At 45.6% G+C, this 115,343-nt stretch carries 105 protein-coding genes and 2 tRNA genes (1 of these 107 running past the window's edge); 73 read left to right on the forward strand and 34 right to left on the reverse strand.

Going from position 1 to position 115,343, the window contains the following annotated elements; translation table 11 throughout:
- The 3 genes from HLM86_RS16585 to HLM86_RS16595 all read left to right on the forward strand — a co-directional run.
- Positions 1 to 407 (forward strand): helix-turn-helix domain-containing protein (locus tag HLM86_RS16585; RefSeq protein WP_170883654.1); only part of this gene is annotated, 407 nt, incomplete at its 5' end.
- Positions 408 to 500: 93 nt separating this feature from the next.
- Complete coding sequence (locus HLM86_RS16590) at positions 501 to 1,115, forward strand: DUF1007 family protein (RefSeq protein ID WP_170883410.1); 615 nt, start codon at positions 501 to 503, stop codon at positions 1,113 to 1,115.
- Between the two features lie 68 nt (positions 1,116 to 1,183).
- Positions 1,184 to 2,224, forward strand: coding sequence for a nickel/cobalt transporter (locus HLM86_RS16595; protein ID WP_170883403.1), 1,041 nt, complete (start codon positions 1,184 to 1,186; stop codon positions 2,222 to 2,224).
- Positions 2,225 to 2,776: 552 nt separating this feature from the next.
- On the opposite strand, the gene HLM86_RS16600 is transcribed toward HLM86_RS16595, so the two are convergent.
- Both HLM86_RS16600 and HLM86_RS16605 read right to left on the reverse strand, forming a co-directional pair.
- On the reverse strand, positions 2,777 to 3,244 hold the full coding sequence (locus HLM86_RS16600; RefSeq protein WP_217702213.1) for a hypothetical protein: 468 nt from the start codon (positions 3,242 to 3,244) through the stop codon (positions 2,777 to 2,779).
- Positions 3,225 to 3,866, reverse strand: coding sequence for a winged helix-turn-helix domain-containing protein (locus HLM86_RS16605; protein ID WP_170883401.1), 642 nt, complete (start codon positions 3,864 to 3,866; stop codon positions 3,225 to 3,227). The genes HLM86_RS16600 and HLM86_RS16605 overlap by 20 nt, the downstream gene beginning before the upstream one ends.
- 701 nt (positions 3,867 to 4,567) lie before the next feature.
- On the opposite strand from HLM86_RS16605, the gene HLM86_RS16610 reads away from it, so the two are divergent.
- The 19 genes from HLM86_RS16610 (at position 4,568) to HLM86_RS16700 (ending at position 40,431) form a co-directional block, all read left to right on the forward strand.
- A complete protein-coding gene (locus tag HLM86_RS16610; protein WP_170883399.1) occupies positions 4,568 to 5,716 on the forward strand; it encodes a glycerate kinase in 1,149 nt (382 codons plus the stop codon).
- Positions 5,717 to 5,945: 229 nt separating this feature from the next.
- Positions 5,946 to 6,710, forward strand: coding sequence for an ABC transporter ATP-binding protein (locus tag HLM86_RS16615; protein ID WP_170883397.1), 765 nt, complete (start codon positions 5,946 to 5,948; stop codon positions 6,708 to 6,710).
- Positions 6,704 to 7,585 (forward strand): ABC transporter substrate-binding protein, encoded by an 882-nt coding sequence (locus HLM86_RS16620; protein ID WP_170883395.1) that lies wholly within the window; start codon positions 6,704 to 6,706, stop codon positions 7,583 to 7,585. The genes HLM86_RS16615 and HLM86_RS16620 overlap by 7 nt, the downstream gene beginning before the upstream one ends.
- Complete coding sequence (gene fhuB / locus HLM86_RS16625; RefSeq protein WP_076587738.1) at positions 7,582 to 9,558, forward strand: Fe(3+)-hydroxamate ABC transporter permease FhuB; 1,977 nt, start codon at positions 7,582 to 7,584, stop codon at positions 9,556 to 9,558. Before HLM86_RS16620 ends, fhuB begins: the two co-directional genes overlap by 4 nt.
- Positions 9,559 to 9,675: 117 nt before the next feature.
- Positions 9,676 to 11,331, forward strand: a complete 1,656-nt coding sequence (locus HLM86_RS16630; protein ID WP_170883393.1) for a multidrug ABC transporter permease/ATP-binding protein — start codon at positions 9,676 to 9,678, stop codon at positions 11,329 to 11,331.
- An 81-nt stretch (positions 11,332 to 11,412) separates the two neighbouring features.
- Entirely contained in the window at positions 11,413 to 11,616 is a 204-nt protein-coding gene (locus tag HLM86_RS16635; RefSeq protein WP_076587742.1) for an MbtH family protein, read from the forward strand.
- A gap of 73 nt (positions 11,617 to 11,689) precedes the next feature.
- On the forward strand, positions 11,690 to 22,429 hold the full coding sequence (locus tag HLM86_RS16640; RefSeq protein ID WP_170883392.1) for a non-ribosomal peptide synthetase: 10,740 nt from the start codon (positions 11,690 to 11,692) through the stop codon (positions 22,427 to 22,429).
- Positions 22,426 to 27,771: a non-ribosomal peptide synthetase gene (locus tag HLM86_RS16645; protein ID WP_076587746.1), complete on the forward strand. Its 5,346-nt coding sequence runs from the start codon at positions 22,426 to 22,428 to the stop codon at positions 27,769 to 27,771. The genes HLM86_RS16640 and HLM86_RS16645 overlap by 4 nt, the downstream gene beginning before the upstream one ends.
- Positions 27,772 to 27,892: 121 nt before the next feature.
- On the forward strand, positions 27,893 to 30,118 hold the full coding sequence (locus HLM86_RS16650) for a TonB-dependent siderophore receptor (protein ID WP_076587748.1): 2,226 nt from the start codon (positions 27,893 to 27,895) through the stop codon (positions 30,116 to 30,118).
- Positions 30,108 to 31,076 (forward strand): GNAT family N-acetyltransferase, encoded by a 969-nt coding sequence (locus tag HLM86_RS16655; protein WP_076587750.1) that lies wholly within the window; start codon positions 30,108 to 30,110, stop codon positions 31,074 to 31,076. Before HLM86_RS16650 ends, HLM86_RS16655 begins: the two co-directional genes overlap by 11 nt.
- Positions 31,077 to 31,144: 68 nt before the next feature.
- Complete coding sequence (locus HLM86_RS16660) at positions 31,145 to 32,437, forward strand: lysine N(6)-hydroxylase/L-ornithine N(5)-oxygenase family protein (RefSeq protein WP_170883390.1); 1,293 nt, start codon at positions 31,145 to 31,147, stop codon at positions 32,435 to 32,437.
- A 203-nt stretch (positions 32,438 to 32,640) separates the two neighbouring features.
- The gene (locus HLM86_RS16665; RefSeq protein WP_076587754.1) at positions 32,641 to 33,111 is read left to right on the forward strand and encodes a DUF2127 domain-containing protein; all 471 of its coding nucleotides are present in this window, start codon (positions 32,641 to 32,643) and stop codon (positions 33,109 to 33,111) included.
- A gap of 567 nt (positions 33,112 to 33,678) precedes the next feature.
- The gene (locus HLM86_RS16670; protein WP_170883388.1) at positions 33,679 to 34,830 is read left to right on the forward strand and encodes an HDOD domain-containing protein; all 1,152 of its coding nucleotides are present in this window, start codon (positions 33,679 to 33,681) and stop codon (positions 34,828 to 34,830) included.
- A gap of 8 nt (positions 34,831 to 34,838) precedes the next feature.
- The gene (locus HLM86_RS16675) at positions 34,839 to 35,207 is read left to right on the forward strand and encodes a response regulator (RefSeq protein WP_076587760.1); all 369 of its coding nucleotides are present in this window, start codon (positions 34,839 to 34,841) and stop codon (positions 35,205 to 35,207) included.
- Complete coding sequence (locus HLM86_RS16680) at positions 35,204 to 35,788, forward strand: chemotaxis protein CheX (protein WP_076587762.1); 585 nt, start codon at positions 35,204 to 35,206, stop codon at positions 35,786 to 35,788. Before HLM86_RS16675 ends, HLM86_RS16680 begins: the two co-directional genes overlap by 4 nt.
- 12 nt (positions 35,789 to 35,800) lie before the next feature.
- The gene (locus tag HLM86_RS16685; RefSeq protein ID WP_076587764.1) at positions 35,801 to 37,108 is read left to right on the forward strand and encodes a sensor histidine kinase; all 1,308 of its coding nucleotides are present in this window, start codon (positions 35,801 to 35,803) and stop codon (positions 37,106 to 37,108) included.
- 18 nt (positions 37,109 to 37,126) lie between these two features.
- A complete protein-coding gene (locus HLM86_RS16690) occupies positions 37,127 to 38,752 on the forward strand; it encodes an EAL domain-containing response regulator (protein ID WP_170883386.1) in 1,626 nt (541 codons plus the stop codon).
- The gene (gene nosR, locus HLM86_RS16695) at positions 38,749 to 40,062 is read left to right on the forward strand and encodes a response regulator c-di-GMP phosphodiesterase, NosR family (protein WP_076587768.1); all 1,314 of its coding nucleotides are present in this window, start codon (positions 38,749 to 38,751) and stop codon (positions 40,060 to 40,062) included. The genes HLM86_RS16690 and nosR overlap by 4 nt, the downstream gene beginning before the upstream one ends.
- Positions 40,063 to 40,077: 15 nt before the next feature.
- On the forward strand, positions 40,078 to 40,431 hold the full coding sequence (locus HLM86_RS16700; protein WP_170883384.1) for a hypothetical protein: 354 nt from the start codon (positions 40,078 to 40,080) through the stop codon (positions 40,429 to 40,431).
- Here the strand turns inward: HLM86_RS16700 and HLM86_RS16705 are convergent.
- The gene (locus tag HLM86_RS16705; RefSeq protein WP_170883383.1) at positions 40,406 to 42,061 is read right to left on the reverse strand and encodes a HAMP domain-containing sensor histidine kinase; all 1,656 of its coding nucleotides are present in this window, start codon (positions 42,059 to 42,061) and stop codon (positions 40,406 to 40,408) included. The two genes, HLM86_RS16700 and HLM86_RS16705, sit on opposite strands and share 26 nt — an antisense overlap.
- Before the next feature lie 9 nt (positions 42,062 to 42,070).
- Positions 42,071 to 42,886, reverse strand: coding sequence for a phosphate/phosphite/phosphonate ABC transporter substrate-binding protein (locus tag HLM86_RS16710; protein ID WP_076588116.1), 816 nt, complete (start codon positions 42,884 to 42,886; stop codon positions 42,071 to 42,073).
- A 1,132-nt stretch (positions 42,887 to 44,018) separates the two neighbouring features.
- On the opposite strand from HLM86_RS16710, the gene HLM86_RS16715 reads away from it, so the two are divergent.
- Positions 44,019 to 44,567, forward strand: coding sequence for a heme NO-binding domain-containing protein (locus HLM86_RS16715; protein WP_076587774.1), 549 nt, complete (start codon positions 44,019 to 44,021; stop codon positions 44,565 to 44,567).
- Positions 44,567 to 45,514 (forward strand): sensor histidine kinase, encoded by a 948-nt coding sequence (locus tag HLM86_RS16720; protein WP_076587776.1) that lies wholly within the window; start codon positions 44,567 to 44,569, stop codon positions 45,512 to 45,514. The genes HLM86_RS16715 and HLM86_RS16720 overlap by 1 nt, the downstream gene beginning before the upstream one ends.
- 115 nt (positions 45,515 to 45,629) lie before the next feature.
- On the opposite strand, the gene HLM86_RS16725 is transcribed toward HLM86_RS16720, so the two are convergent.
- Both HLM86_RS16725 and HLM86_RS16730 read right to left on the reverse strand, forming a co-directional pair.
- A tRNA-Val gene (locus HLM86_RS16725) sits at positions 45,630 to 45,706 on the reverse strand.
- 20 nt (positions 45,707 to 45,726) lie between these two features.
- Positions 45,727 to 45,803: transfer RNA gene (locus HLM86_RS16730), tRNA-Val, on the reverse strand.
- A gap of 337 nt (positions 45,804 to 46,140) precedes the next feature.
- On the opposite strand from HLM86_RS16730, the gene HLM86_RS16735 reads away from it, so the two are divergent.
- Positions 46,141 to 46,983, forward strand: coding sequence for a DNA ligase (locus HLM86_RS16735; protein WP_076587778.1), 843 nt, complete (start codon positions 46,141 to 46,143; stop codon positions 46,981 to 46,983).
- Here HLM86_RS16735 and HLM86_RS16740 read toward each other — a convergent pair.
- From HLM86_RS16740 to HLM86_RS16760, 5 genes are all read right to left on the reverse strand, one after another.
- Positions 46,980 to 47,975: a DUF3080 domain-containing protein gene (locus HLM86_RS16740; RefSeq protein WP_076587780.1), complete on the reverse strand. Its 996-nt coding sequence runs from the start codon at positions 47,973 to 47,975 to the stop codon at positions 46,980 to 46,982. The two genes, HLM86_RS16735 and HLM86_RS16740, sit on opposite strands and share 4 nt — an antisense overlap.
- Positions 47,976 to 48,068: 93 nt before the next feature.
- Positions 48,069 to 49,439, reverse strand: coding sequence for an MATE family efflux transporter (locus HLM86_RS16745; RefSeq protein ID WP_076587783.1), 1,371 nt, complete (start codon positions 49,437 to 49,439; stop codon positions 48,069 to 48,071).
- Positions 49,440 to 49,760: 321 nt separating this feature from the next.
- Positions 49,761 to 50,483 (reverse strand): riboflavin synthase subunit alpha, encoded by a 723-nt coding sequence (locus tag HLM86_RS16750; protein ID WP_076587785.1) that lies wholly within the window; start codon positions 50,481 to 50,483, stop codon positions 49,761 to 49,763.
- A gap of 203 nt (positions 50,484 to 50,686) precedes the next feature.
- Positions 50,687 to 50,890 carry a CPXCG motif-containing cysteine-rich protein gene (locus HLM86_RS16755; protein ID WP_076587788.1) on the reverse strand — a complete coding sequence of 68 codons (204 nt, stop codon included), beginning with the start codon at positions 50,888 to 50,890 and terminating at the stop codon, positions 50,687 to 50,689.
- Positions 50,891 to 50,905: 15 nt separating this feature from the next.
- Positions 50,906 to 51,772 (reverse strand): fructosamine kinase family protein, encoded by an 867-nt coding sequence (locus HLM86_RS16760; RefSeq protein WP_076587790.1) that lies wholly within the window; start codon positions 51,770 to 51,772, stop codon positions 50,906 to 50,908.
- A 339-nt stretch (positions 51,773 to 52,111) separates the two neighbouring features.
- Between HLM86_RS16760 and HLM86_RS16765 the strand changes: the two genes are divergently transcribed.
- Positions 52,112 to 52,456 (forward strand): DUF3802 family protein, encoded by a 345-nt coding sequence (locus HLM86_RS16765; protein ID WP_076587792.1) that lies wholly within the window; start codon positions 52,112 to 52,114, stop codon positions 52,454 to 52,456.
- Between the two features lie 172 nt (positions 52,457 to 52,628).
- Here HLM86_RS16765 and HLM86_RS16770 read toward each other — a convergent pair whose 3' ends face one another.
- Positions 52,629 to 53,417: a sterol desaturase family protein gene (locus tag HLM86_RS16770; protein WP_170883381.1), complete on the reverse strand. Its 789-nt coding sequence runs from the start codon at positions 53,415 to 53,417 to the stop codon at positions 52,629 to 52,631.
- 81 nt (positions 53,418 to 53,498) lie between these two features.
- On the opposite strand from HLM86_RS16770, the gene HLM86_RS16775 reads away from it, so the two are divergent.
- Together HLM86_RS16775 and nagK are read left to right on the forward strand one after the other, a co-directional pair.
- A complete protein-coding gene (locus HLM86_RS16775) occupies positions 53,499 to 54,218 on the forward strand; it encodes a tRNA-uridine aminocarboxypropyltransferase (RefSeq protein WP_076587797.1) in 720 nt (239 codons plus the stop codon).
- A gap of 155 nt (positions 54,219 to 54,373) precedes the next feature.
- Positions 54,374 to 55,288 carry an N-acetylglucosamine kinase gene (gene nagK, locus HLM86_RS16780; protein ID WP_076588118.1) on the forward strand — a complete coding sequence of 305 codons (915 nt, stop codon included), beginning with the start codon at positions 54,374 to 54,376 and terminating at the stop codon, positions 55,286 to 55,288.
- 93 nt (positions 55,289 to 55,381) lie between these two features.
- On the opposite strand, the gene HLM86_RS16785 is transcribed toward nagK, so the two are convergent.
- The gene (locus HLM86_RS16785; protein WP_170883379.1) at positions 55,382 to 55,648 is read right to left on the reverse strand and encodes a DUF2960 family protein; all 267 of its coding nucleotides are present in this window, start codon (positions 55,646 to 55,648) and stop codon (positions 55,382 to 55,384) included.
- A gap of 447 nt (positions 55,649 to 56,095) precedes the next feature.
- Here HLM86_RS16785 and HLM86_RS16790 point away from each other — a divergent pair, with 447 nt between their 5' ends.
- The 8 genes from HLM86_RS16790 to HLM86_RS16825 all read left to right on the forward strand — a co-directional run bounded on the left by HLM86_RS16790 (position 56,096) and on the right by HLM86_RS16825 (position 64,934).
- The gene (locus tag HLM86_RS16790; protein WP_076587802.1) at positions 56,096 to 56,893 is read left to right on the forward strand and encodes a substrate-binding domain-containing protein; all 798 of its coding nucleotides are present in this window, start codon (positions 56,096 to 56,098) and stop codon (positions 56,891 to 56,893) included.
- A 14-nt stretch (positions 56,894 to 56,907) separates the two neighbouring features.
- Complete coding sequence (locus HLM86_RS16795) at positions 56,908 to 57,624, forward strand: hypothetical protein (protein WP_076587804.1); 717 nt, start codon at positions 56,908 to 56,910, stop codon at positions 57,622 to 57,624.
- A 7-nt stretch (positions 57,625 to 57,631) separates the two neighbouring features.
- Entirely contained in the window at positions 57,632 to 58,156 is a 525-nt protein-coding gene (locus HLM86_RS16800) for an RNA polymerase sigma factor (protein ID WP_076587806.1), read from the forward strand.
- Positions 58,141 to 58,893, forward strand: coding sequence for a hypothetical protein (locus tag HLM86_RS16805; RefSeq protein ID WP_076587809.1), 753 nt, complete (start codon positions 58,141 to 58,143; stop codon positions 58,891 to 58,893). The genes HLM86_RS16800 and HLM86_RS16805 overlap by 16 nt, the downstream gene beginning before the upstream one ends.
- A gap of 252 nt (positions 58,894 to 59,145) precedes the next feature.
- Positions 59,146 to 60,738 (forward strand): ABC-F family ATPase, encoded by a 1,593-nt coding sequence (locus tag HLM86_RS16810; RefSeq protein ID WP_170883405.1) that lies wholly within the window; start codon positions 59,146 to 59,148, stop codon positions 60,736 to 60,738.
- 237 nt (positions 60,739 to 60,975) lie between these two features.
- A complete protein-coding gene (locus tag HLM86_RS16815; RefSeq protein WP_076587814.1) occupies positions 60,976 to 62,457 on the forward strand; it encodes an FMN-binding glutamate synthase family protein in 1,482 nt (493 codons plus the stop codon).
- 324 nt (positions 62,458 to 62,781) lie between these two features.
- Positions 62,782 to 64,365, forward strand: a complete 1,584-nt coding sequence (locus tag HLM86_RS16820) for an FAD-binding oxidoreductase (RefSeq protein WP_170883377.1) — start codon at positions 62,782 to 62,784, stop codon at positions 64,363 to 64,365.
- Positions 64,362 to 64,934: a hypothetical protein gene (locus HLM86_RS16825; RefSeq protein WP_170883375.1), complete on the forward strand. Its 573-nt coding sequence runs from the start codon at positions 64,362 to 64,364 to the stop codon at positions 64,932 to 64,934. Before HLM86_RS16820 ends, HLM86_RS16825 begins: the two co-directional genes overlap by 4 nt.
- A 48-nt stretch (positions 64,935 to 64,982) precedes the next feature.
- Here HLM86_RS16825 and HLM86_RS16830 read toward each other — a convergent pair whose 3' ends face one another.
- Together HLM86_RS16830 and HLM86_RS16835 are read right to left on the reverse strand one after the other, a co-directional pair.
- Positions 64,983 to 65,294, reverse strand: coding sequence for an AzlD family protein (locus tag HLM86_RS16830; RefSeq protein WP_076587820.1), 312 nt, complete (start codon positions 65,292 to 65,294; stop codon positions 64,983 to 64,985).
- Positions 65,284 to 65,997 (reverse strand): AzlC family ABC transporter permease, encoded by a 714-nt coding sequence (locus tag HLM86_RS16835; RefSeq protein WP_076587822.1) that lies wholly within the window; start codon positions 65,995 to 65,997, stop codon positions 65,284 to 65,286. The genes HLM86_RS16830 and HLM86_RS16835 overlap by 11 nt, the downstream gene beginning before the upstream one ends.
- Positions 65,998 to 66,478: 481 nt before the next feature.
- Between HLM86_RS16835 and cspE the strand changes: the two genes are divergently transcribed.
- A complete protein-coding gene (gene cspE, locus HLM86_RS16840; protein WP_076587824.1) occupies positions 66,479 to 66,691 on the forward strand; it encodes a transcription antiterminator/RNA stability regulator CspE in 213 nt (70 codons plus the stop codon).
- A 385-nt stretch (positions 66,692 to 67,076) separates the two neighbouring features.
- Here the strand turns inward: cspE and HLM86_RS16845 are convergent, their stop codons facing one another.
- Complete coding sequence (locus HLM86_RS16845; protein ID WP_170883373.1) at positions 67,077 to 68,177, reverse strand: M23 family metallopeptidase; 1,101 nt, start codon at positions 68,175 to 68,177, stop codon at positions 67,077 to 67,079.
- Positions 68,178 to 68,654: 477 nt separating this feature from the next.
- Between HLM86_RS16845 and cobB the strand changes: the two genes are divergently transcribed.
- A complete protein-coding gene (gene cobB, locus HLM86_RS16850; protein ID WP_076587827.1) occupies positions 68,655 to 69,374 on the forward strand; it encodes a Sir2 family NAD+-dependent deacetylase in 720 nt (239 codons plus the stop codon).
- Positions 69,375 to 69,379: 5 nt separating this feature from the next.
- Here the strand turns inward: cobB and HLM86_RS16855 are convergent, their stop codons facing one another.
- The 5 genes from HLM86_RS16855 to potA all read right to left on the reverse strand — a co-directional run bounded on the left by HLM86_RS16855 (position 69,380) and on the right by potA (position 74,265).
- Positions 69,380 to 70,189: a GGDEF domain-containing protein gene (locus tag HLM86_RS16855; RefSeq protein WP_170883371.1), complete on the reverse strand. Its 810-nt coding sequence runs from the start codon at positions 70,187 to 70,189 to the stop codon at positions 69,380 to 69,382.
- Between the two features lie 113 nt (positions 70,190 to 70,302).
- The gene (locus HLM86_RS16860) at positions 70,303 to 71,340 is read right to left on the reverse strand and encodes an extracellular solute-binding protein (RefSeq protein WP_076587832.1); all 1,038 of its coding nucleotides are present in this window, start codon (positions 71,338 to 71,340) and stop codon (positions 70,303 to 70,305) included.
- 180 nt (positions 71,341 to 71,520) lie between these two features.
- A complete protein-coding gene (gene potC, locus HLM86_RS16865) occupies positions 71,521 to 72,291 on the reverse strand; it encodes a spermidine/putrescine ABC transporter permease PotC (protein WP_076587835.1) in 771 nt (256 codons plus the stop codon).
- Positions 72,291 to 73,151 carry a spermidine/putrescine ABC transporter permease PotB gene (gene potB / locus HLM86_RS16870; RefSeq protein ID WP_170883369.1) on the reverse strand — a complete coding sequence of 287 codons (861 nt, stop codon included), beginning with the start codon at positions 73,149 to 73,151 and terminating at the stop codon, positions 72,291 to 72,293. Before potB ends, potC begins: the two co-directional genes overlap by 1 nt.
- The gene (potA, locus tag HLM86_RS16875) at positions 73,132 to 74,265 is read right to left on the reverse strand and encodes a spermidine/putrescine ABC transporter ATP-binding protein PotA (RefSeq protein WP_076587839.1); all 1,134 of its coding nucleotides are present in this window, start codon (positions 74,263 to 74,265) and stop codon (positions 73,132 to 73,134) included. The genes potB and potA overlap by 20 nt, the downstream gene beginning before the upstream one ends.
- Positions 74,266 to 74,603: 338 nt before the next feature.
- On the opposite strand from potA, the gene HLM86_RS16880 reads away from it, so the two are divergent.
- Genes HLM86_RS16880 through HLM86_RS16890 form a run of 3 tightly spaced genes read left to right on the forward strand, consistent with a single transcriptional unit; the run spans position 74,604 to position 76,904 of the window.
- On the forward strand, positions 74,604 to 75,413 hold the full coding sequence (locus HLM86_RS16880) for a DUF2189 domain-containing protein (protein ID WP_170883367.1): 810 nt from the start codon (positions 74,604 to 74,606) through the stop codon (positions 75,411 to 75,413).
- Positions 75,406 to 76,245 carry a glucosaminidase domain-containing protein gene (locus HLM86_RS16885; RefSeq protein WP_076587844.1) on the forward strand — a complete coding sequence of 280 codons (840 nt, stop codon included), beginning with the start codon at positions 75,406 to 75,408 and terminating at the stop codon, positions 76,243 to 76,245. The genes HLM86_RS16880 and HLM86_RS16885 overlap by 8 nt, the downstream gene beginning before the upstream one ends.
- 5 nt (positions 76,246 to 76,250) lie before the next feature.
- Entirely contained in the window at positions 76,251 to 76,904 is a 654-nt protein-coding gene (locus HLM86_RS16890; protein ID WP_170883365.1) for a DUF2987 domain-containing protein, read from the forward strand.
- A 51-nt stretch (positions 76,905 to 76,955) separates the two neighbouring features.
- Here the strand turns inward: HLM86_RS16890 and ttcA are convergent, their stop codons facing one another.
- The 11 genes from ttcA to ccoN form a co-directional block, all read right to left on the reverse strand.
- The gene (gene ttcA / locus HLM86_RS16895) at positions 76,956 to 77,888 is read right to left on the reverse strand and encodes a tRNA 2-thiocytidine(32) synthetase TtcA (protein WP_076587848.1); all 933 of its coding nucleotides are present in this window, start codon (positions 77,886 to 77,888) and stop codon (positions 76,956 to 76,958) included.
- A gap of 107 nt (positions 77,889 to 77,995) precedes the next feature.
- Entirely contained in the window at positions 77,996 to 78,943 is a 948-nt protein-coding gene (gene uspE, locus HLM86_RS16900) for a universal stress protein UspE (RefSeq protein WP_170883363.1), read from the reverse strand.
- Between the two features lie 129 nt (positions 78,944 to 79,072).
- Positions 79,073 to 79,822 (reverse strand): fumarate/nitrate reduction transcriptional regulator Fnr, encoded by a 750-nt coding sequence (gene fnr / locus HLM86_RS16905; protein WP_076587853.1) that lies wholly within the window; start codon positions 79,820 to 79,822, stop codon positions 79,073 to 79,075.
- 83 nt (positions 79,823 to 79,905) lie between these two features.
- Positions 79,906 to 80,577 carry a sulfite exporter TauE/SafE family protein gene (locus HLM86_RS16910; RefSeq protein WP_170883361.1) on the reverse strand — a complete coding sequence of 224 codons (672 nt, stop codon included), beginning with the start codon at positions 80,575 to 80,577 and terminating at the stop codon, positions 79,906 to 79,908.
- Positions 80,574 to 80,738: a cbb3-type cytochrome oxidase assembly protein CcoS gene (gene ccoS, locus HLM86_RS16915; protein WP_076587857.1), complete on the reverse strand. Its 165-nt coding sequence runs from the start codon at positions 80,736 to 80,738 to the stop codon at positions 80,574 to 80,576. Before ccoS ends, HLM86_RS16910 begins: the two co-directional genes overlap by 4 nt.
- A 1-nt stretch (position 80,739) precedes the next feature.
- Positions 80,740 to 83,112, reverse strand: coding sequence for a heavy metal translocating P-type ATPase (locus HLM86_RS16920; RefSeq protein ID WP_170883359.1), 2,373 nt, complete (start codon positions 83,110 to 83,112; stop codon positions 80,740 to 80,742).
- 7 nt (positions 83,113 to 83,119) lie between these two features.
- Entirely contained in the window at positions 83,120 to 83,599 is a 480-nt protein-coding gene (locus HLM86_RS16925; protein ID WP_076587861.1) for a FixH family protein, read from the reverse strand.
- An 83-nt stretch (positions 83,600 to 83,682) separates the two neighbouring features.
- Positions 83,683 to 84,663, reverse strand: coding sequence for a cytochrome-c oxidase, cbb3-type subunit III (gene ccoP, locus HLM86_RS16930; protein WP_076587863.1), 981 nt, complete (start codon positions 84,661 to 84,663; stop codon positions 83,683 to 83,685).
- Positions 84,660 to 84,836, reverse strand: coding sequence for a cbb3-type cytochrome oxidase subunit 3 (locus HLM86_RS16935; protein ID WP_076587865.1), 177 nt, complete (start codon positions 84,834 to 84,836; stop codon positions 84,660 to 84,662). The genes ccoP and HLM86_RS16935 overlap by 4 nt, the downstream gene beginning before the upstream one ends.
- A gap of 15 nt (positions 84,837 to 84,851) precedes the next feature.
- A complete protein-coding gene (gene ccoO, locus HLM86_RS16940; RefSeq protein ID WP_076587868.1) occupies positions 84,852 to 85,472 on the reverse strand; it encodes a cytochrome-c oxidase, cbb3-type subunit II in 621 nt (206 codons plus the stop codon).
- 13 nt (positions 85,473 to 85,485) lie between these two features.
- Positions 85,486 to 86,913 (reverse strand): cytochrome-c oxidase, cbb3-type subunit I, encoded by a 1,428-nt coding sequence (gene ccoN / locus HLM86_RS16945; RefSeq protein WP_076587871.1) that lies wholly within the window; start codon positions 86,911 to 86,913, stop codon positions 85,486 to 85,488.
- Positions 86,914 to 87,171: 258 nt separating this feature from the next.
- Here ccoN and HLM86_RS16950 point away from each other — a divergent pair, with 258 nt between their 5' ends.
- The 6 genes from HLM86_RS16950 (at position 87,172) to HLM86_RS16975 (ending at position 91,295) form a co-directional block, all read left to right on the forward strand.
- Positions 87,172 to 87,528 (forward strand): hypothetical protein, encoded by a 357-nt coding sequence (locus HLM86_RS16950; protein ID WP_076587873.1) that lies wholly within the window; start codon positions 87,172 to 87,174, stop codon positions 87,526 to 87,528.
- Between the two features lie 220 nt (positions 87,529 to 87,748).
- Positions 87,749 to 88,399 (forward strand): type III secretion system export apparatus subunit SctR, encoded by a 651-nt coding sequence (gene sctR, locus HLM86_RS16955; RefSeq protein ID WP_076587875.1) that lies wholly within the window; start codon positions 87,749 to 87,751, stop codon positions 88,397 to 88,399.
- On the forward strand, positions 88,396 to 88,665 hold the full coding sequence (locus HLM86_RS16960; RefSeq protein WP_076587878.1) for an EscS/YscS/HrcS family type III secretion system export apparatus protein: 270 nt from the start codon (positions 88,396 to 88,398) through the stop codon (positions 88,663 to 88,665). The genes sctR and HLM86_RS16960 overlap by 4 nt, the downstream gene beginning before the upstream one ends.
- Positions 88,666 to 89,448: a type III secretion system export apparatus subunit SctT gene (gene sctT / locus HLM86_RS16965; RefSeq protein ID WP_076587880.1), complete on the forward strand. Its 783-nt coding sequence runs from the start codon at positions 88,666 to 88,668 to the stop codon at positions 89,446 to 89,448.
- 3 nt (positions 89,449 to 89,451) lie between these two features.
- Entirely contained in the window at positions 89,452 to 90,510 is a 1,059-nt protein-coding gene (locus tag HLM86_RS16970) for an EscU/YscU/HrcU family type III secretion system export apparatus switch protein (protein ID WP_076587882.1), read from the forward strand.
- A gap of 140 nt (positions 90,511 to 90,650) precedes the next feature.
- On the forward strand, positions 90,651 to 91,295 hold the full coding sequence (locus HLM86_RS16975; RefSeq protein WP_170883357.1) for a two component system response regulator: 645 nt from the start codon (positions 90,651 to 90,653) through the stop codon (positions 91,293 to 91,295).
- Positions 91,296 to 91,341: 46 nt separating this feature from the next.
- Here the strand turns inward: HLM86_RS16975 and HLM86_RS16980 are convergent, their stop codons facing one another.
- Positions 91,342 to 94,116, reverse strand: coding sequence for a two component system sensor kinase (locus HLM86_RS16980; RefSeq protein WP_170883355.1), 2,775 nt, complete (start codon positions 94,114 to 94,116; stop codon positions 91,342 to 91,344).
- Between the two features lie 189 nt (positions 94,117 to 94,305).
- On the opposite strand from HLM86_RS16980, the gene HLM86_RS16985 reads away from it, so the two are divergent.
- The 12 genes from HLM86_RS16985 (at position 94,306) to HLM86_RS17040 (ending at position 103,706) form a co-directional block, all read left to right on the forward strand.
- Entirely contained in the window at positions 94,306 to 94,695 is a 390-nt protein-coding gene (locus tag HLM86_RS16985) for a hypothetical protein (RefSeq protein WP_076587889.1), read from the forward strand.
- Complete coding sequence (locus HLM86_RS16990) at positions 94,692 to 96,146, forward strand: EscC/YscC/HrcC family type III secretion system outer membrane ring protein (protein ID WP_170883353.1); 1,455 nt, start codon at positions 94,692 to 94,694, stop codon at positions 96,144 to 96,146. Before HLM86_RS16985 ends, HLM86_RS16990 begins: the two co-directional genes overlap by 4 nt.
- Before the next feature lie 12 nt (positions 96,147 to 96,158).
- On the forward strand, positions 96,159 to 97,364 hold the full coding sequence (sctD, locus tag HLM86_RS16995; RefSeq protein ID WP_076588122.1) for a type III secretion system inner membrane ring subunit SctD: 1,206 nt from the start codon (positions 96,159 to 96,161) through the stop codon (positions 97,362 to 97,364).
- An 8-nt stretch (positions 97,365 to 97,372) separates the two neighbouring features.
- Positions 97,373 to 97,567: an EscE/YscE/SsaE family type III secretion system needle protein co-chaperone gene (locus HLM86_RS17000; protein WP_076587894.1), complete on the forward strand. Its 195-nt coding sequence runs from the start codon at positions 97,373 to 97,375 to the stop codon at positions 97,565 to 97,567.
- 36 nt (positions 97,568 to 97,603) lie between these two features.
- Entirely contained in the window at positions 97,604 to 97,951 is a 348-nt protein-coding gene (locus tag HLM86_RS17005; RefSeq protein ID WP_076587896.1) for a hypothetical protein, read from the forward strand.
- Between the two features lie 196 nt (positions 97,952 to 98,147).
- A complete protein-coding gene (gene sseB, locus HLM86_RS17010; protein ID WP_076587898.1) occupies positions 98,148 to 98,711 on the forward strand; it encodes a type III secretion system translocon protein SseB in 564 nt (187 codons plus the stop codon).
- A 39-nt stretch (positions 98,712 to 98,750) separates the two neighbouring features.
- On the forward strand, positions 98,751 to 99,542 hold the full coding sequence (locus HLM86_RS17015) for a secretion protein EspA (protein ID WP_076587900.1): 792 nt from the start codon (positions 98,751 to 98,753) through the stop codon (positions 99,540 to 99,542).
- A 9-nt stretch (positions 99,543 to 99,551) separates the two neighbouring features.
- A complete protein-coding gene (locus tag HLM86_RS17020; RefSeq protein ID WP_076587902.1) occupies positions 99,552 to 100,037 on the forward strand; it encodes a SycD/LcrH family type III secretion system chaperone in 486 nt (161 codons plus the stop codon).
- The gene (sctE, locus tag HLM86_RS17025) at positions 100,018 to 101,457 is read left to right on the forward strand and encodes a type III secretion system translocon subunit SseC family protein (RefSeq protein WP_076587905.1); all 1,440 of its coding nucleotides are present in this window, start codon (positions 100,018 to 100,020) and stop codon (positions 101,455 to 101,457) included. Before HLM86_RS17020 ends, sctE begins: the two co-directional genes overlap by 20 nt.
- A 14-nt stretch (positions 101,458 to 101,471) precedes the next feature.
- Positions 101,472 to 102,062 carry a type III secretion system translocon protein SseD gene (gene sseD / locus HLM86_RS17030; RefSeq protein ID WP_076587907.1) on the forward strand — a complete coding sequence of 197 codons (591 nt, stop codon included), beginning with the start codon at positions 101,472 to 101,474 and terminating at the stop codon, positions 102,060 to 102,062.
- A 67-nt stretch (positions 102,063 to 102,129) separates the two neighbouring features.
- Entirely contained in the window at positions 102,130 to 102,618 is a 489-nt protein-coding gene (locus HLM86_RS17035; protein ID WP_076587909.1) for a type III secretion protein, read from the forward strand.
- Between the two features lie 14 nt (positions 102,619 to 102,632).
- Positions 102,633 to 103,706, forward strand: coding sequence for a hypothetical protein (locus tag HLM86_RS17040; RefSeq protein WP_076587911.1), 1,074 nt, complete (start codon positions 102,633 to 102,635; stop codon positions 103,704 to 103,706).
- Between the two features lie 183 nt (positions 103,707 to 103,889).
- Here the strand turns inward: HLM86_RS17040 and HLM86_RS17045 are convergent, their stop codons facing one another.
- Complete coding sequence (locus HLM86_RS17045; protein ID WP_076588124.1) at positions 103,890 to 104,588, reverse strand: substrate-binding periplasmic protein; 699 nt, start codon at positions 104,586 to 104,588, stop codon at positions 103,890 to 103,892.
- Between the two features lie 266 nt (positions 104,589 to 104,854).
- Between HLM86_RS17045 and HLM86_RS17050 the strand changes: the two genes are divergently transcribed.
- The 14 genes from HLM86_RS17050 to HLM86_RS17115 form a co-directional block, all read left to right on the forward strand.
- On the forward strand, positions 104,855 to 105,964 hold the full coding sequence (locus tag HLM86_RS17050; protein ID WP_076587913.1) for a porin: 1,110 nt from the start codon (positions 104,855 to 104,857) through the stop codon (positions 105,962 to 105,964).
- 9 nt (positions 105,965 to 105,973) lie between these two features.
- Positions 105,974 to 106,384: a type 2 periplasmic-binding domain-containing protein gene (locus HLM86_RS17055; protein ID WP_076587915.1), complete on the forward strand. Its 411-nt coding sequence runs from the start codon at positions 105,974 to 105,976 to the stop codon at positions 106,382 to 106,384.
- A 53-nt stretch (positions 106,385 to 106,437) separates the two neighbouring features.
- Positions 106,438 to 108,051, forward strand: a complete 1,614-nt coding sequence (locus HLM86_RS17060; RefSeq protein ID WP_076587917.1) for a methyl-accepting chemotaxis protein — start codon at positions 106,438 to 106,440, stop codon at positions 108,049 to 108,051.
- A gap of 1 nt (position 108,052) precedes the next feature.
- The gene (locus HLM86_RS17065) at positions 108,053 to 109,132 is read left to right on the forward strand and encodes a hypothetical protein (RefSeq protein ID WP_143678170.1); all 1,080 of its coding nucleotides are present in this window, start codon (positions 108,053 to 108,055) and stop codon (positions 109,130 to 109,132) included.
- A gap of 292 nt (positions 109,133 to 109,424) precedes the next feature.
- Positions 109,425 to 110,126: a helix-turn-helix transcriptional regulator gene (locus tag HLM86_RS17070; RefSeq protein ID WP_076587921.1), complete on the forward strand. Its 702-nt coding sequence runs from the start codon at positions 109,425 to 109,427 to the stop codon at positions 110,124 to 110,126.
- A gap of 10 nt (positions 110,127 to 110,136) precedes the next feature.
- The gene (gene sctF, locus HLM86_RS17075; protein WP_076587923.1) at positions 110,137 to 110,352 is read left to right on the forward strand and encodes a type III secretion system needle filament subunit SctF; all 216 of its coding nucleotides are present in this window, start codon (positions 110,137 to 110,139) and stop codon (positions 110,350 to 110,352) included.
- Positions 110,349 to 110,642, forward strand: a complete 294-nt coding sequence (locus HLM86_RS17080; protein ID WP_076587925.1) for an EscG/YscG/SsaH family type III secretion system needle protein co-chaperone — start codon at positions 110,349 to 110,351, stop codon at positions 110,640 to 110,642. The genes sctF and HLM86_RS17080 overlap by 4 nt, the downstream gene beginning before the upstream one ends.
- Position 110,643: 1 nt before the next feature.
- A complete protein-coding gene (gene sctI / locus HLM86_RS17085; protein WP_076587927.1) occupies positions 110,644 to 110,949 on the forward strand; it encodes a type III secretion system inner rod subunit SctI in 306 nt (101 codons plus the stop codon).
- Positions 110,946 to 111,677 (forward strand): type III secretion system inner membrane ring lipoprotein SctJ, encoded by a 732-nt coding sequence (gene sctJ / locus HLM86_RS17090; RefSeq protein ID WP_076587929.1) that lies wholly within the window; start codon positions 110,946 to 110,948, stop codon positions 111,675 to 111,677. Before sctI ends, sctJ begins: the two co-directional genes overlap by 4 nt.
- Positions 111,678 to 111,679: 2 nt before the next feature.
- On the forward strand, positions 111,680 to 112,258 hold the full coding sequence (locus HLM86_RS17095; protein WP_076587932.1) for a type III secretion system domain-containing protein: 579 nt from the start codon (positions 111,680 to 111,682) through the stop codon (positions 112,256 to 112,258).
- Positions 112,255 to 112,908, forward strand: coding sequence for a type III secretion protein (locus tag HLM86_RS17100; protein ID WP_076587934.1), 654 nt, complete (start codon positions 112,255 to 112,257; stop codon positions 112,906 to 112,908). Before HLM86_RS17095 ends, HLM86_RS17100 begins: the two co-directional genes overlap by 4 nt.
- Positions 112,909 to 112,922: 14 nt before the next feature.
- Positions 112,923 to 113,936, forward strand: a complete 1,014-nt coding sequence (locus tag HLM86_RS17105) for an HrpJ domain-containing protein (protein ID WP_076587936.1) — start codon at positions 112,923 to 112,925, stop codon at positions 113,934 to 113,936.
- A gap of 25 nt (positions 113,937 to 113,961) precedes the next feature.
- Positions 113,962 to 114,396 carry a CesT family type III secretion system chaperone gene (locus tag HLM86_RS17110; protein ID WP_076587938.1) on the forward strand — a complete coding sequence of 145 codons (435 nt, stop codon included), beginning with the start codon at positions 113,962 to 113,964 and terminating at the stop codon, positions 114,394 to 114,396.
- Positions 114,377 to 115,343: the start of a type III secretion system effector BopA family protein gene (locus HLM86_RS17115; RefSeq protein ID WP_076587940.1), read on the forward strand. The gene runs 2,771 nt beyond the window's last position; only the first 967 of its 3,738 coding nucleotides appear in the window; its start codon is at positions 114,377 to 114,379; its stop codon lies off the right edge, out of view. The genes HLM86_RS17110 and HLM86_RS17115 overlap by 20 nt, the downstream gene beginning before the upstream one ends.

The following is a 115,343-nucleotide window of genomic DNA, read 5'->3' on the forward strand; positions in this document are numbered from 1 at the left end:
CAAAAGCCGCAATGGAAGACATCGAGATACAGAAAAAGCTGGACGTATTAGCGTTAGCGGACAAGCTGGGTAACGTTACCGAAGCCTCTCGCCTTACAGGCGTGTCCAGAGATACCATCTATCGTCATAGGCGATTGCTCAAAGAAGGAGGCATCGACGCACTAAGACGCCAAGAAACACCTAACCTGCGACATAAAAACAGGCCAGACGCAGAGCTAGAAAGCCTTGTCATAGAGTTTAGCTTGCAAAATCCTCACTTGGGTCAGGTTCAAGTCTCACGGCAGTTAAAAGCCAAATACGATGTGGAAATCAGCCCGAATGGCGTCAGGTTGATCTGGTTGAGAGAAAACATGAATACAGCAGCATTGAGGCTGGCAAAATTAGAGCTACTCCCCAAGTCGGCTTGAGTTGCCAACTTGGGATATCATTGCTAGTGTGACTACGACAAAGTCGGTTGGTAGTTATACCGTCAGTCTCCCTTGGTAATCACATTAGTTGGTATGGTGGCTGTATGTATTTCTTCACTTGTTCACGCTCACCCTCATTCCTGGGTTGATATGAAAACGCAGATTGAAGGTGAAAATGGCCTTGTCAGCGGTATTAAAATGGAGTGGACGTTTGATGCCATGACGTCGGCTTATTTGCTTGATGGGGAGGATATGTCACCTGAAAACGCGGAAAAAACCTTAGATAAGATTGCCAAAACGGTGGTGAAAAACATGGTAAGTGAAGATTACTTTACTTATTTTTATGACGGTGAGAAGCCCGTCAAGTATCACCGTGCTCTCGACCCAAAATTAGAACGCGCAAAGTCTAAGTTAAAGCTTAGTTTTACTCTTCCTTTAGCGAGACCCAAGCCATTAACCAGAGATACGTTGCGTCTATTGGCCTTTGATTCGAGCTATTATGTCGATATGGTGTGGCGTTCAAAGTCGGATATTATTCTCTCCAAAGGGTTAGCACAACAATGTCAATTGGAGCTTGTGGAGCCTAATCCAACCTCTCAGCAAATGATGTACGCCATGTCATTACCTACCAATGCAGATCCTGACAATACCCTTGGCCAGTTATTCACTCAGATGGTGAAAATGCATTGCGCTATTGCCACTAGCTAGTAACGGCAGTGGCCTCTTTTCATCCCAAAGCGTAAATAGTCACCTCAAGATAAAAAAGGTTTAGTCCTATGAAACTAAGTCGAACAATAAAAACAAATTGGTTAATTGCTGCCATTTCTCTATTGATGTTAATGATTGGAGCCTATCAGGTAGGGCTGATCTGGCCCTCTTTAGTGTTGGCGTCCATTGAATGGCAGAGAGAGGTCAATACTCAGCTTGCTGACCTGCTTTACAGCGCACAAAGTGAGCCACTCGTTTCTGGCAGTTATCTCGTCGGATTTAGCTTTCTCTATGGAATCCTTCATTCTTTAGGACCGGGGTATGGCAAGGTGATCGTCTCAACCTATTTGGCAACGCATCCAGCGAAAGTGAGAGTAAGCCTGATGCTGACCATAATTTCAGCGATTTGTCAGGCTTTGGTTGCCATCATACTGGTCAGTGTCTTAGTCTGGGGCTTTAATGCTTCCATGCGTGTTGTTAACGAGAAAGCGGCGACGTTTGTTGCTTTGAGTTTTATTTTGGTTGTGGTTCTGGGTCTATTGATTTGTTGGAAAGCAGGCAAACAGATCTCTCGCATCATCAGCGTTCCCAAGCTTAAAGTGAAGGCTCTGACACCATTGGCGGTTCCGTCTTCAAGATCCATAGGCGGGCATAGCTCTTTGCTTAGGCTGCAAAGCAGTGTGCACAGAATTGAGGCTGCTCACGCCGAATGTGGTTGCGGGCACCAGCATGCTGCAGGGGCAGACGCGATCAATGAGGCGTCGACGTTGAGAGAATACATAGGTGTTGTTGCCAGCATAGGTATTAGGCCATGTACAGGCGCCATCATGGCCCTTTTGTTTGCCAATATGGTCGGTACCTACTGGTTAGGCGTGATGAGTGCGCTAGCGATGGCAGGAGGCACAGCGCTGACCACGTCTGTGGTTGCTATTTTGACTTTGACAAGCAAGAAGTTAGTCAGGCGCTGCATGGCGACCTCAAACAGTGAGAAAAAGGCATCATGGCAGCTTGCAGGCTACTACGTTCAGCTTTTTGGTGGATTGTTACTTGTAGCGATAGGCTTATTGTTGGTTAGCAGTCAAGACACAGGCATGTCGCAGGTGTTCTAGAAAGAATAGAGTGTAAGAAGAGGGGACATGACCCTCTTCAATCATTGAAATATGCAAGGGCGTTCAAAAACCCGTCGTCAGTCCATTTTGACAAGATACCGAATACACATCCATGCGTTTGTCTCAGTGAATCACCCGTTGAGACAATGTCATCTCCCTGTTTGAATTGGCATTGCCCATGTCGACGATGCTTTAAATACCTTAACATAACGCAGATTGATCATACTATTTTGGTTTGGGAACCCAACTTTAATTTTGATCAGGTTTCGGCGCTGACGACCGAAAGTTTGTGCAGTGTTGGTTATATAGATTGCCTCAATAACGTCATCAGGACAATTGAATTAGACCGATTGAAGTCAAAATGGGTACAGTCGTACCCAATTGTGCTCGTGTGGAAAAAATGGAACCACCAATCGGTCTACTTTGATAGTCAACCGATCAACCACAACGTTGGCTAGCTAACTTCCATAATATCTCTGAGTACAAGTTTCGCCAATTATTTGGGTTCACCACTAATAGAGCCAGCAGACCTTTGGCCTCAGAGCGCATCTGTTAGTCCCACAGGCCAAGCTTCCCTTCAATTTTGCCTTTGTGAACAAAATACCTTGGAAAAGCCTGAAAGATATACAGGTCATTGCCTTGGCGGACAAAACGATAGAAAAGAAAGCGATAGCCTGAAGAAATCTGATTAAACCTATCGGTCGCGTTATACTCACTGCTGTTAATCAGTGGGATTCGTGAATAGACAAAGTAAATCATCTGATCACCAATTCTTAACTGCCTTGCTTCAATTTTCCATTTGCTTATTAACTTCCCTTGTTCGTCCTGCTGGCTTTCTAACACAACGACTTTACCACGGTAACAGGTGAGCAGGACGTCCCTCTCATCGTCGGGCACATGTAAATCGATCGAGTAATTACAGGTAGACCCGTTAAGGAAAGAGTAAGTGGATATCAGAATTAGCACACTAAAACTGAGTAAGGAAACGTATATGAACGTCTTAATTATTTTTGTTTGCATCCATGAGCCCAGTTGAAGATGAGTAATAGTAAGTTCCTGATTTTCCGTTTAATATTTCAGAATTGAAGTTGTCGCCTTCTATCGTGCACACGGAGACATGACCGAAATCACGACAGCTGAGATCGACCCATGAGAAATAGACATAGAAAAGGCTGTAAAATGTCGAGATTAAAACTAAGGCTGAAAAATACAGTTTTACTTTTTCTATACCGTTAACACCTAAATTAAGCTGAGAGAAAAAAGATTTATCGATATTAATCTCTTCAGGGCTGTGTTTAGAGGAAAGTGGTCTACTTTCGTTGATATCTAGTCGGTAGCCTCGTCGTGGTACATTGACAATTTTAATATTGTCCATTTCTAGGACTTTTCTTAAGTTTGTTATCGCAACAGGTAAAGAATTAGAGCCAATAATATCAGTGCGGCCCCAAGCTTCGATAACAAGATCATCTTTGCTAACGATATTATTTTTTTCGCTAATGAGCTTTCGCAATACACTGCTTTCTGGAATGGTAATGGAAAAGGTCTTATTTTGGTCAAAAACAATTTCTGCACCGGTATCACTCCTGTTAAGTCGACAGTTGCCTATTGGAAGCGTGTAGGAGTCTGGACTTACTTTTGTCATTCAGGTTTCCCCATTATTTTCATGAGTTAATGAATAAATTTCCACATTAATTCTTTAGTTTTCTGTTAAGGATTGTTACTAATTTATGTATAAATTAGTCTATATTGAGAATTATTTTGTGATTTATATCACTTAAAATCCCCATGAAGAATTTGTTTTATGTAACTGAGTGTCTGAGTTTTGTCAGATCGTTTTTAAAATGCATCTAAATACATTGGTTAGATAACACACAGCGACGCTTTTTTTCGTATTATCTTCAATAATTTAATATTCAACTGGGCTCGTATATCGTTGTGGTATCTGGTTATTTTTATCGATGGTTTTAATTCAGTCATGATCAAGTTAATCATTAATTAAGAAAACTGTGTTTTCATTAATGATTATAATATTCTGTGACACGATGTGCGTTTCTTTCTCATTCACAAGCTGTGATTTTAATACACATTGAAGTGAATTAATGGGTTTATTGTATGGCACAGGTAAGTAGATAAAAAGAAGGCGAGGCCAAAAGTGGCGCCTATGGGCTTATGCTGCATTTAAATGGCCTTTCAGTTAAGAAACAATTTAGTCAGCGCTGCTTGCCGTATTAGGGTAAGGTGATTAAAAGACGGCTGGCACTCCGTTTTTTTGATCTCCATCGGCAATGTTATCCGGTCAGTCTGCTAACTTATTAGGTCAGTCTATTCGCTGGGAGATAAAGTATGAAAGTGGTGATTGCCCCAGATTCTTTTAAAGAAAGTTTATCGTCATCAGAAGTGGCTTTCGCGATAAAAGAAGGACTGAACCGGGTGTTTCCTGATGCTGAGCTTGCTGTTGTACCGATTGCTGATGGTGGAGAGGGGACCGTCAATGCTTTCTTGGAAGGGGGCTTTGGCATGGCGGTTAGCCTAACTGTAACAGGGCCTGTGGGCGATAAAGTGACGGCATATTATGGGCTATCAACCGATGGCCAAACGGCAGTGATTGAAATGGCTCAAGCAAGTGGGTTACATCTTGTCCCCACGTCTTTACGTAACCCTCTAGACACGACCAGTTATGGTACGGGCCAAATGATTAAGCATGCGCTAGATAACGGGGCTCGCAAACTTATTATTGGGCTGGGTGGAAGTGCTACCAATGATGCAGGTTCGGGAATGTTATCTGCGTTAGGGGTTAAATTTATCAATCATGATGGGAATACTTTTGTTCCTAAAGGTGCTCGAAGCCTATCACAGCTAGCTCGTGTCGATTTATCAATGCTTGATAAACGACTGGCCGATTGCCAGATCCTAGGCGCTTGTGATGTGGATAATCCTTTATGTGGACCGAATGGCGCCACTTTTGTTTATGGGCAGCAGAAAGGTGTAGAGCCGGAAAAGATGTTGGCGTTAGATCAATGGCTTGAAAGGTTTGGTCGCCTCAGTGAAGATGTCACTGGCATTAATATGATAAATGTTCCTGGTGCCGGCGCTGCTGGGGGGATGGGGGGCGCTTTATTAAGTTATGCAAATGCAACCCTGAGATCAGGCATTGAGATTGTGCTTGAAACCGTCGGATTTAAAAAACAGCTGTCAGGGGCGGATTTGGTGATCACTGGAGAGGGACAAATGGATGGCCAAAGTATACACGGAAAGACACCCGTAGGGGTATCAAGGATGGCAAAGGCACTCAATGTGCCCGTTATTGCCATAGTGGGCAGTACAGCAGAGGACTATCGTGCAGTGTACGCAGAAGGCATTGACGCGGTGTTTAGCTGTATTCCTCGTCCAATGTCAACTCCACAAGCGTATGAAGAATCAAAGAACAATGTTGCGAATGTCACCGAAAATGTTGCTAGACTTTACGCGCTAACATATTCGGGCAAAAGATAACCAAACAGTGCTGAACTGAGACGTTCAGTGCTTACCTCCAAAGAAGTAGATAAACATCCAGTTAAGCCTTTAACGTCCCTACGTCATGACGGATTCTTTATTGATAGAGATATAAATGCAAATGAAAATGGTTTGCATTTATCTATTTACTGTTATATAAATCACCTCTTGTTAATCGATGGTTTTAATTGATTAACCATATGTAAATAAAGAGTTTAAGGGAATAGGTATGCTCGAAGCTAGAAACCTAGCGTTTAGCGTTGGTGATAGGACACTGTTGTCAGATTTCAATATGCGGTTTGAGCCTGGAAAAATCTACGCGTTAGTTGGCCATAATGGTTCAGGTAAGTCTACTTTACTTAAACTTCTAGCACAGCAGCAGTCGGCTACAGAAGGGGATATGCTTCTGTATAACCAATCCGTCTCAAACTGGTCGGATAAACAGTTTGCCCAGAAAGTGGCTTACTTACCTCAGCACCTCCCAAATACCGATAGCTTGTCTGGTCGAGATCTTGTGAGTTTTGGACGATACCCTTGGCATGGTTTACTCGGACGGTTGAACCGTAAAGATACAGAATACATTGAACAAGCAATGCACATGACGGGAACCATAGGCTATGCAAATAGGCTGGTAGACACCTTATCTGGTGGAGAGCGTCAGCGCGTATGGTTAGCGATGCTACTTGCTCAAAGAACTCAGTATCTTCTATTGGACGAGCCTTTGTCGGCCCTTGACATTGCCCATCAGGTTGAAATGCTGCAGTTGATTCGTTCCCTTTCAAAGGATCTTGAACTGGGCGTATTAATCGTTATTCATGATATTAATTTGGCAGCAAGGTTTTGCGATCATATCGTGGCTTTACACAGCGGAGAATTGATGGTCAATGGGCCGGTCTCGGAGGTATTCAACCAACAAAACCTGCGAGATATATATGGGATTGATATGCAGATTAGCGAACACGCTGCAGGCTATTCGGTGGCTATGCCATGTTAAACGCTCGGCGCTTTGCAACGTTTTTTCTTATGGCTGTGACGTTTATTTCTGTTGCTCATGCAAACGAACATGGCAATGGCCATACATTGCGCGTGATGTCGATCGATTGGTCTCAAACTGAAACCATGATTGCACTGGGCATTACACCCGTTGCATCGGCTCAGCAGTCTGACTACAACGATTGGGTAAAAAGTCCACCGATTCCCTCTGAGACAATGGATGTCGGTTTAAGAACACAACCTAACCTTGAACGCCTCTCTGAACTGAAACTGGATACCATTTTCCTCTCTCCTCGGTTTTCTTCACTTGAAACTCAGTTGTCTCGTATTGCGCCTGTCAAAAGACTGGGTCTGTATAAAATAGGGCAAGTAGACTGGCAAGCGGTCACAAATTTTACTCGTCGTATGGGAAAAGAAGTCGGCGCCAGTCAACAAGCTGACGCTCTGATTGTTGATAGTGAGAGAGTTTTTGAAACATTAAAAGACCGGCTTCCGTCTCAACAGCCCCCCATACTCTTAGTGCAGTTTATGGACACCAAGCACGTGCGCGTATTTGGAGATAACAGCATTTACAAAGTGGCTTTGGATCAACTTGAGCTTGACAGCGCTTGGGACAAGCAAACCAACGCTTGGGGTTTTAGTTTAGTCGGCATTGATCAGCTGCAAGGGATCCATGGTCAGTTGGTGATTATTGAACCGCTGCCTGCTGGCGTAGAACAACACCTTAAGCAGGATCAATATTGGCAGTACTTGGTCAAGCAATCGGGTTGGCCGGTATTAAAGGTTAAACCGACTTGGAGCTTTGGTGCCTTGCCATCCGCAATGCGGTTTGCCCACCTGATCACGATGGCGATTGTGCAAGAGGTATCTCCATGAAAGTCATGTCTTTAGGTTTGGTTGTCATTCTCACGGTGTGTGTTTTGGCGCTGGTAGGGTTTCAGATAAATACGTTAGGTAACCTTTCTCTCAGTCTTAGCAGCCTCTGGCATGTTGATTGGACGTCGCCTGAATCTGTTCGGCTTCACCTCACTTGGTGGCCTAGGTTACTGACGACGCTCATTGCAGGGGCAGCCTTGGCTACGGCTGGTGTGCTCATGCAGCAGGTATTGCGTAATCCGCTGGCCTCTCCTTCTACGCTCGGGGTCGCTAGTGGTGCTAGCTTTGCGTTAATGATGGCGACGCTATACGCCCCTTGGTTACTGACGGTGTCTAAGCCTCTAGTCGCGCTAGTTGGCGGGATAGGGACCATGGCGTTAGTGTTTTTGCTGTCATGGCGTCGGGCACTTTCTCCAACCGTAGTGGTGGTCTCTGGACTGGTCGTCAACCTCTATTTTGGTGCGCTCAGTACCGTTGCTTTGATGATGAATCAAGATAAGCTTGCTGGCCTGATGATTTGGGGGGCGGGGTCCTTGGTTCAAACAGGGTGGGCGGATATCGCGTATTTGGCACCTAGGTTGATCTTAGCGATTCTTGTCGCTTTTGTCTTCGTCAAACCATTGACTTTACTTGAGCTTTCAGCAGAGGGTGCAAAAAGTCTCGGTGTTTCATTGGCGAAGTTACGTTTTGTTTGCCTCGGGCTAGCGGTGTTGTTGACCTCTTGGGTGGTGGCGAAAGTGGGGGTGATTGGTTTTGTTGGCTTGGCGGCTCCGGCGATTGCCCGTGCAACAGGTGTCCACAGACTCGTACCAAAACTGATTGTATCTATGTTATTGGGGGCCTTACTGCTCACCTTGACGGACTTACTTATTCAACAATTGCCTGGTATTGCGGCAATGGTTATACCAACTGGTGCCGCCACTGCCGCTTTGGGTGCTCCATTGCTTCTTTGGTTACTACCAAGGCTGTCAATACGAAGTCAGACACAGACTGAGACGGTGATGACGAGACATCGTCAACAAGTTAAGCGCTTAAATCGTCGCGCCGTTGTCCTAGCAATGCTGTTCATAGTACTGACGGTCTTTATGTTTAGTACCGTCTCCATTCAAAGCTCAGGGTGGGGTTGGTTGTTCTATTCGAACCAATGGAGCTTACTTGAATGGCGTTGGCCAAGGTTGGTGGCAGCGGGGTTCGCTGGTTTGATGTTAGCGACGGCGGGAACAGTGATTCAGAGGTTAAGTGGAAACCCGATGGCCAGTCCAGAAGTCATTGGGATCAGCTCCGGAACCGCTCTTGGGCTGATTATCGCTATGTTCTCGGGCGTTGGTGTCAGCCTAACGGGTTTATACGTCGGCGGTTTCATTGGAGCAATGGCTTCTTTAGGTGTGATTGTGCTACTGAATCGTAAGTCAGGCTTTCAACCCGAACGCGTGCTCCTAACGGGAGTCGCCATCACCGCGTTAATGAATGCGGTGCAAAGTTTTGTGCTCGCAGGTGGAGATCCTCGAAGTTATCAGGTGTTGGCTTGGCTGTCTGGTTCAACGTATTACGTGACACAGTCGGCATTGGTGCCACTTTTTTTTGCGACCTTTATTCTGGTTGGGTTGAGTTTTCTTACGGCGCGTTGGCTCGATATTCTGCCGTTAGGTGAAGCTAGTGCGCGTGCTTTAGGATTAAATGTGTCGAAAGCCCGAGGGCTGTTGCTTCTCTTGGTCGCGATGCTGACAGTCAGCGCCACCTTAGTGGTTGGGCCGTTGAGTTTTGTTGGTTTAATGGCTCCCCATCTGGCGCGTTTGTTTGGTTTTAGTCGTTCCCGAGAGCATTTGATTTGCTCGGCATTGATAGGCATTGGGTTGATGTTATTTGCTGACTGGCTTGGCAGGCAGCTTTTATACCCCCAAGAGATACCAGCGGGTTTGGTCGCCTCTCTGATTGGTGGTATGTATCTGATGTGGGGTCTACGCCGACTCTAATTGAGCGGATTGTTGACTGATTCATGGAGACATGGGGGGCAATCATTGTGATTGCTTCCATGGCTAATCTTTTGTTGATAATGAGAATCACAATAATAATTAATTGTTGGAATTGAAATGAAATTACTTGTTCAACTGGCCCATAAACAGCACAAAGCTTTGGCTTTTGTTATTTTGTTAAGTGTTGTCAGTGCGTTTCTCAGCATTGGTGTCATTGCCTTCATTCAGTATGAGTTATTGAGTCAATCTAAGGATCTAGAAAGTGCCATTTGGCAGTTCTTTGGCTTACTAACTTTGTTGTTGATCACTGCGACATTTGCTCAAGTTTCTCTACATAAACTCGGGCATCGTTTTGTCTATGCCAAGCGATGTGAACTGGTCAAGCAACTGATTAATACTGATATCGAACAGATTGAGCAGGTAGGTAGTGCGGGTGTTCTTGCGTCCTTAAACACCGATATCCGCAATATTACGATCGCCTTTGTTACTTTACCTGATTTAATTTACGGATTGGTACTGTCGATCGTTGCGCTCACTTATCTAGCCTTTTTGTCACCCCTACTATTTGGAGTCAGCCTACTGACTTTGGGGTTGACGGGGGTGATAGGTTATCTGCTGGTGGCTCGTATCACGTTCCATGTGCGTCAGGTACGTGATCTCGAAGATAGACTCTACCAAGACTATCAAGCGATCATCGATGGACGTAAAGAGTTGTCCCTTAACCCACATCGAGCAAGACGTTACTTCGATGATGAGTTCAGCCCTAATGCTGCTGGGTATCGAGATCAAGTCACGCAGGCTGATATCTACAATGGGTTTGCTTCCAATATGGCAAATACCGTTGTCCTTGGGCTAATAGGACTGAATTTCTATCTCGCGCTTGGTCTTGATTGGGCGAGTTTTGAGGTCGCATCAACGTTTGCGCTCATTATTTTATTCATGCGTATGCCGTTAATGGCTGCGGTGGGCGCTCTACCGGGTTTGATCAGTGCCAACATCTCGATGCGTAAACTTGAATCCCTTGACTTAAGTCACCACACCTCTCTGACCACGCTGACTTCTCAAGCGAGTGCCTTTGAAAGCCTTGATTTACGTAACGTGACGTACCAATACAGAGCCGATGGCGATGATAGACCATTTTGTGTCGGTCCCCTTAACTTTAAAGTCTCCAGAGGAGAGTTGATCTTTGTGATTGGTGGGAATGGGAGTGGAAAGTCGACGTTTGCTCGCTTATTGACCGGCCTATATAGACCCCATTCAGGGGATATTTTTCTTAATGACACCGCCATTTCTGAAGAGAGTTGGTCGGGGTATCGTCAACAATTTTCTTCCGTTTTTAGTGACTTTTATCTATTCCACCAAATTGCAGATGGGCAGGGACAAGATGTGCAAGAGGAGTGCATTGATGAATGGATGGATCGACTAGAAATGAGCCATAAAGTCTCTCATGATAATGGTCGTTTATCCGATGTCCGTTATTCACAAGGTCAGCGTAAGCGACTGGCTTTGTTAATGGCGATAGCGGAGAAGAGAGGGTGTATTTTGCTTGATGAGTGGGCCGCTGATCAGGACCCAAGGTTCAGGAAGGTCTTTTACACTCAGTTGTTGCCGTTATTAAAAGCGCGTGAGGTTACGGTTATCGCGATTACTCATGATGATCGATATTTCGATGCGGCAGACCGTATTTTTAAGATGGAAGCGGGTCAGCTTACTGAGCTTAACACCTGCGATCATTCCTATATTCAATCAGCCGTTGCAAAAGTTGTTCTTTAAAGGACAGGGTAACGGCTTGTTACGCAAACATTAAATCAGACATTAACAAAAATAAATAACATCGATGAAGTTGAGGTTCTTATGAGTATTGATAGCCCAGATACAGAATTCACTGTTGTAATCAACACCCAGCAACAATACAGCATTTGGCCAACTTACCATTCAGTCCCTAATGGTTGGAGTGAAGTTGGCGTAAAGGGTGACAAACAGACCTGCTTAGATCATATCAACAAAGTATGGGTAGATATGCGACCCAAGAGCTTACGTGACGCTCTAGCGGAATAGTTCCGTCGGATCCGTATTGGCTTGGTATCTAATTCTTTAGATACCTGACACTCAACAGTTTCTAGGTATAGGTATGTCAGTGGACGATATCACTTTGGCTTCAGCTCATGATGGCTGCGGGCCGCTTTCCCATTCTCAGCAACGTTTGTGGCTATTTCAACAACTCATGCCTGAGAGTATTGCTTATAACACCGGTGGGTTATTACACCTATCGGGTGAAGGGTTGAACAAAGACAGCATTTACGCGGCATTTAATGCGCTTGTCGAGCAGCAAGCTGTGCTTCGTACACGTTTGATTGAGCGAGATGGGCAAGCTTTTCAGCTTGTGTCCGAGCAAACGCATAAGGTTGATTTTGTGGATGCTCGCGCTCATTCAATGCCCGAGGAGTTTGTCCGAAGTGATGCTTTAGCTCGTGTTCGTGAACCGTATTCTCTAGTCGATCAAGCGTTATCTAGAGTCTGCCTCTATCAGTTGAGTGACGAGCACTTCATTTTGAATATTGCGGTCCACCACATCATAACGGATGCTTGGTCCTTGAAAATTTTTGTTCGATTTATCGTTGACTATTTAGCGGGAAAGCCTAAGAGAACGCTCACTGGCCAGAGTTATTTGGCGTTTTCTTCTGCGCAAGAGGTGACGGATCATGAGGAGGCGGCCGCTAAGTGGCAGTCACTCAATCTCATCAGTGATGAACCTTGCCGACTTCCTGCTGCACAGCCGATCGAACGAAGTGCCTATACCGCACGACACCTAGAGCAATCCTTGGATCTTGAGGAGTCTGCGCAGGTTATTGAGTTGGCCAAGTCTCTGGGCGTGACCCGCTTCGAAGTCCTGTCTACGGCACTCTTATTGACGTTGTCTGTCTTTTCCAATCACTCTCAACCTTGTGTCACGGTTCCCGCGCTCAACAGAAACGCTAAAAATCGCAGAAATATTGGCTTTTATGTCAACAATACCGTGGTAGGCGTGTCGATTACTTCTGCCAATACGCTCGCTCACCTAGTCAGCACCGTGCATGACAATCTCGTCGAATCCATGAAGTTTGAACATCTGCCCTTAGAGAAATTGGCGGGGCAATTGCCATTGCCTTCTGTCGCGTTTAACTATCGCAGTCATGGTGACAAATTGGAAATATCTTCCCGAGAGATTACGGGAGTATTTTCTGAGTTTCCAGTGGTTGAAACGCCATTTGATCTGGTGTTGGATGCCGTTACCGGTGATCAACTATCTCTTCGTTTAGTGTATGCGTGCGAAAAATTTACACCGCAGCAAATTGAGCGGTTCCTGACAAGTTATAAACAAATCCTCAAGCAAATCTGTGAAGACCCGGAACAGTCATTTTCACAGCTAAAGACCGTCTCTGATGCTGACCAATTGAAACTCGACCAATTCTGCGCTGTTGACCAGAGTTGGCGCCGAGAGTCATTCATGATGCTCGTATCAAATCAGGCGGAGTCTCGGCCAAATCATGTCGCGCTCAAGCACGCTGGCCAGCAACTGACTTATGCGGAACTTGAGAGCAAATCTAACCAACTTGCCCGTTATCTTCGAGAGCGCATTGGTTTCAATGAAGAGTGTGTTATCGGTGTCATGATGGAACGTGGCGTCGATATGTTGGTGGCAATGCTTGCCGTGCTTAAAGCCGGTGCGGCATTCCTGCCCCTTGACCCTGACTACCCTGATGAACGGCTTGAGTTTATGCTGCAAGACAGTGATGCAGAATGCTTATTGACTCAGCAATCGTTACTAGCAAAAGCAAGGACATTATTTACGCATCACATCACCCCGATTGAAAGCGTAGATTATAACCAGTTTGCCGAAAAGTCGCTGCAACTTAAGATCAATTTGGATCAACTCGCTTACTTGATTTATACCTCGGGATCGACGGGCAAACCGAAAGGGGTTGCGGTGAGCCACTTGGGATTATCCATGCATGTTCAGACCATTGGTGAACAATATGGGATGACACCGCAGGATACAGAGCTGCATTTTGCTTCAATCAGTTTTGATGGAGCAGTAGAACGCTGGACCGTTCCTTTGGCGTTTGGTTCTACTTTGGTGATTCGGGATCAGCACTTATGGACGCCGGAGAAAACCACTCAGGTCCTACTGGATGAACAGGTGACGATTGCTTGTTTACCACCGAGTTATGTGGGCCCTTGGCTAGACTGGGTAGAACAGACCAATCCAAATTTATCACTTCGCTCGTTGACTTTAGGGGGAGAAGCGTTCACGCGAGAAACGTATGAGCGTATCCAGAGGGTCGTCAATCCACCCCGTATTATTAACGGCTATGGCCCGACCGAAACGGTTGTGACTCCAATGATTTGGTGTGCGTATCCTGACGATACGCTTCAAAGCGCGTATGCACCCATCGGTCGTCCTGTTGGGGATAGGCGGCTCTATATTTTAGATAGCGACTTAAGACGCGTACCGATTGGCTCAGTAGGAGAGCTGTATATTGGGATGGAAGCAGGGCTTGCGCGCGGTTACTTAAGAAGGCCAGATCTCACCGCAGAACGTTTTTTACCTGATCCCAATGCTCAAAATGGTGAGCGGATGTATCGAACGGGCGACTTGGCCCGTTTCAGGGACGACGGCGTTGTAGAGTATCTCGGTAGAGCGGATCAGCAGGTTAAAATCCGTGGTTTTAGAATAGAGCTGGGAGAAATTGAGTCACGCCTTCAGACCTTGTCTGGTGGTGAATTATGTGCGGTTGTCGTGCATGAATCTCCTACTGGTAAGCGCCTTGTCGGTTACGTTCAATCAAGTCAGGCAGACCAAGAATCAGAGCGGGTATGGCGTGCAGAGCTCGCGGAGCAACTGCCAGATTACATGGTCCCGTCGAGGATCATTATTAGCCAAAGGTTGACGCTCACACCTGCGGGTAAAGTGGATCGTAAACAACTGCCCATGCCTGAATGGGAAGCTGAGGAACAGGCGAGTCTCCCGCTTTGTGGTGAGAGCCAGAGGCAGCTTGCCCAGATTTGGTCTGAGCTTCTTAAAGTGGACTCTGTGGGGGCCGATAGCCATTTCTTTTCCTTGGGAGGAGACTCGATTTCGGCTTTACAAATGGTGGGTAAACTTCGTCATGTTGGGCAGATGCTCACACCAAAGCAGGTGTTTGATCATCCAGTGCTTGCTGATATGGCGTCCTGTGTGGTCGGTAGTCAATTACAAAAAGCGGATCAGGGACTCTTAACTGGGTCTGTGAAGCTCTTGCCTATGCAGTCACGTTTTATTGAGCACCATCATCACCAGATTTGTAATCAATATATCACACTGGCCATGCCATCTCCGGTAAACGAAAATGCGCTTACACGCGCTATTTCAGGGTTGATTAAGCACCATGATGCCTTAAGACTGTGTTTTTCTGACCCTGTTTCAGCGGTTTATTCCCAAACAGCGCCCGTAGACCTTATACGGTTGAATGATGAGCGGGGTCTAGGCGTAGTACAAGACGCTATCAATGTTGAAACGGGGAGATTGCTATCGGCGGGCGTCAACCAAGAAACGGATCAAGTTGTGATCGCGATTCACCACTTGGTTGTGGATGCTTTGTCGTGGCCAGTTGTTATCCAAGATTTGTTGGCGTTGTATCACTCGGAATGCACGGGTACGCGCACTGAGTTGCCCGCGAAGACACACCATCAAACGAATTGGTATCAGGCCCTTAAAAACCTAACGATTACGAACAAAGTGGCCAATTTCTGGCAGGAACAACAGGCAATCTCGGCTTTTCCTCTGGGGCGAAATGGTATGACTAAGTGCCGGGTTATGATGCCAATCGAGCGTGCCAGTAAGCTATTTTCTGCAACCTTTAAGTTTGCACGAATGGACAGGGAAACCAGCTTAATTGCGCTGGTCGCCCTAGCGTCAAAAGCCGTAATGTCTGCCGAAGAATGTGTTATTCATCGTGAAAGTCACGGTCGATTCAGTGAGTCACTCGGTATAGATTTGTCCCGAAGTGTCAATTGGCACACAGCGCTGTTCCCACAAAAAGTTCAGTTTAGTCATGATCTGACAGAGACGATTATTGGCATAAAAGATGGCGCCCACTCGATTCGTGATGGTGGGTTGAGCTATTCAGCTGGAATTGTCCAGAAAAGCTGGGAATATCAGTCTTCAGTGGATGTGCTGTTTAATTTTCTGGGTCGCGCGGCGCAAACCGACATTATTGGCGCTGAGATCCGTGATTTTGGTCTTTGGAGATCGGATAACGCTAAAGCGGATGCGGCGATAGTCGTCAACATTAGCGAGACTGACTTAGGGCTGACCTTTGACGTTGAATTTGCTCAGGAGGCGCTGACCTCATCGCAGTCAGAACAGTTTCTCGAACAGTTGCAGGCGGTGGCAGAACAGCTCAGCAATCATTGTGAGTCACAACCTCCGATTCTGAGCATAGCGGAGGCACCTAATACCAAGCTTACCGCCCAAAGCCTTGCCCGTATCAGTCAGGACATGGCGATCCTGCCAAACAAAGTGTTGCCGCTTTCTACCCTCCAGCAAGGGCTTTATTTTCATACCCAGTTGTCTCAGGACAAAAGTACTTACGTCAACCAGATAACATTGCCTATCAAGGGCGCTGATGTGTCGAAGCTCATCGAAGGCTGGCAGTTTTTGATGCAACGTCACGCCATTCTGCGGAGCACTGTTCATCAGGTGGAAGGAGAGGCTCACCTGTTTGTTTGGGATTCTCTGCAATTGGCTAACACTCTAGTAGACGCGGGGGAAATGAGCGATTTTGACCTTGATGCATATCGGCAGAGCATAATAAAGCAGGGCTTCACTATTGAGCAGAGCCATAGCGCTAAGGTTATCGAACCTTTATGGCGATTGGATATTGTTACCACCGGAAACGAAGATATAGCGTGTATTTTCACGATCCACCATATCTTGATGGATGGCTGGAGCACGGGTATTTTGTTGAGCGAATTGATGATGCGTTATCAAGATCACGGCCTCACAGCGGTGAGCCATGACTTTTCGGATTACCTTGAGTGGGTCGCCCAACAGCCACAGGATAGAGCAGAGCACTATTGGCGTGAATACCTCAATGGTGTTGAAGCGCCGACTTTATTGGCTGAGCAATATGGTTCCATCACTTCACAACAAGGTCATATTCGATATAACGTTGATTTTCCAACCTCGACCTTAGCGAAGTGGCAATCTCAGTTAAACGCGTCAGGCATTACTCTCAATACTTTGGTTCAAGGAGCGTGGCTACTGACGTTGCAGCGCTATACTGGCCAGAACAATCCTGTCTTTGGTAACACTGTCGCCGGCCGACCTTCTACGTTGGATAACAGTGAGTCTATGGTTGGGCTGTTTATTAACACGTTACCAGTGACAGCAAAGGTGAATTGGCAAGCGTCAGTCAGTGAATGGCTTGGTGAGGTTCAAAGTCAGGCAAGTGCGCAGCGTGAATTTAGCCACGTTTCATTATCGCAGGTTCAGGCGCAGTCTCCGCTTCAAGGAGAGAACCTGTTTGACTCGCTCGTTGTGTTTGAAAATTATCCGCTTGATGAAAACGTATTCAGTGATTCAGGCCTCAGTCTTGGCGAGCCAGACAGCTATGAATTTACTCACTATCCACTGACGTTGGCGGTATTACCAGGCGAGTCGTTGCGGATTGTGTTTGCTTACGATTCAAAGACATTTTCTGAGTCTGAGATCCGTGCACTTTCGGTGACAATGTCACATTTCCTAGAACAGATGGTCGCTAAACTGGACCAAAAGTTATGTGATATGGACATCCTAGACAGTGAGCAGCAGCAACGCCTCAAGGAGCATAAAAAAGAAGCCGAAGTTTGGCATTATCAAGCGTTTACCGAACTGTTGACTAAGCAGGCAGTCGTTCAGCCTCAGCGTGAGGCTTTAGTCGCTCATCCACTGGATTCCAAGGGTGGGGAGCGCGTGTCCTTGAGCTATCAATTGGTTGACCAACAAAGTGATGCTGTGGCCGCCAGTCTACTCGATAAGGGCATTGACAGAGACCAACGTGTCGCTGTTTTATTCAGCCGTGGTGTGGATATGTTGGTCACCATGATCGGTGTTCTTAAAGCGGGCGCGGCATTTTTACCTCTTGATCCGTCTTACCCACAAGAACGTCTGGCGTATATGGTTGAGGACAGCAAAGCAAGATGGCTGATTTGCGACCCATCTTCACAGAGTTTGGCAAATTCGCTTTGTGTCCAAGAGAAAGTTCTCTCGTTTGATGATATGGATTTAACGCGCGCCCTTTGTCAGCAGCCTGAAATCCTGCCCGACCAGTTAGCCTATGTGATTTATACATCGGGGTCTACAGGTAAACCTAAAGGGGTCTGCGTGTCACACCTCGGGCTAAGTATGCATGTTCAGACCATTGGGCAGTGCTATGGGATGACGCCAGACGACATTGAACTCCACTTTGCATCCATCAGCTTCGACGGTGCGATTGAACGGTGGGCGGTCCCATTGGCGTTTGGTTCTAAGTTAGTCATACGGGATCAACAGCTTTGGAGTGCGAGAGAAACGTGCGAGGTCTTAACGCAAGAGGGGGTAACGATTGCCTGTTTTCCTCCGAGTTATGTTGGCCCTCTACTCGAATGGATTGAACATGAACAGCCAAAGTTGGCAGTACGTTCATGGACTTTGGGCGGTGAAGCCTTTACTCGTGATACGTACTTCAAACTGCAACAGGTATTGAATCCGCAGAGAGTGATCAATGGTTATGGTCCTACTGAGACGGTAGTGACCCCAATGATTTGGCAGGCCTATGTAGGAACACCGCTTGACAGCGCCTATGCACCAATCGGAAAAGCCGTGGGTTCTCGGAGCCTTTACGTGCTGGATGACAATTTATATCCCGTCCCCTCTGGGGTGAGTGGTGAATTGTATATCGGAGAAGAAGTCGGACTGGCACGCGGCTACCTAGAAAAACCAATGCTTACTGCCGAACGCTTTATCCCAGATCCCTTCGCCAGCAATGGCCAACGTATGTATCGTACTGGTGACTTAGTTCGTTGGCGGGATGATGGGGTGATGGATTACCTTGGTCGAGCAGACGATCAGATAAAAATCCGCGGTTTTCGTATTGAGTTGGGGGAAATTGAATCTCTTTTACAAACACTATCTGGCGCAAAACTCAGCGCAGTGAAAGCATTCGAGGGGCCTTCAGGGGCATATCTGGTTGGTTATTTACAAACAGGCACCGTCGTCATTGATGAGGAATCGATTCTCGGTGAGCTCGCCAAGACATTGCCCGATTATATGATCCCACAGCAATTGATAATGTTGGAGTCCCTTCCGCTGACACCCGCGAGTAAAGTGGATAAAAAGCGACTTCCTCATCCGGTCAGCAAAGAGACTCAGTCGGCGTACGAACCCCCGAAGGGGCCCATGGAAGAATTACTTGCTTCACAATGGAGAACGTTGTTTGGCCTCAAACGAGTCAGTCGAACTGATGACTTTTTTGCTCTGGGTGGCCAATCGCTGCTCGCGACGCAGTTGGTGGGCCGCTTACAGCATTCTCATCAGGTCCATTTGCCCTTACAAACAGTCTTTGACTCGCCAAGACTCGATAAGATGGCCGTACAATGTCATCCGCTTAAGCAGACAGCAATGGCTATCGAGCGAGTGCCAAGAGCGGAGTATATGCACGTCAGTGCTTCCCAGAAACGATTGTGGTTCATTCAGCAGCTCATGCCTGAAAGCTCGGCGTACCATATGCCAATTGGCTTAAAGCTTCATGGCGAATTATGCCCAGAAGGGTTAGCTTGCTCGCTTCAGGCCTTGGTTGACCGCCATGAAATTCTGCGTACCTCACTCTGTCAGGTTGATGGCGAATTGATGCAATCGGTTCAATCAAAGGCACTGCTGGTTTTGGCGACGTCTTCGTTGAAGGATCATGAGGATATCAAGGCTCAGCGGCTAGCATGGATCGATGAAAACTTCGACTTTGCATCGCCACCTTTGATGAGAGCCTATTTGGTCAAACATAACCCAGAAGAATACGAGCTCCTGTTAGTGATACACCACATTGTGTCCGACGGTATTTCTGTTCAGGCACTGGTTGATGAACTTGGTGACAACTATCGTGCTTTGATACATGGCCAAAGTTCTACGCCTGATAGGCCAGTGGCCAACTCATTCGATTATGCCGATTATGCTCACTGGCAACGTAACTGGCTTGAATCGGAACAGGCAAAGCAATCTCTTGCATGGTGGAAAGACCGCCTTAACCAAGACATTGAACCCTTGGTACTCCATAGTGAGGTACCTCGTGATCAACTGGCAACAGGCGGAGAGCGACACCACTTTGCTTTAGAGAAAAAACAGGTGGATGCGATTCAGTCTTTAGCGAAGCGATACGAAACGACCGGATTCAACGTAATGTTAAGTTTATGGCATCTATTGCTGCACAAATATTCGGGCAGAGATGAAATCAGAGTGGGTATCCCAGTTGCGGGCAGGACACTGCCCGAAACGTTGAACATGCAAGGGTGCTTTATTAATAATCTGGTTGTTGCTGCGCGACTTGATGCCTCCATGTGCTTTTCTACTTTGTTGAATGAGGTAAAACGTTTTACCGAACAGGCGTTGAGTCATCAGGATGTGCCGTTTGAGGTTTTGGTTGAGTCGCTCGGTGTCACCGGAAATCTGCAGCACCATCCTCTTTACCAAACGAGCTTTAATTTCCAGACGGTTGACCGAGAGGCATTCGCCAATTTTGGTTCACTCGTGGTTGAACCTTTTGACCCCGGCGTAGTAGCGGCACAATTGGAGTTAAGTTTAGATATTCAAGCATACAGCGATGGACATTGGAGTGGCTTTGTTAACTATGCGACGCCTGTATTTAATCAAGCCTATATTGCTGAGCTGCTAACACAGTGGTTGCAATTGCTTGAACAGGTGGCAGACAACCCCGAATTGCGTTTGTCTCAGCTGAGTTTGGTTAGTTCAAAGCAATTGCCTGACCTCCATAAATTTAACGCGACAGAGATATCTTGGGGAGATTTTACGCCTCCGCCTGTGGCGATTATGCATCAAGCCCAACGGACTCCGGATGCCATCGCGCTCTCGATGGGAGAGGAGTCACTGACTTATGCTGAGTTCGATCTGAGAGTCAATCAAACCGCTCAGTGGCTTCGCGGCCAAGGTGTCGATATTGAAACTCGGGTCGGTCTTGGGTTGACTCGCAGTGTCGATCTGGTGATCGCATTACATGCGATTACGCGTGCGGGTGGGGCCTATGTCCCCCTAGACCCAAGTTACCCGTCTGAGAGGATCCGATACCTCCTTGAGTCTGCGGATGTGTCACTTGTGGTGACGGACAGCGAGAGAGTAAACCTATGGCCAAATCAGTCTGCTTGTGATTATGTCGCCATCGATAAGATAGATCTGAATGGATACAGCTCGGACGCACCCAAAGTAAACTGGCAAGCCGAACAGGCCATGTATGTGATCTTTACGTCTGGCTCGACAGGGCGTCCAAAGGGAGTGGTCAACACGCACAAGGCATTACAAAACCGATTGGCATGGATGCAGCATGAGTATGGCATCGATGGAACAGATTGTGTGTTGCAAAAAACACCGTTTAGTTTTGATGTCTCGGTTTGGGAGTTTTTCTGGCCACTTATGACCGGAGCTAGACTTGCGATTGCCGAACCTGAACACCATCGTCAACCTGAACTGTTGCACAAAACCATCTGCGAGCAAAATGTTACGACGGTTCATTTTGTCCCTTCAATGCTGCATGCGTTCCACGCGGAAACTGACATCAGTCGTTGCAGCAACTTACGCCGCATTATTTGTAGTGGAGAGGCATTGCCCGCTGAATTGACCGAACAGGTTTTGCAACAAATGCCACATTGTGAATTGCATAATCTTTATGGCCCAACCGAAGCCGCCATTGACGTTACAAGTTGGCAATGCCAGCTTCCAGTTAGAAAACGGATTCCGATTGGGTACGCGATCAGTAACACCCAACTCCACGTTTTGGACGACGCATGGAACCCCGTGCCTGTCGGAGTGCCAGGAGAATTGTATTTGGCTGGAGAGGGCTTAGCACGAGAATATCTATCGAGACCCGGTCTGACGGCCGAGCGGTTTGTTCCCAACCCTTGGGGGCAGTCAGGAGCGAGAATGTATCGGACAGGCGATCAGGTAGTCCGTATGTCGGATGGTCGACTGGAATATCTCGGACGCCTTGACCATCAAGTGAAAATCCGCGGCCTTCGTATTGAGTTGGAAGAAATTGAAAATGTCCTCAATCAATGCGAATACATTGAAGAGTCTGCTGTGATCGCGTTTGAGCAGCCGATGGGCACACAGCTTGTTGGTTATGTGGTCTGTGAGCTTTGGGACATAGACAAAGAGTCTCAGATAAAAGTCCATCTTGCTCAGCATCTTCCGGATTATATGGTCCCAGCCGTTTTCATCCCGCTGGATCGTATGCCGTTGTCAGCCAATGGAAAACGTGACCGAGCCGCTTTGCCTGCACCATCGTTGGCCAAAGTCGCCTACCGTGCAGCGCAAACGGAACTTGAAGTGTGGTTTGCCCGATGTTGGCAGCAGGCACTTGATATCGATACCGTCGGGCTCGACGACAATTTCTTTGCACTCGGAGGCCACTCTCTGCTTGCCACGCGAGTGGTCGCCAGTGCTCAAAAAGAGCTGGGACTGAGTGTCACACTAAAAGATTTTTTTGCTGCTGGTACGTTGCAGGCCCTCACGGATACGCTTGAGGACCAATATCAACAAACACATCAACAAGAACAGGAAGAGCTCGATGCCATGGCCGCATTAATGGACGAGTTGGAGTTGTTATGACGACAAAAATAGACAAAGCTGCGCTGGCAAAGCGCTTTTTGAAACTTGGTCAACAAGAGCAGGCCAAATTTATTGCTTTGCTGGACGCAAAAGGAATGAGTTTTGAAACCTTACCTATTGTTGCTTGTGATGAAAATAAGAGGGTTCCTCTTTCTCCAGCACAAAAAAGGTTATGGGATATTTATCAACTTGATATGGGTAATAGCGCTTATCATATCAGTGGGGGTTTTGAACTCGATGGTTCGGTTGATGAGTCCGCAATAGAACGCGCACTTCGCCAAGTTATGGAAAAACACCATTCCCTCAGAACCCGTTTTATCGCCGATAACGGTGAACCGTTGCAGTACGTTGAAACGGCTATTTTGACGCAGGTTGAGTTGATAGATGGACGCTATTTAAGCCCCAGCCAAGCTGACCGCATCCGAGCGGATTTTATCGAGAGGCCATTTGATCTCTATCATGATATGCCGTTGCGCCTACTGTGTCTCAAAGTTGCTGATAATAAAACGCATCTTATTGTTGCAATGCATCATATCGTTTCAGATGGGTGGTCGATAGGCCTATTGATTAAGGATTTGGTCAGCGCTTATCAGGGTATCAGCTTAGCACCGCTTGCTATTCAGTACCGTGATTTTTCGCTGTGGCAGTCCGCCTTGCTCAAGGCTGGAAAAGGGCAAAGTGAACTCGATTTTTGGGAAAAAGAGCTCGGATGTGTGCAGCCTGAAAAGCTATTCGAATGGAAGGGTAAGGTGGTGCCCAATCAGCGCCGTGAATCGGCACAGATAGTCTGGGATTTGCCAAGGGAGCGCGCAGGGAAATTTGCTCAACTCGCGCAACACAATAAGGTGACGACATCAAGTTTGTGGCTATCTTTATGGCAGATAGCGTTAGCGAAAGTGTCGGGCAGACGTGATATTCGTATTGGTATGCCAATGGCGAATCGTACGCGCCCAGAAGTCGGCGATGTGATTGGCTTTTTCGTGAATACCAATGTCATTAAGCAATACCTTGAACCTCAGCAAACATTGGCACACATCCTTACCGCCTGTCACAACAAAATGCTTGATATTCAGGAGCAGCAATTACTGCCATTTGATCAGGTCGTGGCATCACTCCTCACGACCAGAGTGGTCGGGGAAACGCCTTATTTCCAAGTCTTGTTTAACCATCAGGTCAATCAGACGGAATCGGTAGAGTTTAGCGCTGGCGTGTTCGCCAAGCCGCTAGGGTTGCAAGGTCAGTACGCCTTGTTTGATGTGGCATTGGATGTGTTGGAATCGTCTGATAAAACAAGGGTAACGTTGACTTATGCGAAAGACCGGATTGATTCGGATACCATGGAATCACTGGGCCGAGTATTGCAGCAGATCGCGTCAGATGTAGAAGCCAACCTCAATACGTCCCTTGCTGGCATTGATCCACTTGGGCCCGATCTACATCGACGCCTCGCCGTATTATCGCAGCCTCAAGGAAACTGGTTTTATCGGCCTGTCTCCGAATTCTTTGATCGTCAAAGTGCCCAGCAGCCGGAGGCGGTGGCACTTAAGCACGGACAGGACACCTACACATTTTCACAAGTGGAAAAACGGTCAAATCAACTGGCACAACAACTTGTTAGCCTGGGAGTACAAAGAGACCAAGCGATTGGTGTCTTATTTGAACGGGGTTGTGAGATGATCATCGCTATGATTGCGGTGATGAAAGCGGGAGGCGCCTTCTTACCTCTTGATCCTGACTACCCAACAGACAGATTGGCCTACATGCTTGATGATTCCAATGCCGATATAGTGCTCAGCAGTCATAGGCTCAGCGAACGCTGGCAAGAGGTGGCGGAGCAGTTCGTGTCCGATAAAGTGGCTCCCCTTTATCTTGAAGCACTACCGTGGCCGTCTTTGCCTGAGCAAAAACCGAATATAGCGATACTGCCGGATCAATTAGCCTATATTATTTACACTTCAGGTTCGACAGGGAAGCCTAAAGGTGTTGCCATTGCACATGATGGTTTAAGCATGCATGTACAAACCATTGGTGAACAATATGGCATGACACCAGACGACGTCGAGCTTCATTTTGCTTCAATAAGCTTTGATGGTGCCATCGAACGCTGGGCCGTTCCGCTGGCTTTTGGTTCGCGCTTAGTCATACGGGATCAGCAATTGTGGAGCGCAGAGCAAACGTGTCGGATCCTCGAACAGGAACGTATTACGATTGCGTGTTTTCCGCCAAGCTATGTTGGGCCGCTTCTCGACTGGATTGAGCAAACTCGACCCTCATTGAGGGTCCGGTCTTGGACTTTGGGTGGTGAAGCCTTTACCCGAGAAACGTATGAGCGTCTTCAGTCAGTCGTTCAACCACCTCGCATTATCAATGGGTATGGGCCGACTGAAACCGTCGTCACCCCGCTGATCTGGCGGGCTTATCCAGACGATACCCTGTCCAGCGCTTATGCACCTATCGGCCAGCCTGTTGGGGACCGAAAACTTTACGTATTAGATGATCAGTTGAATCGCGTTGCTCCAACTCTTATTGGCGAGCTTTATATTGGCGAAGAATCTGGCCTTGCTCGCGGATATCTGGCCAAGCCCGATATGACGGCGGAGCGGTTTATCCCTGACCCATTCAGCCCAAATGGCCAACGTATGTACCGAACTGGGGATTTGGTTCGTTGGCGATCCGATGGTGTGATGGAATACTTTGGACGGGTTGATCAACAGATAAAAATACGGGGTTTCCGTGTTGAGTTAGGTGAAATTGAATCACGACTCCAGCATGTATCGAAAGTCGAAACCTGTATTGTCGCGGCGCACCGCCATGGCGCGAACATTCGCCTCGTCGGCTACCTGCATGGTAGTGGCGCCCAATTCGTTGTACTCGAGGACGTGTTGCAGGCGCTCAGCACCTATTTGCCCGAATATATGGTTCCTTCGTGTTTGATTGTCTTAACCGAATTGCCTTTAACGCCTGCAGGTAAAGTGGACCGCAATGCGTTACCTGAACCAGACTTTCAGTCAGCGTCTTCATTATTTGTTGCCCCTGAAGGCGATAAGGAAACGTTGCTTGCAGACATTTGGCAAGTTTTACTGAATAGAGAGCACATTAGCCGCTGTGATAGTTTCTTTGCCCTCGGGGGGGATTCGATACTAAGCCTTCAATTGGTGAGTAAACTTAAGTTAGCCGGCTTTAATGTGACACCAAAGCAGGTTTTTGAAACGCCAATTTTGTCAGAGCTCGCTCAAATTTTGCAAGTTAATCAGGAGCAGGAGTTACGACAACTGACAACGGAGCCATTTGGGCTAATGCCTATTCAGGCTCATTTCATGAAACAAAACTTTGCTCAGCCAAATCATTGGAACCAGCACGTTTGCGTTGAACTCAAGCAAGACATGGACATTTTGGCGTTAGACGCCGCAGTCACAGCGTTGGTGAAGCATCACCCCTCTTTACGTGTGGCCTACAACCAAACAAATGGGCAGTGGCAACAAACCTATCGTTCAGACATGCCTGAAAATCGAGTGTGGCAGGCACAACTGGAGGAGGAACGAGACTTTTCCGCCTTTGCCCATGAATTGCAAACCAGTCTGAATATAGAGTCCGCTCGGTTGATTCAGGCTGGCTATGCTCAAATGAAAGGGAAAAAAAGTCGGCTAATGATTGTGATACACCACCTCGCAGTGGATGGCGTGTCATGGCGGATATTAATGGATGATCTGTGGCGGGCTTATCAACAGGCCTCTTCCAAACAGACGATTGAACTGCAACCTTGTTATACATCGTTAGACATGGCGGTCGCTCGTTTGAAAGCATGGATGACCTCCAGTGAGGGGCGTGAAAGGCAGGCACTGTGGTCTTCGCAGTTTGGTGAAACTAATCAAACACCAGCGGCGCCCAAAGCAGAATATCGAGACAAACGCTCAGTCAGGGTTGAACTGAGCCGAGAAGCGACCTCCTCCTTAATGGGCAGCAACAACATCACCGCTGAAATGGTGACCGCACTGAAACATACTTTATCGAATGAACAAAACAGTATGACCTTGTATCTGGAAAGCCACGGCAGAGAAGAATCGGTATTTGGTGAATTGGATTTGAGCCGCTTGGTCGGTTGGATGACGAGCCTCTATCCGGTGATCATTAAACGCAGTGACACCATCGATTCGGTGACCAAACGTTTGCAAGCTCTCAATCAGGATGCAGGCATTGGTTTCGGCGTCCGCAGTTTGCTCAACGAGGCTCAAGAAGTGCCGGCTGAGCTGACATTTAATTACCTTGGGCAATATCAAGGGAGCGGCTTTTCACACTGGTGTCAGCCTATTGACTCTGGAAGTGAGGATCAAGCACCGGCGAATACTATGCTGACGCCTTTGGTGGTGAATGCTCAGATAGTGGACGGGGTGTTATCGGCTGATTTTGAATTCGGGAACCAACACTTTAGTCAACAAGAGATAGAGCAAAAAGCCGCCTCGTGGGTTAAAAACCTTGAGGCCCTGCATCGATCACATAACGCATCTCAAATCATCGCAGACGTCAACCTACTCGACAGACTCAATGATGAGGTGGCGGCTCATCCTCCGGTCTTTTGTGTCCACCCTGTAACAGGGCGAACCGTCGGCTATCAGAAGTTAGCTCAGGCGCTTGCCGGTCATAGAACCGTGTATGGAATCCAATCTCAAAGCATCGTATACCCTAATCGCTTTGAGTCTTCCTTTGATTCAATGGCGGATTGCTATTACTCGATCATTCGTCAAATTCAGCCCAAAGGTCCATATACATTGGTTGGTTGGTCACTGGGTGGGGCTCTTTGTCAGGAAGTCGCCGCACGACTGGAATCCGCTGGAGAACGGGTCGAGTTTCTGGGCTTATTGGATTGCTACGTGCCGGGCACTGAAATTACCGAAGACCAATGGTCATCGCCTGAAGCAAAAACCAAGCTGGTAGAGCACCTTGAAATCTTGCTTGGTTCACTCACCCAAGAACAAAAACAGGGTTGTCTAGAAGGGTTAGACTGTGCGCCACCCAAAGAGTGGCCGAAAGTTTTCTCTGATTGGTTGTCGCGGCAACAGTTTGATTACTATGCCATAGAAAGTGCTCAGCAGATGCTTTACAGCTGGGCAGTTGAGCAACATATGCGCGCGTTATGTCAGGGGTATCAACTCCCTAACATAAATTGCAGCTCTCGTGCTTACTGGGCTGGGCAGCCATCCGGTCGGAGTCAGTTGCTCAGCCACCGTCTTGAAGAGACGACGGAGCTGTTTAGCCAAACCGTCTACGATACCGATCACTTGGGCATTGTTCAGCATGGGCCTGTGATTCGTGATTTGACTCAAGCCCTTATAAAAGGGCGATGATCTATTTACAGATTCCATTTTATCGCAAAACTGGTACACTCACACAATAAATACAAATGATAATGCTTATCATAACTATTAGTGTAACGTTCGGTAAAGATAGACGTTTAAGGAGAAACATATGAATCGACAGTTTATGCTGAATCCAGCAGCGCTCGCCATCACGTGTGCCCTCGCAGTGGGTGTAGCGCACGCGCAAGAAGATGAAACCGTGGTTGTTATTGGTCAGCAGGATGACAGTTCGGTCGGTCCGGATTTCAGTTATCTGGGTCAGCAAAGTCGCACCGCAACCAAAACGGATTTAGCGGTTCATGAAACACCACGATCGGTATCTGTGGTCACACGTGAGCAGATGGATGATCGTGCTTCAATCAGTATTTCAGATGCGCTTCAATATACACCGGGTATTCAAGCCAATCACTATGGTGATGACAACAAACAAGACTGGTTTGTTGTGCGTGGTTTTACCCAAGCTGGCACGGGTTTGTATCAAGATGGAACACGCTTGTATTCAGCGGGTTTTTACAGCTGGCAGATAGACCCATTTGGCTTAGAGCGGGTAGAGATTTTACGTGGTCCAGCGTCAGTACTCTATGGACAAAACCCACCAGGTGGCTTGATTAATACCGTGAGTAAACGGCCCCAATTTGACGGTGGCTCCGGTCAAGTATCGGTTGAGTACGGTTCGTACAACCGGACTCAGCTCAGTTTGGATGTTAACCGAGAAATTAATGATGATGTCGCCTTTCGTCTCGTGGCAATGGGTCGACAAAATGGTACTAAGGTCGACAATGTAGAGGCTAAACGCATTTTGGTTGCCCCTTCTCTTCTCTGGAACATCAACGATCGCAATACCATTACGTTTTTGGCTAACTACCAGAAAGACGACTCAGATCCTTACTTGCAGTTCTTGCCCATGGAAGGGACTCTAACCAGTAATCCAAATGGAAAAATTGCGGATAATGTAGCGTTGGGTAACCCAGACTGGGAAAAATTTGAACGTGAACAACTGTCGTTCGGTTATGAATTTGAGCATGAGTTTAGTCACGCCCTTCGCTTTGGTCAATCGGCTCGGTATAGCCGGATGGAAGTTGACGTAAAGCAAATGTATTTTGCGGCCTATGCTGCTGATACCCAATTGAGTGGGTTGCTTGACCCAACGAGCGCAAGAGACACGATTGTGCGCGGCGCGACAACTGAGCAGGGCCACTCTGACGCGTTTAATATTGATAATCGCTTAATATATACATTTGAAACTGGCGCTTTTCAACATACTTTGTTAACGGGTTTGGATTATCAAAGGATCAAAATTGAGGGGCAAGATTATGCGTCCGACCCTTTGGTCGCTGACGGCAATGCTAGTGTTGATCTGAGCCTCGCAGGGTTGGGCGTTGTCGCCGAACCGAGGTTCAATATTTATAACCCGAGTTACACAAACAATGTGGTTTTGATTAATTCGTCGAACTTTTCGACGTTATCGGATGCTGATTTGCAAACGACAATAACAGAGAATCAGCAGGTTGGTTTTTACATACAGGATCAGGTCCGCTACAACGATTGGGTGCTGCAGGCGGGGGTGCGCTACGATGATACGTCAAACAAACAAAGCAACCAGTCAACCGGTACAACTTATCAGGCAGATTACGAAAAGTGGACGTCAAATGCGGCGGTAGCGTATGTAATGGACAATGGTTTTACGCCTTACATCAGTTATGCCCAGTCCTTTGAGCCTGTGATAAAAACGACCAATAATCAGGCGGCCAGTCCGGAGCGTGGTGAAGCGATCGAAGCCGGCATCAAATACCAACCCAGCAGTTTCGATGGGTACTTTAACCTGTCTGTGTTTGATGCAACCAAAAAAGATGTCGTTCAAGTGAGTGGCACTGAAGTTAAGCAAATTGGTGAAATTCGTAACCTTGGGGTCGAGTTGGAAGCGGTAGCCAATGTGACTCAGTCATTAACTTTGATTGGTAATCTTTCTCACATTGACTCAGAAATCAAAAAAGACAATAACGCGGCGAATATTGGTCATAGACCAGCGCAAGTCGCCGATATTCTGGCCACGGCGTGGGCCAAATACCAGTTCTTTGGTGGCACCTTTGATGGCTTGACTCTAGGTGGTGGTGCTCGTTATACCAGTGATACCTATGCTGACAATACCGGCCAGAATCAAGTGCCTTCATATACCCTTTATGATGCGACCATCAGTTATCGTCTTGAAGACTACAAGCTTCAGGTCGCGGCGAAAAACATTTTTGATAAAGAGTATATTTCTACCTGCAGTAACTCGATCTGTTACTACGGTGATCGCCGAAACATTATTGCGAGCCTTAGCTATGACTGGTAATTCCCTCATCCGAAACGCTTTACTAGATGGACAGAGTATTCAGCAACAGGGTGATAAATGTTGCATCAACGTTGGTCGTGGTGAACTGATTTTAGAGAAACACACGACCGGTGATTGGCATCTTGCTCATTGTCAGGTTAGCGACCAAGATCTCATTCCTGCTTTGGTTCTCGCGTTGGAACATCGTTTGGACATTCGGTGTATCTATCTTGGCGATAGTGTGTATTCGCCCCTCTTGGATTTTGTCTATGTCAGTCAACAAGGGCAGCGATTTATCTGGCGTGAAACCCTTATGCAGCTCCCAGAACTGTGGTTGAGCCAACGTCGTTGTGCGTTGCCTCACAAACAAGTTTTAGCGCCCAACGGTTACCATCCGATGCGTCCAAAGCCGCAAAAAGGGCCCCTCTATCGTCGTTACATCCCTGAGTTGGAAAGCACTCTTTCTTTGGTTGGATTGGATGTTGATCAGCACGCTAGATTATTCTCAAAATGGCAGAACAGTCCGCGGGTAGCGGCATTTTGGGAACAAACCGGTTCTTTGGATGAACACACGGCTTATCTTGAGGAGCAGGTGGCGAATGACAAGAATCAACTGCTAATGGTGTGCCTAAACGAGCAACCTTTCGCGTACATTGAAGCCTACTGGACCAAAGAAGATCGTATATCACCTTACTATGAAGCGGGTGATTATGACCGCGGTATTCACATGCTTGTCGGTGAACAGGAACACCGCGGTGCGCATAAAGTGGCCGCTTGGCTACCTTCAGTGTGTCATTTCCTGTACTTATCCGATCCTAGAACACAAAAAATTGTCAGTGAGCCGAGAGCAGATAACAGTAAGATGATCGGTTATTTGCACACCTACGGCTTTGCTCAATTAAAGCAATTTCATTTCCCTCACAAACGGGCAGCGCTGATGTGTCAGTTGAGAGATACCTTTTTTAGTGATTGTTTTTAACATCTTGACCCAAGCGGGTACTTTACGCGAAGAGCCAAAGGGCTCAAGGAAATATACGAGGTACAAAAATGACAGACCAGATTCAAGAATATGATGTGCTTGGCGTGGGCTTTGGTCCGGCCAACCTGTCAATCGCCATTGCTTTGGAAGAGACGGCTCAAAAACAAAACCTGAGTTATTGCTTTTTGGAGCAAAAATCTCATTTTGAATGGCATGGCGGTATGTTGCTCGATGGCACCAGAATGCAAATATCCTGTCTTAAGGACTTGGTTACGCTGAGAAACCCCACGAGTCCATATTCATTTGTCAATTATCTGCATGCTCATGATAGGTTAAGCTCGTTTATCAATCTTGGCTCGCTTCATCCTTCACGGGTTGAATTTAACGACTACCTCACTTGGGTCGCGAAACAATTTGAATCCGTTGTGACTTATGCGCAACGTGTTGTCTATATTGAGCCGATTGAACAAGACGGTGAAATCACGAAAGTTCGGGTGATCTCGACGGATATTCACGGCAATCGCACGATACGTCTTGCTAAGAATCTTCTTATCGGTATGGGAGGGATGCCAAAGCTACCAACACTGTTCAGTGGGTTAGAAGATGAGAACGTTATCCATTCATCGCAGTATAAAGTGTGGCGAGAAACCTTCGATAAAGGCGCGACCCCACCCAAAATTGCCGTGGTTGGCGCTGGGCAAAGTGCCGCAGAAATTTTTGTTGACTTGACCAATCGATATGGCGATGGGGAAGTCCATCTCGTCAACCGCAATTTTGCCTTGCATCCTGCGGATGATAGTGCGTTTGTGAACGAAATTTTCGACCCAGAGTTTACGGACCATGTTTACTCAAGGACAGAAGAAGAGCGCAAGAAGGTGTTGTCGCGATTCAATGGGACCAATTACTCAGTGGTTGATACCGAAGAGCTTAGTGCTATCTATGAGCGTCTGTATCTACAAAAAGTAACAGGAGAAGGTAAACACCAACACTTGCGTTGTTATGATATTCAAGAAGTGGGTCAAAAATCGGGCAAAATTTCTCTTCGATTTAGCGATCGGATTCATTCCCAGCAAAGCTGGCAGGATTATGACGCGGTTGTATTGGCCACGGGGTATCGATATGATCAGTTTAACCAGATGTTGGATAAACTCGAGCCACTGATGTTGAGTCAACAAGTTGAGCGGCATTATCGATTACCCATGAAGTCATCGTGCAAGGTCAACGTCTTCTTACAAGGCTGCTGTGAGTCTTCACATGGACTAAGTGATACTTTACTGTCAGTACTGGCGATACGTTCAAAAGAGATTGTGGATTCTCTGTTTGATAATATTCACGTAGAGCGGGAAAATATCAACGCCTAGTGATGTGAAATCAGAAAAACCGCAATCTTAAGATTGCGGTTTTTTCATTTTAAATGAGGGGGTTGCGTTACGTAAGGAAAAGTGTAGTAAAAAATTGACATTGTCTTCAAATAACCGCAGCAAAAAATGGTTATGTTATAGGTGTTGATTTTTGTACGAGGCTCTCTAGCTTGACACCACATTCAGTAAAATCAGGCCTTAAAATGATAGCGCTCTTAGAAGGCGTTAAAGGGTTATTGTCCTTGATTGTCGCCATTGGTTTACATACGTTGGCAGGACAAAACCTGCAACAATGGGCGGAGTCGTTAGTTTTACATGCGCATCTTAATCCCGCCCACCACCTGCCGGGTATCTTTATTCAGGCAATGGAAAAGGTGCCTCAAGATAATATCCCTCTGATCATCTCCGGTGCCATAGCGTATACAGTACTACGATGGTTAGAAGCTTATGGATTATGGAGAGGGCAACGTTGGACTGAATGGCTGGCATTGGTCAGCAGCGCGCTTTACATTCCCTTTGAAATTTATGGATTAGTTTATTACCCAAGCCTACTTGGGTTTTGTGTACTGTTCGTCAACCTCGCCATTGTCATCTATATTGCAAGATCATTGTTTGCCCAATCGGTTGAAGGGACGTGTGATAAATCTTACCCCGCAGCGCCTTCGTCGAGCTAAGAGGAGGCATGTTTCTCTCGCGTTATCGCACATGGCTTTTTTCTTCACTCAGGCTGTATCTCCGGCGCGCCTATCTACTCACTGCGGGTATTGACATTTTTGGACTAGAACCCACTTTAATGCGTGGGGCCGCTTTCTATTTTTGTCTCAGACCAAAGAAAACAGCCCTAAAAAAGCGAGTGGATCTGCCTTTGACATCACCGCGGCTGTGAAATGCAACTCAATTCATTTGAGCTTCAAGCTCTGCTCTGTCCTCAGAGACGAGACTGGCCTTTTTGACTCTATTCATAACGATTCCCTCAGTAACAAATATGTGACAGGTTCGACTTTTTGTGGGTTTCTCTAAGGGTTTGTATAGAAATCAAAGCAGTAAATTAGCCAATTTTTGCCTCGTTCAAATTATTATTGTCAATAACTCTGCATTGCGTATCTCTTATAGTGATTTCTTAGTGCTTTCTGTTACAAAACCGCTTTCTTCGACTATGCTCAAGTTAAGCAACTGAGTTTACGCTTGAAGTTGACAGCGTACTCCGTAAGGACTTAGCGCAACGGTATAAGCGAGTAGTTATGACAGAGAACACCTTCCATGTCCTGTACATAGATGACGACGAGCTGATGCTCAAAGCCGTTGGCCGTGTCATTAGGCGCCTGAAACCAGACTGGACGTTAACTCTGATTCAAGATTCCGCTCATTGGCTCGACCATACCGTGACACATTCTATTTCACCGGACTTAGTTGTGAGTGATTTAGTCATGCCGGAGATCAAAGGCGACGAACTGCTGGTGCAAGTCAGTCAGCACTTTCCAAGCAGCATTCGAGCGTTGATCACAGGAGATACTTCGATTGAAATTAATGCATTAACAAGTTCTTGGACTCACTTTATTTTACCAAAACCCTTTACTGAGAAAGATTTCGAGCAAGTGTTGAACTGTGCAGAGCGCCTAAAAAAATTGCCATTTTCGGAATCTTGCCGAAAGCTGCTTTCTGGTATTGAGTGTTTGCCCGTGCTGCCCAGTATTGTACGCCAGTTGCAACGATGTGCTGACGACGATATGTGTAATGGTAAAGCGTTTTCTTCGATTGTTGCCAATGAACCTTCACTCGCAGGCCAAGTAATTAAAGCCGCAAATTCCGCCTATTGGGGTTTTGAAACGAAAACGACTGCGCTTGATACCGCGATCAGCCGGTTGGGGATGACGGCAGTGAGTGGTTTCGCTGTGGCGATGATGAGCCATCGCTCTTTTAAGAAAGTGGCTAAGGAGCAACATAACGAGATCGTTGGACGATATCAGCGTCTTGCGAGCGTCTCTGTTGGCCTTGCGAACCAACTTGGTTGGGAGAAAGAGCGTCAGGAGAAACTGTATTTGGTGTGTTTGCTATCATCCATTGGTGAGTTGACTCTTGTCGAGATGGGTGATCAGAAAGAGCGTGACTCGGCCCCTTACTTAGACGTCAAAAATGGCTATCAGGATCGGCTAGTCATTTGTGCTTATGTCCTGATTCTTTGGGGTTATGATCTGGGTTTTGCTGAATCTGTTCTGAGTTTACAAACTGCGGAAATCAATCATGCGCCCCATGAATGGGCGATCAATCAAGTGGTGCTGTTCTGTGAGTCTTTGCTCGACGCTCAGGCTCAACAAGCGTTACCAGTCTGGTTAGACGCTTTGCCCCAACAAACAAGAATTCTAATTACCCCACTTTTAACGTTGGAACACTAGGAGGCGCTATGTCAACGGTTTCGATTACTATTGTTGATGATTCGAAGATGTCCAGAAAAGCAGTGATGCGCGCATTACCGCCAGAGCTGCATGAGAACGTACACGAGGCATCAAATGGTGTAGAAGCATTGGAAAAATTTCAAGAGGGTAAGGCCGATGTGATGTTTTTGGACCTGACAATGCCTGTGATGGATGGGTTTGAGGTCCTGTCAGAACTAAAAAAACGAGCGGCACGCAACTTTGTTTTTGTGATCAGTGCGGATATTCAGCCTACCTCTCAGGAAAAAGTGATGGAGTTGGGGGCTGTCAAGTTTTTGAAGAAACCATTAGACGCGTCTATGCTCAAAGATCTTCTGCATGAGGTGGGGTTGATATGAATCAAACACTGACGGATGATCACGAGGATTCTTTGAAAGAACTCCTCAATATATCGATGGGGCAAGCCGCTTGTAAGTTGGCGACGTTATTGAGTTACCCTGTCACTCTTACGATACCGAGTATTGATACGGCTTCCCCTGACCAATTGATGGAAATGTTTGGTGATATCAAACAGAACTATTACACCCGTCAAGCTTTCTTTGGTCAGATGTCTGGTGAGGTGATTACGCAGCTGACCAAGCAAGGCGGTAAGGCGATTGCAGGCGACTTACTTGCGCTAGGTGAAGGAGAGATGGTCGATAATCAAGCAATGTTTGACAGTCTCTTGGAAATTTCAAATATTTTGTCAGGCGCGAGTTTAAGAGGATTATGTGAGCAAATTGAACTGGAGACCCGAACGCAGCCCCCGGTGATGTATTCTCCTGACCGACAGCCCATTCCGAGTAACAAGTGGAAACAGGCGATCGTTTTGCATGTGTCTTTCTTGATAGAATCCGCCAGTTTTGAAACAAAGACCATCATTTGTTTTGCAGAAGATGGGTTCGACGTCATTCTTAATCGCCTGAATGAATGGTTATAACGGAGTGATTCTATGAAGGCAAAGCTTGCCCTGTCTGATCTACTGAACCAACTTTCAGTCGCCGTTTGTATTGTTAGAAAAGATTATCTAATCGTCATGGCGAACAGTTATTTTCAGACACGTTCAGGCATGGCGAAAACGTCTTTGGTCGGCCAAAGCGTGTTGTCGGTTTTTTCACAGTGCTCGTCATTACTCAAACGTAAAATTGATACGGCGTTCGTGATAGAATCCCCGAGCTTCTCCTCATGGGAGCAGGTGCCTCATGTCTTTCCTTTTCAATCCTCTCGTCAAGTGTCTGGGCAAGAAGAAGAAATGTTTCAAGATATCGAATTTATTCCTATCCACAGTCAAGATGGCTCCCTTGATCACGTTTGTATTTGTGTGTACGACTTAACCGCACAAGCTTGTCAGCAGACCGAACTTACAGCACTGTCTAAACGGTTGCACCGAGAGCAGAATGAACTCAAAGAAGTATTGGTTAACCTCAAGAGCGCCCAGAGCCAGTTACTTCAGTCAGAAAAAATGGCGTCGATTGGTCAGCTTTCTGCGGGTATTGCTCATGAAATCAATAATCCCTTGGGCTTTATTACGTCGAATATTCAAACACTCGACGATTATTTTCGTAAAATTTCTGACGCAATGACCACCTTAAACTCGGCGATTGATCAATCAGGCAATGATGACTTAATTGCTCAAAAGAAAACACTGTTAGAAAAATCACAACTGACTTATGTGTTAGAGGATGTCTCGGACTTAATTTCAGAATCTTTAGAAGGCTCTTCACGGGTAATGGCTATCGTCAAAAATCTCAAAGAATTCTCTCACGCTGATGATTCGGAATGGCTATACAGTGATATACGCGAGGGGCTTGATTCTACCCTGCGCATCATTAACAACGAGATCAAATACACGTCCAAAGTCGAAATTGATTATGACCCCGAGATACCCAGTGTTTATTGCCAGCCAATGCAGCTGAATCAAGTATTTCTCAATCTACTGGTGAATGCCAGTCAGGCGATTGAAGACAGTGGTGTCATTCATGTGTCGGTGAAGCCGTTCGAAAATGAACAAATCCAAGTCAAGATAAGAGACAACGGCTCAGGTATCCCAGAAGAAAATCTAGCGTCGATTTTTGAGCCGTTTTTTACGACCAAGCCTGTAGGGGATGGAACGGGGCTGGGGCTGTCGGTTTCCTATGGGATCATCAACGCCCACAATGGCTTAATTGAAGTAGAGAGTGAGCTAGGGGTCGGTACTACATTTACTATCACGTTACCGATAAACAAAACCACGTCTGATGAAGTGGAAGCGGTTAACTGATCGATAGGACACATTGCTATGGATTTTGCGGAAATACTGGTTGTCGATGATGAGAAAAGTATTCGTAACGCGTTGTGCCGAGAGCTTAAACACAAAGTGGCAGTCATTCACACGGCTGAAAGCGCGTTAGAAGCCTTAAATGTGCTAGAGCAGCATTCAGTCGACCTCATCATTACTGACTATCGAATGCCTGCGATGACAGGCACAGAGTTGTTAAAAGAGGTTAAGCATAAATACCCTTACATTCCAGCCATTATGCTGTCAGGACAAGCGGATTTTCGTGGGGTCACCGAGGCGATTAATTCAGGCGTTCTCCACCACTACGTTGACAAGCCTTGGGACCCAGAACAGCTTGAAGCGGTCATATGTAAAACACTCTTGCAGCACGAGACGGAACAAGATCATCGCACCAGCATGAAACCAGAGCGTGAACTGAATCGATGTCTCGCTATGCTGCCTGAGTTATCGCCCAAAGGGCGGCCTTGGTTACTCATGATATTGGATATTGCGAATACCGCGGCATTTAATCGACAACATGGTAAAGCGTCGGGCAATACGCTGATACAGTATGTTGCCAAACAGTTATGCGGCAATGATGGCATCGATTGGTATCGTAGTGATGATAAGTTTATGACGTTGGTCGAGTATTCGGCGCAAGGTTATTTGTTTGTGAATCGAATCCTAGAGCAGGTAGATCATATCAGTCAGCATCACATTCATGAATTTTCCGTACATTGCTACATGAGTGAAGCGCGTTATTGGCCTTGTTATAGTTTTGAACAGTTTTCAAGCATGAAGTCGAACGTGCATGCGATCTCAAAGCAGTTATTTTGGTTGTTGCACAATGATAATCAGGATATTGCGGAGGAGTATTGTGAGTTGGGCACCCTGATTGGCGATCTCGACAATGGCCGTGTCGAGGCGTTTTTTCAGCCGCAAATGACGTTAACTAATGGTGAAATTAATTGCTGTGAAGCCTTGGTGCGCCGACGCCTCGACGACAACTCTTACCAGAGCCCTTGTGAATTTTTACACGTGATCAGTAAATACGAATTAGATGATTTGTTAGCGACGACAATGGTGAAACATGCGGTCAACATGTTACAACGTGTCTCCCAACAAGGGCGGTTAAAAATTAGCATCAATGTGTCAGCCAAACAATTGATCACAGGCTTTGTCTATCAGCTACTGTGTGACATGGAGGCCGAGCGGGGAATCTCAATGTCTGACATAGAAGTGGAAGTGGTCGAAACTGACCAAATCTATAATTACCCTCAAGCATTGCAGCAAATAGAAAAGCTGCATGCGAAGGGGATTACCCTCGCTATTGACGATTTTGGTACGGGCTATTCGGGCTTCGAGTATCTTTGTGAGCTGCCTTTTGATGTGGTTAAAATTGATGGGCGTTTTGTGAAAGCGCTTGGGAATAATGTGTCCGATGAAGTGATTCTTGCGTCCATTACCAACAGTGCCCAATCGCTGAATATGGAGGTGGTTGCTGAATGGGTCGAAACGCGAAAGCAGGTTGATTACTTGAAACGAAGAGGGTGTACGCGGATTCAGGGTTACATCGTAAGCCCCCCATTGCCCATGGACGAATTTTTGTACTTTTTAGACAATCGTGTTGCAGGAGTAGATTTATGAGTGAGGATGAAAGTAGCCCAACCGCTGAAAAACTGAACCTGTTGCTGCTTGATGATGAAACGGACATTTTAAAATCACTGACTCGCGTCTTGCGGTACGATTATCAGGTCGTGTCATTCAGTAATGGTCAGGAAGCGCTTAAACATTTGGAGTCAAACGAGGTATCAATCATCATTTCTGACATGAGAATGCCGGAAATGGACGGAGCGGAATTCTTGACCAAGGCTCGTGAAATTTGCCCCCATTCGATTCGCTTTTTGCTGACCGGATACAGTGATATGGAATCGACAATACGCGCGGTTAATGACGGCGGAATACATACCTATATTGCTAAGCCTTGGGACAATGAAGGTCTCAAACTGACCTTGTCCAAAGCCTCCGAGTTGTTTGAACTGCGCAGACAGAAACAAGAACTGACGGATGCGTTGCAAAACAAAAATCAAGAGCTGAGCGACTTAAATGGTGCGTTGGAAGACAAAGTTAAGCAGCGCACCGCCGCTTTACAAGAATCCAATAAAAAAATGGAAGCACTATTAAGCAGCCGGACGCGAACATTCAAAGATATCTTATCGGCGCTATCGGCCATTATTCAGCATGCGACGGGTCAGCCACATCAGCAGAGTGAAAGAGTGGCTGAATATTCAAAGTTGATTGCGATTCGTATGGAAGCCCCTGAGTCAGAGGTGACACACTGTTACCTGAGTGCACTGCTTCACGAAATTGGTCTCATCGGTCAGACGGAAATCATTCAAGAGGTCGAAGAGCCACAAGAAGGCGCCCCAGAAGGCGCTCAGATTCGTTTGGCACCGCCAGCGAATGCCCAAGTTGGAGCGAAAATTATTGGCCAGATTAAACGTTTTACCCCCTTAGTCGAGATCATTCGTCATCAAGACGAAAACTTCGATGGCACGGGCAGCCCGCAACACCTTTCAGGGGATGATATCCCTTTGGGGGCACGGATCCTAAGAGTGGCAAAAAACTATGATTTTTTTGTGTCTAGTCCCCAAAATACGGCACGGATAAAACCCAGTAGTGCACGGGTGTTTATTAAACAACACGCCGGCACTCTTTATGACCCGAAGGTGGTGACCATATTTTTGGAACTATTGGAAAATGCGGATGAGGAGTCTGATGTTGATTTATGTGTTGGCCTTGATGAACTTAAGATTGGTTCGGTTCTAAAACAAGATGTTTATCATCCGAATGGACAAATGATGCTCTCTGCGGGTCAGGAAATCAATGAGGCCTTGCTCAATCGTCTAAAACTGATAGAGGAATCCGTCGAAGTGCCGATTGCGGTGTACATCTAGTTTGGGGAACAAAGGATGACGACGAATGAAGAGACATTTTCTGTTACCACGATCGCTGATTTAGTTGGGCAGGAAGGCGTGGAAGAAATGCTATCAGAATATTCAAAATTAGCCGTCAATTTTATTGATATGCCACGTCTTCGCATCGGTGATGACATCAGTGAACCCTTTTACCGTGCCGTTCATTCACTGAAATCGGCCAGTTATATGGTCGGGGCAGAGAAGGCGGCATTATTGTCCACCAATATCGTTGAACAATGTCAAACGATGACCTTGTGTGACAAGGAGACAGAAGTCATGGTTGAACAGCTCCACCTTCAGCTTTGCATGACGGTCGAACACATCAAGCATTATCTGCAGTCTCAATAACTTCCTTCGCCAAGATAGACGCTGGGAAGGCGAGGGTAACCACCGCTCCACCAGCATCTAGATTTTGTAACCGTATTGACCCATGATGGTGACGAGCGATGTTATAAGCAAAGGTTAGGCCTAGCCCCATGCCTTCACCAACCGGCAGCGTAGTAAAGAAGGGGTCGTAGATTCGAGTTAAATTCTCTGAGGGGACACCCACCCCATTGTCAACGACTTGAATGACTAACTTATTCTTGTCATGCAAACAACCGATGCTGATATGACCCGTTGTTTGTTCCTTTGCACGGTTACACGATTGAACGCCATTTTTAAGAAGTTCTGTAAATAACTGATGAAAATCGTCTTTGAAGATGTGAAGCGGCGGTAATTCGGACAAGGACGGTTTTAAAGCAATATTAATGTGATCTGAATTCTCGAGCCCTTTCTGACAATCATCAAGCATATCCCTGAGACAGATACGTTCCTTACTGCCTTGATCTTTATTAAGTTGCGTGGCGTAGCTTTGCAATGCTGAAACGATGTTTCTGACACGATCGACACTGGTCATGGCGTCGGTTAAGCTGTCACGAAAGTCTTCTTCGAGACAATCGACATATTGCTCTTGTTTCCATTTGACAAACTTTTCCTCGTCTTCACTGGGGACGCCATTTATGATGGCTTCACTATGCTCTATCCACGTTTGGTAGGTGTTGAGGTAATGTTGGCACATTTGCAAGTTACTGCTCACCGACCCCATCGGATTATTAATCTCATGAGCAACGCCTGCGGCCATCGTGCCGATTGACGCCATTTTTTCAGATTCCACCAATTTATCTTTGGCAGATTTGAGTCGATCATTGGTGACGGTCAGCTGTTTATTTGCTTGCAACAGCGCCGCCGTTCGTTTCTCGACACGGCTTTCAAGAGCAATGTTCGCCTCTTCAAGCTCATTTTGATAACGTTTAATTTGGTCTTCCGACGCTTTTATTTCGCTCACCATGTTGCTAAACGCTCTGGACACCGTAGCCAGTTCATCCCTTCCCTGAGTTGATATGTCGATGGTGCGATTACCCGCTGCAATCTGGTCCGCGGCATGTTTGAGTTCGCTAAGTCGTTGGGTGAGGTAAGCGCCCAACAGATAAGAAAACATAGCCACTAATGTCATTTCTCCTACGACGATCAACGTACTCCACTTTTTTGCGTCATTGAGTGTCGTGTTAAGAGCTGTCATGTCAAAGCCAAGCCATACTGACCCAAACTCTATCCCAGATTCTTCGATTGGACTTGAAATATCAAAGATGCCGTCTGAAACTTGGCTAGAGTTCGCTTCAAGGTGACTTTTGTGAAAGGTGTCGGGTATCGCCCCTTCTCCAGAAAGCAATTGTTCGCCTTGGCCCAACACGGCAACATAAGTAATGTCTTCATTCTTAATCAAGTCTTTAGTAAAGGACTCTACCGTTGCCAAATCATACGAAAGAACCGCATTTTTGACGGTAGAAGCAAACAAATTTGAGGTGGATGTTGCACGCTGATCCAAACCGTCGAAGTTCGTTGTTCTTAGATAATTGAGCGTTAACGTCAGTAGTATGGCCAGTAAAATGGCCTCAATCAGCGCAACGCCCAGAATGGTTTTTAAGCGGAGAGACATACCTTTTGTCTATTCCTGCAGTAACTTGTCCAAAAGCGTAATATTGAGCTTTCTGACATCGTCCCAGTCACTGTTCTGGGCAGGCTCAATACCTTTGAACTTAATACGAACCAATAAATCTTTGCCTTGCGGTGAGTTGTTGAGTGAGACCAGAGCATTGGCGACTTTATCGCTGACTTCTTGAGGCATGTCTGGGTGGGTGGCAAACGCATGTGGCGTGTAACCGGGCGTTCGCCAAAGCACTTTAATATCGTCCCTCACCGCGGCATTGGTGTTATTAAGGGTACGTTCGATGCCGCCGCCTGCGGGGAACAGATCTTTCGATACATTGAGATAGACGGAATCGTGGGATGAGACATATTGAGGCGTAATGTTAATGCCCATCGCTTTTAACGATGAGCGCGGTACAACACTGGCCGCGAACGCGGCGGGTGAAGGAAAGACGACCGTTTGCCCGTCGAGCTGTTTTAACTCTGTGATATCCCCGTCTTTCTTAGCAACGACGATCCCTCTTATTTTTTTGTCTTTTTGTTTTGCAAAGGCTTGATAACCAGGCTTCTGATGGAACACGGTGTAATGATAAGGATTCATGTACGCGATATCGTACTCGCCATTGAGGACACGTTGCTCGAATTCAGGAATATTTTTCGCGGTACGGAAAACAATATTGTAACCAGTTTGATCCGAAAGATGTTTCAGGATCGGTCCCCAGTTCTTGGCTAAAGTGACGGCAGACTGCTGGGGAACAATGCCAAATGTTATTTCATTGTCTTGAGCGTGAACTTGAGCGGAGATAAACAGTGCTAAAAAACACAGCTTCTTCATAGTTTTGCCTCGCATTTGATAAATCTACATAAAGTTTAGCCAATCCCTTATTTTTTACTACTTTTCTTCGCTGAATATCTACTCGTTTAGCGGCACTCTGCATTTCGTCTAACTCCACCCGATGTACGTAAACCGAGGCTCCATCGACTTAATTGGGAATCCTTTGATCATACTTAACTATCGGTACGTTTTATGCTTAATTAAAATAGTCTTATAATACAATGATATATCAAGATTATGTGCGAATCATTAAACAAGCCTCCTCTTAAAATAATGCAATGGCCGTCTCATAACTAAGACTGTTAAAAAATAATTTGACAGCATTTCGATCCTAGACCACATTTATTGATAGAAATAACAACGATAGTTGGCGCTATTTTCCGGTTAGGTTTGATGCAAAATGTAAGGTAAGTAAATCCCTTGAGAGACAGGGGCAAGGCAGGCTGAAACGCAGTGAAGGCTTAAAACTGCTGTTCAGTCATCGATGTAGGGGTGATGCCGTCAAACAAGAAGTGAAGCCATGCTTTGGCCTGTTGGATCGAGAGATGTCGGCGGCTGAAATGGGGTGAAAAAGCGGCATTCATCATTTACCTGAAGTTTGTGTTTCAAACCAGCCGGAAAATCCAAGGGAATGGGTTGGGGAAGGGATTGAGTGTTTTTTAAAGCTTTGGTTGTTTGAGCAGGTGATGTTTTTAACGAACATTTTGCCTCCTCAAGGTGAACAGTAAGCGTGCGTCGTTCGGTAAATGGATTGGAACAATAACAATGTAAAGTTGGTGAACTTGTATTCGTACAATAAGATGAAATGGCCGCTTTGCGGCCATTTTTATTTTAGCTATTCGTCGGTTAAGTAGCGCTTTTGCTCGGTTTGATACGCTGTTGCGACTAGAGTTAGCGCTATGGAAACTGCACGATGAGCCATGAGATATGGGTTTTGCTTCACCGACGATTGGCTTTACCTACTTTTTTTGCGATCGTCCTGTGTTTTCTTCCCTGAGTTGATTGAAGCTTGATGGACAACTTTTGGCATTACTGCCGTTTAAGAGCCTATAATTAAACGTAACACGCTAGCTCGGCATGATATCGGGCGTACAGTTGTGGGATAGCCACTGATTAAATTGAGGAGTGCAAGATGCAAGGAGCTGTTTTTACTGCCTTTTCTGATATGATAATTGAGAAGATGGGAATGGACACACTCGATGAATTGATTGATAAAACGGAACCAGAATCGGGGGGGATTTACACCGCAGGTGGGAATTATGCCGATAGTGAATTACTGAATATGGTGGTCGCTTTATCAGAGAAATCGAACATTCCTGCCGAAGATTTAGTCAGAGCGTTTGGCCAATATCTATTTAAGCAATTGTATGACAGTTGTCCCACAGATGTTTCTCAAATTTCCGACTTAAAAACCTTTCTTTTAGCCATTGATGGTGTGATTCACAAAGAAGTGAAACGTGTGTATCCACAAGCTTACTTGCCAAGTTTCTCTTATCAGGAATTGGGCGATGGCAGCCTAGAAATTTTCTATAACTCCGACAGAGAGCTGTGTGAGTTAGCGGAAGGTTTGATTGTTGGCGCGTCAGAATATTTTTCCCAGCCGATTACCTTATCGCACCCTGACTGCCTTCATCGTGGAGATCAACATTGTAAGATCGTGGTTGAATTCAAGGAGAGTTAATGAGCGAAGGCGGAAATTTCAAGCGCGCTTACGCTCGTGAACGCGCCGCTCGACTTGAGGCAGAAAAACTACTCGCGGACAAGACGAGAGATCTTTACGACAATGTCGTCGTGTTAGAAAAAACCTTGGAAGATCTCAAAGTGAGTCAAAAACAACTGATTCAGTCGGCTAAAATGGCCTCAATTGGTCAGCTGGCCGCGGGGGTCGCTCATGAGATAAATAATCCAGTCGGGTTTTCGATGAGTAATATCCAAACGCTTAACCGTTACCTGAACGATATTTTTGCTCTCGATGAATTTGTCATGAGAGAGGCAGAACTTCCGGAAAGTGTCAGTGCCCTGTATCGAGAGAAACGTAATCAATTCCATATTGATGACTTGAAAGAGGATACACAGGAGTTAGTGACAGAAACTTTAGGAGGTCTTGAGAGAGTCAGGAATATTGTTTCAAGTTTGAAACAGGTGACCCACGCAGGCGGGGGAGCAAAAGCGCTGTGTAATGTGAATGGTTGCATTGAGGACGCGTTGAAGGTAGTTGCTAATGAAATCAAATACAAAATGGACATTATTTCGTCACTTCATCCTCAGCTTGATGAAATCTATGCGGAAGGGCAAAACATCCAACAGATATTGATCAATCTATTTATTAACGCCTCCCACGCTTGCGAAGACAGCGGAATACTGACTGTCTCAACTCAGCCGCAGACACATAAAGGGATCGCGGGTATCTTAATCAAAGTTAAAGATAACGGTAAAGGGATGACTGATGAAGTAAAAGAAAGAATCTTTGACCCCTTTTTTACCACTAAAGACGTTGGCGAAGGGACAGGGTTGGGCTTGTCTGTAAGTCACAATCTTATCGAGAAGCACGGCGGGCAAATTAGTGTCAAAAGTAAGGTGGGTGTTGGGACTTGTTTTGCGATATATTTGCCAATAGGTCAGCCCTAAATCTAAGGTCTTCACTAAGTAGACGTGAGTGTCTTTTTGCTGTTTGTGGTGTGGTTACGTTTAATGAACAACAGGCGTAAAAAAGCCCGAATCATCTCGGGCTTTTTTACAAATTTGGTGGGTCCGGGCGAACTCGAATCGCCGACCCCCGCCATGTCAAGGCGGTACTCTAACCAACTGAGCTACGGACCCAAATTTTTGTTTTTAAGGAGTGGTGGGTCCGGGCGAACTCGAATCGCCGACCCCCGCCATGTCAAGGCGGTACTCTAACCAACTGAGCTACGGACCCATTCCTTAAGAACGGGATGGATATTACCGAGACTTTGGTAACGGTGCAAGTGTAAATTATTGGTTTTTTAACTGTTTGCTTCACAACTAATCGAATCGTTGGTTTTTTATACCAGTATGGCTGGTTTCTGATCGATGCCAAGTTGATAAGGTCTTTGTCATTTTCACGTGAGTCAGATATCTGTTACCCCTTTCATGCGCCCTCTGTAATGTATAGGTTTCATCAAGACCATTCTTATTGAACTAGCGCGCATCGTGGAGCGAGTGGGTTGTTGTTTTTGGCGATGCACTCTAAAACCTTTTACTTACCGATAAGGAGAGATAGAAAGGAAGAAAAAATGCGTTTTCATCTGACGGTTATTGCTATTGGTGTAATGATCTCACTGAATGGTCAGGCTGAGCAAAATCCTGAACAATTTGTGCCATTGGTTCAGGCGAAGATTTATCAGCCGGGGATGAACATTGCTGACTATTGGCAAAGTGAAAAACTCGATGGGATTAGAGCGTTTTGGGATGGCCACGAACTCAGGACGCGTACTGGAAAAAAAATAGCCGCTCCTCCTTGGTTTACGAGACCTTTGCCCCAGTTACCGCTTGATGGCGAACTATGGGCAGGACGTGGCAATTTCCATCTCGTCCAACGGACGGTGTTGGATATAACGCCGTCTCAATCCGCTTGGCAGGGTATTTATTTCATGTTGTTTGACATGCCAGACGGGATCAATCGCTACCCTCAACGTTATAGTAACCTTGTTAATTTGGTGAAACGTCTTGGTGTCAATCATATCCAATACGTTGAACAGACTCCGATTGAATCACGACCTGCCTTGTTAAAGACGCTTGACAGTCTTGCTAGCAAGGGTGGAGAAGGCTTGATGTTGAGGCGAATTGATCGACTTTATCAGACAGGCAGAAGTGGTGCTTTACTCAAATTGAAGCAGCATCAGGATGCGGAAGGATTGGTGGTCGGTTACAAAATGGGAAAAGGGAAATACGGTGGAAAAATGGGTTCCCTGCTGGTAAGACTAGAATCAGGAAAGCAATTTTACATTGGTAGTGGTTTTACTGATCAACAAAGAGATAGCCCGCCTAAAGTGGGTACAATGGTGACATTTCGCTATAACGGCTACACCCAAAATGGGATTCCCAAGTTCGCACGTTTTATGCGAGAAATACCTTAGCTCGGTGAAACGCCACAACGTTTAAAAAGTCGTTGCCAGTATTGGACGTGGGCGAGGGTTTCACTTCTAAAGGCCTGATGAAGTGGTTTGATAGGGTATTGGTAATTAGGGTGCGTTGAATCTGTGAACGCGAGATAGGGCTCCAGATCCAAAAACATGCTGTCGACTTGGGCAAGGTAGGGTTGAATCCGGCCTATATAGTATTCATTAAAAACATTGCGCAGGTAGCGAAACTTGGTGGTATCTCGCCCTTGGCCACAAATAATGGCCGTATCATGATTCTCAAGTTGTTGAGTGATGACATTGAGCCAGTTGGTTGCGTTGAGCATTGAGTAACTCAATTTACCAAGCATTGGGTTTTTGTGGAGTGTTTCTTGATATCTGTTCAGCTGGCGATGCTCAAGTGACTCAATGGATCCCAGACTGGCTTTGAACCCAGCATCAATTTCTTGAATGGCTAAGAATATGGCCGAGCGGGAAGGGCCCTCAGATGTTGTGATCCATTCAAAGCCTTCGAGTTGTTGACGCATGGCATCGCTGGTAAACACCATATTTGAAAAGTGAGAGGGTAAGTGCAAGAATTTTTGCTCCTCTATGGCTGTTAATTCAGTTTTAAGCGATTGAGACAGTTCAGGGTTAAGGAGACACTTTTCCAAACCCAAGCTTAACTCTATCTGGTAATCAAAATTGCGAAAAGCATCCTGTACTTTCCCCAGAATTGAGTTTTTTTCTGCAACCAAATGAAAAAGATGACATTTTCTGAGCTCGTAGCTCTCCAGCAAGCCAATGCTGACGGTGGGAATAGTAATGAAAAGATCGCGCTTCGATGGCAGCAGAATCCCGATCATGTCGGGTGGGCTGAGCGCAGATGTATCTTGAACATTGGCCACGCGTGAAAGATAGGTGTCAAAGTTGGATTCAATTTCACTTTGGCGCCATTCGCAACCAGTAAGGATCAGGATCAAAACAAAAAATAGGGGGCGACGTACCATGACACCATGCCTCCTTGCTAAATGCGTGGCGATACACTTGATTAGTTTACGTTCTATTGGCCAAAAGAGGTCAGTACGTTATTTGTCGTACCATTATTTTTCGGCAAATAGCAACAGTGTTTCTTTCGGCTGCTTGTATATCCAGACCAATCTGGAGCCAAGCATCAACGCGGCGGAGGAGAGGCCAACGATATAGCCAATCCAGAAGCCTTTTGCCCCCATGGGTTCTACCAGCCAATCAGTCATAGCCAGAATATAACCGGTAGGGAAACCCAATAGCCAGTAGGCGACTAAAGTGCGGTTAAAAATGGCCTTCATATCTTTATAACCGCGCAATGCGCCCGCCGCCACGACTTGAATGGCATCCGTGACCTGATAAATAGCGGCAAACACGAGTAACTGCATGGCTAATTCTACGACGGCTCTATTTTGAGTGTAGAGCAGTGCTATGTGTTCTCTTAACATAAAGGTCGAGAAAGCCGTGATGAGCGATAAGATGACAGCGAACAATAAGGCGACCTTTGAGGCAATTTCTGCTTTCTGGGTATTTTTTTCTCCAAGACGCTGCCCAACCCGGATGCTAGTCGCGACACTGATACTCATTGGTAGCATAAATATCATGGACGAAAAATTCATGGCGACCTGATGGGCTGCAACAACCAATGGCCCAAAAGGCGCAACTAACAGCGCGACCACGGCAAACAAGGTCACTTCAAAGAACATCGCAGCAGCGGCAGGAAATCCAAGTCCGAATAATCGGATCAGTGGCGCCACTTTAGGTTTATGAAATCGTTCAAACAAGTTGATGTGACTTAGGCGCTTTGATGTCGTGACGTAGGCTAGAAGCATTAAGAACATAAGCCAGTATACGATTGCCGTTGCAACGCCGCATCCGACTCCGCCTAAGGCGGGCGCTCCAAATTTGCCAAAAACAAAAATCCAGTTAAGGGGAATATTTAACAGTAGACCAATGAACCCAATGATCATGGCAGGTTTGGTCAATGATAAACCATCGGTTAAGCTTCTTAATACTTGAAACAGTAAGAAAGCGGGCACAGCGAACATGACAGCGTTCATGTATCCCATGGTTTTTTGAGCCATCAGTGGCTCCACTTCCATTAAACCAAGAATCGTTTTTGTTTGAAGCAAAACAACAATGGTAGGCACTGTAATAATCAGTGCCAAAGCGGCGCCTTGATGGATTTCAAAAGGAATTTTAACTTGTCGGCCCGATCCATTGAGCTGCGCAACAATAGGCACCAAGGCCATCAGTAGCCCGATGCCAAATAAGATCGCTGGCAGCCAGATACTGGCGGCAATGGAAACAGAAGCCATGTCGGTCGCACTGACATCTCCGGCCATTATAGTATCGACGACGCCCATACCTGTCTGTGCGATGGAAGCAATAAAGACAGGGGTTGCGAGTGAGATTAATTTTTTTGATTCGCTTTTGTATTGGTACACGTCGTTACTCTACTGTCTATATTTGCTTTGGAAGGGGCTGACTAACTATTTGCGTGGATATCGTCGGCTCTGGCAAGATTGTGCTAGATGATAAATAAATATCACACTAACTGCCATGAAAAACGAAAGGCACGTTGAATCTTTACAGAAATCAGGCAATCAATGGAGCAACGCATTGAGAAGAAAGAATTTTTTCAAGCGTTTTAGTGTTAGACTTACGCCCTGAATAAAAATCTGCAATTCAATCCTCTCAAGCTGTTGAATCTCTGCAACTTTGGCAAAGACCGCATCGAGGGTGCTACCCAGCGGGTACCAAAAATATTACTTATTGTTCGGCTCGGAGAGTGCTTGTTGCGCGGCTTGACCTATGGAGTCAATATCGGCATGATTTTTTGCTAAAAACTGCTCAAATAATGGCATTAAGGCCCCCATTTTTTCGTCAATGGCATCGCGCACGGTGTCAACAATGACTTGAGTACCACGCTCTATTTCAACATTGATATTCGAACCGGTTTGTTTATGTTCAAACGTCGTCATTCTGCGTGTTTCTGGAATCAGCCAGACATCAAACCAACCTTCGTTTTTGTCAACGTCCGATACCGTCAAACTTGCACCATTTAAAGCAATGTATCCCTTCGGAAAGATGTATTTTGCCCACTCGCGCGGTGCTGAGACACGCACACGGTAGTTATCATCGATTTGTTGCACGTCTAACACTGATGTTTTGAAATCAACGTGTCCTGACAGTGGGTGCCCACCGATTTCTGCCCCGTCTTTTGCCGCGCGTTCCACGTTAACTCTTTGGTTCTGTTTGTATTCACTCAGAGTGGTGATCTCCAGGCTTTTGAGCATGACATCAAACTTCACTTGTGTTGGAGTTAAAATCTCAGTCACTGTCAGGCAAACACCATCAACGGCAACACTCGCTCCAATTTCTAAGCCCTCGCAGAAACCAGATTCGAACTGAAGGTTAAAAGTTCTAATGCCCTTGTGATCACTTATTGATGAGATAAGTGAGACAGACTGAATAATACCCGTGAACATGGTTGCTTCTCCTAATGTACCAATGTGATAGCGTGATGTTGAGTATTCTGAACCAGTTGAAATGTAATTGATAGAGTGAGCTTTCTATTATTCAATAAACAGGTTGGCATCAGTGCAGCACGATATACGGAATCTGATCGTTGAGACGGTTAGACCAAAGGGCAGAAAATCAATGGATTGTCGTTGTTGAGTATGCTCTTAAGTTAGAACAATTGTTCATCATCAGCGTCAATATACAATTGAATCTCGTCATGCTGTTCATTGACGATCATGTTAAGGTGAATGGCGTTGCAGCATGCCGAACAATCGTTGTAGAAGCTCTGGCTGCCATTTGAGGCATCAAGCGTAAACGAATTAAATACGCCACAGTATGGGCACATGATTTTCTTTTCGATAAAGGTCTGCATGATTTAGCCCCACACTTAATAAGAAAGTATGTTGTTGATCATACGTTCACATTGATCAAGATAGTGGCCACCAAATTGATTGTAATGATTGAGAAGGTGGTAAAGATTGTAGATATCCTTGCGTTCACTATAAGCAAATTCTAAGGGTAGAATGCTTTCATAGCCCTGATAAAACTCGGGCTGGAAACCGTCAAATAACTCTGTCATTGCGATGTCACACTCTCGATCGCCCCAATAACATGCAGGGTCATAACAGACCGGGCCAAATACGGAATTGGCAACGTTACCATACCAAAGGTCGCCATGGAGTAATGAGGGTCTAGGTTGGTGGTGTGCAAGGCGGTCCTGAATGAGTCTGGTAAAGTCACCGATATCGACCAAGGTTACCCCTTTTTCTTTCATTAGCTGAAGTTGCCATCCAATACGCTGTTCAGAAAAGAAGCGCCCCCACTTTTTATTCCATCGGTTAGGTTGTAGCGTTGAGCCGATGTAATTATCTTGATCGAAACCATACTCTTTTTGTTCGCCCCACTGATGAAGTTGGGCCAGTTGTTGGCCAAAAGAGTAACTATTCCGGTCGTCATCAAGCGGTTTGATTGGCAAGTAGTTCAAAATAATAAAGGAATGTTCCTTACTTTTCCCAGAGACCACGTGCTCGGGCAAAAAGAGGGTCGAACTTTCTCGAAGTGTGCGTATATTTTCGGCCTCTATCTCGAACTTGGGGAAGAAATCTTTATCATTAATTTTAACAAAATAGCGTTGCTCTCCATCACTGATCATATAGCAATCACTGATATCTCCACCATGCACGCGGTCTTTTTCAGCAATATTAAAAGTGAACATCAGTGCCTCTGAAAGCTGCTGACTAATGGCTTGCCACATAATTGTGTCCGTTATTCGGGTCGAGTATTGACAGTGTAGAAGAACGTGTTCACTCATACTGCAAAAAATTCAAGCGTTTACCTTGAACCTGTGTTGATCTGATTAATTTGTGAGCTTTGTCATGTCTGTATCGAGTTTTGAAATCGATTATTGGCTTGAGATACTATAAAGTTTGAACTTGGTTCAAGGCTATAGTGCCAAAGTTAAGTTACACTTGGGATCTGCGATATAACTAATTTCAGTTTTTGTCCGCATGGAACCCACCTTGAGTTGTGAAAACTCATTGATCTGTCTTAGTATTAGATTGTGGCTTGAAAATATAATAAATGGAGAACGACAGTGGTTGTTGAAACCGATGGCTACCTTGCACTCATTGAGCACCTTGCTTTTAATCTAGATGTTTTTTCTGCTGAAGATGGCGATACAGGGGAAGAAAGTGTAGAAGATGTGGTTACCGATATGGTAGCGAGTAATATCATGGCCATTTTTGAGCAAAATCCAGAATTGCATTCGACTGTTCGCTTCCAACTCCTCAAAGAAGCAGACTCGGTGGTAGAAGACTTAAGTGAAGTCTTGGCTGGAGCGTGGGCGAGAGAGGCAACCAATGAGCAGATTACTTTCCTTGACGAGTACATCGCATTAGTTAAAAACTTATTTGACTCTGCGGTGGCTAAGTACGATTAAATAGCGTTTCCAATCGGTGAGGCGAAATTCTCAAGGAAATTAGAACCTGAGTCTCCTCTATAGAACAGAGCATTAGCGGGTCGTTGTTACGGGCCATCGTAACAGATGATGTACGCTCTGAAATTGCAGGCCATCATGGTGTAGAAGGGCAACGGCATCATTTGTTATAGCCTTAGTGATTCCGGAAGGGCTGGGTCAGCATCTTGTCTAACCGCTGTTCACTGACTTTTCGGAACAGCGGCAAGCCAATTTTTACCTTATCATGGCCAAGTTCTGGTTGTGCGATGTAGGTGCCAAACCTGCGGTCCCATACTGAGAGACAAAAACCGAAATTTGAATGCGTTTCTCTCGCGATAACAGAATGATGCACTCGGTGCATGTCTGGCGTCACCATAATGGTGCGTATAGCAGCATCGAGTTTGAGTGGGAGCTTGGCGTTGCTATGATTGAACATCGCGCTGACATTGAGCACGACTTCAAACACAATGACCGCCATCGGCGGTACTCCGAGTATGACGACAACGGTAATTTTTACCCACACAGAGATTAGAATTTCCAAAGGATGAAACCGGCTCCCTGTCGTGATATCAATATCCTGATCGGCGTGGTGCATTCGATGGAGGCGCCAAAGTATGGGAAATTTATGGAATATTAAATGCTGAAGGTAGACCGCTAAATCCAGCAGAACCACGCAAAAGGCGAGGGTGAAGACAAAGGGGAGGTCGAGTAAATAAAACAATCCCCACTGATTTTGGCTCGCAATGAGAGCGGCTTCGAAGGCCAAAATGGGCATTAAGAGAGTTAAACACACGGAATTGAAGGCGACTAATCCCAGATTATTGAACCAGCGATATGACTTACTTTGAGTTAATCGTTTTCTTGGTGACCGCCACTCCCAAAGCCCGCAAAGTATCAGAGCACAAAGAAAAAAACTCAGACGAATCAAATCCGGATCGTACATATTGATTCTTCTCCTCTAAAACTTGCAACTGGACTTGCACAAGGTAAACTTTGCCTCCTTTATCATTATCTGTCAATTTGCATGAGAATCCACGCTTTTCACCACCTCTATCAGCAGCGATTAGATCGTTCAACTAAATTATACAGTGCCAGAGGCAGTAAGGTTCATCGTTGCCAATCTTGCCAAGTGGCACAGATGTACTGTTTATGCGCTTATCAGCCTGATGTAGAGTCCGATGTTGCTGTGATGCTAATTGTTTCTGAGAATGAAGTCATGAAGCCAAGCAACACCGGACGATTGATCTTGGATGTGGTCAAAGAAGGCTATGCGTTTCAATGGAGCAGAACAGAACCCAGTGAAGCCATGCTCGCGCTATTAAACAGTGATCGTTACCAGCCAGTTGTCATTTTCCCGGATGAGTATGTGAGTCAAACGGAGCGATTGGTGAAAGACAATCTGGGGCGCTCATGCCGAGGAAAAAAGCCATTACTGATCTTTCTTGACGGCAGTTGGCGTGAAGCTCGGCGGATGTTCCGTAAGTCGCCTTACCTAGATCACTTACCTGTTTTCTCTGTGGATCCAGACACCTTGTCACGTTACGTCATGAGACGCTCAGATAACCAACAGCACCTTGCAACTGCGGAAGTTGCCGTCATGGTTTTACAGGCGTTGGGTGAACGTGAGTCAGCAAAGACTCTCAGCTCATGGTTTGATTCATTTAAAGAAGGGTATTTACTCACCAAAAGCCGAGGTCAAGCTGACCTCAGCAGGCCGTTTTTAAACAAGTATCTAGGCGAATAGGCCAAATTATGAGCCGATTTTGGAAGTGCTGTTGGTGATACTCTGTACACTTGGATTGCGCCTAAGGACTAAACTCGTTGTCGGTCACGGATTGTAGGCAAACCAATATGGATAATAACGCTTGGTTTGCGAGATTGAACGTTGGGAGAACAAAGATGTACTACGGCTTTGACGTAGGCGGCACCAAGATAGAGTTTGGTGCCTTTAATCATAAACTAGAGCGTGTAGCAACAGAACGAGTGCCAACACCCACAGATGACTATTTATTGTTGCTTAACACGCTTACTGGGTTGGTTGAAAAATACGACCAGCAATTTGGGTGTCAGGGAAAGGTAGGCCTCGGCTTACCGGGTATGGAAGACGCTGATGATGCGAGTGTTTTGACCGTTAATATTCCGTCCGCAAATGGTCAATGTCTACGTGCTGATCTGGAGACCAGAATAGGACGTGATGTCAAAATTGAAAATGATGCGAATTGTTTTGCATTATCTGAAGCATGGGACGAAGAGTTAACAAGTGCCCCCTCGGTCATGGGTTTGATTTTGGGAACGGGGTTTGGTGGCGGGCTCGTCTATCAGGGGCGGATTTTCTCTGGGCGCAATCATGTCGCTGGAGAAGTCGGTCATATGCGTTTACCTATTGATGCTTGGTTCCATCTTGGTGAGAATGCCCCGCTACTTGGGTGTGGTTGCGGTAAAAAGGGTTGTTTAGACAGTTACTTATCAGGGCGCGGTTTTGAGTTGCTTTACCAGCATTATTATCAAGAGCAAAAAACAGCGATTGACATTATTGATGCTTATTATGACGGTGAACGAAAAGCAACGGAACACGTTGATCGTTTTATGGAATTGCTTGCGATCTGTTTAGCGACGATCTTGACGGCTGCAGACCCTCATGTTGTGGCGTTAGGTGGTGGGCTATCAAACTTTGATCTTATTTATCAGGAAATGCCGAAGCGTATTCCGAAGTATCTTCTTCCCGTGGCTAAGTGTCCGCCGATTATTAGGGCCAAACATGGTGATTCTGGAGGGGTTCGCGGCGCTGCATTTTTAAATATTATGCCGTCCTGAGCGCATTTTCAGCAAAGAGAGCTTGCCCTTGCAAGCTCTTTCAATAGAGCCCTTAAGCACAAGTGGTTTGAGTTAGGGCCTATTGATACAGCGTTATTTTTCTTTTTTTCCGACGCCCAGATTTTGTTTCTGCTCAAGTGTTATCTTCTCAAAACCGAGCTTCCTAAAATGGTTATCGCGATAGTTTCGTGTAGCTTTGGTATCGGATACCGTTTCAATTTGCTGTTCCATTTGAAGGTACCCTGAAATATCGATGCCTTCTGCTTCTGCAACGGCCTCGTGAATATTGCGATGCTGGTGATATGAAAAAGTCAGTGTTTTGTCTACGCCCTTGTAAGTATAAAGAATAGTGCGAGCCATATTTGTTCTCTTGAAATCGGTGAAGACCACGTCATGGTTTGGCCTTGGAATAGGGTAGATTCTGCCTTTTAGTGACGCGCTTGTCACGTACTCTTAATCGCAAATTGCGATGTAGGGGCCGTCGAATGTATTTTCGCCGATCAAAGGCGATGGGGTGATGAGCCTTGTGATTGGAATGGGTAACATTTCCCTGACGTAATGGCCAGCGAGGCAATAGGTCGTGTGGAGTTTAGGCAAAGACGCCATTCACGGCTTTCCTCTTTCTTTTGTGTCGTCTTTCTCTTTCCCTCTTTAACACTCAAGTGACTTAGGTGGTTCAACATTGTCTTTTTGAGCCCATAGATGGGGGGCGTCGTTGATGTGTGTGTTTTTTTTCCAATGAGTGCATCCAATGTAGGCTTTCGATTCGTCTCTTTACTGAAAACTGCAATTTATTTAGGAGAATCTATGAACCATCACTTGCCTCTATTAGGGCTTGCTGCAGCGTTAATCAGTAATGTGAGCGTTGCGTCACCACAATTGGATACCAAGATTGAGCATCAACCCAACGATGGAATCATTAATGTGTATGGTCCAGGCGGGCCCGATACGGCTTTACGCTCTGCCGCGCGTGCGTTCAGCGAAAAAAGGGGGATCGACGTTAATGTTATCGCTGGACCGGAATCAAAGTGGAGTGCGAGCGCCCAGAGTAACGCTGACATCATTTTTGGTTCATCAGAGCAATCAATGAGTGCGTTTATTGAAACCTACCCATTTATTACTGACCAAGACGTTGAACCCGTTTATCTTCGTCGTGCGGTGATTGCTGTCCCTAAGGGCAACCCAAAGAAAATATCCGGCGTACAAGATTTACTTGATAAGTCAGTGTCCATCATCGTGACTGAAGGCCTAGGAGTTTACAACACGTCAGGGACAGGAGTTTGGGAAGATGTCGCCGGCCGCAACGGATCTTTGCAAGATATAAAGAATTTTCGACGCAAAATTGTCGCTTATGCCAAAGGAAGCGGGGCAAGTTTTAAAGCCTTTAAGGAAAAGAATGCAGATGCATGGATAACTTGGATTCACTGGCCGCTGAATCATAGTGACATCGTCGATTATGTCGAGATCGAACCCGAACGTCGAATCTATCGTGACTTGACGCTGGCTAAAGCGCAGGGTGCAGATCCCAAGACTCAGGAATTTATTGATTTTATAAAAAGTGAAGAAGGTAAGCCGTATTTCTCACGTGAGGGTTGGACCCAATGATTAGGAAAATGACAATGAAGAAAATGATACTCTCCGCACTTGTTTTGTTGCCCTTCGGAGGCGCAGCAGCCGCCGGTGCAACAATCGATACTCAATTTGGAGAAGTTTACACCGATAGTAACGGCATGAGCTTGTATACTTTTGCTAAAGACCCTGTCGGCCAATCCGTTTGTACCGATGATTGTGCCGCCAAATGGCCGCCCCTTTTAGCGGGTGGAGAGGCGGACGCGTTGTTTTTTGGTCAGGCTGAATTTAGTAAGGTGAGCCGTGATGATGGTTCAGAGCAATGGGCCAAAGAAGGTAAACCTTTATATCGTTGGTTTAAGGATACCAAACCTGGGGAAATCAACGGAGCGGGCATCAAAGGCGTTTGGCCACTGGCTCGCAAAGATGATGTGACGATTAAACTGTATAACGATGGTCAAAAACGTTATTTAGTCGATAGTCAAAACCTTGCGCTTTACACTTTCGACAAGGACAAAGTCAACCAATCTGTCTGTTACAGTGATTGTGAATTAAAATGGCCACCCGCTTTGGTGAGTCCGGAGCTTGCTAAAGATGGGGTTCAGAATTTGACACTAACAGGTGGATTTGGGATAACGCAACGCAAGGATCAGTCTTACCAATGGACTTATCAGAATAAACCGCTCTACCGTTGGTTTAAAGACAGCAAGCCCGGCGATACATCTGGTGATGGTGTGAAAAATGTTTGGCACCTGATAACACAATGAGGTAGTTGTGAGTACAGATAAACATCATATTGGTTTACTGCTCTCAAGAGTAGCGCTTCGGGATCGCAAGGCGTTCGAAGCGCTTTATCAGGTAACCAGCTCTAAACTTTATGCGCTGATCCGCTCTGTTGTTAAGGATGACGACATCGCTGCAGACCTTCTTCAGGAAGGCTTTGTCAAACTTTGGTACAGCGACAACCGCTACCCACTAGAATATCCTTGGGCTTGGTTGTGCCAGATCATGAGAAATATGGCGATTGATGAAGTGAGGAAGCGGAATCGGCGTGCAGAAGACATCCTCGACCCCTCTTTACACGAACAAACGCTGGTTGATGACGGGACGGGAACGGATTCTGGTCTGAATCATTGTTTGGAGAGGCTCGCACAGGATAAGCGCAACGCGATCGTGCTTGCTTATCAACATGGGATGAGCCATCAGGAAATTGTTGATTATGTGAAGATGCCTCTTGGGACCGTAAAGTCTTGGATTCGTCGTGGATTACAGGAGTTAAAACGATGTCTAATCGAGTGAAGGTTTGCCGTTATCAAGACCCTGAATTAAGAGATAGATTGGCGAGTGAATACGTACTGGGCACTCTCACAGTCAGAGTGAAGCGGCGGCTGGAACACCTGATCCATGAAGATCCCAGCTGGTGGCAGCATATAGACCAATGGCATCAGCATTTGTCTGATCTAAGCCCAGCAAAAGAGAGAGGCCGAGAAAAACACACATTGGCCGAGCCTCCAAAACGCATTTGGAAGAATATAGCAGCGCGTACATGGGATAGCAGAAATGCTCATCGAACGCTGCGTTGGTGGTGGTTGCCTACAGGAATGGCTTTATCGATGGTCATTGGTATCACAATACAACCCATGATCGTGCCTCCAATTCAATCAGTAAGTGTTATGCAAGTGCGTCCGGCGAGTTATTTAGCGATGATGTCATCCCCGACGAAGAACAACCATTTTGCCTTAGTGGCCTATCAGGGTGACAAGCCAGGCCAATCGAGCATTCGACTACAGCGAAATTTGGGGATGGAAAATGTATCGTTCGATAGTGCCATGGTTTGGATGCGGGATAGTTTAAGCGGGGAGCTGACGCTTATTGATAGCTTAGAAAATGTCAAGGATGTGCGCTTTATGTCGCCTAAAGAATGGGGAGCGTTGAAGAACAGTTCTGAGTTATTGGTGACAAAAAACCGAGACCCATCGAGCCAAGTGCTTTACCGAGGCCGCTGTGTTGAGCTTAGCGATTGGCAGGCGATCTAACCTGTAACACTCAAGTCTGACTCTCGAAGCACCGTTGATTACGTTTTGTGATACGTCATCAACCGCGTGAGAGTCTGTTGCTTGAAGCGAGCATTTGTCACCCATTTGTGCAAGTAATTTCAGCCTTGTTATCAACTATTGATGTAGTTCACACATTCAAACTGTTATACTCTCGCCAAATTCTTGTCTGATTCTAAATGACTATCTCTATCTCGTTGTTAAATCGAGAGAAAGTGGTAGGGGGATACACTTATCATAAGTACTAATAATATCACGCAGCAGTTTGGTGCTAAGCCGCTGTTTGAAAATATTTCTGTGAAATTCGGTGAAGGCAATCGCTATGGCCTGATCGGTGCGAACGGCTGTGGAAAGTCGACGTTCATGAAAATCCTCAGTGGTGAACTGGATCCCTCTGGTGGTAATGTCAGTTACGATCCCAATGAGCGTGTTGCTAAGCTGAATCAGGATCAGTTCGCTTATGAAGAGTTCACTGTCATTGATACTGTGATCATGGGCTATAAAGAACTTTGGCAAGTAAAAAAGGAACGTGATCGTATCTATGCCCTGCCTGAGATGAGTGAAGAGGACGGCATGCTCGTCGCGGACCTTGAAGTTCAGTTTGCAGAAATGGACGGTTATACGGCGGATGCCAAAGCGGGAGAGCTGTTGCTGGCAGTCGGTATTCCCGAAGAGCAGCATTATGGACTGATGAGCCAAGTCGCTCCAGGCTGGAAGCTACGAGTACTCTTGGCTCAGGTGCTGTTTGCTGACCCACATATTATGTTGCTTGATGAGCCGACCAACAACCTAGATATGGACACCATTCGCTGGTTGGAAGAAACGTTAAACCAGCGCAATTGCACCATGATCATCATTTCACACGATCGTCACTTTCTCAATTCAGTGTGTACTCACATGGCGGATTTGGATTATGGCGAGCTGCGAGTCTACCCAGGCAACTACGATGAATACATGATGGCGGCTACGCAGGTTAGAGAGCGCCTGTTGTCTGATAACGCGAAGAAAAAAGCGCAAATCGCTGAGTTGCAAACCTTCGTTGCCAGATTCTCGGCCAATGCCTCTAAGGCGAAACAGGCGACATCCCGCGCCAAGCAAATGGATAAGATTCAGCTTGAGGAAGTCAAAGCCTCTAGTCGTCAAAATCCGTTTATTCGTTTTGAACAATCCAAAGAACTATTCCGCAACGCGTTGATTGTTGAAAACCTTTCGCAAGGCTATGACCATGACCTTTTCAGTGACTTTAATGCGATCTTTGAAGTGGGAGAGCGAGTTGCCATTATTGGTGAGAACGGCGTGGGTAAAACAACCTTGTTGAATACCTTGGCTGGTGGGAAAGCTCCGCGCGGTGGTACTTTTAAATGGTCGGAAAATGCCAATATTGGGTATTATGCTCAGGATCATGCCAATGACTTTGCCGAAGATTTAAACCTGACTGATTGGATGGGGCAATGGCGTCAAGAAGGGGACGATGAGCAGGTCGTTCGTGGTTTTCTTGGCCGGATGTTGTTTTCTCAAGATGATATCAAGAAGTCCGTGAAAGTCCTTTCTGGCGGAGAACAGGGCCGTATGTTGCTTGGTAAGTTGATGATGCACAAACCAAACATGCTACTTATGGATGAACCAACAAACCACATGGATATGGAATCAATAGAATCCCTTAATACGGCATTAGAGCAGTATAAAGGAACGCTATTCTTCGTTTCTCATGACCGAATCTTTGTTGATTCACTGGCGACTCGTATCATCGAAATCAAAGATGGTCGTCTGACGGATTTTAAAGGGACGTACGCAGAGTTCCTTAAACACCGCGGTGTACAAGGTTAAGTGAACTAAGGGGCCTCATATGTGGCCCTTTTTATTTGTTGTAGAGAAGAAGAGATGAGGCAATCGATGAGAAGTGCAGGTTAGTAAAGGAGGCGATCTCGCTGGCCTTCAATGACTCAACTTCGGCTTTGCCTTGTGCCGCAAAGGGTAAGAAATATCACCTTCATCAATGCTATTCAACTATATTGATGGGGTCGGTCTATATAATTATAACGTGCGGGCTAGGTGGAGCATAATATGAGTGAGTTTTTTATCGTAGGTCTTGATCTCTTGTCTGGTTTCTTTATCAGTGTTGTTGGCATTGGCGCAATCAGTATCGTCTACATGTATATTGCAGATAAAAAGCAGCATAAACATGCCATTCGTCATAATTATCCTGTCATTGGTCGATTTCGTTATTTGTTTGAGAAACAGGGCGAGTTTTTTCGTCAGTATTTTTTTGCCATGGACCGGGAAGAAATGCCCTTTAATCGAGCAGAGCGAAGCTGGGTTTATAAAGCCGCCAAGAACGTGGACAGAACGATCGCATTTGGCTCGACGCGTAGCCTCGACGCCACGGGTACGATTATGTTTATGAACTGTGCATTTCCTACTCTTGAAGAGGATGCATTGGCGCCCTCACCCATAAAGATAGGGGAAGGAACACGTACCCCCTATACGACGTCGTCGTTGTTTAATATTTCTGGAATGAGCTTTGGTGCTTTGTCTCAGCCTGCGATACGCGCATTATCGAAAGGTGCGCAAAAAGCGGGTTGCTGGCTGAATACCGGTGAAGGTGGGCTTAGTGACTATCACTTAGAGGGCAATTGCGACCTTGTTTTCCAGATAGGCACAGCAAAGTACGGTGTCCGTGACGAAAGCGGTCAATTATGTGATGAAAAATTGAAAGCCGTTGCTGCCCATACCAATGTGCGCATGTTCGAAATTAAAATCAGTCAGGGGGCAAAACCCGGAAAAGGAGGAATGCTACCTGGATGTAAAGTTACGGCTGAAATTGCCCAAATTCGAGGTATTACTCAAGGGGAAGACTCGATCAGTCCAAATGGGCATACGGATATTAGAAACGTTGGCGAATTGCTTGATATGATACACCGTATTCGTCAGGTCACAGGAAAGCCTGTGGGCTTTAAGAGTGTGATTGGGTCAATGGTTTGGTTTGACCAACTTCTGGATGAAATCGAACAACGAGGTCACGACAGTGCGCCGGATTTTATCACGATTGACAGCGCGGATGGCGGTACTGGCGCGGCACCTCAGCCCTTAATGGATTATGTGGGCCTTCCGCTGAAAGAAAGCTTACCCATTGTTGTTAATCGTCTGAAAAAAAAGGGGTTAATGCCCCGTATTAAGGTGATTGCATCTGGAAAGTTGATTACGCCTTCTAAGGTGGCTTGGGCGATTGCACTCGGAGCCGACTTTGTGGTCTCTGCGCGAGGCCACATGTTTGCCTTAGGCTGTATTCAGGCGCTGCAATGTAACAAAGATACCTGCCCCACGGGGATAGCCACCCACAGCTCTCGGCTCCAACAAGGTCTTGATGTCGAAGATAAAACACAGCGTGTCGCGAACTACAACAAGTATATTCACTATGGGATTGGCCTGATCGCGCATTCCTGTGGCGTGACTAATGCGCGTGAACTTGGCAGAGAACACATCAGAATTGTTAAAGAAGATGGTTTGTCAGTTGCGCTCGATCAGTTATACCAACAGCATCATTAGAACGCTCGGTTGAGCCGCTTCTTTAAGAGATAAAAAATACATCAGTTTCGTCGAGTTCTGTCTTGATGACAGCGGCACGCACACAATTCTATATTTTGCGTCACTTTGATGCCCAATACCCACCACTCTTGAAATGACCTTATCCTGCTCGTTTTTTCGTGTCACTATGTCTTTTGTAATTCAGTTGCGCTTGCTGAATGCATTCATCACTCCAATATGTACATTGTTTGATATCGATCCTGCTGCGATAATTCCGCCCACCTTGAGTTCTGGTAAACCAGTGACTTAGGAAGAATTTTAATTGACCAAATAAGGGAGTGTACCGTGTCAATTGCTGCGCAAGATATAGAGAACAGGCAGCCTAACGTTCTATTTAGCGGGCTTGGTAACCATTGTCGTACTGCCACTCAAACTCTCCAACCTGAGTGTTGTCATGAGCTTCAAACCATTATCACTCAGGCGTTTCAACGTAAGCAGCCTGTGTATCCGATCGGCAAAGGTAATAACTGGGGGTACGGGTATAGAACGCCTCCTAGTGATGGTTGTATTTTACTTGATCTCAGTCAGATGAATCGAATCATCGGTTTTGATAACGATTTGGGAGTGATAGAGATTGAGCCGGGCGTCACTCAGGGGCAGATCGCCGATTATCTGGAGAATACGCCATGGATGATTGACTGCACGGGTGCAGGACCCAATACCAGTGTGATGGGAAATGTCCTTGAACGTGGATTTGGGCATGGTTCGACAGGGAACCGCAGCCAGCATTTTATGATCAGTGAATTAATTTTGGCCCATGGTGAAATGATTCACTTAGATAGAAGTAGCAGGTACTGTGGGCGAGCGGGGTTATCTGCCAACCTTCACGAGCTTTTCACACAAAATAACCTTGCGGTGATCAGTAAAATGAAGTTTGAACTGACGCGCAAGCCTGAGAGTAGCCTGCGCTGTTTGGTGCGCCTGAAGTCTGCGGCAGACCTGCCAACTTACATTGAGACGATGCGCCTCCTTAAATTAGAGGGCACTATTGATGGATTGCCTCATTTAGGTAACACCTACCGTATGCTAACCATGATGGAGCGCTTTAATTTTGAACGCTGGGACGGCAAAAAGGGGGCCGACCAAACCGACATCGATCAATTGTGTACTCGATATAAATTGACACCATGGTCAGGTGCGTTTGTGGTGACAGGGAGCAAAGGGATCGCTAAAGCCAAAGCCAAGCGGATTAAGGCGGCACTTCAACCGTTCGCTAAGGTCGATATTGTCAGTTTGAAGAAGCTAAAGCAACTTGACAGACTTACGAAATGGATGACGCCAACACTGGGTTTTCTTCAGGGATATCGACGTTTTCAGAACAGCCTTAGTGAGTTTACTGAAATGATGGATATGCTTGAGGGCAACCCAAAAGATTTAGCGCTTAAGGGGTGCTACTGGCGGTATCGAGGAACGATACCCGATAAGATGAACCCCGTCGCTGATGGCGCTGGATTTTTTTGGGTTGCTCCTACTTTGCCTATGTTAGGAGAAGAAGTCGACAAGTGTATGCGCCTTTCAAAACAAGCTTTCGACAAAGCAGGGTTTGAGTTTGGAGTCACCCTGACAGCCGTCAATGCTTATATGTGTCAGGCTATCGTAAGTGTTTATTATGATTCGGGTAATCAAGAAGAAGTTGAACGAGCAACGGAGCTGACGAGTAAACTTCGGGATCTCTATCGTCGCCATCAGTGGCCCTGCTATCGTCGTTCTGTCGATGAGATGCCATTCGACATCGGGCAGGAGCTTGAAGGTGATGCGCTCAAGCTTCGTTTCCTTATAAAAACCGCTTTTGACCCCAATAACCTAGTGTCACCCGGCCGCTATCAGATAAACAGCTGCCCCTCATATTCCACGGAGATCCATCAATGATTTTATCGAGCAAGCGTCTTTCCAGCCATGAAGATTTGTTGGAGTTTGCCAAGCAATACAAATTGATTTCAGGGAACAACAATTCAGTCGAACTGCTTAGAAAACGCTCGTTTGTTGGGGCATTTTATAACGCCAAAGGGAAAATGTGCGCAGGGTTTACGATAAACAGCGACAGCCCGCTCACGTATTTACACGATCTACCCAAAGACTTAATTCATCCATTGACCCATGCCGACAAAGAAATCGTTGAAGGTGGTGGACTTTGGGTGAACCCAGAATTGAGTGATTTTGAACGAGGTTATGTTTTTATTAAAGCGAGTTGGCAAGCCTACCGAACCAAGAAAAAATATTTTATGGCAGGGGCAAAAAATCCCAAAGTCGCCTCCCGACAAAAATTTATTTATCCCAAAATACTGTTTGAAGGGGCAACCGAACAATTTGATTATCTGTGCATATTGTATTGCAGACGTCACTACATATTGATTCAGATAGCCCTATTTTTCCTACGCTATTGGATAACACAACCTCTAAAAAAATGGCTGAGGGGCGCGAAACAGGCAACAACATAAGCGAAAAACCACTGGGTGCAGAATAGCAGCCCCCAGTGGTTTTTGTGTTTAATAGGAGGTTCGAGTGATTGCGGCCACCGCTAAGCCGGCGGTAATGGATAGGAGAGGCCGTTTGAGAAAGAGCGTACCTAATGCCGTGATCAGCAGAGCCAATTTACCGCCTAGATCGCTGGTTAGAAACATTGGCGCAATAATGGCGACCAACACAGAACCGGACATGGCAGCGATAAAGCGTTGGACTCGTTGACTGATTGGGACAAAAGACATGATGTATATCCCTCCCCAGCGAGTAACGATGGTCACAACCATCATAATGACAATGAGTATCAAGGCCCCTGTTTCTGTCGTATTAATGTTCATTATTTTCTCCTTCAATCAAGACCCCTGCAATGCCCCCAGTCAATGCCCCAACGATCACATGGCTATTTTCCGGCAAATAGAAAAAGGCACCAATGGATGAGATGGCGGCCAGAGTCCATATAGCGTAGGCCCTATTGTTTGTTTTACCTTCGAGTACCATAGTTAGGAGAAAGCATCCCATCACCATATCGATACCCAAAGATGAGGGGTCTTGAATCGCATTGCCAAAATAAAGCCCTATCCAGGTTCCGACAATCCAGAAAAACCACAGTGCGAGGCCACCCCCTAATAATATTCCAATCCCTTTTGATGGCTCGTTATTGGAAAATGCTCGCATTGACATCGCCCAGTTAGCATCAGAGGCAACCAGCATAATACTGTAGCGAGACACGGGACGGAGTGAACGTATATGCGGGTAGAGAGTCGCGCCAATCAATAAATGCCGAGCGTTGATCGCAAACACAGTGACAATAAGAGCGAGAATAGGCACCTGATTTCCCCATAGTTCCAAGACACCAAACTGAGATGCTCCAGCAAATACCATGAAGCTCATCAGCATGGCAGACACTTGACTCAACCCGCTTTGAGCAGCAGCAAGTCCAAAAGCAGCGCCAAAGATCACGACAAAGAAGGAAATAGGCAGTAAGCTAACAAACCCTCGCTGTACCGAGTCAAACTCGATTTGACGCTTATGATTGTTCATTTTAATCTCCCTTTTTATGGCTGGAATTAATTGCCGACACAATAGACTGGATTGTTCTGTTGGAAAAGAGAAAAATAAGAAATTTCTATAACAAAATCAGATTCATGATGATCATCTAGGTTAAAGATCAAGGCTTCCTTAAGGATTATTTATTGACAGTGAACTCTGTAATTAGTGTCATATTTGAACTGTTCAATCATTGATAATGGCGCTGCCTGCGCTGTCTGCGCTGTCGCTGTCCTCAAGTGGTAAATAGACTTGTGTTGAGAACGGATAAAAACCAAAATAAGTCTGGTGATTTTGCAAACTCCCTGTATAGTTAACCCAGCGCTTTCAAATAATTAATGAAGAAATTAGTAATGTATTTTCTCAGTTAATTTTCAAGGCTACTCGTTTTGAATCTGGGATAAATTATATTCATAATTTAAGCGATAGTATTTGTTTGCAGCTTTATATTATTTAAATTTATACCGAGGTATCTATGTCTACTAAAACGACGGGTTCAGTAAAATGGTTCAACGAAACAAAGGGTTTCGGCTTTATCACTCAAGATAACGGTGGTGCTGATGTCTTTGTTCACTTCAATGCTATCGCATCTGAAGGCTTTAAAACTCTTGCTGAAGGCCAAAAAGTGAGTTTTGATGTTGAGCAGGGTAAAAAAGGCCCTCAAGCGTTGAACGTTACTACTCTATAACGTCGTCAATGAATGAAATTTTTAGGTGTGGTGACTTGTCATCACACCTTTTTAATGGCTTTGATTAGAGACCCTTACACAAACACCCCTAAAAGATCCCTTCATTAACACCGCTTTTGTATCCTTATTCTCCCACCCTAAAAAATAACGCAGGTTTTATTGTTACCTTTATTCACCAATCAGGAGATTTTCTGATGGTTCAAACGTATCCAGTAATAAATATCATTAGGCCCGCAATGCAGGTAAGAGGTCATTTATAATTTCAATATATAACTATGATGGGTTGCGATAAAAACTACGGCGACCGTCTTGTACTATTGACGTCCAATTATAGCGAGTAGATGAGACTCCCTAAATGTTGATCAGACATTCGCCGCAGTGACGTTTATTGGCTCGGGTTATTTACACGATCCCAAAAACACGCTTTAGTATTGCTTCGTTTGTCTTGCATCCAGGCAAAATTGCAATGGCTGTCATAACTGTAGCGACCTACATGCATACTATACGGGCCAAAAGAAAGGTCTTGTATTGATTGAAACTGGCCATTGTATAACACTGAAAAGTGGAGATGAGGTCCTGTTGATGAGCCTCCTTGACAGAGCGCTGTGCTCCGTTGGCTGGCGTAGGTCCCTAAACGAGTATTCTTGTCAACCCATGCGCCGTTTTTTACAGAAATGCCATCCATATGATAGTAATTGGTAGCCCAGCCGTCAGGGTGAGAAACTCTTATCTGACAACGTGAAAACACAGTCACGTATCCATCGTGAGCTGCAGTGACACTGTAAGTCTGACCGCCCCAGCTTGGCCAGTCATAAGACACGTCGACAGAAGACAGTGGGTAACCTGAACCTGTGTGGGAATGTGGGCCATTAGGAACCCAGTTATAACTTATTCGCCATGGCCATTGAAACTCAGGTGCAGCTTTGTTCAAGACAGTTTCACGACTTTGTTGGTTGCTAAACCAATGTTGGTAAACCTCTTGCCACTGAGGCCAATCACCGAGGTTGGGCAGTGAATAAGCGATTGAATAAGTCGCGGCATTGTACGCCCGCTTGGACTGCCGGTTAGCATGGTAGTAGAGTTGAGATAAGCGATTGGCGATGTGCTTTATATCCTCACTGTATTCTTTGATATCGCTGTTAGAAACCTTTTGTTTTGGCGACCATTTCTTATTGACCATTAAGGTGGTTAAAACGACTCTTGGATCAACCCCAAATGCGCCACTCCAATGCAGCAGAGGCTCTTCTAACGCTAACCATGATTTTGCATCGGAAAAATCGTTATTCATGGTGAAAGGGCGATGATGAGGTTGGTAAACAAAACGTGTGTTTTTCAGCATTTGGGGCATGTTGTGTTCGACTAAACTTGCTTCATCGAGAGTTCCTATATCGATGGTAGGCATTAATGAATGGGCATAGCTGTTTACACTGATACAAAAGCTACTCAGACCAAAATAGAGGGGTATTATGTAAAGGTATTGTCTCATGATTTTCTCCCGCCAACAGGTTTGCCGATAGGCACCTTACCTTGAGTAATAAAGAACAGGCACTATCGGCTTATTAATTTATAAATAAGGGTCTCGTCGGTGGCGTTTAAGGCTATGCTGACAACAAGGTTGACGTTGTGATCTGCCCGCTAGCGACCGATTTTATTAACACTGTTAGTTTAGTTATTTAACGGTGCTATTCCGAAAGCCGCCCATTTTCTAAGCCGTACATTTGGCTAAACGCAATCGAGTAATGGGCGGCTATCAGCGAATAGTTGGCCTAATGAAATAGGGGTACTGAAAGTGTACACAATAAGATACGCCTTGTTCTGAGATGTAAATTTTTTTTGATTCAATTGTGAATAGTCGATTCACAGGGCGATTGCCACTTTTGACTATGGTCTAATCTTTTGGCGCTTCTGATGTTTTTGAGCGCATGGTAAGCTACCCACAATTAAGTGCATTAAGGAAGACGATATGAACTTTCCCTATCAAAACATCGTGATACTGACTGGCGCCGGTATTTCTGCTGAGTCTGGTATTGAGACGTTTAGAGCTCAAGATGGTCTATGGGAAGAACATCGCATTGAAGATGTCGCGACACCTGAGGGTTTTGAACGTGACCCCGATTTAGTTCAGAATTTTTATAATCAACGTCGTTTTCAACTTCAACAAGAGGCAATCCAGCCTAATGCAGCTCATCTTGCGCTGGGTCGTTTGGAGCTGGAATCAGAGGCCACTGTGACGGTGATTACGCAGAATATCGACAACCTCCATGAAAAGGGAGGAAACCACCAAGTGATTCATATGCATGGTGAGTTACTTAAAGCACGTTGCAGTGTGTCGAATCAGGTCGTCGAACAGACTCAAGCGCTAAAGATGGGCGATTTATGCCATTGTTGTCAGATCCCTGCTCAAATGCGCCCACACATTGTTTGGTTTGGAGAAATGCCCTTGCGTATGGGGGAGATTTATTCCGCATTAGAGCGCGCTGATCTCTTTGTATCCATAGGCACGTCAGGTGTGGTCTTTCCGGCGGCGGGTTTTGTTCATGACGCAAAAATGCAGGGGGCTCATACCATTGAAATTAACCTTGAACCCAGTGCGGTTGAGAGTGAGTTTGATGAGAAGCGATACGGGAAGGCGAGTCAGGAGGTTCCCAAATTGGTAGACGAATTACTGACAATGACCCCATAGGGGCACTAGTTCGACGCCTTACTTGTATCGGAGGATTTTTGCCTTTGTCTATGCTTCATTGCGTACATGGCACGGTCTGTTTTGATAAGGTTCTCTTTGAGGGTGTTAGGGGTTGAGGCTTCTATACCAAAACTAAATAAAATAGTTTCTTCGCCCAATTCTAATTTTAAGCGATCAATAAACTGAGCGCCCTCATTATGGCCAACGACAATCACAAACTCGTCGCCGCCAATACGAAAGGCGTCGTCTGACGGTTGCAAACAGGCCCTAATTGCATGCGCAAACCGAATGATGGTCAAATCTCCACTCGCATGGCCGTGAGTATCGTTGACTTCTTTTAATCCATCTAAATCGATATAAATCAAATCGAATTGGCACCGAGTAATCGAAAAGAGGGCTTTTCGATTGTAAAGACCTGTTAACTCATCCGTGAGGGCATTTCTCCGCATGCGCCTGACCAGTCGCGTGATACCAAATGCGATCAAAAGATAGGCCATTTGCAGAGTGCCATCCTCGATCAAGGTATGAGTGAGCTCGTGTTGGTCGGCCCAACGTCCAATACTGGGAAACTCTTCCGCGATATCATAAATTTGATTGAGGAGCAAAAGCATGATGCCGGACTTCATGTAAGGGTTACGGCTTGTGACATGGCGGGAGACGAAGAAAATAAACAAAAGAACCAATAACGTATTGGTTTCAAATATCACATCATGATAAGGCTTGGAGCCGAAATGATAACCGACCACGGTCACAAATCCTGCCAGCGCAGTAAGCACAGAGAAGCCGATAAGGAATCGTTTGTACTTTGCTGTCATGATGTCCCCGGTTTATAAGCCAACAACAGATACCAAACGAATGCCAATATTCAGAATGATATAAAGCGGCTTAAGCCGCTTTATTGAGTATATAACCGAAATGGAAAAGTGGGTTAATTGTTGACTTTCAACTTTTGGAAGTACTCGTCGTAGAGCACGCTGGCCTTACCGACTTCATCTTGCCAGGTCCCGCTGTCCATGACTTTCTGAGGAGGGAAAATGCTCGGGTCATTGGCAAACGATTTGGGTAACAGTGCGTGAGCGGTGGCCACTGGAGTAGGGTAACCGATTTCAAGTGCTATTTTTGCGGCATTTTCTGGGCGCAGTAAGAAATTGATCATCTTATGCGCGGCTTCAACATTTTTTGCTGCCGCAGGGATGGCTAAGCTGTCCATCCAAAATACGGTGCCTTTTTCTGGCCAAATAATATCAATAGAAGCGCCTTCTTGACGCGCCATATAGGCTGAGCCATTCCAAAGCATTCCGAGTGAAACTTCGCCCGCTAAATAAGGGTTAGCGGGAAAATCTGAGTTAAATACTAATACGTTCGGCATCAGTTTTTGCAGCTCTTGATAAGCGGCATTGATTTCGTCTGGGTTGGTGGTATTGGGTGAAAAACCTAATTTGGTTAGTGCGATATGGAACACTTCACGAGCGTCATCCATCAGCATAAGCTGGCCTTCCCATTTACTGTCCCATAAATCATCCCATTTGGTTACGGACGATTTATCCAACATATCAGAGTTAATGCCTATACCCGTTGCACCCCAGATATAAGGAATCGAATAACTATTATTTGGGTCAAAAGGCTTGTTTAGAAAATTGGCGTCCAAATCAGAAAAGTGCGATAGCTGCTTCTTATCGATGGATTGCAGCATACCTTCTTTACGCATTTTAGACACAAAGTATGTCGAAGGAACCACAAGATCATATCCACTTCCCTGAGTTTTGAGCTTGGCATACATGCTTTCGTTTGACTCATAGGTTGAATATATCACCTTAATCCCAGTTTCTTTGGTGAAGTCTTTCAAAACTTCATTGGGAATGTATTCGGACCAGTTGTAGAAGTAGAGTTCTTGGTCAGCCGCCATAGCAGGTGAGGCGAACAAGGTCGCCGTGCAGAGTAAGCTTGCACAGAATTTGTTTTTCATTATTTTTCCGTTCTTTTTGCTGATTCGTAAATCGTCAGTCCTGACGATAGTTGAAGATATCGAGATAAATACAATGCCCATCATTATGATAAGCGGTTCATAATAAATTATACCAGTCAATACTCGCAATGGGCACTAAATGATGCCCATATTGATTCGATAAATAGACGATATCGGATTCTAATGGACTTTGTCTCTCGCCAGTGTCTGCGATACCGCCACAAGAACTAAAGAGACGATTAACATGACGGTGGCGAGCGCGTTGACTTCTGGAGAAATACCGACTTTCACCATTGAGTAAATCTTCAGAGGCAATATTTCGTAACCAGGCCCAGTGACAAAAGAGCTGATAATGACATCATCAAGAGACAAGGTGAAACTGAGTAACCAGCCCGCTGCGACGGCAGGTTTTGCCAAGGGTAAAACAATGCTCTTTATTATCACCCATTCTGTCGCGCCAAGATCTTTAGCGGCTTCGAGCATCTTTACGTCAAAACCGCTAAGGCGGCTATAAACTGTGATGACAACGAAGGGCAGACAGAAGGTAATATGTGCGATCAACAGTGTGAAAAAGCCAAGCTGTGCTCCGATCACCAAGAATAGAGCCAGAAGAGAAATGGCCATTACGATATCAGGAGACATCATCACCACGAACAGCATTCCGTTCACAAGACCTTTGCCTTTGAACGAGTAACGAAAAAGGGCGATGGCTGATAGACTGCCTATGATGGTGGCAGCGGTTGCGGAAAAGATCGCAATAGACAAAGAGTGCCAAGCGGCCTGCATCAGGCTGTCATTATTGAGTAGGTCTTGGTACCACTTGGTCGTAAAGCCTCCCCATTTCATGCCAAATTTGTTGGCATTGAATGAATTGACGATCAATACGATGATCGGGAGATACAAGAAGGCATAAACCAGCGACATAAAGCCTAGTCTTAGAGTTCTTCCCATTAGTTGAACTCCACTCGTTTATTCATAAGTTTACCGGCTCGATAATAAGCAAAAAGCATAATGGCCATTGCGGCTGTCAGAGCAATACTGGTCGCGGCGCCAAATGGCCAATCTCGTGTATTGAGAACCTGACTCTTAATGACGTTACCGATCAGTAAGTTTTTGGCGCCTCCTAGCAAGTCGGCAACATAAAACATGCCTAAAGCGGGTAGAAGGACGAGTAAGCACCCTCCAATGATACCTGGTATCGTGAGCGGGAAAATGACCTTAATAAACGTTTGATACTTATTTGCACCTAAGTCTTTTGCTGCCTCGATGTAAGTGCGGTCAAGCTTTTCAATCGCAGAATACAAAGGCAGAATCATAAAGGGCAGAAGAATGTATACCAAGCCAATCATGACGGCGGTTTCGGTGTACATCAGCCGTATAGGCTTATCTATGATGCCAATGGTCAGCAAGGATTTGTTTAAAATACCTTGAGTGCCTAACACGATTTTTAAGCCATATGTACGGATAAGCGAATTGGTCCAGAAAGGGACGATCACCAAAAAGAGCATGATAGGCCGCCACTTTTTAGGCATCTTGGCAACGGAATAGGCAAAGGGATAACCAATGGCCAGACAAAGCAGCGTCGCGATGATGGCCATGTAGAAAGAATGCAAAAGCACTTTTGCATAAAGTGGATCGATCAGGCGTAGGTAGTTATCCAGAGTGAACGTCAGTTCAATGAGATGCGCTTCATCTCGGGTCAGAAAACTGGTGCCAACGATCATCAGATTGGGTACTAACACAAACAGAGCAAGCCATCCCACAATGAGGGCTATGATGGCATTTTGTAGATTACACTTCTTGCGTATCATGCAATACCACCTCCCAGCTCTCAACCCAGGTAATGGCCACTTTTTGCCCAAGTGAATGATCGACATCTGGGTCATCTTCGTTAAAGAACTCACTCACCATTACTCTAAGGCCTGATTCAAGTGTCACGACAGAATCAAGCGTCATACCTTTATAGGTGCGCTCGATAACATGGCCGACGATGCCTTTTTGTTCTGACTCTTTGATTTCCTCTAGGCGTAAATCTTCAGGGCGAAGAAGAACCTGAAGTTTATCACCTGAGTGAACCGGTTGGTGGTAATAGACAACAGAATCCACCCCCTCAATCTCGGCCCGAATGCGTTTTTCGTCGATACGCTCAATAACATTGGCCTTAAAGACGTTGATTTCGCCAATAAAACGCGCAACGAAGAGATTTTGGGGTTCTTCATAGATCTCCCGTGGTGAGCCATCTTGTTCTATAACGCCATCTCGCATTACGATGATACGGTCCGACATTGACAAGGCCTCTTCTTGATCGTGGGTAACGAAAATGAAGGTAATACCTAGTTGACGCTGGAGCTGCTTAAGCTCAATTTGCATTTGCTTGCGAAGTTTATAATCCAGTGCAGACAGCGATTCATCAAGTAAAAGCACTTTAGGCTTGTTGACCACGGCACGAGCAATGGCGATTCGTTGTTGCTGACCACCTGAAAGTTGATGGGGCTTGCGTGCTGCCATATGGTCAAGGCGAACCATTCGCAATGATTCCATCACTCGTGGTTCGATCTCTGCCGATGGGATTTTTTGCATTCGTAGCCCAAATGCGACGTTATCAAACACGGTCATATGAGGAAATAAAGCGTAGCTTTGGAATACAGTGTTGACATGACGTTGCTCGGCAGGGATTTGAGTGACATTATGGTCACCAAGAATAATCTCGCCACTGTCGGCGGTTTCAAAACCGGCAATCATTCGTAAAACAGTGGTTTTTCCGCAACCTGAGGGACCTAGAATGGTCAAGAATTCACCATGATTCACATCGAGGTTAAGGTTGCCGATGATTTGCTTTCCATCAAAACTCTTGCTGAGGCCAGTTAAACGAATAACGGGTTGCTCTACATATTGTTTAGCGTTCAACGTCTGTTTTTCTCCCACACTAAATTGGCTGATAAGAATATTGGATTAGAATCGCGAATCATAATCATCACACGGGCCAAATTAAAGGACTTTATGACGCTTACACTCAAAAATTTTAAGGTCACACATAAACGGCGAGGAATAAGCCGGCTCATCCCTCCAATTTGAATCGGTTTCGGTGAGGACAATGCGCTTGTTTCGTTACGATGATTTCACTAAAGTCGCGATGAAACGGGGTGCATTATGGATTTAATTTGGTGTTTATAACGCTTCCAGTATAATGTAAGAATGTCGTAATATATCACTTCAACAATAAGTTAGCGCAGTTGTACGTTGGCTAGGTACCGGATTACAGAATGAGTAATGAGACAGAAAAAGACTTCAACCTAGGTGGGAGTATTGAGCGTGCACTATCAGGTGACTATGAGCTCAAAGCAGTGGATGTACTGAAGGAGGCTTGGGAACTGACAACGAAAAACTTTTTCTCGTTTTTGCCTGCTACTATTTTACTTCTAGCGGTGCAGTTATTGATTGTGTACGTGGCCTTGACCCTACAATTGGATGACCTTAACCAACTAGTGACGCTCGTGGACAACCCAGATGAAGCGAAGCTGCAACAATTCATGCAAATTGTCTTGGTGGCGAGTTCCAGTTATAAAATTATTAGCGCGCCAATTTTTGCCGGTGTGATGTTAATGGCATTAAGTCACACCGTGGGATTACCCACTAAGCTTCAGGATATGACCAAGGGCCTTCAGTATACGATACCGATCATTGTTGCGACATCCTTGAGCTTATCTGTGCAATGGGTGTTGGGCGCTCTTATTCCGTTTATTACCTTGTATTTATCATTGGCATTCAGTAATGCGCTGCTACTTATTTGTGACAAACAAGTCTCACCCGCTCAGTCGTTGCTACTTTCACTTAGGGCGGCAAACAAGAAAATCATAAGCTTGGCTGGTATCTACTTGGCGATTACACTTATGTTCGTTGTTGGTGCACTGCCCTATGGTTTGGGGTTAGTCTTTGTTATCCCATTTTATTTTCACGCTAAAGGGATTATTTACCGAGAAATGTTTGGCACTAAGCTTACCGCTGCGGTGATAGGAAAACCTAAAGGCAAGGATGACGACAATGACGATAATTCACAATTGTTCAATGCGTAAAACAGAGCTTCTTGCTCTTATTGTAACGGGCTTGGTGGCCAGTTGGAGTTTTTGGGTCTTTGAGAAAGAACAGGATAAAGAGAGTACCAAGCCGTCGCCGACCAAAGACTACGCGCTGTCATTTGAGGGTTGGCGAGTAGAAAAGGCACCGAACTTTGCCACGATGACTAATGTGACGGAAAAGAAACGAGCATTTTTTGATTACCTTCGCCCAGGTGTGGCTTTTGAAAACAAACGTATTCTGGAAGAGAGACGCCAGTTGGAAAGCATTCAGCGCAGCTTAAAAGCGGGCAGTGTGTCTCGTGCAGAACGGCGGGAAGCCGCGCGCTTGGCAGCACGTTATGATGTCGAGCTGGATACTTCGGGGATAACACAGTCATGGCTTGATCAAATGCTTCATCGAGTAGAAATGATCCCTGAAGCTCTTGTTTTGGTTCAGGGAGCGAATGAATCGGCGTGGGGAACTTCCCGCTTTGCTCTGCAAGCCAATAATTACTTCGGACAGTGGTGCTACAGTGTCGGGTGTGGCTTAGTCCCCCTTTTGCGTGGTGAAGGCATGACCCACGAAGTGGCGAAATTTGATTCTGTTCAGCAATCTATTCACGGCTATTTCATGAATGTTAATCGTAATCGAGCTTATGAGGAACTGCGTGAAATTCGTTATCAACGTTATCTTAGTGGTCAAAGCCTGACCAATACGGGGGCGGCCCTTGCATTGACGGAGGGTTTGCTGAAATACTCTGAACGAGGTGAGGCGTATGTCAAGGACTTACAGGCGATGATCAGGCACAATCAGTCTTTCTGGGACAAAACACCAAATAAAAATAAGTAGTAATAATGAAGAAACAATCTTTAGCCCTGCTCACTTTGATGGCGACAGTGGCATTGCCCATTCATGCTCAAGAGTATATGTTCACGTATTCCAAGCTTTACACACAACTTAAGCAAAATGAGAAGCAAGGCCATCAAGACGTTAAAGTGGGTTTCTTTTTTCTCAATGCTGAAACCAAATCGAATTGTGTGATTGAAAAGGCATGGATGGAAAAAGAAGCGCATTATGAACAGCTCAAAACTTCCCCTTACCATGAAGTCTTAGTGCCATTAGACAGCAATCTAAAGTCAGCGAACCCTTTGGTCTTTGTCAGAACCCCAGTCAATCAACGTTGTGATTTTTCGATGGTTGTTATGACAAAGGACCCGCTAGAGGGGGTTGTCGCGTATGCTGAGATTGAAAGATTGATGCCTCAAATGCAAACGATGTTGGAAGATCTTGGGGGAATGTTTGCCAGTTGGTTCACCCCAGACGTCGAGGGTGTGACGTTAGAGTTTTCGAACAACTTAAATGCTTCGGTTCAGTTTTCCAATGGGCAAACGAAACCGATTATTGACGGAAAAGTACAAATATCACTGGCTGAGATTGGTCGTGGAGGAACGATGAGCTTGCCGCAAAAGACGGCTCGTGTGCTTCCTTTTCTGCCGAAAGCAAAGTGATGTTGACTCATGCCAAACAGAAAGGGCCGCTTCTGCGACCCTTTACCTTATCTAAATATTAGTGACATTAAGCTGTAGACTTGGTTCAAACTCTTGGACTAAGCCTTCATCGAACACGGCTTGATTTGGCATCTCTTCTTTATCAAAGCCGATGTCTCCGCCATCAATCACCCCTGAATCTTTATCGATAGACTTAAAATCAAATAGCTGATGATCCGCCATGTGACTGGGAACGACGTTTTGCATGGCTCTGAACATGGACTCGATGCGTCCCGGAAAGCGTTTATCCCAATCGTTAAGCATGTGCTTAATGTTTTGACGCTGCAAATTTGGCTGAGAGCCACACAAGTTACAAGGAATGATAGGGTAGTCGCGCATTGCAGAGAACTTGATAATATCTTTTTCACGGCAGTAGGCGAGAGGGCGAATAACGACATGTTCACCATTATCAGACACAAGTTTAGGTGGCATCCCTTTCATTTTACCGCCATGAAACATATTGAGGAAAAGCGTTTCGAGAATATCGTCACGATGATGCCCTAACGCAATTTTTGTTGCGCCCAACTCTTTGGCTGTACGATAAAGTATTCCGCGTCGAAGCCTAGAGCATAGCGAGCACGTTGTTTTTCCTTCTGGAACTTTATCGACGACAATCGAATAGGTATCTTCTTCGACAACTTGATATTCAACCCCCAAAGACTCGAGGTATTCAGGGAGAACGTGCTCGGGAAATCCTGGCTGTTTCTGATCGAGGTTAACCGCAATAAGGGAAAAATGAATCGGAGCACTTTTTTGCAAACTCATGAGAATATCAAGCATGGTATAGCTATCTTTTCCACCTGATAGGCAGACCATGATTCGATCACCGTCTTCGATCATGTTGAAATCTTGGATTGCCTGACCAGTATTACGGCGAATACGCTTTTGTAGCTTGTTGAAATTATATTGCTGAGCCTTGTTAAGCTCTTGAGTTTGCTCTGTCATTTTATTGCAGTCTTAACCATTCATGAACCAAAATGAAGTGGGTATGATACGGATAATTGACTCAGATACCAGCTATAAAGCCAGAAGAGAACAAAAAAACGCAATAGTCACTTAGCATTTACTGGGTCCAAAGGGCTAACATAGCCCGGAGGTTTAAGTGCCAGAACATCACAATTAATTTTGTCAATCACATGCTCGGCGGTGTTACCAATAAACACCGCGGATAAACCGGCGCGTCCCGTGGTGCCGATAATGACCATGCCAGCGTTGAGTTCTTGGGTTAAGGCGGGGATAACATCCTCCGGTAATCCTTGCTGTACACGGGTTTGTTCTTCTCCGTATCCGTGTTTCTGACGCAATGCTTTCATTGCAGAAAGGTGATGCCCACGAACCGCATCGCTGTATGTCGTTGGGTCAAACTCAGGAAGTTCAATAGTGATGTTAGCGGGGGTAATAGGGTAGGCGTTAACCAGATAGGGCTTCGCTTCTAACCGTTCAGATAAACTGTTCATCTGCTCAACCAAGACATCATTGAGAGCAAGGTGGGTGTCATTTTCTGAGCCTACGTGTACAGAAGCCAATATGCTCGATTGTTCCGGCCAGTCAGCATGCTTAACGAGCAGCACTGGGCAAGGGCACTTGCGGAGCAAATGCCAATCTGTGGGGGTAAAAATGACGGACTCCAAGGTGTCATGTTTACGGGTTCCTTTGATGACAATATCATGTTCTCCGGAATAAACCTCTGAGGTGATTGCTTCGTAAGGTCTATTGTGCCATATAACCTTGCATTCAAAATCTATATCATCACTGAGGTGTGTCTTCGCAACTTTTTTAAGCCACTCTTCACGTTGACCAATGACACCTTGCCGCATGGCGTTACGCTCATCGACGGATAGCATGGATGTCATGTCATAGGAGAAATCATAAATAGATAAAAAGAACGTAACTTTACTGCGTGAGCGGCTTTTTTTAGCAAGCTGCATAGCTCGAGTCAGGGCAGGTTGCTCGTCTCGATTGATGTCAGCAACCACTAGGATCCTATTATAAATGCTCATATGAACTCCTTGGAATTGAGTCGAGTATATGATTAATGTAGCGCAGCTAAGCGAAAAATATTAGAAAAATAGTGAGTAGTGTCAAAAAAGTATGACGCAGCTCAGGTTTGAGCTACGTCATTGAAATTATTAGGGTTGTAAAGAAACGCCAGCCAATTCCATGAGATCATTATGATTAAGTATAGTGATGTATTTGCCTTTGACGCTGATGAGTTCCGCCTTTTGAAAACGGCCCAGAAGACGAGAGATAGTTTCGACAGTCAAACCTAGGTAATTCCCGATGTCGCCACGTGTCATCGTTAGACGAAACTCACGTTGACTGAATCCGCGTTGCGAGAATCGAGTGGCAAGATTGTAAAGAAATGCGGCGAGACGTTCTTCTGCGTTTTTCTTCGATAAAAGCAAGATCATATCCTGATCGCCCTTAATTTCATTACTCATCAGACGCATCATTTGCTGACGAAGTTTGGGCATTCTACCGGACAAATCATCGAGCGTTTCATATGGGATTTCACACACCATCGATGTTTCTAGCGCTTGCGCGAAACTCGGGTGAACATCGCCTGTAATGGCATCAAAGCCGACCAAGTCACCGGCAAGATGGAACGCTGTGATCTGTTCATCGCCTTGTTCTGTAATGGTATAGCTCTTGAGGGTACCAGATCGAATTGCATAGAGTGATTTAAGCTCATCACCTGCTTTAAAAAGCTCTTGGCCTTTTTGGATTGGTTTCTTGCGCTCTATAATCTCATCGAGCTGATCAAGTTCAGAGTCGTTTAAAGTGAAAGGGATGCAGAGTTGACTAATGCTGCAATCTTGGCAGTGAATGGTACAGCCGCCGGAATTGACACGTTTTGTGGACAATTTATCTGTAATCATAACGACCTTCAGGAAGGGTTCTCAACCAAACTTTAGCTTCCATTATACGCGAAGTCTTGTGAAAAGCGATGCCTTATAGACTCTCAAATGAGAGACAAAAGTAAGAGGGCGCCATAACCTGTATAGAGACCATAAGTGAGCAGTAGGAGGGCCCCCAAGTTGCGAAAGATTTTTGACTTCTGAATGTGGTGCAGAGACGAGGCACCAAACCCCATCATCAGCATGGCAGGAAGGGTTCCAAGCCCAAATGCAAACATGATCAATGCGCCATCTAACGCACTCCCCGACACGGCCGACCAGGTTAAAGTGGAATAAACAAGACCGCAAGGCAACCAACCCCACACAAAGCCAAAGGGCAGCGCGTGCAGCGGCGATTTGAGTGGCAGGAGAGATTGACCGGCAGGGGAGATAAACCGCCAAAGCTTTTTCCCCCACCTTTCTATGTAGACAAGACCTTGCCACCAGCGGCCAATGTAACAAGCCAGTAAAACCATAAAGAGCGCGGCGGCCAGTCTCAGCCATACGAGAGCGCCATTGAGTGCACCGATTTGGGTTATCGTCGAAACGGTGCCGCCAACAAGAGCCCCGATGAAAGAATAACTTAAGAGCCGGCCGAGATTATAAAAAATGGGAACGAGCTTAGAGTGTTCTTTCTGACCAAGGCTCAGAACTGAAGCAATACCGCCACACATTCCCATGCAATGACCCGCGCCGATAAGTCCTACGAGTAGGGCACCCAACCAATCTGTCGTCATTTGGGTGTGTTCTCATCATTTTTCTCTTCATCAAAGAGGATATTGTGGCCTTGGCGTTCGAGATCTTCAAACTGATCACTTTTCACTGCCCAGAGGAAAATAGCGATAGCAACACCGACTAAAACGATCGCAATGGGGATTAAAATATAAAGGCTTTCCATGTTAGTGACCTTTTTGTTTGAGCAAGCGAAGAGAATTAGACACGACAATGATGGAGCTCGCGGACATGCCCACCACCGCGAAGTAGGGAGCCACCAATCCTGCCACAGCTAAAGGCAAAATTAGAAGGTTATAACCGAGCGACCAAACCAAATTTTCACGAATGATTTTTCGCGTTCGTAATGCGAGCTTTCTCGCTTCGAGTATACGGTCTAACTTGTCGCCCAACAACACCATGTCGGCAGATGCTTTAGCGACGTCAGTGCCTCCTCCCATCGCCACAGAGAGGTGGGCACCGGCGAGGGTTGGTGCATCGTTAATGCCATCACCCAACATCATCGTCACCGATTTTTGGTCGAGCCCATGGAGATAATTCAACTTGTCGTGAGGTTTTGCGCCGGCCACCACGTTATCGATTCCAATTGTCTGGGCGACTTTGTCTGCGTTCGATTGACTATCACCGGTGAGCAGGGTGACTTCGATACCAGCTTGTTGGAAGCGATGAATAAAATCCTGTGCTTCAGCACGAATTGGATCTTGATAGGTAAAGGTGGCCATATGTTGACCATCAATCGCTAGATACACGGAATTTGGCACGGACAGTGTTTCTTCCTGCAAAATAAAACGCGCGCTGCCGATGGCGACGGTTTTATTATTAAACGTCCCGCGAATACCAGAGCCGATAATGTTTTCAACGTCTGAGACGGTATAGTCGTCACATTTATATGGCTTGAACGCTTTGGCAAGTGGGTGGTTTGCGTGAGATTCGAGTGCGGCAGCGAGACCTAACGCTGTTTCATCGTTCATATCCTGAAAAGTGGACACCTGATTGATTTCAATATCACCGTGAGTGAGTGTCCCAGTTTTATCAACAATCAAATGGTTCACTTTACATAAGGTTTCAAACACGTGTCCTTTGCGTAACAAAATCCCGAGTTCCCCCATCCGCGATGTCGCGCTGGTTAAAGCGGTGGGTGTTGCCAGTGATAAGGCGCAAGGGCAAGTCGCCACCAAAACCGACAGCAGAATCCAGAAAGCATCATCAGGGTTATTCTGATGCCAGTAAAGCCAAGTCGCAGACGCCACCGTTAAAATAATCGCGACAAAATACCGTGCGACGACATCCGCAATTTGCGCGATCTTCGGTTTTGACAGCTGAGCTTCATCCTGGAGGCGAACAATATTGGAAATCATCGAATCAGCTTTAGTCGACATCACTTGTAATTCGAACGATTCTTCGCCATTTAGCGTTCCAGCAAAGACACTGTCATCAACGTTTTTAACGACGGGGACAGACTCGCCCGTGAGCATGGATTCATCAATATGGACACGTCCGCGGATGATGTGACCGTCCGCAGGAATATGCTCTCCTGGTAACACTCGAATTTGGTCGCCGAGCTTCAATGATCTGACGGGGACTTGCTTTCCGTCGAGCGTAGTGGCGATGGCAGGGACGAGCTTAAGTAAGTTACCACTGGCTGCGGCCGCCTTGCGACGCGCGCGCATTTCTAGGAAACGACCGACTAATAAAAAAAAGGCAAACATAGAAATCGATTCGAAGAACACCTCACCGGTTTCTGTCACGGTGGCGATGACACTCGCACAGTAGGCAAAAATCATGGCAATGGAGACAGGAACATCCATTCCCAATGTTCGACTTCGAATACTGCGCCAAGCGTTGAGATAAAAAGGCAAGGCGGAATACAACATCACAGGGGTAGCGAATATCAAGCTTACCCAACGGAAGTAATGTTTAAATTCAGGCTCTAAATCGCCGAAAACTTCTAAGTACAGCGCCACAGCCAGCATCATGACCTGCATGGTGGCCAAACCTGCGATGCCGAGCCGATAAAGGTATTGTTTCATCGACTCGTGGTAGGCCGCTTCCTGTTGGTCTGCTTCAAATGGAGCGGCTTTGTAACCAATTTTGTGGATGCTTGCCAAAAGCTCACTCAGCTTGGTCTGAGACGAATCCCAAGCAAGAAGTGCCCGGTTCGTTGTGGTATTGACACGAATCGATATCACGCCGTGTCGTGCTGACACTTGTTTCTCAATCAACCAGGCGCAAGCGGCACAGGAGACGCCTTCTAGTGACAGTGTCACTTCTGATTTGTGTTGCGTGTGTCGCACAAACTCTGACTGGACGTCCTGATTGTCATAGTGGATAAGGGCCTGCAGCTGTTCCGGAACGAGATTCACTTTTTCTGCGGAGGTGGTTCGGTACTGGTAATATGAGACTAATCCACTGTCAATAATGGTTTGAGCAACGGTTTCGCAGCCCGGACAACACATGGGTCTGACTGCACCCAAAATCTCAACTTGAAAATCGGTGTTGTTGGGCACATCTTCACCACAGTGATAGCAGGTTTCACTCATAGAGGGACTAATTCTTCAATTCAGCGGCTGACAATAAGGGAAAAGTAACACGGCCTTGCAGTAGCCACTGTTCATCGTGAGGAGCCATCTCGATAAACCATGGCCCTTGAAGCGTGTCGTTCAGCGATAGACGGTATTGACCTTGTGCATCAGAGGTTAATAGTTGGCTGAAATCACGGTCAGGCAATGTACGATGCGCAAACATCACATTGATCGCGGGATAGTGCTCTAACTGACCTTTATCGAATTGTATAAGAATATCATTGTCTTGTGACAGGAGGTGTGCTTTTAATCCAAGGCTTTGTGCCACCTTGATCTTAGACATATCAATGTTGATTGCTTTCCCTTTTTTATAGTAATCCTCTGTCACTAAAGAAACGGAGTTATTAGAAAATACAATCACGGTGATCAGCGTCCAAACCACCACCGTCAAAGGCAGGATAATCAGAAACCAGGGCCAAAATTGCTTATACCAAGGCTTTACCATAAAAAAGTTCTCGAATTCAAAAAGAAAAGTAGGCTAAATTTAGCGAAAAGACAGCCCCTCTGAAAGGGGCTGTTATTGAAGTGTTACTCTTTATCAGAGTTGCTCAAGCTCCATACGTAAGCAGAAACGAGTTGAATTTTGTCTTCACCTAGAATGTCTTTCCAAGCGGGCATCACACCAGAACGGCCATTCATAACGGTTTCCATGACGTCGGCACGAGTGCCGCCAAACAACCAATCTTTATCAGTGAGGTCAGGCGCGCCTACTGCTGGGTTGCCTTTTCCATCCGTACCGTGACAAGCGGCACAAACGACAAAGCGTGCTTTACCTGCTTGTGCTTCACGAGCATTGACTGAACGTCCAGATAGACTCAAGGTATAACTAACCACTTCTTTAACACCCTGTTCACCAAGCGCGTCCTTCCATGCTGGCATCTGACCAACACGGCCATGCATCAGCGTGGTAACAATCGCCTCAGGCTCTCCGCCATATAACCATGCATCGTCTGTCAGATTAGGAAACCCTTTCTGACCGCGAGCATCGGAGCCATGACATTGAGAACAGTTTTGCAAAAATAGCCGTTGACCGACCTTCACCGCGTTTTCATCCGCTGCTATTTCTGGAATAGGGCGCAGTTGGTCAGTGCCTTCCACGTGAGCAAGCTTCTTAAAGGCCTTGCCGAAATACGCATCAGCATCATCCAATTCTTTCGCATATTGCACCAACTGTTTATTCTGTTGAGCATTCGCGATTGATTGCCTAGATTCTTCCAACGAGGTCACCGTCTGATCAGAACTTTGCCAGCCGAGTAAACCTTTGAAGCTTCCCATACCCGGATAAAGTGCAAAATAGACGGCAGCGAATACAAAAGTACTCACGAACAGGTAGGTCCACCACTTGGGTAGAGGATTGTTAAGCTCACGAATACCATCGTATTCATGGCCCATATCCGCACCTTCTTCCACCCCTGTTTTATCTTTCAGGCACCATGACAATATAGCGGCGCAGCCAACGAGCGTGCCCAATGTAATGATGATTATCCAAAGACTCCAAAATGTCGTCATTGTTTCGTCTCTCCTTGTTCTTTTGAGGGCGCTTGCTCTTCATCGGCAAAAACAAGGTTTGCGGCTTCATCAAAGCGAGCTTTACGACTTTTGCCGTATGCCCACCACACCACTCCTATAAAGCACACGAAAAGCACAATGGTCCAGATACTGTGAATTGTACCAATGTCCATAATGTCACCCCTTTATTACTTCATTGCATGACCAAGAGACTGAAGGTAGGCGATGATGGCTTCCATCTCGGTTTTACCTTCTACATCTTTAGACGCACTTGCGATTTGTTCATCAGTATATGGAACACCAAACTGATTGCGGAAGATTTCAAGCTTTTTCTGAGTGTCCTTGCCGTCCAGAACGTTTTCAGCGAGCCATGGGAAACCGGGCATGTTCGACTCGGGAACCAGCTCTCGCGGGTTTAGCAAGTGAACACGATGCCATTCATCCGAATAACGTCCGCCGACACGAGCCAAATCTGGCCCTGTGCGTTTCGAACCCCATAGGAATGGGTGTTCCCAGACACTCTCTCCTGCTACAGAGTAATGTCCGTAGCGTTCGGTCTCAGAGCGGAATGGACGCACCATTTGGCTGTGACAAACATTACAGCCTTCACGGACATAGATGTCACGACCTTCAAGCTCAAGCGCCGAGTATGGGCGCAAGTTTTCCAGCGGCTCAGTGGTTTGCTTTTGGAATATGAGAGGGGTGATTTCAACCAGCGCCCCAAGACTTATCGCAAACACAATAAAAATCGCTAGCAGACCGACATTGCGCTCAATAAGTTCGTGGCGATTGTTAGAATTAGAACTCATTCTTTAAATCTCCTTAAGCCGGCTGCGGGATAGCTTTGAGGCTATCTTTTGGTGCAGATACTGTTTTATACGTGTTGTACGCCATTAGGAACATACCTGTAAGGAAAATGAAACCACCCAAGAAACGAACAAAGTAGAATGGGTATGAAGCCTGAACAGATTCAACGAAACTGTAAGTCAGTGTACCGTCTGAGTTTACGGCACGCCACATCAGACCTTGCATCACACCAGAAATCCACATGGCGACGATATACAGAACGGTACCGATTGTGGCTAACCAGAAGTGGGTGTTGATAAGACCAACGGAATACATGCGCTCTTGGCCAAATAGGCGAGGAACCAAATGATAAACGGAACCGATCGAAACCATCGCAACCCAACCCAATGCGCCGGAGTGAACATGACCAATCGTCCAATCAGTGTAGTGAGATAGTGCATTAACCGTTTTGATTGACATCATAGGGCCTTCAAACGTCGACATACCGTAGAAAGACAGCGAGACAATCAGGAAGCGTAAAATAGGGTCATATCGTAGCTTATGCCATGCACCTGATAGGGTCATAATACCGTTTATCATTCCCCCCCAAGACGGCGCGAACAGCACCAGAGACATGACCATGCCGACCGATTGAGTCCAATCAGGAAGAGCGGTGTAATGAAGGTGGTGTGGACCCGCCCAGATGTAGAGCGAGATAAGAGCCCAGAAGTGAACAATAGATAGACGGTAAGAATAAACAGGGCGTTCAGCTTGTTTTGGGACAAAGTAATACATCATACCAAGGAAGCCTGCTGTTAACAGAAATCCAACGGCGTTGTGACCATACCACCACTGTACCATGGCATCGACCGCTCCTGAATAAATCGAATAGGATTTACCAAGGCTGACTGGGATCACCATACTGTTCACGATATGAAGAACGGCGACGGTGATAATGAAGGCTCCGAAGAACCAGTTCGCGACATAAATATGCGATGTCTTCCGCTTCACCAGGGTTCCAAAGAACACCACGGCGTAAGAGACCCACACGATTGCGATTGCGATATCAATCGGCCATTCTAGCTCCGCGTATTCCTTACCTGACGTAAAACCTAACGGCAGAGTAATCGCGGCAGCCAAAATGATGGCTTGCCAACCCCAGAAGGTGAAGGCAACAAGAGGTCCACCAAATAAACGTGTTTGACAGGTACGCTGAACAACGTAATAAGACGTTGCAAACAGGGCACTAGTACCAAACGCAAAGATCACTGCATTGGTATGCAGAGGTCGCAGACGACTGTAAGTCAACCACGGCGTATCAAAGTTTAGCTGTGGCCAAACTAATTGAGCGGCAATCAAAACACCAACGCCCATACCGACAATACCCCACAAAATTGTGACAAGGGTAAATTGACGAACGACCGTATAATTGTAGTTTTGTTCTAGCTGCTTTTCTTGGCTCATTTGCATGCTTCCAATTTTTAATTAACTACACTTTACTTCCAACACGACACATGTCGTAATGCCACCCAAATCTTGAAGAAAAAGCTTCCGAAACGGTCGGATAAATCTTCTTGCCGATTTTAATAAAAAAGTGGCATTTTCAGACGCCAATTATACTGCAATTAACAATTCAATGACAGGGAAGTAACCTTACACTTGTTCAGGTTTTGACCTTTTATTTTAAAACTTTGAAGTTTGTTACATGGAGAACTCAACCGAATGGCTGCCGTTAAACTCACCAAAGGGCGTTTTGCTCAAATAATCATCATGTTATCCCTGCTAATTACAGTGTTTATGTGGCGCACTATGTCCTATAAACACCCAATACATGTGGTCTGCGAAATGAAACCAACTTGTACGTTTATTGTTAATGATAGTCCCATCACTGTGACATTGAAAGGGACAAAATTGATGGTTCAAAAACCATCGGGGAACTGGCACTTAAATAGCCCAAATTTGCCGTTTAGCTCGATGGATAATGCAAACAATTGGCAGGTTGATATTACGCCAATTAATGACGTCAAATTTACGCTACAAGACAAGGAAAAAGTGTTTAATGTCAGCGTCAAATTCTAACAATAAATCTTGAATACATCGATAACATTAAAATTAAATTAACTTGCGGATTTATAAACTATTTTTAATGTTTTAGCCTTGTGATTACGCTTTATATCGAGGTGACAAATGAAGCCTAGCGGCGTTATTTGTCATTTCGATGCTATCTCAGGTCATGACCTGATACACCTTCTCTGATACCTGATGCAAACTAACATCGAAATCATAGTTGGAGTTAAACATGGCCTTAATGGATAATCCGATTCAACTTATCGTTGTTTTGTTTTGTATGTCTTTGCTTCCATTATTTGCGGTGATGGGAACGTCGTTTTTGAAGTTGTCTATCGTGCTATCGATGGTGAGAAACGCACTAGGCATTCAGCAGATACCACCCAATATGGCGATTTATGGGCTAGCGCTTATTTTGACTATGTTTACCATGGCGCCAGTCGGGTTAGCCATTCGTGATAACCTTGCCGCTCACCCCATCGATTGGGCTTCTCCCGATTTGTTTACTCAGATCAGTAGTCAAGTTCTTGCGCCTTACCAACATTTCTTAAGTCAGAATACAAGTGATTCCCAAATCCAGTTCTTCTCTGAAATAGGGCACAAAGTTTGGCCTGAGCAATACCAAAAAGAGTTGTCGGGTGACTCTATGCTGGTCATGCTTCCTGCTTTTACTATGAGCCAATTGATTGAAGCCTTCAAGATCGGTTTTATCCTATATCTGCCGTTTATTGCTATTGACCTTATTGTCTCGAATATCTTGCTAGCAATGGGAATGATGATGGTTTCACCGATGACAATCGCGCTCCCATTCAAACTCCTTGTCTTTATTCTGATGGGAGGGTGGGAGAAACTGATTGGTCAACTGGTGGTGTCTTTCTCATGAATGAAGCCATTATTATCCACTTTACCTCTGAGCTGCTGTGGTTGGTGTTAATTCTATCCCTACCTGTCGTGGTGGTTGCCTCTGTCGTGGGCATCATGGTGAGTTTGTTCCAAGCCTTGACTCAGATTCAAGATCAGTCATTGCAGTTTTTGATCAAGCTGGTTGCGGTCTGTATTACCTTGGCAGTGAGTTACCACTGGATGGGGACAACACTCTTAAATTATTCGGGTTTAGCGTTTGACCAAATAGGTAACATGGGAGGCTGAATGGATAGCCTGATGCAATATGTCCCCATTTTGGCACTCTGTATGAGCCGACCTCTAGGCATGATGATCATACTGCCATTGTTTAAAGGTGGGGCGATGGGAAGTGGTTTGATTCGTCATTCGTTGGTCTTGATGTTTGCCTTGCCTATTATTCCTATGATGCAGGCGCAACCGATTGATTTTGCAACACTGCCGATGACGAGCCTCGTTGCCATTTATGCGGGAGAGTTGTTGATCGGCGTGATTCTCGGTTTCTGTGCAGCGATTCCGTTTTGGGCGATTGATATGGCAGGTTTTGTTATCGACACCATGCGTGGCGCGTCAATGTCAAACGTACTGAACCCGCTCATGGGGATGCAGTCGTCGATTTTTGGCATGTTCTTCACACAGGTACTTAGCGTTTTGTTTTTGGTCACAGGAGGGTTCAATGCGCTTCTGACGGCCCTGTATCAGTCTTACAGTGTCTTGCCACCATATTCTTCACTGTCGTTCAATCAAGAGTTATTAGCGTTTATTAATCAGCAATGGCAAATGATGTGTGACATGTGTTTGAGCTTTGCCCTACCGGCGATGGTCGTCATGATTATGGTCGACGTTGCACTTGGTCTTGTGAACCGTTCTGTCGAGCAACTCAATGTATTCTTCTTATCCATGCCGATTAAAAGTATTCTCGTTGTTTTCTTACTCCTAGTCAGTATGCAGTTTGCGTTATCTCATTACCTTGAAAGTATTGAGCTCTTTGAAAGTCATGTCTCAACCTTGTTCCTGTTGCTTAAGGGATAAATAATGGCAGAGAAAACCGAAAAACCTACCCAGAAGCGCCTGCAAGATGCTCGCAAAAAAGGCCAGGTGATAAAAAGTGCTGAAATTGTCACTGGCTTTCAGATGGCGGTTATCCTCAGTTACTTTATTGTCGAGGGGCAAGGGCTTCTTGAGGCGATCTGGAAAATGATCGATATCGCCATCGGCGCCATAAATATGCCGATCAAATTAGCCAGTCAGATGGTGATTGCGGCGTTTGTGTATATTTTGATTCGCTTCATTGCAGGATTGGCGTTTATCCTGATCGTGACAGTCGCCTTTAGCTGCCTCGTACAAACAGGGCCTGTCTGGGCATCTGAAAGCCTGATCCCCAGTTTTAAAAAGATCAATGTTCTTGAAAATGCTAAGCAGATATTTTCAATGAAAAGCCTGTTTCAATTGTTCAAAAATATGGCGAAGATTCTTGTGCTTAGTTTGGTTTTTTATTACCTCTTAGACAAACACGTCAATATTTTTCAGTATCTGCCGACGTGTGGTGCAGAATGCGGTGTAACGGTCACGTTTACTCTGATTAAATGGCTTTGGGGCGCTTTTTTGTTGTGTTATGTGGTGTTTTCTGCTGCGGATTATGCGTTTGTCCATTTCCAAACGATGAAGCAACTCAAAATGTCAAAAGACGATACGAAGCAAGAGTATAAGCAAACTGAAGGTAATCCAGAAGTTAAGCAAAAGAGGCGTGAGTTACAAAGAGAAACAGCCAATGGGTCGCTGGCCGCTAGTGTTAAAAAATCGACGGTTGTTGTCCGGAACCCAACACATATTGCGGTCTGTCTGCATTATGACCCTAATGAAACGCCGTTGCCTGTTGTTCTCGATAAAGCTAAGGAACACATGGCGTTGCATGTTGTCGACCTCGCTGAAAAGAACGGGATACCTTTGGTCGAAAATATTCCGTTGGCTAGGGCTTTATTCAAGCAGGTTGAGCCCGGGCAAGTGATCCCTGAATCCTTATTTGAGCCAGTTGCCGAGTTACTTAGAGTCGTAATGAACGTCTCTTATGACGAGGGTGGCGATGATAATTGAGAATGTTTGTCAATAAAATGAAAAACATTCTTGATTACTTCACGTTCGATGTTAGATTAAATATCAATAACATCAATTAATTCGTTGCTGTATGGTTTTACTAAACTATAGTTATGCGACTGTGACGTGGGGTAATCGCGATGTCTTTTGGAGAGTATTCTCATCTCAAAATCTTAGTCGTTGACGATCATGACTTAATATTTGATGGTTTAAAAAGTTGCTTAGCACCGTACCCCAATTTGGACATTGTTGGTTTTGTGACAGATGGACTTGCCGTTTACGAACAATGCCTTAAACATCAACCACATTTGGTGTTTATGGATCTAAATTTGCCGGGAATGTCAGGGGTTGAAGCTATCCGTCAGTTACGTAAACGCTGGCCAGATATGATGGTTATTGTGTTGACGGCTTCGGAAGAAGAGCGAAAAGCACGTGAAGCGCTGGATGCTGGCGCTAACGGATATGTGCTTAAGAACGGGTCAAAGAGTACCTTACTTGCGGCGGTTAAAAGTGTCAGTCGAGGAAAACGTTTTGTTGATCCTGCGTTGGATGCGAAACACATCGAAGCGCTCTCAGGTGTTGATGAGGGAGATATTCCTGTTTTGACACCTCGAGAGAAACAGGTACTCAAGCTCATTTTTGAAGGAAAACGTAACCGCGACATAGCGGAATCACTATTGATTGGGTTAAAAACAGTGGAAACGCACAGAATGAATATTATGCGTAAGCTGGACGCTCATAACGTCGCCGATTTGATGAAGTGGGCCCAACGTATGGGCGTTTAGTCTAATATTAAGCAACCCTATTCAGTGATATTGAATAGGGTTATATTCAACTCTGATCATCAATTAATGCCTCAAGTAAAGGATCAAGTTCGTCGGCCTGTATTCTATTGTTGTGTTCGAGCGCTTCCTCCAGTTCCGCCGCCAGCGTTGAAATATGATGTAGCCCTGCCAACCCAGCGCTTCCTTTGACATTATGGAGCACATCCTTAAGTTTATCCCAACGTTGCGTGGATAGGTGTTCTTTTGCGGCGCAGGCCATATCATCAAAATGATTGGAAAGCCTATTCGTAAACTCGCTTTCTGAGAAGTCCATAATAGGGGTATCGGATTGAGTGTTGACCTCTGGTTGCATATCTCTATCTATTTGCAGATCAGCGGCATTGTCCAGTGCTTTCGCCAAATCTTTCAAGGAGACAGGTTTGGTAAGATAACCATTCATCAGGTGCATTGATTTATCATGCTCTGAGTGATTAGCGTTAGCGGTGAGCGCTACAATGGGGCAATCTGTGTCGAGAATCGTCTCACTGTCACGCCATTGTTGCGTCGCTTGATAACCATCCATTCCTGGCATTCTTATGTCCATTAAAACCAAATCAAAGACTTGGCTTTCCCCTATTTTTAGCCCCGCTTCACCACTGTTGCAGCAAACCACTTCTTGCCCGAGTTCCAGCAACATTTTACTGATAATATCGCGATTCGTTTCCACGTCATCGACGAGCAGAATCTTGAGCTTCCACGGCAGCATTTCACTGGCGCGAACAACCGGTGTTTCTGTGGATATACCGTGCTGGAGTTCGTATAAACGTTTCCATAAACGCCAAGGAAGATAATTGAGTTCAAGACTCGTCAAAGCCCCAAGGTTATGTTCGGTACATGTCCCACCCCAAAGTTCAATTTGTGTATGAAGGTTTTTTGGCGCTGCAATGACCTCCTTGGTGAGTCTCAAACGCATACCTGGTTCAATCAAAGGCAGTCGGAAAATGAAGGTAGAACCGACACCCAAGGTACTTTTAACGTCTAATTCTCCCCCCATAATCGTCGCCAGTTTGCGAGAGATAGGAAGACCCAGTCCAGTCCCCACTTGATGTCGAGAAGATTGTCTGAATGGCATGAAAATTTCATCAAGTTTATGTTCAGCAATGCCTGCCCCCGTGTCTTCTACCGTGAACGTCAATATGTCATTAATGCTCTCGATATAAATGCAAATGTGCCCTTTTTCTGTGAATTTGGCAGCATTTCCAAGCAGATTGACTAACACTTGGCGAACCCGAAGGGCATCAAATGTGCTGCTTTCCGGAATGGTGTCAGTGACAATGGTCTTCAGCTCAACGGGTTTATTGACCAGATTTGATTGTATGGTCAGCATCGCTTCATCCACGACTTTAAGCAGGAGGTTATTCTGTAAATTCAGGTCTATTTGATCGGCCTCAATCCTTGAAAAATCGAGGAGGTTGTTAATGATCCCGAGTAGTGATTTTGCACAGGTATAAGCGGTATTTCTTAAATCTGCCTGCTGGGTTGTCAGTTCTGTGTTTCTCAGTAACTCTAAAGCGCCAGTAATGCCATTGAGGGGAGTGCGAAGTTCGTGACTGATATTGGTGAGATGTTCACTTTTTCGTGCTGTCGCTTTCTCCGCGACCTGTTTGGCATGGGCCAATTCTACCGTTCGTTGCTCAACCTTAGATTCGAGGTCGTCATAACTTGTTTTAATGGTATCAAGCAACATATTGTAAGCGCGAGCGATATCACCGAGCTCATCTTTCCTTGATTCGGGTAAGCGTCTAGAGAAGGTGGGTTGAACATCACTCTTTATGATTGAAACGAAATTTCTGATCGTTTCAGCAAGAGATTTCCATAAGATCAAGAGCATCAGAAGAATCATGATGGCAAAGGAAAAGAGTGACCATTTCAGTTCATTGAAAAACGGGGCGAAGGCTCTTTTCTCGATTCTTGATTTTGGGATCATGGAGATTTGGAGCCATTCAGGCCCACCAATGAATTTGGTCACCACATAATAGTGATTCAACTCGAGTAATTCAGGCACATCTTTGATTTTTTCAGTTGAGAATAGTTGGACGTATAATTCTTCGAGAGTTTGTTCGTCTGGGGCCGGCTGTCCTTGAAAGGGGACAAAGCCTTCTCGGGTCAGAAATAGATTGTGGTCGCCTTTGTTATAAACATTGGACACCGTGACGGTATCTTGAATATCGATGGCGAAACCAACTTGGCGCGCCGAGTGATCATCGGGATCCAACGTATAACTCAGCAACACATAAACACTGCCTCTCAGCGGATCGTATTGAGGGTCGCTCCAGCGGAAACCTTCATTGGTGGGTAACTTGGACAATTCTACGATTTCATCCACACGCTGTTGAATGCGAGTGCGCTCTATTTCAGAAGCTGCATAAATAGAGACTTGCTTATCAGGTTCAATAATAAAGCTGTCCACATAGCGTTGTTGTCCTGCGATCCCAAAGGTTTGGAGAGCCCAAAGTTGGTTCCGTTCGATTGGGCTATCACCGTCTTTGAGGTTAAATTGACTGGCGACCAACTCTGCGTTGGGCGCGACAACCATGGTATTAAATTGCTGTAGCTGTTGTTCCAACTGGAGCGTATCGTCCATGGCTTGGATAAAAAGGCTGCGGTTGACCTGAGCGCGAATTTCGCCAATCTGATCATAACTTTTTAGGGTTTGCTTTAAGGTGCCAGTGTAGGTGTTATCAAAGGCATTGATTTGAATCAGGACCCACAACCCGATAAAAACGGAAATGAAAGCGATCGTCAGCTTGGTGACGAGTGAAGAATTCCAACGTGTTTTCATGCCTACTCCTGACATTCTCTTATCGGTGCTTGCCCATCTACCTTAGCTCGAAGAAGCCCTTTAAATCTATCTTTTCTCGAAAGTCATTCATCAAACGATTGCATTTATGTGTGACTAAGGTGTTCACCTGATACCAGAAAACCCCCTATCCATAGATACTGAGCATGAAATCAAAGAAAGAGGTTTCTCATGATTGAACGTTTGGTAGCAATGGGGTTGGTAGAGACAGATCAACGGTCACAAGATAGTGAGTGGCAAGGTCAGTGCGCCCGTCGGCCACTAAAATGGCTCATTGCCGAGCATTATATCGCTCTAGGTCTCCGTATTGAACCACCACCGCAGCCACAGTGGGTGGCACAGGCGTCATTAGTATTGGCGGCCTGTGAAGAGGGTTGGGATTGTTGTCTTGATCATAGGGATGAACAATGGATTTTTTGGCGTTGCTACTCATGCAAAATTGACGATGAATCCTTGGTTTCCTCGGTAAAAATGCAACTGGCCCTCGCTCGATATCTTGAGCAAGAACTGTTGAAACCGACACCCGTCACTCACTCACGTATTTGGAGGAACAAACTATGAAGAAATTATTATGTTGGTTGCTTCTGGTTACGATCAATGTGGCTCATGCTGCTCCCATTTCGAAGGTTGAATGGCATGGAGAACCGTTTGTTTTATACAGCCGCGGGACGTCATTGAAATCAGTTATTGAAGATGTCGGGAGAAACTACGGCATTCCTATGGAAGTCAGCAGCCAAGTCAATGATACATTCAGTGGCCAGATCAATGGCAAAACACCTAAGCAAATCATGACGATGTTGGCTCAACAGTATGGTTTAGTTTGGTATTTTGATGGTGACTTACTGCACGTGAATAAAGCGCGTGAAGTGACCAATGAAGTGATTTCTCTTTCTTCTCTTTCTAATCAGGAAGCCACGCGCTATATCGCTAAAGCGGGGTTTCTCGATAAAGTAGGGTGCGAAGTCACCTCTATTGCCGGACTTCATGCACTGCAAGTTAATGGGGTTCCTTCCTGTATTAGTACCGTGAGTAAATTTGTTCAGCAACTGGACAATGATTCAAAACAACATGCGCAGTCCCAGCGAGCGGTTAAGATTTTTCCACTGAAATACGCGTCAGCCACCGATACGGTTTATAGCTATCGCAGTCAGGATGTGACCGTTCCTGGAGTTGTCTCGGTGCTTAAACAAATCGGTCAAGATGAAACGGTCGATCAAAGTACCAAGGGGACAACGAGCTTTTCCGCAGATTCGAGGCAAAACGCGGTCATTATCCGAACCAACAAAATGGATATGTCGATGTACGCTTCTTTAATTAAGCAACTCGATATCACGCCAACCATGATCGAAGTGTCAGTCACCATTATCGATGTGGACACGTCTGACTTCAGCCAACTTGGGATTGATTGGTCTGCGGCGGCAAAAATTGGAGGGGGCAGTTTGTCGTTCAATCAGGGCGCACTGAATAGCGATAATTTCTCGACGGTCATTGGTAACACCGGCAATTTCATGATTCGTCTAAACGCGCTCGAACAGAACTCCAAAGCCAAAGTACTGTCAAGACCTTCGGTTGTGACGCTAAATAATGTTCAAGCTATCTTAGATAAAAATGTCACTTTTTACACCAAAGTAGAAGGCGAAAAAGTGGCCAAGCTGGAGTCCGTAACGACTGGGTCCTTGTTAAGGGTGACGCCGCGGCTGGTCAGTGAAAAAAATCACAACAAGGTTATGTTATCGCTCAATATTCAGGATGGGCAGCAAGCGAAGCCATTGAGCAGTAAGGATCTATTGCCTCAGGTAGAAAATTCAGAAATTGCCACTCAGGCGACGTTAAAAACAGGAGAAAGTTTACTGTTGGGCGGTTTTGTTCAAGAGAAAGATCAGACGGTACAAAACAAGATTCCACTGTTAGGCGATATACCCTTGGTCGGGGGCCTATTTAGAAGTACTGACCACAGTAAACATAGTGTGATGCGCCTGTTTCTCATCAAGGCAGAACCCGTCAATCAATAAGTGGGCATGGCTATGAATAGTAATAATAAACTCTTGTGGTTGACAGGGCCGATGCAAGGACGAGAGCTTAGATTACCGCAAGGCGAGCTCTCGATGGGGCCCAGCGGTGACATCATGGTCCCTCTTGCTGAACGAGATAAATTGAACATTTCGGTCGATGAAAACGGCGTTTATGTCAAAGACGGGATTAAAGTGCGGGCGAATGGCACATTAATCAATATTCAAGAGCCGCTGCCGATGGGCCAGCCAATAGAAGTGTGTGGGGTTGGTTTCATCCTAGGAAAAGAGGAACAGACACTGGTTTGGCAAAAGCTGCCTGCTCATGCAAAACGCACACAAAAAAGTGTAGGCAGAGGCGTGTTGGTTTTGACGACCTGTTTGGCGATCATTCTTATGGCAGTGACGCTGATGTTGCCGCCAAAATCTAAGCCGGTCTTTGATCCACAGATTTGGGTGAACAGCCAACTTACTGTGCCTTCAATGAATCAGGTGAAGGCTAACTGGGGTAGTGATGGTGTGTTGACGCTCTCTGGTTATTGCGGCAATTCAATCGCGATGTCGAAGCTAAAAGAAGGGCTAAAGCAATATTCGATTCGCTTTAATGCCAAAGTTGTTTGTTCGGACGATCTTGTCAGCAACGTGACCTCTGTGCTCAACGCAAACGGGTATCAAAATGTCCAAGTACTACCCACTAGGCGAATGGGAGAAGTCAGAATATCCGGTGCAATACAGTCCGGTGAAAAGTGGGACAAGGTGTCACGTGAGCTGGAGGAAATTCAAGGGCTGAAGCATTGGCAAGTGGCAAATGATATGGGTGGCTATGTGATTAAATTCATCCAATCACTAAGAGACAAAGGTTTGCTTGACGGTTTGATGGTGGAAAGACGTCAAGACAGCATCATGGTCACAGGCCCGATTAGTACCAGTGTCAGGTTTGAAATCCGTCAGGTAGGTAAGGCATTGATGGCCAATACAGGCCAGAACATTGACGTTCGTTTTGAAAATATACCAATACGCGACAACCTATCTCGTTATCTTTCCGGCCATATTGTCAGCTATGGAGGAAACAGCAGTAATCCGTTCGTCGAACTAAGTAACGGTACTCGGCTAAAAATGAATAGCAAGCTTAGTAGTGGTTATGTGGTCAGTCATATTGATTTAAAAGGGCTCGACCTAAGCCGAGACGGAGAGCTGATACACATCCCATTTATTTTATAGGAGTTACTATGCCACGCATTACTCAATTAGAGACGCAGTTAAAGAAGGACCCAAGCTGTCAGAAAGTATTTAACGATCAGCTTGATCGTGCTCGTGACCAACTCAATCAAGCCGATAAGTCAGTGGGCCGCCCTATGTATTTGGCTATAGATGCGGCACAAGAGGTGATCAACACGCTATCACAACGTTACCACTCAATATGATTAACCCTATCGATAATAGAGAAACAGGAGATAACAATGGATACCTTTAACGAGATTAAGTCTGTCATGGATGATCTGAACAGTCGCCGTAGCGCCTTGGCTGAGCAAATGAAGGAATTTCAGCAACTGCAAAGAGAGATTCAGGTCTTGGTTGATCAATCGGGCCATAGCCCTGAGGCGCGTGACAAACTGGAAAGGTTAAATCAGGCATTTCCGAATGGTTTTCAAAGTGCTCAACAGGCGTTAATGGCAAAAGTGTTGCAAGTTGAAGAAAACTTTAAAACGTTGGAAACGGGCTTAAAAGAAGCGGGTTCAACGGAAGATGAGCCGAAATCTGAGGCACCGATTCAAGTTAAAAAGCGTGCGCTAAAAAGGTATATGTGAAAAAACCATTGGTGATGATTAATTGTCAAAAATAGAAATATTTTAAAATCTGGTATGACCACTTCGCTGAATGATTTTTACATATTAGGAATTTAAAAAACATCAGTTCTATATGATGAAGTTATGAGCTAAGAAAATAAAATGACATTGATGATGTATGGCTCATTTAAATTAATTAATAAAAGAGGAAGTAATTATGCCAACTACAGGTCCAGTACAAGGTAACAGTATCATTAACTCTCAACAGACTGATGATATAAAAAATAACATTGCTTCACGAGGTGATGCGGTACTTTCAGGCGGTATTGCCGTTCTTTATACATTTATGAACTTACTGTCTGAGATGGCGGACGCAAAATACTCACAAATGCAAGCAAAGGCCGATGTATCCCGTAACGCTCAAGATATGGCGAACCAAGTGGATGAGAAGGTTGCAGAAGCCGCTAAAGAAGGGGATAAAGCGACACGTACCTTGCCTGAAGGTGTGGTGACGTACATGCGTGACAACGGCTTTACAGTCGATGGTATGACCATTGACAACTATTTGTCTAAAAACGGAACCAAGTTAGATCAAGGTAAATTAAAAGCCGTTAAGTCTGCGTTGGAAACCGTATCAAACCGTGCTTCTGATTTTGTTTCTCAGTCCCAGCTACAATTGCAAAAATTGATGCAGACATACAATGTAACGGTCAGCTTATTAAATAGTATGCAAACAATGCTAGCGGAAATGAACAAATCGATAGCACAGAATATTCGCTAACCACTTATAGTCTCTGTCTATATTAATAAGGAGTTTTTTATGCTTCAAGTTGATAAACCTGCAAAGAGCTTGTTGTCAAGAAATAATGGCGACGTGGAAATTAGAAATGCGATTAAAGGAGACAGTGTATTATCTGGTGGTGTAGACGTTTTATATTTATTTATGAATTTACTCTCGGAACTTGCTGACGCTAAATATGGACAAATGCAAGCGAAAGCTGATGTCTCTCGTTCCGCACAGGAAATGGCTAACCGAGTTGATGAAGTAGTGGCTCGGGTAGCGAAACAAGGGGATAAAGCCATAGGCCAACTGCCGACTGACGTCGTTAACTATCTGTCGGACAATGGGTTTACCGTCGATGGTATGTCGATCAGTGATTACCTCAAAAACAGCGATCCATCGACAAAGTATCTCGATAAGCTGAAAGAAAAAATTGCTGAGAGCGGTGCCGTTGGGATGCAATCTTACCGTTGGCAGGATGTGGTCACTTACATGGATCAGCACGGCATCAAAGTCGATGGTCAACGAGCGTGTGACTATATCTGGAGCCGGCCGGAAGTGGGCTTTAGATCTGGGCAGAGAGTAAGTAAACAACACATGGAGCATATTGCAGATGCACTTCAAGCGGCAGGTGGCTTAGACCAAGGCAAGCTAAAAGCCGTTAAGTCAGCACTTGATACTGTGTCGAATCGAGCGTCGGACTTTGTATCTCAATCTCAGCTCCAGCTACAAAAACTGATGCAAACCTACAACGTGACAGTCAGCCTGCTCAACAGCATGCAAACCATGCTAGCAGAAATGAACAAGTCCATTGCACAAAACATCCGATAGGAGGGCGTTATGGTAGAAAAAGACTTTGAAACCTTGCAGACATTTCTTCAGCAAGGTGGATCAATGAAAATGTTAGCCGATGTGGAACAACATGATCTGGATTTACTGCATCGCTACGGCAACCAACTGATGAACTATGGCGATTATCAGGGTGCTAAACGTATCTTCTATCTCTTGATGAAAATCGACCAATGGAACTTTGATTACTTTTTTGCGCTGGGTACTTGCTGTCAGCAGCTTAAAGAGCACGAGGAAGCCATCTTCTGCTTTGGTCGCGCCGGAATTGTCAATGTTGAAGATCCGCGCAGCCCCTATTATGCCGGTGAAAACTATCGTGCAGTCGGTAACGCAGAATACGCGGTGAAATCCTACAACGCAGCACTAAGAGTGTGCGACTGCCACTCTGACAGTAAGTGGGACCACATTGCTGAAAAAGCGAATCAAGCCCTAGCTCAATTTAATCAGGAGGCATGTTATGACTCAGTTTCAAGTTAATAATCAAAGCCCGGTTACCCGTCTATCTGCGGGTGAGATCCATGACGATACCCAAGTCACTAAGGCTCGCCTGCCTGACAGCAGAAACGCCAGCAATGTCGTCGATACAGTCAACAGCCAGCAAAAAAGCAAAGTCGTCAGTGCTGATGTGGCCACCGAAGCCTTGCAACGCGTTCTATCCGCTTTTCATAAAGGAGATGACGTCACCGTTAGCCAGCTAGAAAAAGCGTCGATGAATGACATGGTGCTTATGGCTGCGAATCTGGGGCTCAAAACGTTTGGTGAAACGGCAAACGCCGCCGCTAAGGCCAGTCGACTCATGACGGATACACAAGAGGTTCTTCGTGACCAACAAGTGAAAGAATTCCAAGAACAATTAGCCAAACGTATTGAGCAATCGGAAAAGGCGCACAAAGGTGGGATTTTCGGTGCGATCTTTGACTGGATTATCGGTGCAGTTGAAGCGATAACCGGCGTGTTCAAGCTCATCGAGGGAGCCGCTCGGATTGCCGTTGGTGATGTTGCGGGTGGTGCTTTAGACATGGCCAGTGGTGCCGCCTATCTGACCGCTGGTGTTGCTGGCATGGTAAAAGCGGCAGCTGAAACCGCCATTCTTTGCGGAGCAGATAAAGAAAAATGCCAACAAGTTATTGATGTAGCAGCCAAAGTTCAGCTAGGTGCAGAAGTGGTTGCGATGGCACTTGATATCTTCCAGGCTGGCCGCGCTATTTCAGCGACGCGTTCGATTGCGAAAGGCACCGAAACTGCGATGAAAGAAGCAGCCCCTAAATTGGTGGAAAGTATCGGTAAAGGCGCGACCCAGGAGGCGACCAATATTGCCCAACAAGTGGGCAAACAGGTCTCGGAACAAGTCGCTGAGCAAGTCAGTAAACAGCTGATGAATGGTGTCGCTCAGGGTGTCGAGAAAGTTGCAGAACGTGGTGGTCAGATTGCGAAGTCATTGGGTAAAGCATTTAGTGAAGAAGCGATTCAGCAACTTGTCACTAAATCTGTGGAAAAAGCAGCGACAGCAGCCATTGAAAAAGGGGCGCAGATCACCGCAGAGCAGATTACCAAACAAGTGACCACCATGGTTCGCAACGAAGTGATCAAAACCGTTATTAAAGCGTGTACATATACCTCGCTTGGGCTTATTCGCGCATCGGCAGGCTCTGGTCAGGCCATTACCGGAGGGGTAATCAGTGAGGAAAAAGCCAAACTTCAAAAAGAAATTGAAGGATTGATCGTTCAACAGAACCTAATGGAATTTTGCTACGAATGGTATGACCAAGCGAAAGATCAGCAGTCAAAAACGATCAAAGATCTTGTCAACAAACAGGGGGACTCTCTTGAAAACTCAAGTAAAGTTATTAACGAAACGGGCATGTTACAAGTACGCATTGCAGCTTCCGCAGTGTAGCTAAGGGGACAATTATGACAGACTTACACGTATCAAATAATGCACCAGCAATCACCACGCACTCTGACAGTATTGGTCACGATGTGTCGGGTAGTGAAGCGATGGATGCGATTGCTCAACTTAATGAACTGATGGTTAAGCTTTCTGAAATCTTTCAAAAGCTTCGTAACGTGCTTCAAGAGTACAACCAAAAACAGCAGCTTTTGGGCTGGGACGTACAGAAAGCATCAATGGATACCAAGCGTGATGCGATAGAAAGTACGTTTGACGCTGCGTCTTTGTCTGGAGGTTTGCAGATCCTATCCGGTGTTATCGGTATGGCAGGGGTCGGGGCATCAGCAAAATTTGGTGAGGCGGCAACGCACCTTGGTCAGGCGCTCGGCAAAGGCGTTGAAGGAGCCGGTACAATGGGTTCTTCTTCAATGACCAAAGACGCTGACCTTGAAAAAATGGAAAGTGAATTCCAAGCAACCAACGCACAAATTTATGCCAAAAGTACCAATGAGCTCGGTGATAAATCACGTCAAGTTTCAGAACAGATGCGCTCCTTGATCAAAGAGTTGGTTGAGTTGCATGGTCGAATTTCTTCCGCCGTACACAACTAAATTCATGGACTATGAACACAAATAAAAGTACCGCCTATGCGGTACTTTTTCGATGATGGAATCATTTATGAAAACAACAAATTTTCTTTCTATCGACCTTAACCAGGTGTCTGAAACAATCAAAGCGGTGATCGGTGGCCATCAAACGTTGGCTGAGCTCAATCAAGTGGAAGACAGCCAACTCGATCAATGTTATGAGAGTGCCATCGCGCTTTACAATGAAAGCCGCATGGTGGAAGCGTTGCCCAAGTTCGCTTATCTTGCGATGCATAACCCATGGTGCCGAGACTTTCTTTTCGGCTTAGCCTCAACCCTTCACGCATTACAACAAACAGAACATGCCTTGGTTTTTTATGGGTACGTGACTCTAATGGATGCTTGCGATGCGGGTGCGACGTTTCGCATCGGACAATGTTATTTGTCACTTGGTAAGAAAAATGAAGCAATGGATGCATTGTACACCAGTATTGAGCAAAGCTTTCTTACGCCCGAGCAACCCGAGATCCGTTCATTTGCCCAATCATTACTTGATGATATTACTGATCATCGAATCTAGAAAAGGAGCTATCCATGCCAAACCTTCAGGAAATCAGAAACACTGTCCTTACGCCTTTGTCTGTTTCACAGGACACCGCTTTGAGAAATTCGCATTCAATGACATTGGCAGGTCTCGACCTTGCATCACGCTTTGATGTAGCACAAGTCCCGTTAAAAACATCTCACTCGGTCAGCGAGCGACTGGACTTAGCTGAATTTGATGTAAAAACTCACCAAAAGAATGCAGAGACGAAATCCAAAGCTTTTGCACAACAACAAATCCAACAATTCCGTGAACTTGAAGTCAAAGCACAGGCTGCCGGGATAGACGTGGCCAAAAAAGCGTTCTTTAAAGAGCTGTTTAATGTGGCATTAGCAGGCGTGGGACTTGGCCTATCCGTGCTAGCGACGGCGGTCACTGGGGGAGCGGGTGCTCCAATTCTTGCTGCCGCCAGTGTTGCTTTTACGCTCGCGGTTGCTGATGCTGGATGTGCGCTGGCAAATTGGTATCGCGCTGCTCATGACGGAGAAGGGCTCAAAATGGGCTCAGACACAATTAGCAACACTCTTTACGCCTTATTAGATAAAATGGGGGTCAACGATGACAATGCCGAGTATTGGGCAAGAGCAACATCCACCACACTTCGCCTTGGCTTGACCATAGGAACGCTATTTTCAGGTATGGTGTCACCGGCCAACGTTCCGGGAGCGCTTGGCAGTGCAATGTCGACGATTAAAATCGCTAAATTAGGTGTGGGCGCGGCTGGAAACTCAGCCTTGAGCTTTCAGTTAGATAATACTAGCAAAGCCAAAAGCAAGGTAGGTCAAGACCTTAAAAATCATCAAGAAGCAATGACAACGAGCCAGCTCGACAAAACGAAAGAACAACTCTCTCGTACAACGACCAATCTAGATCGTGAAAGAACATTTTCAGACATATTGGCGCGAAAAAATGAGCAAGTATTTAATCAACTCGAACGGGCTCAACACGCGATTGAGCAAAAAGATAAAGCGATACTGGAGTTAACAGAGAAACTTAAATTGTTTATTCAATCGGGAGTCAGTGGGCCAGAAATTCAACAGCTTGCGAGTGAGCATTTTACGTAAACATAGCCGCTATTGGCCTTAAATAACGGCTATTTCTTCCGTTAAAAACGGCGTATCACTGTTCACCTAACTCAATCTAGGGGGAAGGGGATACGCCTTTATTTTTGGCCAGCGCGCGACCTTCAGACGTGAGTGACGAGAAGGAAAAGAGGTGGGTAAAAAAGCCAGAAATAGAGACGATGATCAATCGGACGCTTGTTGTTGTTTTGCTCGATCCTGCATAAATGCTTTACTTGACTCTTCAAGCTGAGGGCGCAAATGAGCTTTTGATACATGAATAAAATGATAGAGGGGTTCGCGTGATATGGCGGGACTGGCCAATTTAATGTTAGAAAATGCGCCATTTAACGCTTCGAACATGACTTTAGGTGCAAGCCACACATCAGCTCTTCCTTTCGACAGCATTAATGCGCCTTGTTTCTGCGACTGGACCAAATGCAATTTTTTGTAGTTTTTTAACTTTTTTACATAACGTGTGCCATGGTGAGAGACCACCACCTTGTCACTGAGTTGCGACAAATCTTCGTAATACTCATCGCCAATCGTAAATAAATAGATTTCCATATAAGCCAACGGAACATCGATCTTTAGAAGGCTTTCTTCTTGCTCCAAGCTGCCGATCCTGAGATCCAACGCATCGTACTGCCCTGACAGTACACTTTTAATCGCCCGTTCATTGGGCAAATAAATGAACTTTGGTTGCAGCGCGGCATTGATATAAATCCTTTCAAGATCACCCTCGACACTCAGCCCGAATTTTTTGTTTATTTCCGAGTCTCGATAGACTTGGCCAAGTGCGATTTCGACGACTTCTGGCTCAGAGGCAATTAGGGGAGTTGCAGAAAGAGCGACCGTTAACAAAGTGATTATCTTTATCTTCATGTCCATCATTTCACTCAAATGGGCGTTAATCCGAGCCGACTTACGGACTACTTGAAACCCAATTGTAGTCTAGCTGACCCTATCTTGCTGAACTTAAAATCGAATGACGAAGTGACGAATGGCGCGATAACACAAGTATTCAAATTTTTATTGTATTTTGTGCGGCCTCAAAATTTATGGGCTAGTGTTTGAGATGACTGATTATTTTGGTCAATGGTTTAGTGAAAAATGCCTTCAAAGGGTAATCATTTAAGGACGATATTAAGATGATACAACTTGGAAAAACCAATAAGATCACTTTGGTGCTCAGCAGTGTGTGCCTCATTTACTCGGATTTAGCACTGGCCGAGATAGACTGGCGAGGTTATGCGACGATCGCAGGTGGAAGAACATTCGAAAACAGAGATTACGATACCCTAACAGATGAATTGCGGATTGATAAGTTGTCTGTGGTCGGACTTCAGGGCTCTTCGGATCTGTCAGATGGCTTGAGTGCTACTGTACAATTGGTGGCTCGCGGGAAAGACGATTTTGACCCCGAGTTTGAGTGGGCTTACGTCAAATATCAGTACAACGATAACCTTGACATCAAATTCGGACGGCTTAGAGCGCCGTTTTACTATTACTCCGAATATCTGGATGTGAGTTACGCATATAACTGGATTTCTCCACCGATTGAAGTGTATGCGAGCAACGTGACCAATTACGATGGGATCAACGTCTTTTATGCCAATAATGTGGGTGACTTTGATTATTCTGTTTATCTGGGTTCAGGCACGAGAAATGTCACACTGACGGCTGGAGATCTGTCGGGCACGTACAATATTATTTCGAATTTTGATGTGAGTTATGGCGATTTTAAAGCAAAACTCATTTATTCACAGTTTGATATATCACTGACAAGTACAACATTGGTTACCGTTCAGTCTAGCTTCACTGATTTACCTGGTGCTTTTGTCATTGAAGATATGGGCGGGCATATTGCAGGTGTGGCTGGCTATTATGACCCAGGTGAATATTACTTAGGTGTGGAGTATGCCGAGGTGCGCTTCGATGACGACGTGATCTCGATTTCTGAAGATGACCGTTTCTTAGCTACTGTAGGTTACAGAATAAGTGACTACACTCTTCACTATTCTTATTCCACTTCAGACAAGTCGAACGGCTTAGACCGCGTGTCCACCTCAGATAGCCGATACAGTACCGCGAAACAAGTCGCAGATGCGGTCCTTTCTGAAGACCAAACACATATTGTTGGTGTGCGATACGATTTCCATTCAAACGCGGCTTTGAAGTTTGAATATGGTTATACCGATAACGACTATACCGATCAAGATACACAGTTCTTTAGAACTGGTGTCAGCATAATTTTTTAAGGAGGTTACATGAAAAGACTAATGATGATGTTAACAACACTATTGTTTTCGTTCAATGCAGCCTCAGCCGTCGTTGTGATCGTAAACAAATCCAGCTCAGCGGTTCTGGATAAAAAGCAAATATCAAGGATTTATCTTAATCTTGATAAGAAGTTGGAAAGCGGCCGTCCGATTATTCCAATTGCTCATGTTTCATCGAGCCCACTTGCGGCAGAGTTCAACAAAAACGTGGTGGGTAAGTCAAGCTCACAATACAAGGCATACTGGTCTAAGCTTATATTCACAGGCAAGGGAACACCGCCGAAAGAGGTTGACAGTGACGATGAAGTGATACAATTAGTCGCGAACAACCCAGATCTGATTGGCTACGTAGAAAAAGGAAGTGTCACTGATGATGTGAAAGTCATTGGCGAATTTTAGACGATTGGGCTTAGGCATCGCCTAAGCCCACTACCCATGATGTTGGAGCTCTTATGAAATCACTTTTCATTTCTATACGAATGAAAATTCATTCCATTACGGCGATCGCTTTGTGTGCATTTTTGTCGATTGGCTATTTGAATGTCAGTTCGATAAGTACCAACAAAGTATTTTTGGATAAACTTTCTGGTGAGCAATTTGCGAATACCATTGCCGCAGAGCTCGCCAACCATGCGATTAATGAGATTGAAAGTCTGTTTACACAGAGCGTCACCTTCGGTGATGAAAGCATCCTAAAGGAGGCGCAAACAAAGTCTGGTGAATTGATGGACAAGCTCATGGCTTTGAGCCGCAACTCTAACACCGTTTCCCCTGAATTAATTGATGAACTCAGGCAATATGTCGCTCTTTCTGAAAAGGTTTCGCAAGCCATGTTGGGCGGAGACTTTGATGGGGATTTTGCTGTTTTGAGCCAGACAGCAAACCAAAAGAGTGCCATCCACGGACAGCTTGTTGCTGATCTGAAAGCGGTGGTTGAGCAAGAGCGTGTAAAATTGAGACAACTGGCATTGGAGAGCAACGAATCGCTTGAAAGCCAACTAAAAATAATTTTGGCCATTTCCTGTATCTCAATACTTTTTGTGGTCATCATTGCTCAAATTATCGCAACAAACGTCTCGTTTTCAATCACTAATATATCAGAAAATTTAAGTAAGTTGAGTGAAGGACGGGGGGATCTGTCTTATCGACTTAAAACAAAAAGTAACGATGAAACGGCACAACTTGCCAATAATTTTAATCGTTTTGTGGCGAGTCTTGAGACGTCGATTACCGCAGTGGTATCAGTGTGTAATCCGATGCTGGGCATTTCAAAAAAGCTCAAGGTGGGAACGTCGAGTTCGACCCATGAGATGGAAAAGCTCAGCACGTTGTCTGAAGAGTTAGTGAACGAAATGAGTGCGCTTGCTTTGAGTGTGGATCAAGTTGCGCTGTCGACCAATGAAACGTCGGAGTTGATTGTAGAAGCACAACAGGAGCTGAGCTCTTGTGAGAAAAAGATGCGTCTCTCAGAATCGGAATCAGAACAACTCCAAGAAGATTTACAAAATACCTATTCGGTTATTCAAAATTTGGCTTCAGATACAGAGAACGTCACCAATATCTTAAGTGTTATTAATGACATTGCTGACCAAACCAATCTTTTGGCGCTGAATGCCGCCATTGAAGCGGCGCGAGCGGGAGAGCAAGGAAGAGGGTTTGCGGTTGTGGCTGAAGAAGTGCGCGAGCTTGCTTCAAGAACGGTCAAATCGACAGAGCAAATCAATACGCTATTGAGTAATTTGATTGAATCGGTGCAGTCAGCCAACTCGGTGTTAGAGACGTCAAAAGATCGGGCATCTTCGAACGCGGATACGGTGTTACAAGCAGGTGAGTCGCTTAAGCTTATTTCTCAACAAGTACAACAAATTCAAGGGCAGAGTGTATCAATCAAATCGAGTACGGAAGAGCAAACTCAGGCCACAGAAAAAGTGAAATCAAACACAGAACATTCTAGGGTGGCGATAGGCACTACATTAGATACAGTCGGCGATGTTGGCAACCTCTCGGTTGAGCTTGCTGAACTGTCGTCAAGTTTGTCTAAAGCCATCAGCACGTTTTCTAAATAACGTGAGTCGCACAGAATTGAACCCCTGCGGGCTGCTGTATTTAGCGATAACGTGTGCTGCTTTTGCCTCGTCACTGAGCGCCTCAGAGGTGTTCATCAGCGGCAGCCTATTTTATGCGCCGTCCGAGAACGATTACATTAAAGGTGAGGATATTGGTGACTCCTACGTTAAAATCACCCTTGGTGATGATTGGCACGGGTTTAGGTTTAAATCTTCGGTTCTCTCAGAATTATATGAGAATGATATCCAGATTTCTGAGCTTTTTATTGAAAAGGATACGGGCGAATATGGTCGTTTTTCTTTCGGTAGAAAAAACCTATTTAGTGATAGAGTTTACAATTCGCTCCTCTACCCTTGGTTGTCCTTTCCCCGTGAGGTCTATCCCCTCAATGTGACTCGTTATGAAGGCGTTGAATGGCGTTTTCCATGGAAGAACCATAACTTTAGGGTCGTTTCCGGTAAATCAAATAATAATGAGTTGGGGCAGAATACCTTAGATTTAACGGTTCCTATCGGGATGGATATCAAGAGTGATTGGCATTACCTCAAAAGTCGCATCACGCTAGCAAAAACCACGGCGGATTTTACAGGCAGTGGGCTTGAGGCAATACAGAGTGGTCTTGTTGGCCTTGATAATACCGTCGCATTGGATGACCAAGCGTCCTATTACTATAACGTTGCCCTTGAAGTGCCTATCGGTTCGTTTGTGTTGTCCTTTGACACAACAAAGATCGACTATGGTGAAACCCAGTATGTGTTATTTGAGGGGTATCGTTATCGTTTTCTGGCCGGGGCAAAGATGAAACCAGACATTTTTGTTTACTATACGTTAGGCCGAAGCCATTCAGAGAATGACTTCAGTGCCTTGCTGTCTCAATACCCCGCGACGGGCGCGCAACTTTACGGCACGTTGCAAACAAACCAATATGAATCCCATCATCTTGGATTGGTTAAGCACTTGTCACGCCGTGTCCAATTGAAACTTCAAGGTGGCGTTGCAACAAATCAGTACACTTCCGACAAGGATACGTTTCTTTTATTGGGTGTGAGTTTTTCCAGTGCCTTGATTGGCGCTAATTAGAACCCCAAATAACCCCCTATAATTCACGTTGTGATTTTGTGGCCTCACTTCTCTAGTTAGGCGTCTCTCTGCTTATGTTTACTCGATAAAACCAACGAACCATGGTCGTGTGGCTCTTTTCCAATACGTTTAACCCTCGACTCATCATCAAGTTTTCAGTTTAGGAAAGGGCACTCTCTTAATTTCGGCTGGAGTTAACACCAGAGTGTCTAACTCAGGTGTTGACCTGATACCAAGAATCACTTGACAGAGGCAAACTAACTACAACAGAAAAAGACATAAGGTCGTTGATATGAAAGCATTGCAAGTGGTGTTGTTTTACAAGCCCGGTCATATCGATTATCACGGAAAACGCATTGAGGTTGGCGAAAATCAGCTTTTGATGGTTGGTGAAGATGCTCATATTCATGCGTCGTCACGACAAGATTGGATGAGTGTATTCTTTTACCCCGGTGAAGTGTGTCAAGTTTACCCGTTACTGACTGAGCTTGTTAGCCAACATTCTGCAGCCCGAGGCCACTCAAATGGTGACGTCAAGTCTGTCCCCGTATTTGATGAATTGGTGAATGTCATTGAGCAGCTTCACAAGGTCAGTAAAGATGTCATGTTGCGGTTTGTGTTTACGTACTGTTTAGAAATGGACAAGCCGTATTTTTCCGACTTACTGAGTCAGTATTCAGACCCTAATGACAAGGTGTTTGACTTCATGCATCAACATTTATACGAGCAATGGCCTGTGTCTCGTTATGCAGAAATGTTAGGTATTGAAGTCACTAAGCTGAACACTGCCTTCTATAAATATTACGGTCAATCGACAAAAAGTTGGCTAACTCAGAAGCGCTTAAGCTATGCCAAACAAATCATTTTAGAAACCAATAGAAAAATTGCCGACGTGGCCTTTGATTCTGGCTTTAGTAGCCATTCACATTTCATTGGTGCATTTAAAAAACGCTACCAATGCAGTCCTTCAGTTTTACGATCAGGTAAGAAATAGGAGTCAGACCATGGATCTTAACGCGATTATTAGCCAACTATCTCAGCGGTCGACGCAATCTGCCCAAGACATCAAAACCAAAATGGCTCAGGCTGATCCGAATGACCCTGATCAAATGATGCAAGCTCAGTTTGCTATGCAGCAGTATTCAAACTTCATCGGGTATGAGAGTGCCTTGATTAAAACCGTCAAGGACATGGTGCAGGGGATCATAGCGAAAATATGAACAGTTCAGATAAACAGCTGTTGGTAGAGGCAGCTATCGCCGCGGCCAACCATGGTTTGGAAAAGCAGGCGTTGTGTATTTTGGAGGCGTTTGCCGACCTGATTAGCGACCCGATCGACTGCCAAGTTTGTTCAAGTCTTGTGTACTTCGCGTTGGACAAACGTCCGCAAGCGATTCGCGCATTAAGTGGTCTTGAGGGACCTCAGGCAGAAGGTCTGCGTTTGCTGTATCTATCAACGGCAGAGAAGGCGGATACTCACAAAATTTGTTCACTGATTACTGGGGGTTAACATGGAATTAAGTGCTATCGCTAAAGCAACAGCGAGTTCTTTCGAAAAACAAGCAGAGACGATCAATCCAGATGAGTCGATGGTCGATAAATTCAGTCAACTGATGCAACAAAGCCAAAAAGACACGGCTTCACTGAATGAGGCGGTTGCCCCTGTTTCCGGTGCGAATGTGCCTCTTGGTATTGATCCGGCGCAGGCGATTCAAAGCCAAGCTATGGTCACACGCGCTCTTGTCGAGGTCGATCTCGCCGCAAAAACGGCAGGCAGTCTTTCTCAATCGATCAATAAATTGGTGTCAATGCAATGAGAAAATTCAAATGGCTAGCCCTTGTTCTGGCTTTGTTTTTGGCAGGGTGCAAGGTTGAATTGTATCAAAACCTGCCCCAGTCAGAAGCGAACCAAATGGTGGCATTACTGATGCTCAATAATATTGATGCCAGTTCAGAAGCGGACGCAAAAACGGGCAAGGTAACACTTAAAATTGAAAAAGATCAGTTTATTAATGCTGTCGAGTTGTTGAGACAAAATGGGTATCCAAAAGCGGACTATGTCGGTATTGAGCAGTTGTTTCCTTCAGGGCAGTTAGTGTCATCGCCTGCTCAGGAAGAGGCAAAAATGAGTTACCTCAAAGAGCAACAACTTGAGCGGACGCTATCCAGTATGGACGGAGTTATCAGCTCGCGTGTTTCGCTCGCTCAAGGTCATCAGAATAATAATTCTGGACGTAATGTCCCAAGTGAAAAGTCGGCGGCGATCTATATCAAGTATTCTCCGGAAGCCAATTTAAGTAACTCAGAATCCCAGATCCGAAACTTGATCAAAAATGCCGTGCCTGATCTTCAATACGAAAACATCAGCTTATTTTTGCAACCAGCAGACTTTCGTTATCAGCCCGTGGTTAAACCAAATCAAACGGATTGGGACGACGCACAGAATTGGGTAGCGAACAACAAAACCCCGGTGACGGTTGGACTTGGCAGTGTGTTTATTGCGGGAATCGCAGGCTTAGTGTTGGGTCGCAGAAAAGAGGGATAGTGATGTCTACCGATTATTTGCAACTGAACCAAACAATCAGAAAGGTTGGCGAGCACATGCATCCACAGTGGTGGGATAAGCTTGGGCTAATGCCATGGCAAACGCTGTATAAAACCAACCCATTGGTCGCAAATCGGTTAGATAACGTGATATTAAGCCGTACAGGTTGCTTCGATGGTATCCCGAAAGGCGATATAGGCAAGGTTCAGCCTTGGGTTCGTTTATTGCCGCGCTTATTAATGCTTAGTACAGCAGCAGGGCTCGTGGCTCAAAATTGCCCTGATTACCTTTGGGACAGCGAGTACCGTGAGGCGCTGAAACAGACCTTTAGTCAGGCTCAGATTGAACAATTGATTGCATTATGGCCGCCAGGTGTTGAGCCCCCCGTATGGTCACCCAATGTCATGACGGAACGCGCTCAGAAATATGCGGTGAGCGCGATCAGTCAATATTGGAACGGCTCGCCTTTTTGGTCAGTGTTGCGGCTGAATTTACCGGTGGTCGAACCGTTGGAAGAGATGAAAGAAGACGAAGTGGCTTGCGTTGTGGCGTGGATTTTCAAATTGGAGCGATTTCTATGAACCCATTTTCTATTTCAATTACTCATTGTGAATTGCAAAAGTCGAGCGACGTTGTTCCAAACACGGTTATTGACTCCATGCTTCGAGCGAAGAAAAGCGAAAGCAAAGCTCGTCAAAGAATCGCAGCAACGATCCGAAAAGCAAGAGTTCAGCGAGACCAAGCGCATCACAGTGCGGCCGAAATCATTCAAAAGGCTCAGTTGCACGCGAAACAGCTTGAAGACGAGTGGCGAGAGCAGGCCCAGAAACAAGCGGTGGCTGAGACGTTAACTTGGATGGTTAATGAAGCGAATTTAGAAAGAAGCCTGATTGAAAGCCTAAAGGGTAGGATCAGTCAGCAGGTTCGTCGTGTGATTGAACAATGGGCAACAGACCAAGATATGAGTCAATTCCTTGTGAAAAGGCTCAGCGACCAAATCGCATATCAGAGTGGGAAAGGGGCGCTGAAGCTGCATGTGTCGAGAGCGCATTTTCAGACCATGAAAGACAGCTTTGGCGATAACATGGAAGTCGAACTTAAAGAGGAATTAGCGTCATCGCAAGCGGAGCTCTCCTCGAATAGTGTCGTTATTCGGCTTGATTTGGAGCAGCACCTACAGTCTTTACTCGACTCATTCTCATGCAAACATGACCAACAGTCTTTAGCCTGACAGGAGAGCCCGAGATGCGAATTGATGGCCATCAAGTGACAGAACTTCACACCTTTGCACAAAATACGCCTAAAGCGTCATTTTCCGGAGAATCGATGGCCAGTCAGGCCAGTGCAGCATTAGCAGAAATGAGGTCAGAAGCGATTGAAGAAACCATGGAAAGCTTGAGTTTAGGACTCAGTAGTATGGCTAGGCGCCTCAACGTAGGCGCTAAAGAACAAAACCCTATGATGGATGGGGTTGAAAAGCTTTTACAACAAATGGATAAAATGGCTCGCCAGTCGATCAACCGTATTGCTGAGCAGCTATCTCGATTCTCCGATGCGGGCCAAATGTTCAAAGCGATGGAGAGCTCAGGCCTAGAAAAGGGACAGATGGCTTTAGTGTTGACGGCGTTGCTCGGATTTAAAGGCTTGCCACCTTCGATACGTAAACAGCTGAAGCAGAGGCTGATAGACATTCTCGCAGAAGAAGAAATTGAACTGGAAATACTCGCTGCATCACAAGGGCTTAACGTTGGTAAAGAGGGTCTGCGTGCTGTCCGTCAGCTCTATCAGAATGCGAAAAGAGGTGAACAAGGGTTAGCGCATTGGTTTGAGTTACTGAAGCAGCACCAAGATAGACGTCAATATATTCGTGTTTTGATTCGAGCAATGGCAGAGCCACTGGATCAGGGGCAAACGCGAGACGATATGACCAAAGTCGTGGCTACCATCGATGATTTAAAACGATTACTGCTATTTATGACGTTCGAAGATCATTGTCAGTCTCTGGCCAAAGCGACGGGGCTCGACCCACATAGGGTGATGTCCGTGACCATTGAACTTCTGGAGCAATCTTGGACTTACCCGGATGCTCTGTCACTCATCATTGGTCGTTTACCCTTGGTGGAAGAAAGAAAAGTGATTTTTCTTCGTCGCTGGAAAGGGTTGATGGCGGTGATGTCCGAAGGGTGCTATCGCGACGTTGAACAAAAAGAGCATGTGCAGGAAGTGATGCTAGAACTACTCGACCAATGGAATGACTAATCCATCCGTTTAGGGGAGAGATAACATGAATCATGAACTGATACTAAAACGACTGGGCGACATGCTGGGTTTACCGATTGAATTCGATGACTGTGAGCAATGCGTGCTGATGATTGACGAGCACTTAGTTGTTTCACTGACGCCACAGGATCAAGACTGGTTACTGCGTTGTATGGTGACGGAAGTTGAGCCTGAATTTGAGCAAAGCACATTTAAAACCGCGATGCAGTTAAACAGCACATTAAGTCTCACCAACTCAGGCCACTTGTTTTTTGAAGAAAACAGTCGAGCACTACTTTATGTGGCAAGAATCGCTGCTGAAGATGGTGATACCCTGTATCAAGGCTTGAGTGACACTGTAACTCAGTATGAGAACATTCAAAATCTACTAGTGAACCAACCTTCGGCACCCGTTCACTTTGACTCGATAGGAGGTCAGTATGCCAATAGCACTAAATGAATTCATGACGGGAGTTGAAAATGGACAACTCAAACTCGAGGATGGCCATTCTGGAAACCCAGTTATTGTCCAAGCAAACTTCAGTTTTGCTGACAAAGTGATGCAGTGGCTTACTCAGATCCCCTTACTCAGTGACATGAAGTCCGTTCAGGCGTTTGTTGAAAAGGAAACTCAAGGGAATCTGCGCACTTTGGGCGTGTTCTTGAACGCTCTTGCGCATGAGTATGGTGACAAGTTTGCAGATAATGTCGCGTCGGGGTTAGATATGAGTGGTCAAACGCCATTGACGGCGCGTCAAATCAGAGACATTACCCAGCAAGCGCCACACTCTGAAGTGACCACACAAGACGTGATCTCGCAGGATGAACAAGTCCTTGAGGTGCCAGAGCGCACGACTCACTTGGTCTCTCAGGTGATGCCAGACATTAAGCCTGCTCAACGGTCTCAGTTGGAAAAGGCCTCACAAGTCCTTAGTGGATGTCAGTCTCCAATGGATTTGCCTACCCCGACCTCGCTTTCAATGTTTAACTTTTTTTCCTATGAATCGGTGGAAATGAGTGAGGTGCAAAATCAGGTAAAAAACTATAACCAGATAGTGAAAGACTCGTCGATCATGGCGACAGCCAATCTGTTAGCGCAAGCGAGCAATAATCACCTTTCGCCAGAGAAAGTAGGAGAAGCAATCGCATCGTTGTCGGACGATATTGCCGCGGTGAAGTCGGGTATTGAGAGTATTGAACAAGCCTCACAAGCGGTACCTGAAGCGGAGCAAGAAAATCTTGCAGCACTGAAACGTGCCATGCGGTCAGAATTATCTCGGCTGGAAAAAATTGAAACTATGACTAACCAATTTTCCGATGCTTGGGACGTTGAATCTCAGAGCTACAAAGATGTACATGACTTTTACTTGTCGTGTTCAGAGACATTGCAAGCTTCACTGACGCCAG

It is taken from the genome of Vibrio ostreicida (assembly GCF_013074385.2).
GTDB classification, from domain to species: Bacteria; Pseudomonadota; Gammaproteobacteria; order Enterobacterales; family Vibrionaceae; genus Vibrio; species Vibrio ostreicida.

Coding starts and splice junctions, on each gene's coding strand:
- HLM86_RS16590 (WP_170883410.1), top strand. CDS start 501: ATGGTGGCTGTATGTATTTCTTCACTTGTTCACGCTCACCCTCATTCC.
- HLM86_RS16835 (WP_076587822.1), bottom strand. CDS start 65,997: ATGAACAATCATAAGCGTCAAATCGAGTTTGACTCGGTACAGCGAGGG.
- sctJ (WP_076587929.1), top strand. CDS start 110,946: ATGAGAAAATTCAAATGGCTAGCCCTTGTTCTGGCTTTGTTTTTGGCA.
- HLM86_RS16925 (WP_076587861.1), bottom strand. CDS start 83,599: ATGGTAAAGCCTTGGTATAAGCAATTTTGGCCCTGGTTTCTGATTATC.
- sctR (WP_076587875.1), top strand. CDS start 87,749: ATGGCCTTAATGGATAATCCGATTCAACTTATCGTTGTTTTGTTTTGT.
- HLM86_RS16660 (WP_170883390.1), top strand. CDS start 31,145: ATGACAGACCAGATTCAAGAATATGATGTGCTTGGCGTGGGCTTTGGT.
- HLM86_RS16690 (WP_170883386.1), top strand. CDS start 37,127: ATGGATTTTGCGGAAATACTGGTTGTCGATGATGAGAAAAGTATTCGT.
- HLM86_RS17105 (WP_076587936.1), top strand. CDS start 112,923: ATGCGAATTGATGGCCATCAAGTGACAGAACTTCACACCTTTGCACAA.
- HLM86_RS16760 (WP_076587790.1), bottom strand. CDS start 51,772: ATGTGGCAAGCCATTAGTCAGCAGCTTTCAGAGGCACTGATGTTCACT.
- HLM86_RS16655 (WP_076587750.1), top strand. CDS start 30,108: ATGACTGGTAATTCCCTCATCCGAAACGCTTTACTAGATGGACAGAGT.
- HLM86_RS16735 (WP_076587778.1), top strand. CDS start 46,141: ATGCGTTTTCATCTGACGGTTATTGCTATTGGTGTAATGATCTCACTG.
- nosR (WP_076587768.1), top strand. CDS start 38,749: ATGAGTGAGGATGAAAGTAGCCCAACCGCTGAAAAACTGAACCTGTTG.
- HLM86_RS17020 (WP_076587902.1), top strand. CDS start 99,552: ATGGTAGAAAAAGACTTTGAAACCTTGCAGACATTTCTTCAGCAAGGT.
- HLM86_RS16920 (WP_170883359.1), bottom strand. CDS start 83,112: ATGAGTGAAACCTGCTATCACTGTGGTGAAGATGTGCCCAACAACACC.
- HLM86_RS16705 (WP_170883383.1), bottom strand. CDS start 42,061: ATGTCTCTCCGCTTAAAAACCATTCTGGGCGTTGCGCTGATTGAGGCC.
- fnr (WP_076587853.1), bottom strand. CDS start 79,822: ATGATTACAGATAAATTGTCCACAAAACGTGTCAATTCCGGCGGCTGT.
- sseB (WP_076587898.1), top strand. CDS start 98,148: ATGCCAACTACAGGTCCAGTACAAGGTAACAGTATCATTAACTCTCAA.
- HLM86_RS16830 (WP_076587820.1), bottom strand. CDS start 65,294: ATGAACATTAATACGACAGAAACAGGGGCCTTGATACTCATTGTCATT.
- HLM86_RS16985 (WP_076587889.1), top strand. CDS start 94,306: ATGATTGAACGTTTGGTAGCAATGGGGTTGGTAGAGACAGATCAACGG.
- HLM86_RS16785 (WP_170883379.1), bottom strand. CDS start 55,648: ATGGCTCGCACTATTCTTTATACTTACAAGGGCGTAGACAAAACACTG.
- sctT (WP_076587880.1), top strand. CDS start 88,666: ATGGATAGCCTGATGCAATATGTCCCCATTTTGGCACTCTGTATGAGC.
- HLM86_RS16980 (WP_170883355.1), bottom strand. CDS start 94,116: ATGAAAACACGTTGGAATTCTTCACTCGTCACCAAGCTGACGATCGCT.
- HLM86_RS16665 (WP_076587754.1), top strand. CDS start 32,641: ATGATAGCGCTCTTAGAAGGCGTTAAAGGGTTATTGTCCTTGATTGTC.
- cobB (WP_076587827.1), top strand. CDS start 68,655: ATGAACTTTCCCTATCAAAACATCGTGATACTGACTGGCGCCGGTATT.
- ccoN (WP_076587871.1), bottom strand. CDS start 86,913: ATGAGCCAAGAAAAGCAGCTAGAACAAAACTACAATTATACGGTCGTT.
- HLM86_RS17015 (WP_076587900.1), top strand. CDS start 98,751: ATGCTTCAAGTTGATAAACCTGCAAAGAGCTTGTTGTCAAGAAATAAT.
- cspE (WP_076587824.1), top strand. CDS start 66,479: ATGTCTACTAAAACGACGGGTTCAGTAAAATGGTTCAACGAAACAAAG.
- HLM86_RS16715 (WP_076587774.1), top strand. CDS start 44,019: ATGCAAGGAGCTGTTTTTACTGCCTTTTCTGATATGATAATTGAGAAG.
- HLM86_RS16670 (WP_170883388.1), top strand. CDS start 33,679: ATGACAGAGAACACCTTCCATGTCCTGTACATAGATGACGACGAGCTG.
- HLM86_RS16845 (WP_170883373.1), bottom strand. CDS start 68,177: ATGAGACAATACCTTTACATAATACCCCTCTATTTTGGTCTGAGTAGC.
- HLM86_RS16720 (WP_076587776.1), top strand. CDS start 44,567: ATGAGCGAAGGCGGAAATTTCAAGCGCGCTTACGCTCGTGAACGCGCC.
- HLM86_RS17045 (WP_076588124.1), bottom strand. CDS start 104,588: ATGAAGATAAAGATAATCACTTTGTTAACGGTCGCTCTTTCTGCAACT.
- HLM86_RS17095 (WP_076587932.1), top strand. CDS start 111,680: ATGTCTACCGATTATTTGCAACTGAACCAAACAATCAGAAAGGTTGGC.
- HLM86_RS16975 (WP_170883357.1), top strand. CDS start 90,651: ATGTCTTTTGGAGAGTATTCTCATCTCAAAATCTTAGTCGTTGACGAT.
- HLM86_RS16775 (WP_076587797.1), top strand. CDS start 53,499: ATGAGAATCCACGCTTTTCACCACCTCTATCAGCAGCGATTAGATCGT.
- HLM86_RS16825 (WP_170883375.1), top strand. CDS start 64,362: ATGATTTTATCGAGCAAGCGTCTTTCCAGCCATGAAGATTTGTTGGAG.
- sseD (WP_076587907.1), top strand. CDS start 101,472: ATGACAGACTTACACGTATCAAATAATGCACCAGCAATCACCACGCAC.
- HLM86_RS16750 (WP_076587785.1), bottom strand. CDS start 50,483: ATGTTCACGGGTATTATTCAGTCTGTCTCACTTATCTCATCAATAAGT.
- HLM86_RS16910 (WP_170883361.1), bottom strand. CDS start 80,577: ATGACGACAGATTGGTTGGGTGCCCTACTCGTAGGACTTATCGGCGCG.
- HLM86_RS16645 (WP_076587746.1), top strand. CDS start 22,426: ATGACGACAAAAATAGACAAAGCTGCGCTGGCAAAGCGCTTTTTGAAA.
- HLM86_RS16950 (WP_076587873.1), top strand. CDS start 87,172: ATGGCTGCCGTTAAACTCACCAAAGGGCGTTTTGCTCAAATAATCATC.
- HLM86_RS16680 (WP_076587762.1), top strand. CDS start 35,204: ATGAATCAAACACTGACGGATGATCACGAGGATTCTTTGAAAGAACTC.
- HLM86_RS16640 (WP_170883392.1), top strand. CDS start 11,690: ATGTCAGTGGACGATATCACTTTGGCTTCAGCTCATGATGGCTGCGGG.
- potB (WP_170883369.1), bottom strand. CDS start 73,151: ATGATACGCAAGAAGTGTAATCTACAAAATGCCATCATAGCCCTCATT.
- sctI (WP_076587927.1), top strand. CDS start 110,644: ATGGAATTAAGTGCTATCGCTAAAGCAACAGCGAGTTCTTTCGAAAAA.
- ccoP (WP_076587863.1), bottom strand. CDS start 84,663: ATGACGACATTTTGGAGTCTTTGGATAATCATCATTACATTGGGCACG.
- HLM86_RS16890 (WP_170883365.1), top strand. CDS start 76,251: ATGAAGAAACAATCTTTAGCCCTGCTCACTTTGATGGCGACAGTGGCA.
- uspE (WP_170883363.1), bottom strand. CDS start 78,943: ATGAGCATTTATAATAGGATCCTAGTGGTTGCTGACATCAATCGAGAC.
- HLM86_RS17080 (WP_076587925.1), top strand. CDS start 110,349: ATGAACAGTTCAGATAAACAGCTGTTGGTAGAGGCAGCTATCGCCGCG.
- HLM86_RS16880 (WP_170883367.1), top strand. CDS start 74,604: ATGAGTAATGAGACAGAAAAAGACTTCAACCTAGGTGGGAGTATTGAG.
- HLM86_RS16960 (WP_076587878.1), top strand. CDS start 88,396: ATGAATGAAGCCATTATTATCCACTTTACCTCTGAGCTGCTGTGGTTG.
- HLM86_RS17060 (WP_076587917.1), top strand. CDS start 106,438: ATGAAATCACTTTTCATTTCTATACGAATGAAAATTCATTCCATTACG.
- sctE (WP_076587905.1), top strand. CDS start 100,018: ATGACTCAGTTTCAAGTTAATAATCAAAGCCCGGTTACCCGTCTATCT.
- ccoS (WP_076587857.1), bottom strand. CDS start 80,738: ATGGAAAGCCTTTATATTTTAATCCCCATTGCGATCGTTTTAGTCGGT.
- nagK (WP_076588118.1), top strand. CDS start 54,374: ATGTACTACGGCTTTGACGTAGGCGGCACCAAGATAGAGTTTGGTGCC.
- HLM86_RS16685 (WP_076587764.1), top strand. CDS start 35,801: ATGAAGGCAAAGCTTGCCCTGTCTGATCTACTGAACCAACTTTCAGTC.
- HLM86_RS16620 (WP_170883395.1), top strand. CDS start 6,704: ATGTTAAACGCTCGGCGCTTTGCAACGTTTTTTCTTATGGCTGTGACG.
- HLM86_RS16630 (WP_170883393.1), top strand. CDS start 9,676: ATGAAATTACTTGTTCAACTGGCCCATAAACAGCACAAAGCTTTGGCT.
- HLM86_RS17100 (WP_076587934.1), top strand. CDS start 112,255: ATGAACCCATTTTCTATTTCAATTACTCATTGTGAATTGCAAAAGTCG.
- HLM86_RS16855 (WP_170883371.1), bottom strand. CDS start 70,189: ATGACAGCAAAGTACAAACGATTCCTTATCGGCTTCTCTGTGCTTACT.
- ttcA (WP_076587848.1), bottom strand. CDS start 77,888: ATGACAGAGCAAACTCAAGAGCTTAACAAGGCTCAGCAATATAATTTC.
- HLM86_RS16805 (WP_076587809.1), top strand. CDS start 58,141: ATGTCTAATCGAGTGAAGGTTTGCCGTTATCAAGACCCTGAATTAAGA.
- HLM86_RS17035 (WP_076587909.1), top strand. CDS start 102,130: ATGAAAACAACAAATTTTCTTTCTATCGACCTTAACCAGGTGTCTGAA.
- HLM86_RS16675 (WP_076587760.1), top strand. CDS start 34,839: ATGTCAACGGTTTCGATTACTATTGTTGATGATTCGAAGATGTCCAGA.
- HLM86_RS16635 (WP_076587742.1), top strand. CDS start 11,413: ATGAGTATTGATAGCCCAGATACAGAATTCACTGTTGTAATCAACACC.
- HLM86_RS16650 (WP_076587748.1), top strand. CDS start 27,893: ATGAATCGACAGTTTATGCTGAATCCAGCAGCGCTCGCCATCACGTGT.
- HLM86_RS16815 (WP_076587814.1), top strand. CDS start 60,976: ATGAGTGAGTTTTTTATCGTAGGTCTTGATCTCTTGTCTGGTTTCTTT.
- HLM86_RS16935 (WP_076587865.1), bottom strand. CDS start 84,836: ATGGACATTGGTACAATTCACAGTATCTGGACCATTGTGCTTTTCGTG.
- HLM86_RS16740 (WP_076587780.1), bottom strand. CDS start 47,975: ATGGTACGTCGCCCCCTATTTTTTGTTTTGATCCTGATCCTTACTGGT.
- HLM86_RS16860 (WP_076587832.1), bottom strand. CDS start 71,340: ATGAAAAACAAATTCTGTGCAAGCTTACTCTGCACGGCGACCTTGTTC.
- HLM86_RS16770 (WP_170883381.1), bottom strand. CDS start 53,417: ATGTACGATCCGGATTTGATTCGTCTGAGTTTTTTTCTTTGTGCTCTG.
- HLM86_RS16790 (WP_076587802.1), top strand. CDS start 56,096: ATGAACCATCACTTGCCTCTATTAGGGCTTGCTGCAGCGTTAATCAGT.
- HLM86_RS16605 (WP_170883401.1), bottom strand. CDS start 3,866: ATGACAAAAGTAAGTCCAGACTCCTACACGCTTCCAATAGGCAACTGT.
- HLM86_RS16700 (WP_170883384.1), top strand. CDS start 40,078: ATGACGACGAATGAAGAGACATTTTCTGTTACCACGATCGCTGATTTA.
- HLM86_RS16755 (WP_076587788.1), bottom strand. CDS start 50,890: ATGCAGACCTTTATCGAAAAGAAAATCATGTGCCCATACTGTGGCGTA.
- potC (WP_076587835.1), bottom strand. CDS start 72,291: ATGGGAAGAACTCTAAGACTAGGCTTTATGTCGCTGGTTTATGCCTTC.
- HLM86_RS17005 (WP_076587896.1), top strand. CDS start 97,604: ATGGATACCTTTAACGAGATTAAGTCTGTCATGGATGATCTGAACAGT.
- sctD (WP_076588122.1), top strand. CDS start 96,159: ATGAATAGTAATAATAAACTCTTGTGGTTGACAGGGCCGATGCAAGGA.
- HLM86_RS16970 (WP_076587882.1), top strand. CDS start 89,452: ATGGCAGAGAAAACCGAAAAACCTACCCAGAAGCGCCTGCAAGATGCT.
- HLM86_RS17050 (WP_076587913.1), top strand. CDS start 104,855: ATGATACAACTTGGAAAAACCAATAAGATCACTTTGGTGCTCAGCAGT.
- HLM86_RS16795 (WP_076587804.1), top strand. CDS start 56,908: ATGAAGAAAATGATACTCTCCGCACTTGTTTTGTTGCCCTTCGGAGGC.
- HLM86_RS16885 (WP_076587844.1), top strand. CDS start 75,406: ATGCGTAAAACAGAGCTTCTTGCTCTTATTGTAACGGGCTTGGTGGCC.
- HLM86_RS17070 (WP_076587921.1), top strand. CDS start 109,425: ATGAAAGCATTGCAAGTGGTGTTGTTTTACAAGCCCGGTCATATCGAT.
- HLM86_RS16595 (WP_170883403.1), top strand. CDS start 1,184: ATGAAACTAAGTCGAACAATAAAAACAAATTGGTTAATTGCTGCCATT.
- HLM86_RS16710 (WP_076588116.1), bottom strand. CDS start 42,886: ATGAAGAAGCTGTGTTTTTTAGCACTGTTTATCTCCGCTCAAGTTCAC.
- HLM86_RS17040 (WP_076587911.1), top strand. CDS start 102,633: ATGCCAAACCTTCAGGAAATCAGAAACACTGTCCTTACGCCTTTGTCT.
- sctF (WP_076587923.1), top strand. CDS start 110,137: ATGGATCTTAACGCGATTATTAGCCAACTATCTCAGCGGTCGACGCAA.
- HLM86_RS17055 (WP_076587915.1), top strand. CDS start 105,974: ATGAAAAGACTAATGATGATGTTAACAACACTATTGTTTTCGTTCAAT.
- HLM86_RS16615 (WP_170883397.1), top strand. CDS start 5,946: ATGCTCGAAGCTAGAAACCTAGCGTTTAGCGTTGGTGATAGGACACTG.
- HLM86_RS16990 (WP_170883353.1), top strand. CDS start 94,692: ATGAAGAAATTATTATGTTGGTTGCTTCTGGTTACGATCAATGTGGCT.
- HLM86_RS17110 (WP_076587938.1), top strand. CDS start 113,962: ATGAATCATGAACTGATACTAAAACGACTGGGCGACATGCTGGGTTTA.
- fhuB (WP_076587738.1), top strand. CDS start 7,582: ATGAAAGTCATGTCTTTAGGTTTGGTTGTCATTCTCACGGTGTGTGTT.
- HLM86_RS16600 (WP_217702213.1), bottom strand. CDS start 3,244: ATGCAAACAAAAATAATTAAGACGTTCATATACGTTTCCTTACTCAGT.
- HLM86_RS17000 (WP_076587894.1), top strand. CDS start 97,373: ATGCCACGCATTACTCAATTAGAGACGCAGTTAAAGAAGGACCCAAGC.
- ccoO (WP_076587868.1), bottom strand. CDS start 85,472: ATGAGTTCTAATTCTAACAATCGCCACGAACTTATTGAGCGCAATGTC.
- HLM86_RS16610 (WP_170883399.1), top strand. CDS start 4,568: ATGAAAGTGGTGATTGCCCCAGATTCTTTTAAAGAAAGTTTATCGTCA.